The organism is Citrobacter sp. FDAARGOS_156 (genome assembly GCF_001559235.2).
GTDB classification, from domain to species: Bacteria; Pseudomonadota; Gammaproteobacteria; order Enterobacterales; family Enterobacteriaceae; genus Citrobacter; species Citrobacter youngae.
Genome location: NZ_CP014030.2, coordinates 1,209,965 through 1,325,307 on the forward strand (window position 1 = coordinate 1,209,965; position 115,343 = coordinate 1,325,307).

Genomic DNA, 115,343 nt, shown 5'->3' on the forward strand with positions numbered 1-115,343 from the left:
AGCGCCACGTCGCCGATAAGCAGGCGTGTTTCTATCAGGTTGGTGGCGACGGTTAAATCCGATAGCCCCTCCAGCAGACACTCTTCCAGCGTCCGCACGCTGTGCCCAACCTCTAGCCTCACGTCCCATAGCAGCGTTAACAGCTCGCCGACTTTTTCGGCCTGTGCGTCAGGGAGCTTTTTACGACTCAGGATCAGTAGGTCAATATCGGAAAGGGGATGCAGTTCGCCGCGTCCGTAACCGCCAACAGCAACCAGCGCCAGATCGGCAATCTGACCGAAACCGGCTTCAATCCACAGACGCTGAAGTAACTGGTCAATAAACTCGGTGCGGGCCTCAATGAGTTGCTCTGCGGAGATCCCGCTGTCAAACGCTTCGCCTAACCAGTGCTGGAAAGCGTCGATATGCGCTTTAATGCCGGGGCAGTTGAGGTCGTGCTGTGGCCATGTCCCTGGGTTTTGCGGTTGGCCAGGCAGGGTGGGGAGGGCAGTATTTGCGTGCTGTTCAGGAAGAGTATTCATTATGCGCCACCCATTAAAAAGCCGGATGGCGGCTAATGCGCCTTACCCGGCCTACGGATTTACTCTTCATCCTTCAAGCTGCTTCTGCGTTGGCTGCGCTCGTTCACTCCAGTCACGTACTTTTGTACGCTTCTGGAGATTCACTCTCTTGCCGTCTTGAAGCAACTCGAATGATTTTGAGTAAAGGTGCAATTTGTAGGCCTGATAAGATGCAGGGGCATCGCCATCAGGCAAAACATTATTCGCCGTGTGTGATGATCGCCGGGATGGTGTCATCCGTGCGTAACGTCAGAATTTCACAGCCGTTTTCCGTCACCACAATAGTATGCTCGTACTGAGCAGACAAGCTCCGGTCTTTGGTTTTCACCGTCCAGCCGTCTTTCATGGTGCGGATACGGTAATCACCGGCATTCAGCATCGGTTCTACGGTGAAGGTCATGCCCGGCTGCAGTACCACACCGCCGTCATCCGCATCGTAATGCAGAACCTGCGGTTCTTCATGGAAGCCGCGACCAATGCCGTGACCGCAGTATTCACGGACCACAGAGAAACCTTCGCCTTCCGCGTATTTCTGAATTGCAGCACCCAGGGTACGCAGGCGAATACCTGGTTTTACCATGCGCAGCGCCAGGTACAGGCTTTCCTGCGTGACGCGGCACAGACGCTCGCCAAGAATGGTCGGTTTCCCGACGATAAACATTTTGGACGTATCGCCGTGGTATTCGTCTTTAATCACTGTGACGTCAATGTTGACGATATCGCCGTCTTTCAGGAGCTTGGCATCGTCCGGGATCCCGTGGCACACGACTTCATTAATAGAGATGCACACGGATTTCGGATAACCGTGATAGCCCAGGCATGCGGAAATGGCCTGCTGTTCATTCACGATGTAGTCGTTACAGATGCGATCCAGCTCGCCGGTGCTGACGCCCGGTTTAACAAACGGTGCGATCATTTCCAGTACATCGGCGGCCAGACGGCCAGCGACGCGCATTTTTTCGATTTCTTCAGGAGTCTTAATTGAGATAGCCATGAATTCTGTCCATCAGTGCCGATGATATCGGCAATAATTGTTTAAGTGCTGCCAATGGTATCAGTCCCGCATACATGCTGCCAAATTGAGAATCATTCTAAACTTCGCCTTTCGTGCCACAGGTGCGTTGGCTGTATTTTTTCACTCCAGTCACTTACTACATGTAAGCTCCTGGAGATTCAAAAATTTGCCGCCTTCCTGTAACACGAAATTCATCGTTCATTCAGCACACAGTACCAACAATTATTGGTGTCGACGGCGTATTTGTGGTATAAAGCGCGCCGGACTTCCGTTCTATTCGCAGACTACACACGATGGACGGGAGCGACAAATCTCACTTTGTGTAACAACACACACGTATCGACACATATTCCGGGGTGCCCTTAAGGGTCGGTAATATGGGATGCGTGGAGGCTTAACCCCAACTTTTATATATAGAGGTTTTAATCATGGCAACTGTTTCCATGCGCGACATGCTCAAGGCTGGTGTTCACTTCGGTCACCAGACCCGTTACTGGAACCCGAAAATGAAGCCGTTCATCTTCGGTGCGCGTAACAAAGTTCACATCATCAACCTTGAGAAAACTGTACCGATGTTCAACGAAGCTCTGGCTGAACTGAACAAGATCTCTGCTCGTAAAGGTAAAATCCTTTTCGTTGGTACTAAACGCGCTGCAAGCGAAGCGGTGAAAGACGCTGCTAACAGCTGCGACCAGTTCTTCGTGAACCATCGCTGGCTGGGCGGTATGCTGACTAACTGGAAAACCGTTCGTCAGTCCATCAAACGTCTGAAAGATCTGGAAACTCAGTCTCAGGACGGTACTTTCGAAAAGCTGACCAAGAAAGAAGCGCTGATGCGCACCCGTGAGCTTGAGAAACTGGAAAACAGCCTGGGCGGTATCAAAGACATGGGCGGCCTGCCGGACGCTCTGTTCGTAATCGATGCTGACCACGAGCACATTGCTATCAAAGAAGCAAACAACCTGGGTATCCCGGTATTTGCTATCGTTGATACCAACTCTGATCCGGACGGTGTTGACTTCGTTATCCCGGGTAACGACGACGCAATCCGTGCTGTGACCCTGTACCTGGGCGCTGTAGCTACTACCGTTCGTGAAGGCCGTTCTCAGGATCTGGCTTCCCAGGCGGAAGAAAGCTTCGTAGAAGCTGAATAATAAGGCACGCTCGTTAGAGCGACCCCTTATATATCCTAGGTAATTCGAGTTGCTGGAAGGCGTTGACGCAACGAATCCCCCGGAGCTTACGTCAGTAAGTGACTGGGGTGAGTAAGGAAAACAACGCACCAGCAGCTTGAAGAATGACGGATATAGGCCAGGTAGTATCACGTTTGGTTAGGGGGCCTGTATATGGCCCCCTTTTTCACTTTTAAATCTGTGCGGTTTCATGCCGGGCAGATCAAATCTTCCGAGGATTTTAGAATGGCTGAAATTACCGCATCCCTGGTAAAAGAGCTGCGTGAGCGTACTGGCGCAGGCATGATGGATTGCAAAAAAGCACTGACTGAAGCTAATGGCGACATCGAGCTGGCAATCGAAAACATGCGTAAGTCCGGTGCTATTAAAGCAGCGAAAAAAGCAGGCAACGTTGCTGCTGACGGCGTAATCAAAACCAAAATCGACGGCAATATCGCTTTCATTCTGGAAGTTAACTGCCAGACTGACTTCGTTGCTAAAGATGCTGGTTTCCAGGCATTTGCTGACAAAGTACTGGACGCTGCCGTTGCTGGCAAAATCACTGACGTTGAAGTTCTGAAAGCACAGTTCGAAGAAGAACGTGTTGCTCTGGTTGCTAAAATCGGTGAGAACATCAACATCCGTCGCGTGGCTTCCCTGGAAGGCGAAGTACTGGGTAGCTACCAGCACGGTGCGCGTATCGGTGTTCTGGTTGCTGCAACTGGCGCTGATGAAGAACTGGTTAAACAGCTGGCAATGCACATTGCTGCAAGCAAACCAGAATTCGTTAAGCCGGAAGACGTTTCTGCTGAAGTAGTAGAAAAAGAATACCAGGTTCAGCTGGATATCGCGATGCAGTCTGGCAAGCCGAAAGAAATCGCAGAGAAAATGGTTGAAGGCCGCATGAAGAAATTCACCGGCGAAGTTTCTCTGACTGGTCAGCCTTTCGTTATGGAACCGAGCAAATCTGTTGCTCAGCTGCTGAAAGAGCACAACGCTGACGTAACTGGTTTCATCCGCTTCGAAGTGGGTGAAGGCATCGAGAAAGTTGAGACTGACTTTGCAGCAGAAGTTGCTGCGATGTCCAAGCAGTCTTAATTTTAAAAGGAGCCGCCTGAGGGCGGCTTCTTTTTGCGCCCGACTTGTAAATTCAGCTAAGCGCTATAGTGGCAGGGCTGAAAAGCGACATACAATGTCGCTGGAATTAACTCATCTCATTCGTTGACAGTCTCAGGAAAGAAACATGGCTACCAATGCAAAACCCGTCTACAAACGTATTCTGCTTAAGTTAAGTGGCGAAGCTCTGCAAGGTTCAGAGGGCTTCGGTATTGATGCAAGCATACTTGACCGTATGGCTCAGGAAATCAAAGAGCTGGTCGAGCTGGGAATCCAGGTTGGCGTAGTGATCGGTGGTGGTAACCTGTTCCGTGGTGCTGGTCTGGCGAAAGCAGGGATGAACCGCGTCGTGGGCGACCACATGGGCATGTTAGCCACCGTAATGAACGGTCTGGCGATGCGCGATGCGCTTCACCGCGCCTATGTGAACGCTCGCCTGATGTCCGCTATCCCTCTGAACGGCGTGTGTGATAACTACAGCTGGGCGGAAGCGATCAGCCTGTTGCGTAACAACCGCGTGGTTATTTTGTCCGCTGGTACAGGCAACCCGTTCTTCACCACTGACTCCGCAGCCTGCCTGCGTGGTATTGAAATTGAAGCGGATGTGGTTCTGAAAGCCACTAAAGTTGATGGTGTGTTTACCGCCGATCCAGCTAAAGATCCAACAGCAACCATGTACGAACAGTTGACCTATGCTGAAGTACTGGATAAAGAACTGAAAGTGATGGATCTGGCTGCGTTCACGCTGGCTCGTGACCACAAATTACCGATTCGTGTCTTCAACATGAACAAACCGGGTGCGTTGCGCCGCGTTGTGATGGGTGAAAAAGAAGGCACGTTAATCACGGAATAATTCCCGTTGCGGCTAAATGCAGGTAATATTCCGCTTTAATGTCGCGGGATACGTCCCTCAAAATTAATCAAGACTATACTTGTCACATCTTGCGTGGTGGGTATGGTCTGACTGAAACAAGCTTTCAAGGATTCGTAACGTGATCAACGATATCAGAAAAGATGCTGAAGTACGCATGGACAAATGCGTCGAAGCATTCAAAAATCAAATCAGCAAAATTCGCACGGGTCGTGCTTCTCCCAGCCTGCTGGATGGCATTATCGTAGAATATTACGGCACGCCGACTCCGCTGCGCCAGCTGGCAAGCGTAACGGTTGAAGATTCCCGTACCCTGAAAATCAACGTGTTTGACCGTTCTATGGGTCCGGCTGTTGAGAAAGCGATTATGGCTTCTGACCTCGGTCTGAACCCAAGCTCAGCGGGTTCTGACATCCGCGTTCCGCTGCCACCGCTGACCGAAGAACGTCGTAAAGATCTGACCAAGATCGTACGTGGTGAAGCTGAAGGCGCGCGTGTTGCTGTGCGTAACGTACGCCGTGACGCCAACGACAAAGTGAAAGCGCTGCTGAAAGATAAAGAGATCAGCGAAGATGACGATCGCCGTTCTCAGGACGACGTACAGAAACTGACCGATGCTGCAATCAAGAAAGTTGATGCGGCGCTGGCAGAGAAAGAAGCGGAACTGATGCAGTTCTGATTCGCCTGTACGCTAAAAACGCCGCTTAGAAGGCCTGAGAAGGCTGGATGGCGGCGTTTTGCTTTTTTATCCTGTCTCAATTCTTCTGGATGTCTCATGAAGCAATTAACCATCCTGGGCTCAACCGGCTCTATTGGTTGCAGTACGCTCGATGTAGTACGCCATAACCCGGATAAATTTCGTGTTGCTGCGTTGGTAGCGGGTAAAAATGTCGCCCGTATGGTGGAGCAATGCCTTGAGTTTTCCCCCCGCTACGCGGTGATGGATGACGAAAAAAGTGCAGCGCTGGTGAAATCCGCATTGCGGGATTATGGAAGTCGCACCGAGGTTATGTGCGGGCAGCAGGCGGCCTGTGATATGGCCGCGCTGGATGATGTCGATCAGGTCATGGCGGCGATAGTTGGCGCGGCAGGTTTGTTGCCAACGCTTGCGGCAATCCGCGCAGGCAAGAACATTTTGCTGGCGAATAAAGAGTCTCTGGTAACCTGCGGACGTCTGTTTATGGACGACGTGAAACGGCATAAAGCGCAGCTTTTGCCGGTAGATAGCGAACATAACGCGATTTTTCAGAGTTTACCGCAACCTATCCAACACAATCTGGGATACGCTGACCTTGAGCAAAACGGCGTTGTGTCCGTTTTGCTTACCGGGTCTGGTGGCCCTTTCCGTGAAACGCCATTGCCCGATCTGGCTCTAATGACTCCCGATCAGGCATGTCGTCATCCGAATTGGTCGATGGGACGAAAAATCTCCGTCGATTCCGCCACCATGATGAATAAAGGTCTGGAATACATTGAAGCGCGTTGGTTGTTTAATGCCAGTGCAAGCCAGATGGAAGTGCTGATCCATCCACAGTCGGTTATTCACTCGATGGTCCGTTATCAGGATGGTAGCGTCCTGGCCCAGTTGGGTGAGCCTGATATGCGCACGCCTATCGCCCATACGATGGCATGGCCGGAACGTGTGAGCTCTGGGGTTAAGCCTGTCGATTTTTGCAAACTCAGTGCGTTGACGTTTTCCGCACCTGATTATCAGCGTTATCCGTGCCTGAAACTGGCGATGGACGCGTTTGAGCAAGGACAGGCTGCGACAACTGCGCTGAACGCCGCAAATGAGATTACCGTTGCTGCATTTTTGGCGCAGCAGATTCGATTTACGGATATCGCCGATCTCAATTTGTCCGTACTGGATAGGATAGATTTGCAGGAACCGCAGAGCGTTGAAGATGTGCTGAGGGTCGATGCCATCGCCAGAGACGTCGCGACAAAACAAGTGACACGACTCTCAAGCTGATGATAATCACTCTGTGAGGGATCGTGCTATTTGTTAGCGTTGGGCTTCAGTGATATAGTCTGCGCCACCTGATCGCAGGTATTTGCTTTTTTTCGATCGGGTAAGCCGTGGTTTGACACGGCTTTTTTGTGGATAGGCTTCAGTATTCCTGAGTACCGTATAATCCTTTCAGGGACTAAAAACGCGTTATGTTGTCTGCAACTAAACCATTAAGCGAGAACTTGCCAGCACATGGTTGTCGCCATGTCGCAATTATCATGGATGGCAATGGCCGCTGGGCGAAAAAGCAAGGGAAGATCCGCGCCTTTGGGCATAAGGCCGGAGCAAAATCCGTCCGCCGGGCTGTCTCTTTTGCTGCCAATAACGGTATTGACGCGTTAACGCTGTATGCCTTTAGCAGTGAGAACTGGAACCGACCAGCGCAGGAAGTCAGTGCGTTAATGGAATTGTTTGTGTGGGCACTTGATAGCGAAGTGAAAAACCTGCACCGCCATAACGTGCGCCTGCGTATTATTGGGGATATCAGTCGATTTAACACACGTTTGCAAGAACGGATTCGCAAGTCGGAAGCGCTTACCGCCCAGAATACCGGGTTAACGCTGAATATTGCCGCGAATTACGGTGGACGGTGGGATATTGTCCAGGGCGTCAGGCAACTGGCACAACAGGTGCAGGAAGGTCTGTTGCGTCCAGAGCAAATTGATGAAGAGATGCTTGGTCAGCAAGTGTGTATGCATGAGCTGGCTCCTGTGGATTTAGTGATAAGGACTGGGGGAGAGCATCGAATTAGTAATTTTTTGTTGTGGCAAATTGCCTATGCCGAACTTTACTTTACGGATGTTCTCTGGCCCGATTTCGATGAACAAGACTTTGAAGGTGCGCTACATGCCTTTGCTAATCGTGAGCGTCGTTTCGGCGGCACCGAGCCCGGTGATGAAAAAGCCTGATGGGGGTCGCTTTTGCTGAAGTATCGCCTGATTTCTGCTTTTGTTTTAATACCCGTTGTCATCGCGGCGTTGTTTTTGTTGCCGCCGGTGGGGTTCGCCATTGTTACGCTGGTCGTCTGTATGCTGGCCGCCTGGGAATGGGGACAGTTAAGCGGTTTTGCCACGCGTACACAGCGAGTTTGGTTGGCGGTTTTGTGCGGGCTATTGCTGGCACTGATGCTGTTTTTGCTGCCTGAGTATCATCATAATATTCACCAACCGCTGGTTGAAGTGTCGCTTTGGGCGTCGCTGGGCTGGTGGGCCGTGGCGCTATTACTGGTGTTGTTTTACCCCGGTTCAGCCTCGGTCTGGCGTAATTCCAAAACATTACGCATAATTTTCGGCGTGTTAACCATTGTTCCTTTCTTTTGGGGAATGCTGGCGCTACGTGCCTGGCACTATGATGAGAATCATTATAGTGGCGCGCTATGGCTGCTCTATGTCATGATCCTCGTTTGGGGAGCGGACTCTGGTGCCTATATGTTTGGTAAGATGTTTGGCAAACATAAACTGGCGCCGAAGGTTTCTCCTGGTAAAACCTGGCAGGGTTTTATTGGCGGACTTGCCACTGCAGCTGTAATCTCGTGGGGTTATGGTATGTGGGCGAATCTTGAAGTTGCGCCTGTCACCTTGCTCATTTGCTCCATCGTTGCAGCCCTGGCCTCCGTGCTGGGTGACCTGACCGAGAGTATGTTTAAGCGTGAAGCAGGTATTAAGGACAGTGGTCACTTAATCCCAGGACACGGTGGTATTCTGGATCGTATTGACAGCCTGACGGCTGCGGTGCCGGTCTTTGCTTGCCTGTTGTTACTGGTATTCAGGACGCTCTAACGGATGGTCTTATGCTGAGTATTCTCTGGAATCTGGCTGCATTCATCGTTGCACTTGGTGTACTTATCACCGTGCATGAATTTGGTCATTTCTGGGTTGCACGGCGCTGCGGAGTCCGCGTCGAGCGCTTTTCCATTGGCTTTGGAAAAGCGCTTTGGCGCCGTACCGATAAACAGGGTACGGAATACGTGATCGCCTTAATTCCCCTCGGCGGTTACGTCAAAATGCTGGATGAGCGCGCTGAGCCCGTTGTACCGGAGCTGCGCCACTATGCTTTCAACAATAAAACAGTTGGGCAGCGCGCGGCCATTATCGCTGCAGGCCCGATTGCAAATTTCCTCTTCGCTATTTTTGCCTACTGGCTGGTGTTTATCATCGGTGTCCCTGGCGTTCGTCCGGTTGTTGGTGAAATAACACCCAACTCGATTGCTGCCCAGGCGCAAATTCAGCCAGGTACGGAACTAAAAGCGGTTGATGGTATCGAAACCCCTGATTGGGATACCGTCCGATTGCAGCTGGTAGCCAAAATTGGTGATGAGCAGACTATCCTCAGCGTGGCACCGTTTGGTAGTAACCAGCGACAGGATAAAACGCTGGATTTGCGCCAATGGGCATTTGAGCCAGACAAACAGGACCCCGTCACGAGTTTGGGCATTCGTCCTCGTGGTCCGCAGATTGAACCTGTGCTGTCAGAAGTGCAGGTAAACTCCGCGGCAAGTAAGGCGGGTTTGCAAGCTGGCGACAGGATCGTTAAAGTCAATGGTCAGCCGCTGACGCAATGGATGACGTTCGTGACGTTGGTGCGCGATAATCCGGATAAGCCGTTAGCGCTAGATATTGAAAGACAAGGAAGTTCCTTGTCTTTAACGTTAACCCCAGATTCAAAAGAGGTTAACGGGAAGGCAGAAGGTTTTGCGGGCGTGGTGCCTAAAGTTATTCCTCTGCCTGATGAGTATAAGACTGTACGCCAGTATGGGCCATTCAGCGCCATCCTCGAAGCCTCGGATAAAACGTGGCAGTTGATGAAGCTAACGGTCAGTATGCTGGGAAAATTGATTACCGGTGATGTAAAACTGAACAACCTCAGTGGGCCGATTTCTATCGCCCAGGGGGCTGGGATGTCAGCGGAGTTCGGGGTTATTTATTACCTGATGTTCCTTGCGCTTATCAGCGTGAACTTAGGGATAATCAACCTGTTTCCGTTGCCCGTTCTTGACGGGGGGCATCTGCTGTTCCTGGCGATTGAAAAGCTGAAGGGCGGTCCGGTATCCGAGCGGGTTCAAGACTTTAGTTATCGCATTGGCTCTATCTTGCTGGTGTTGTTAATGGGGCTTGCACTTTTCAATGATTTCTCTCGGTTGTAAGAGAGTGTTAGGAAGAACGCATAATAACGATGGCGATGAAAAAGTTGCTCATAGCGTCGCTGCTGTTTAGCAGCGCCACCGTATACGGTGCTGAAGGGTTCGTAGTGAAGGACATTCATTTCGAAGGCCTACAGCGAGTCGCCGTTGGTGCGGCTCTCCTCAGTATGCCGGTGCGCACAGGCGACACGGTTAATGATGAAGATATCAGTAATACCATTCGTGCTCTGTTCGCCACCGGTAACTTTGAGGATGTCCGCGTCCTGCGCGATGGTGATACCCTTCTGGTTCAGGTAAAAGAACGTCCGACGATTGCCAGCATCACTTTCTCCGGTAACAAATCGGTGAAAGATGACATGCTGAAACAAAACCTCGAGGCGTCTGGCGTACGTGTTGGCGAGTCTCTGGATCGCACAACGCTTGCCGATATCGAAAAAGGTCTGGAAGATTTCTACTATAGCGTCGGTAAATACAGCGCCAGTGTGAAAGCAGTGGTCACGCCGTTGCCGCGTAACCGCGTTGACCTCAAACTGGTCTTCCAGGAAGGCGTTTCGGCGAAGATCCAACAGATCAATATCGTCGGCAACCATGCCTTCACAACCGACGAGCTTATCTCTCACTTCCAACTGCGCGATGAAGTACCGTGGTGGAACGTGGTGGGCGATCGTAAATACCAGAAACAGAAACTGGCGGGCGACCTTGAAACCCTGCGCAGCTACTATCTGGATCGCGGCTATGCTCGCTTCAATATCGATTCCACGCAGGTTAGCCTGACGCCGGATAAAAAAGGTATCTACATCACCGTTAACATCACAGAAGGCGAGCAGTACAAGCTTTCTGGGGTCCAGGTGAGTGGTAATCTGGCCGGGCACTCTGCCGAAATTGAGACCCTGACGAAAATCGAACCGGGTGAACTCTATAACGGCACTAAAGTGACCAAAATGGAAGATGATATCAAGAAGCTACTGGGACGCTATGGTTATGCCTACCCGCGTGTACAGTCGCAGCCTGAAATCAACGATGCAGACAAAACCGTTAAATTGCGTGTAAACGTGGATGCGGGTAACCGTTTCTATGTGCGTAAGATCCGTTTTGAAGGTAACGACACCTCGAAAGATTCCGTGCTGCGTCGCGAAATGCGCCAGATGGAAGGTGCCTGGTTGGGCAGCGATCTGGTTGACCAGGGTAAAGAGCGTCTGAACCGTCTGGGTTACTTTGAAACTGTCGATACCGATACTCAACGTGTTCCGGGCAGTCCTGATCAGGTTGATGTGGTTTATAAGGTGAAAGAGCGCAACACCGGTAGCTTTAACTTCGGTGTGGGTTACGGCACTGAAAGTGGCGTGAGCTTCCAGGCGGGCGTTCAGCAGGATAACTGGTTAGGTACCGGTTATTCCGTCGGGATTAGCGGCACCAAAAACGACTATCAGACCTATACTGAGCTGTCTGTCACCAACCCGTACTTCACCGTCGATGGTGTGAGTCTCGGTGGCCGTGTCTTCTATAACGACTTCCAGGCGGATGATGCAGATCTGTCCGACTATACCAACAAAAGCTATGGTACGGACGTAACGCTGGGCTTCCCGGTCAACGAATACAATACGTTGCGTGCAGGCCTGGGTTATGTACATAACAAACTGTCCAACATGCAGCCGCAGATTGCGATGGATCGTTATCTTGAATCCATGGGTGAAGACAATACCAACAGCTTTGCCGCGGATGATTTCACCTTCAACTACGGTTGGACCTACAACAAGCTGGACCGTGGGTATTTCCCTACGGAAGGTACGCGTGTCAACCTGAACGGTAAAGTGACCATCCCGGGTTCTGACAACGAATACTATAAAGCGACGTTGGATACGGCGACCTATGTGCCGATCGATGACGACCACAAATGGGTGGTTTTGGGACGCACCAAGCTGGGTTATGGTGATGGCATTGGCGGCAAAGAGATGCCGTTCTATGAGAACTTCTACGCGGGTGGTTCCAGCACTGTACGTGGCTTCCAGTCAAACACCATTGGTCCAAAAGCAGTCTATTTGCCAGGTGCTAAATCGGATTCCAATTCGAGTAACTATGAAGAGTGCTCGAGAACTGACAATAAACCTTGTCAATCAGACGATGCAGTCGGCGGTAACGCCATGGCTGTAGCGAGCCTGGAATTTATCACACCTACGCCGTTTATCAGCGATAAATATGCTAACTCGGTCCGTACTTCCTTCTTCTGGGATATGGGTACCGTGTGGGATACGAACTGGCAGAATACCGCTGACACCCGTGCAGTTGGCGTGCCAGACTACAGCGATCCGAATAATATCCGTATGTCTGCGGGTATCGCGTTACAATGGATGTCCCCATTGGGGCCGTTGGTTTTCTCCTACGCCCAACCGTTCAAGAAGTACGATGGAGACAAAGCGGAACAGTTCCAGTTTAACATTGGTAAAACCTGGTAATTGTTCTTCGCAAAGGAATGTAGTGGTAGTGTAGCGCTGACTTTAGGCGATCTTGCATGGGATCGCCTGGCCACGCAAAGAACTGCACCTTCGGGTGCAAATGGGATGGTAAGGAGTTAATTGTGAAAAAGTGGTTATTAGCTGCAGGTCTCGGTTTAGCGATGGCAACGTCCGCACAGGCTGCTGACAAAATTGCAATCGTCAACATGGGTAGCCTGTTCCAACAGGTTGCACAGAAGACGGGTGTTTCTACTACGCTGGAAAATGAGTTCAAAGGCCGCGCCAGCGAACTGCAGCGTATGGAATCCGACCTGCAATCTAAAATGCAGCGTCTGCAATCAATGAAAGCAGGCAGCGACCGTACCAAGCTGGAAAAAGACGTAATGGCTCAGCGCCAGACTTTCTCTCAGAAAGCGCAGGCTTTCGAGCAGGATCGTCAACGTCGTTCTAACGAAGAACGCGGCAAGCTGGTTAATCGTATCCAGACAGCTGTGAAATCTGTTGCGAGCAGCCAGAGCATCGATCTGGTTGTTGACGCGAACACCGTTGCATACAACAGCAGCGATGTAAAAGACATCACCGCTGACGTACTGAAACAGGTTAAATAAGTAATGCCTTCAATTCGACTGGCTGATTTAGCAGAGCAGTTGGATGCAGAATTACACGGTGATGGCGATATCGTCATCACCGGCGTAGCGTCCATGCAATCTGCGCAAACTGGCAATATCACGTTCATGGTGAATCCAAAGTACCGTGAGCACCTGAGTGCATGCCAGGCTTCTGCCGTTGTGATGACGCAGGACTCCCTTCCATTTGCTAAGAGTGCTGTGCTGGTAGTGAAGAATCCCTACCTGACCTATGCACGAATGGCGCAAATTTTAGATACCACGCCTCAGCCTGCGCAAAATATTGCACCGAGTGCAGTAATCGATGCGACGGCGAAGTTGGGTAACAATGTTTCTGTGGGCGCGAATGCGGTCATTGAGTCTGGCGTAGAACTGGGCGATAACGTGGTTATCGGCGCAGGTTGCTTCGTTGGAAAAAACACAAAAATCGGCGCAGGTTCACGCTTGTGGGCGAATGTGACGATTTACCACGACATTCAGATCGGTGAAAATTGCCTGATCCAGTCCAGCACCGTTGTCGGATCCGACGGATTTGGTTACGCGAACGATCGCGGTAACTGGGTGAAGATCCCGCAGCTTGGTCGCGTGATTATTGGCGATCGTGTTGAGATTGGCGCATGTACCACCATTGACCGTGGTGCGCTGGACGATACCGTGATCGGTAATGGTGTTATCATTGATAACCAGTGCCAGATTGCGCATAACGTCGTGATTGGCGACAATACGGCTGTAGCCGGTGGCGTCATTATGGCGGGTAGCCTGAAGATTGGCCGTTACTGCATGATTGGCGGCGCCAGCGTGATTAATGGGCATATGGAAATATGCGACAAAGTCACGGTAACTGGCATGGGTATGGTGATGCGTCCTATCACTGAACCGGGCGTCTACTCCTCAGGCATTCCGCTACAACCCAACAAGGTATGGCGTAAAACAGCTGCACTGGTGATGAACATTGATGATATGAGCAAGCGCCTCAAAGCGATTGAGCGCAAGGTTAATCAACAAGACTAAAGCACCGTCTTTGCATGTCTGACTTTTCGGCCTGTCCCATTCATACGATTGCGACAGGCCGTGTTATTATTGCCTTTTAGTATATTTTGACAGGAAGAGTATTTTGACTACTAACACTCATACTCTGCATATTGAAGAGATTTTAGAACTTCTGCCGCACCGTTTTCCGTTTTTACTGGTAGACCGCGTGCTGGATTTTGAAGAAGGTCGTTTTCTGCGCGCAGTGAAAAATGTATCCGTTAACGAGCCTTTCTTTCAGGGCCACTTCCCGGGTAAACCGATTTTTCCTGGCGTGTTGATTCTGGAAGCGATGGCGCAGGCCACGGGTATTCTGGCGTTTAAAAGCGTAGGAAAACTGGAACCGGGCGAACTGTATTATTTCGCTGGTATTGATGAAGCACGCTTTAAGCGTCCCGTCGTGCCTGGCGATCAGATGATCATGGAAGTGACTTTCGAGAAAACGCGCCGCGGCCTGACCCGTTTCAAAGGGGTTGCACTGGTCGACGGTAAAGTTGTGTGCGAAGCAACGATGATGTGTGCCCGTAGCCGGGAGGCCTGATACGTGATTGATAAATCCGCCTTTATTCACCCAACAGCCATTGTCGAAGACGGCGCCAGCATTGGCGCTAATGCTCACATTGGCCCATTTTGTATTGTTGGACCCCATGTTGAAATTGGTGAGGGTACCGTACTGAAGTCTCACGTTGTCGTGAATGGCCATACAAAAATTGGTCGCGATAACGAGATTTATCAGTTTGCCTCCATCGGTGAAGTGAACCAGGACCTGAAATATGCTGGTGAACCGACCCGTGTGGAAATTGGCGATCGCAACCGCATTCGCGAAAGCGTCACCATTCATCGTGGCACAGTGCAAGGCGGTGGGTTGACGAAGGTGGGCAGCGATAACTTACTGATGATTAACGCACACGTTGCGCATGATTGTACGGTAGGTAACCGTTGCATTCTGGCGAATAACGCGACACTTGCCGGACATGTTTCGCTTGATGATTTTGTTATCATCGGCGGCATGACCGCGGTGCATCAGTTCTGCATTATTGGTGCACACGTGATGGTGGGTGGCTGCTCTGGCGTAGCCCAGGACGTCCCGCCATACGTTATCGCCCAGGGTAACCACGCGACGCCATTTGGCGTTAACATCGAAGGTCTGAAGCGTCGCGGATTCACCCGTGAAGCCATTACTGCGATCCGCAACGCCTATAAAGCGCTGTACCGCAGCGGTAAAACGCTTGAGGAAGTGAAACCGGAAATCGCCGAACTGGCGAAGCAGTACCCCGATGTTCAGGCTTTTAGTGACTTCTTTGAACGCTCAACGCGTGGTCTGATTCGTTAATGACTGAGCAGCGTCCTTTAACGATTGCCCTTGTCGCCGGAGAAACCTCCGGCGATATTCTTGGTGCCGGTTTAATTCGTGCACTCAAGGCCCGTGTTCCCAATGCGCGGTTTGTTGGCGTTGCGGGTCCATTGATGCAGGCGGAAGGTTGTGAAGCCTGGTACGAAATGGAAGAACTGGCAGTAATGGGCATTGTAGAAGTGCTCGGGCGCCTGCGCCGTTTACTGCATATTCGTGCCGATCTCACTCGCCGATTTACCGACTTAAAGCCGGATGTTTTCGTTGGCATTGATGCGCCTGATTTCAACATTACCCTCGAAGGCAACCTGAAATCGCAGGGCATAAAAACCATTCATTACGTCAGCCCCTCTGTATGGGCGTGGCGACAGAAACGCGTTTTCAAAATAGGCAGATCCACCAATATGGTGCTGGCCTTTCTGCCTTTCGAAAAAGCGTTTTATGACAAATTTAACGTCCCGTGCCGCTTCATCGGCCACACTATGGCGGATGCCATGCCGCTGGATCCGGATAAAAACGCAGCGCGTGATGTGTTAGGCATTCCTCATGATGCTCACTGCCTGGCGCTTTTGCCTGGGAGTCGCGGTGCAGAAGTGGAGATGCTCAGCGCCGATTTTCTGAAAACGGCGCAGCTATTACGTCAGCATTATCCGGATCTCGAAGTCGTCGTGCCGTTGGTCAATGCCAAACGGCGCGAGCAATTTGAACGTATCAAGGCTGAGGTTGCCCCGGAACTTTCCGTGCATATGCTCAATGGAATGGGACGCGAAGCAATGGTCGCCAGTGATGCTGCGCTGTTGGCCTCTGGCACGGCTGCACTGGAATGTATGCTGGCGAAATGCCCGATGGTGGTTGGCTACCGTATGAAACCTTTCACTTTCTGGTTGGCAAAACGTCTGGTGAAGACTGATTACGTTTCGCTACCTAACCTGCTAGCGGGAAGAGAACTGGTTAAAGAGCTGTTGCAGGATGAATGTGAGCCGCAGGCGCTGGCGCACGCGTTGCTGCCTCTGTTGGCGAACGGTAAAACCAGCCATGCGATGCACGACACGTTCCGCGAATTGCACCAGCAGATCCGTTGCAATGCGGATGAGCAGGCGGCGGATGCAGTCCTGGAGTTAGCACAATGATTGAATTTGTTTATCCACATACGCATTTGGTAGCGGGTGTGGATGAAGTTGGACGTGGTCCATTGGTTGGCGCGGTAGTGACTGCCGCGGTCATTCTGGATCCGGCTCGTCCTATTATTGGTCTGAACGACTCAAAAAAACTGTCGGAAAAGCGTCGTCTGTCACTTTACGATGAAATCAAAGAAAAAGCGTTAAGCTGGAGTTTGGGTCGTGCGGAACCGCATGAAATCGACGAGCTGAACATTTTGCATGCCACCATGCTGGCGATGCAGCGTGCGGTTGCGGGTTTGCATATTGCGCCGGAATACGTACTGATTGACGGCAATCGTTGCCCGGCATTACCGATGCCGTCAATGGCGGTGGTCAAAGGTGATAGCCGCGTGGCGGAGATTAGCGCTGCGTCGATACTGGCAAAAGTCACCCGTGACGCTGAAATGGCGGCGCTGGATACGGTTTTCCCGCAGTATGGCTTTGCACAGCACAAAGGTTATCCGACCGCTTTTCATCTGAAAAAGTTGGCACTGCATGGCGCAACAGAGCACCATCGCCGTAGTTTTGGCCCCGTCAAACGCGCACTGGGACTCACGTCCTGATTCTTGTGTCGAAGGAATCTGAAGATGTCTGAACCTCGTTTCGTCCACCTGCGGGTGCACAGCGACTACTCCATGATCGATGGGCTGGCGAAAACCGGGCCGCTGGTGAAAAAGGCGGCCGCGTTGGGCATGCCTGCGCTGGCGATCACCGATTTTACCAACCTGTGTGGTCTGGTGAAGTTTTACGGAGCGGGTCATGGCGCAGGTATTAAGCCGATTGTTGGCGCAGATTTTCATGTCCGTAGCGAACTATTGGGTGATGAACTCACGCAACTGACTGTACTGGCTGCTAATAATACGGGCTACCAGAACCTGACGTTGTTGATATCAAAAGCCTATCAGCGCGGCTATGGCGCAGAAGGGCCGGTGATCGACAGAGACTGGCTGGTTGAGCTAAAAGACGGGTTAATCTTGCTTTCCGGCGGCCGTATGGGCGACGTCGGACGCAGCCTGTTGCGTGGGAACAACGCACTGGTCGACGAGTGCGTGGCGTTTTATGAAGAGCATTTCCCTGATTGCTACTTCCTTGAGCTGATCCGTACCGGTCGACAGGATGAAGAAAATTACCTGCATGCTGCGGTAGCGCTGGCCGAAACACGCGGCCTGCCGGTGGTCGCGACCAACGATGTTCGCTTCCTTGAAACCGGTGACTTTGACGCGCATGAAATCCGCGTAGCAATCCACGACGGATTCACCCTTGATGATCCCAAACGCCCGCGTAACTATTCGCCGCAGCAGTACATGCGCAGCGAAGATGAGATGTGCGAGCTGTTCTCCGATATCCCGGAAGCGCTGGAAAACACCGTCGAGATTGCTAAACGTTGCAACGTGACGGTGCGCCTGGGTGAATACTTCCTGCCGCAGTTCCCGACTGGCGACATGACCACCGAGGATTTCCTCGTCGCGAAATCGCGTGAAGGCCTGGAAGAACGTCTGGAATTTTTGTTCCCCGATCCTGAAGTTCGCGCGCAGAAGCGCCCGCCTTATGATGAACGTCTGGAAGTTGAACTTAAAGTTATCAACCAGATGGGCTTCCCGGGTTACTTCCTGATCGTAATGGAATTTATCCAGTGGTCGAAAGATAACGGTGTACCGGTAGGCCCTGGACGTGGTTCCGGTGCAGGCTCGCTGGTGGCCTACGCGCTGAAAATTACCGACCTTGATCCGCTGGAATTCGACCTGCTGTTCGAACGTTTCCTGAACCCGGAACGTGTCTCAATGCCCGACTTCGACGTTGACTTCTGTATGGAGAAACGCGACCAGGTCATCGAACACGTGGCGGAAATGTACGGTCGTGATGCGGTTTCGCAGATTATTACCTTCGGTACGATGGCGGCAAAAGCGGTTATCCGCGACGTGGGCCGCGTACTGGGTCACCCGTATGGCTTTGTTGACCGTATTTCGAAACTGGTGCCGCCCGATCCGGGCATGACGCTGGCTAAAGCCTTTGAAGCCGAACCTCAACTGCCGGAAATCTATGAGGCAGATGAAGAGGTTAGAGCGCTTATTGATATGGCGCGCAAGCTGGAAGGTGTCACGCGTAACGCGGGTAAGCACGCCGGTGGCGTGGTTATCGCACCGACCAAAATTACCGATTTTGCGCCGCTGTACTGCGATGAGCAGGGGCTGCACCCGGTTACCCAGTTTGATAAGAACGACGTGGAATACGCCGGTCTGGTGAAATTCGACTTCCTCGGTCTGCGTACGCTCACCATCATTAACTGGGCGCTGGAGATGATCAACGCGCGCCGTGAGAAGAACGGCGAACCGCCGCTGGATATCGCCGCGATTCCGCTGGACGACAAGAAAAGCTTCGACATGCTGCAACGCTCGGAGACAACAGCCGTCTTCCAGCTTGAATCCCGCGGCATGAAAGATCTGATCAAACGTCTGCAGCCTGACTGCTTCGAAGATATGATAGCCCTGGTGGCCCTGTTCCGACCGGGTCCGCTACAGTCAGGGATGGTAGATAACTTTATCGACCGTAAGCATGGCCGTGAAGAGATTTCCTACCCGGACGTACAATGGCAGCATGAGTGTCTGAAACCGGTACTGGAGCCGACCTACGGCATTATCCTGTATCAGGAACAGGTTATGCAGATTGCCCAGGAGCTGTCCGGATACACCCTTGGCGGCGCGGATATGCTGCGTCGTGCGATGGGTAAGAAAAAGCCGGAAGAGATGGCCAAGCAGCGCGGCACCTTTGAAGAAGGGGCGAAAAAGCGCGGCGTAGACGGCGAACTGGCGATGAAAATCTTTGACCTGGTGGAGAAATTCGCCGGTTACGGATTTAACAAATCGCACTCCGCTGCCTATGCGCTGGTTTCTTACCAGACGCTGTGGCTGAAGGCGCATTATCCTGCCGAGTTTATGGCGGCGGTAATGACCGCCGATATGGATAACACAGAGAAAGTCGTCGGACTGGTGGATGAATGCTGGCGCATGGGGCTCAAAATCCTGCCGCCGGACATCAACTCCGGGCTTTATCATTTTCACGTGAATGATGATGGCGAGATTGTCTACGGCATCGGCGCGATAAAAGGCGTGGGTGAAGGGCCAATTGAAGCTATTATTGAGGCGCGAAATGAAGGTGGTTACTTCCGCGAGCTGTTTGATCTCTGTGCGCGTACGGATATCAAAAAACTCAACCGCCGGGTGCTGGAAAAGCTAATCATGTCCGGGGCGTTTGACCGCCTTGGCCCGCATCGCGCGGCGTTGATGAACTCGCTCAGCGATGCCCTAAAAGCCGCCGATCAGCATGCGAAAGCCGAGGCAATTGGTCAGGCTGATATGTTTGGCGTACTGGCGGAAGAGCCGGAACAAATTGAACAGTCTTATGCCAACTGTACGCCGTGGCCGGAGCAGGTGGTATTAGACGGTGAGCGTGAAACGTTAGGTCTTTACCTGACGGGACACCCTATCAATCAGTATTTAAAAGAAATTGAGCGCTATGTTGGAGGCCACAGGCTGAAAGACATGCATCCGACAGAACGTGGTAAAGTCACCACGGCTGCGGGGCTCGTCATTGCTGCGCGGGTAATGGTCACCAAGCGCGGCAATCGTATCGGCATCTGTACACTGGATGACCGTTCCGGGCGTCTGGAAGTGATGTTATTTACCGATGCTCTGGATAAATACCAGCAATTGCTGGAAAAAGACCGCATACTTATCGTCAGCGGACAGGTCAGCTTTGATGACTTCAGCGGCGGGCTTAAAATGATGGCCCGTGAAGTCATGGATATTGACGAAGCCCGGGAAAAATATGCTCGCGGGCTTGCTATCTCGCTGACGGACAGGCAAATTGATGACCAGCTTTTAAACCGACTCCGTCAGTCTCTGGAACCCCACCGCTCGGGGACAATTCCAGTACATCTCTACTATCAGAGGGCGGATGCGCGTGCGCGTTTGCGTTTTGGCGCAACGTGGCGTGTCTCTCCGAGCGATCGTTTGCTAAACGATCTCCGTGGCCTTATTGGTTCGGAGCAGGTGGAACTGGAGTTTGACTAATACAGGAATACTATGAGTCTGAATTTCCTTGATTTTGAACAGCCGATTGCAGAGCTGGAAGCAAAAATCGATTCTCTGACTGCGGTTAGCCGTCAGGATGAGAAACTGGATATTAACATCGATGAAGAAGTGCATCGTCTGCGTGAAAAAAGCGTAGAACTGACGCGTAAAATCTTCGCCGATCTTGGCGCATGGCAGGTAGCCCAATTGGCGCGCCATCCACAGCGTCCGTACACCCTGGATTATGTCCGCCTGGCATTTGATGAATTTGATGAGCTGGCGGGCGATCGTGCCTATGCGGATGATAAAGCTATCGTCGGCGGCATCGCGCGTCTGGATGGCCGTCCGGTGATGATCATTGGTCATCAGAAAGGCCGTGAGACCAAAGAAAAAATCCGTCGTAATTTCGGCATGCCAGCGCCGGAAGGTTATCGCAAAGCGCTGCGCCTGATGGAAATGGCCGAGCGCTTCAACATGCCGATCATTACCTTCATCGACACCCCAGGGGCATACCCGGGCGTGGGCGCGGAAGAGCGTGGCCAGTCTGAAGCGATTGCGCGCAACCTGCGTGAAATGTCGCGTCTGAGCGTGCCGGTTATCTGTACCGTTATCGGTGAAGGTGGCTCCGGCGGCGCGCTGGCGATCGGCGTAGGCGATAAAGTGAATATGCTGCAGTACAGCACCTATTCCGTTATCTCTCCGGAAGGCTGCGCCTCCATTTTGTGGAAAAGCGCCGACAAAGCGCCGCTGGCCGCAGAAGCGATGGGCATCATCGCCCCGCGTCTGAAAGAGCTGAAGCTGATTGACTCTATCATCCCGGAACCGTTGGGCGGCGCCCATCGTAACCCGGAAGTGATGGCTGCATCCCTGAAAGCACAGCTGCTGGCCGATCTCGCCGATCTCGACGTGTTAAGCAAAGAAGATTTGAAAAACCGTCGTTACCAGCGTCTGATGAGCTATGGTTACGCGTAAACTGCATTAATTCTGAAAAGGGCCACAACGCTGTGGCCCTTTTTTTTACCTGCAGTTTGACCAGGCTATGCTTAACTAAGGTTTTTCCAGGAGGAACGCATGAATATCATTGCCATCATGGGACCGCATGGCGTCTTTTATAAAGATGAGCCCATCAAGGAACTTGAACGTGCGCTGCAGCAGCAGGGATTTCAGATTATCTGGCCGCAGAATAGCGTCGACCTGCTGAAGTTTATCGAGCATAACCCGCGAATTTGCGGCGTCATTTTTGACTGGGATGAATACAGTCTGGATCTGTGCAGTGACATCAATCAGCTCAATGAGTATCTCCCGCTCTACGCTTTTATTAATACCCATTCGACGATGGATGTCAGCGCACACGACCTGCGCATGGCGCTGTGGTTCTTTGAGTACGCATTGGGCCAGTCTGACGATATTGCTACGCGTATTCGCCAGTACACCAATGAATATCTCGACAACATTACGCCACCTTTTACCAAAGCGCTGTTTACCTATGTGAAGGAAGGGAAGTATACCTTCTGCACGCCTGGGCACATGGCGGGAACGGCATACCAGAAAAGCCCGGTCGGTTGCCTGTTCTATGATTTCTTTGGCGGCAATACGCTGAAGGCCGACGTGTCCATTTCGGTGACCGAGCTGGGCTCGTTGCTGGATCATACCGGTCCGCATCTGGAAGCAGAGGAATACATCGCGCGTACTTTTGGTGCCGAGCAGAGCTATATGGTGACCAACGGCACCTCGACATCGAACAAGATTGTCGGCATGTATGCTGCACCTGCAGGCAGTACGCTCCTGATTGACCGCAACTGCCATAAGTCACTGGCGCATTTGCTGATGATGAGTGATGTGGTGCCAATCTGGCTGAAGCCGACGCGCAATGCGCTGGGGATCCTCGGCGGTATACCCCGTCGGGAATTTACCCACGCAAGCATTGAACGCAAAGTTGAGGAAACCAATCAGGCGCAATGGCCGGTCCACGCGGTGATCACCAACTCCACCTATGATGGCCTGTTATATAACACCAACTGGATCAAACAAACGCTGGATGTGCCCTCCATCCATTTTGATTCAGCCTGGGTGCCGTATACCCATTTTCATCCGATCTATCAGGGGAAAAGCGGGATGAGCGGCGAACGGGTACCGGGAAAGGTGATTTTTGAAACCCAGTCCACCCACAAGATGCTGGCGGCGTTGTCACAGGCTTCGCTGATCCACATTAAGGGCGACTATGATGAAGACACGTTCAACGAAGCCTTTATGATGCACACCTCCACGTCTCCGAGCTACCCGATTGTGGCATCGATAGAAACGGCGGCGGCAATGCTGCGTGGCAATTCAGGCAAGCGGTTAATCAATCGTTCGGTGGAACGGGCGCTGCATTTCCGTAAAGAAGTGCAGCGGCTACGCGAAGAGTCAGATGGCTGGTTCTTTGACATCTGGCAGCCGGAAAGGGTGGATGAAGCAGAGTGCTGGCCGGTAGCGCCAGGTGAAGACTGGCACGGATTTGTCGATGCTGACGCCGACCACATGTTCCTCGACCCGGTGAAAGTGACCATTCTGACGCCGGGAATGGATGAACAGGGAAATATGAGCGAAGAGGGGATCCCCGCAGCGCTGGTGGCTAAATTCCTCGATGAACGCGGCGTCGTCGTCGAGAAAACGGGACCGTATAACCTGTTGTTCCTGTTCAGCATTGGTATTGATAAAACCCGGGCGATGGGGCTGCTACGTGGCCTGACGGAATTTAAACGTTCATACGACCTGAATTTACGCGTGAAAAATATGCTGCCGGATCTGTATGCCGAAGATCCTGATTTCTATCGTAATATGCGTATTCAGGAGCTGGCGCAGGGGATCCACAATCTGATCCGTCAGCACGATCTCTCCGGGCTGATGCTGCGGGCATTTGATACCTTACCGGAAATGAAAATGACACCTCACCAGGCCTGGCAGCGGCAGATCAAAGGAGAGGTCGAAACGGTAACGCTTGATCAACTGGTGGGGCGCGTTTCCGCCAATATGATCCTGCCTTACCCTCCCGGTGTGCCGCTGCTGATGCCCGGAGAAATGATCACTGCCAAAAGCCGCGCTGTACTCGATTTCCTGCTGATGCTGTGCTCGGTGGGGCAGCGCTACCCTGGATTTGAAACCGATATCCATGGCGCTAAACTGGGTGAGGACGGCGTGTATCGTGTGAGAGTCCTGAAAATGGCATAACGACTTGCCTGAACCCGTTGCGCACGAGTAACGTGCTGAGAGTAAAATTAAAGAGGCGAAGAGCATGCTGGGGTTAAAACAGGTTCACCATATTGCCATTATTGCGACGGACTACAGGGCCAGTAAGGCATTTTACTGCGATGTATTAGGTTTCACGTTAATGAGCGAAGCCTACCGGGAAGAGCGTGACTCCTGGAAAGGCGATCTGGCGTTGAACGGCCAGTACGTGATTGAGCTGTTTTCTTTTCCGTTTCCGCCTTGCCGCCCGAGTCGACCGGAAGCCTGCGGTTTACGCCATCTGGCGTTCAGCGTCGAGGATGTGGAAAAGTCGATTGCTCATCTTGAAGCCCATCATGTGAAATGTGAGCCGGTGCGCATCGATCCGTTTACCGGCAAACGCTTTACGTTTTTTAACGATCCAGACGGATTACCGCTTGAATTGTACGAGCTGTAAGGCTTGTCATTGTGGCGTTAGCCCGGTAACGTGCCGGGCAATGCTATTGTAAGCAATCATTATGACGACACTTACACTGAACACTTCACTTCTGAACACTAACGCGATCCTCGTTGCCTTTAGCGGCGGCCTCGACTCTACCGTACTACTGCATCAGTTGGTGCTGTGGCGAGCGCAGCATCCTGATGTCGCCCTACGCGCAATCCATATTCATCACGGATTAAGCCCGCACGCAGACAGTTGGGTACAGCACTGTGAGTCGGTATGTGCGCAGTGGCAGGTGCCGCTGGTGGTTGAACGGGTCCATCTTGAGGATGATGGCCTGGGCATCGAAGCGCAGGCTCGACGCGCGCGCTATCAGGCCTTTGCGCAGACCTTACTACCGGGCGAGGTGCTGATGACCGCTCAGCATCTGGATGACCAGTGTGAAACATTCCTGCTGGCGCTTAAGCGCGGCAGCGGTCCTGCCGGACTTTCCGCCATGGGGGAAAGCTCACCGTTTGCCGGAACTCAACTGATTCGACCGTTGCTGGCGCAAACGCGAGAAGCGCTTGAAGCATGGGCGCGACAGCATAAATTATGCTGGATAGAAGATGAAAGTAATCAGGATGATACCTACGATCGCAATTTCCTCAGATTGCGCGTTACCCCATTGCTCCAACAGCGCTGGCCGCACTTCGCGCAAGCCGTTGCCCGCAGCGCTGCGCTGTGCGCTGAGCAGGAGAGTTTACTGGATGAACTGCTGGCCAGCGATTTAGCCGATTGCATCACATCCCGCGGAACACTGTTACTGACGCCATTAATGATGATGAGCGGCGTGCGGCGTGCCGCGCTGCTTCGTCGCTGGCTGGCGGGGTTAAATGCGCCGATGCCTTCCCGTGATGGGCTGGAACGTATCTGGCAGGAAGTGGCGCTGGCTCGGGAAGATGCGTCACCAAGTTTTCGCCTCGGGGAGTACGAGGTCCGTCGTTATCAGTCACAGCTGTGGTGGGTGAAGTCAGTCGATGGGCAAAGCGAAACTGTTATCCCGTGGTTAGAGTGGAAAACACCGTTGGCGCTGCCTGCCGGATTGGGTTCGGTTCAGTTAATCTCTGCGGGTGATTTGCGCTTGCCGCAAGCGGATGAAGTCGTCAGTATCCGTTTTAAAGCGCCAGGGGTATTGCATATTGTCGGGCGTAACGGCGGACGGAAATTAAAGAAAATCTGGCAGGAGCAGGGGATCCCGCCCTGGCGACGAGATATCACACCGCTGCTGTTTTACGGCGAAACGTTGATTGCGGCTGCGGGTGTTTTCGTGACGCGTGAGGGGGCGGCGGAAGGCGAAGAAGGCGTGAGTCTGGTATGGCATGCCTGATGGTGATGCGCTTAACAGGCCTACGTATCACATGGAAAGTAGGCCGGATAAGGCGAAAAAAAGTTAAGATTCGCTGACCACCACGGTACCAATTTGCGGGTGACTGAAACTGGCAATTTTGTCGAGACGAAGCTCCCGGGTTTCACCTGCGACATCTGCGACCAGATACTCCACGTTTTTGCGGGAAACCAGGTCATTTGCTTTTGCCTGTAGAACTTCGCCATCTTTGAGCGTCAGCGTCAGTAACAAATGGTGCTGGCAGGCGAGTTCAAGATTGTCGTAATCATCACAGTTGATGGGTTGATACGTTTCATTCATTGACATAATCGCTCACCAGTAAGTTCGCGGCAGCATACGCCGCTTTTTCCCTGACCGACTCTGGAAGGGCGCTGTCTGCCGCCACTTCATTAAGCACCTTCAATACGCAACCCAGCGCATCCGGGATATACCCTAAGTCTCCGCTGGCGATTTCCGCGTACCGCTTGCGTATTAACTCACAATATTTTTCCACATGCCCTCCTGTCAGCACTCTGACTTAACCGTGGATGCAAGTCTAAGCCTACGAAGATAAACTCTGTTTAGCAAGGTGACTATACCATACTCATTCAAGCAATATCAGCGCCTTGATAGAGGAGCAGTTAGCAGCCTTTTGCCGCAGTTTTCGCTACAATGTGCGCCTGATTCGAAAGGAGTTCTCTCATGGCGCTTAAAGCGACAATTTATAAAGCCGTCGTCAACGTAGCGGATCTTGACCGCAACCAGTTCCTTGACGCGACATTGACGCTGGCGCGTCACCCTTCAGAAACCCAGGAACGCATGATGTTGCGTCTGTTGGCATGGATTAAATATGCTGACGAGCGGCTGCAATTCACACGGGGTTTAAGCGCTGAAGACGAACCCGAAGCATGGTTGCGCAACGACCACCTGGGCATTGATCTCTGGATTGAACTCGGCTTGCCGGATGAGCGTCGCATTAAGAAGGCGTGTACCCAGTCTGCTGAAGTCGCTTTGTTTGCCTATAACAGCCGTGCAGCGCAAATCTGGTGGCAGCAGAACCAAAGCAAATGCGCGCAGTTTAAGAATCTTACCGTGTGGTATCTGGATGATGAACAACTGGCGCAACTGAGTGACTTTGCCGGTCGTACAATGGCGCTACAGGCGACTATTCAGGATGGCGCTATCTGGCTGTCTGATTCTCAGAATAATCTGGAAATTCACCTGACCACGTGGCAACCGCGTTCATGATTGTTATCTCCCGAAATGTCTCTATCCCAGATAACGAGCTGGAAATCACGGCGATTCGGGCACAGGGTGCAGGTGGACAGCACGTTAATAAGACTTCGACGGCTATCCATTTGCGCTTTGACATTCGGGCCTCTGGGCTGCCAGAGTATTACAAGGAACGCCTGTTGGCTGCCAGTCATCATCTGATTACAGGCGATGGCGTGATTATTATTAAGGCGCAGGAATACCGTAGCCAGGAATTGAACCGGGAAGCGGCAATCTCCCGACTGGTGGCGGTGATAAAAGAATTAACCGCAGTGCAGAAAAGTAGGCAGGCTACGCGCCCGACTCGCGCTTCAAAAGAACGCAGATTGTCATCGAAGGCGCAAAAGTCCACTGTGAAGGCACTGCGCGGGAAAGTTCGTCGCCCACAGGACTGACGAATGGGAATACAATATTGAGAAGGAATCTGTGGTGAAAACAGCAATACTGTCATTAGCAGCTGTATTTACACTCTTTGCCTTGATCGGCTGTAACAACCGCTCTGAAGTCGATGCTTTGCAACCGACGCAAGCGGCAGAATTAAAACCGATGCAGCAAAGCTGGCGTGGCATCTTGCCTTGCGCTGACTGCGAAGGGATTGAAACTTCTTTGTTCCTGGAAAAAGATGGAACATGGGTAATGAACGAACGCTATCAGGGCGTACGTGATGAACCGTCTTCGTTTGCTTCATATGGCTCGTGGGCGCGTACGGCTGATAAGCTGGTGCTGACCGACAGCAAAGGTGAAAAGTCGTACTACCGGGCAAAAGGCGAGGCGCTGGAAATGCTCGATCGTGAAGGTAATCCGATAGAGTCGCAGTTCAACTACACCCTCCAGCCAGTTTCCGCCAGTTTACCGGTGACGCCAATGCCGATGCGGGGAATGTACTTCTATATGGCTGATGCGGCAATCTTTACCGACTGCGCAACGGGTAAGCGGATGCCAGTGGCGAATAACGCCCAGCTTGAGCGGGACTATTTAGCCGCGCGCGCGGAAAACGGGCAATCTGTATTGCTGACGCTGGAAGCGCATTTCACAATGGAGGCGAACCCGGACACTGGCGAGAAAGTGAAAACGCTGATGGCGGATAAAGATGCGAAATTTATCCCCGGTAAAGGATGTAATTAATTGATGTAAAAAAGGCCCTGATCCTCAGGGCCTTTTGCCGGTATTAGCCTTTAATGGCTTTCACCAGGTAGTCAACGATGTCGCCGGTTTTAATCAGCTGTTTCTCGCCGTTACGACGATATTTGTATTCAATATCATCGTTATCGAGGTTACGGTCGCCGAGCACGATAGTGTGCGGAACACCGATCAGCTCCATATCGGCAAACATCACGCCCGGACGCTCTTTACGATCGTCCATCAGCACTTCGATGCCCTGTGCGCGCAGCTCAGCGTACAGCTTCTCAGCCAGTTCCTGCACGCGGTAGGACTTGTGCATGTTCATCGGCAAAATCGCGACCTGGAACGGGGCAATGGCGTCTGGCCATACGATGCCGCGATCGTCAAAATTCTGCTCAATAGCAGCAGCAACCACGCGAGTGACCCCGATACCGTAGCAACCCATGGTCAGGATCTGGTTACGACCATCTTCGCCCTGTACGGCGGCTTTCATCGCTTCAGAGTACTTGGTACCCAACTGGAAGATGTGGCCGACTTCGATACCGCGTTTGATCATCAGCGTACCTTTGCCGTCCGGGCTCGGGTCGCCGGCGACCACGTTACGGATATCTGCCACTTCCGGAGTTGCAACATCACGATCCCAGTTAATACCGAAATAGTGCTTACCGTCGATGTTGGCGCCGGCGGCAAAATCGCTCATTACCGCAACGGTACGGTCGATAACTACGGGAATCGGCATGTTCACCGGACCGAGCGAACCCGGACCTGCTTTCACGACGGCACGGATTTCTTCTTCAGTAGCAAAAGTCAGCGGGCTGGCAACCTGCGGCAGTTTTTCTGCTTTGACTTCGTTCAGCTCGTGATCGCCGCGAACCAGCAGAGCAACCAGCGGGTAGCTGCTACCTTCAACCGCTTTCACCAGCAGGGTTTTCACGGTTTTTTCGATAGGCAGGTTGAACTGCTCAACCAGTTCGGCGATGGTTTTGGCGTTCGGAGTATCAACCAGCGTCATTTCCTGAGTTGCTGCTGCGCGCGGCTCTTTCGGCGCAACGGCTTCAGCAAATTCGATGTTGGCAGCAAAATCGGAGCTGTCGGAGAATACAACGTCATCTTCGCCGCTCTGTGCCAGTACCTGGAATTCGTGAGAAGCGCTACCGCCGATAGATCCGGTATCAGCCTGTACTGCGCGGAAATCCAGGCCCATACGGCTAAAGATTTTGCTGTACGCGGCATACATCGCGTCGTAAGTTTCCTGCAGAGATTCCTGAGAAGTATGGAAAGAGTACGCATCTTTCATCAGGAATTCGCGGGAACGCATCACGCCGAATCGTGGGCGAACTTCGTCACGGAATTTCGTCTGGATCTGATAGAAGTTCAGCGGCAGCTGTTTGTAAGAGCTCAGCTCATTACGGATCAGGTCGGTGATGACTTCTTCATGCGTTGGGCCGAGTACGAATGAACGATCGCCACGGTCTGCGATACGCAGCAGTTCCGGGCCGTACTGTTCCCAACGACCGCTCTCTTCCCACAGTTCAGAAGGCTGAACGACCGGCATCAACACCTCGATCGCACCGGCGTTGTTCATTTCTTCACGCACGATGTTTTCGACTTTTTTCAGGACGCGCACGCCGGTCGGCAGCCAGGTGTATAACCCGGAGGCCAGCTTGCGGATCATCCCGGCGCGCAGCATCAGCTGGTGGCTGATGACTTCGGCGTCGGCAGGTGTCTCCTTCAGAGTGGAGAGCAGATATTGGCTAGTACGCATGTTGTTACGGTTCCAGTTGAACGATCGAACAGGCTCAAAACGAGCCTGGCACAAAACAAAAGTGGTTTAGTTTACCAGCGAGAAAGGGATGTCAAAAGAGTACGCGACGCAAATTAGCGGGCTTCCAGAGCAAAGACCTCAAATCCTGACGGTGTGACGCGCCAGCGGACGTTAAAGTCCAGCAACCAGACGGCGTAGGTTTTGCCTTCTTCCTCATTTTTACGGTAGGCAGGACGCGGATCCTGCGCCAGCACTTCGGCAATAAACTGACGAAGACGCGGGTAACGTTGTTCGAGCTTCGGTAGCTGCTCCGCGAGATCTTCACTGAACGTCACCTCGACGCTAGCCTGAGGTGCGTCCTGGGCATAGCTGGCGCGAGCATCAGGCAGCGATTCGGCAAACGGCAGATACGGCTTAATATCCACAACTGGCGTTCCGTCAACAAGGTCCAGTCCACCGAGTTCGAGGATTACGTGCTCTTTATGGCAGCGGATGCCCCGCAGCTCAACCAGCGACATACCGACAGGGTTAGGACGAAAGGTCGAACGCGTGGCAAAGACGCCCATTCTGGCGTTACCGCCCAGACGGGGTGGGCGCACGGTTGGACGCCATCCACCTTCCATTGTCTGATGAAAAACAAAAATCACCCACAAATGGCTGAATGCTTCCAGGCCGCGAACAGCATCGGCCTGGTTATAGGGCGCGAGCAAATGCAGTTCGCCGTTGGCGCTTTTCACCAGACCCGGCTGGCGCGGCACAGCGAACTTTTCTTTATAAGGAGAGCGGATAACGCCTATTTGCTCGAACTGAAAATGACTCATTTAGACGAAATGTTCAGAGCAGAACCGATGCAAACTGCCTGACGATAGCAGCCCGGCATCCCACTGGTTACTTCGCAGCTGTGCAGCAATACCGCATTTGCTTTCATTTTAGAGGCGTTAATCTGCATGCGTTTGCGTGCGGTTGGAATGCTCGGCGGGGAATCCTGGTTGGATGCCTGGCAGGATTCCCCGCTGACTTCGCCGAGATCGCGGAACGGTTTGCCCACTAAATCTTCAGCGTTAGTGATGATTCTTACCGGCGTCGCGCGCGGTGCTTTTGGTTTTTCCGGCTCCGCTTTTGGCGGGGTAGCGGTGCTTTGAACGGGTTCAACAGGGGATCTGCTTAACATAGAACAGCCGCTCAGCATGAGTGCTACTAAACAGATCGGTAAAGCACGCATAATATTTCCTCAATGAATGATCTAAACGTCAGATATTGAATCAGGTGCTTGCATAAATGACAAGACGGGCAAGCGCCCGTCCTGATGATATTACAGATTGTGAAAACAGCCTAAAATTACCAGCCTTTAACAGCACCGCCGTTGAAGACTTTGTTTGCCGCTTCGTAAACTTCGTCTGACTGGTATGCTTCAACGAATTTCTTCACGTTCTCAGCATCTTTATTGTCTTCACGCGTCACGATCAGGTTTACGTACGGAGAATCTTTATCTTCAACAAAGATACCGTCTTTTGCTGGCGTCAGGCCGATCTGGCTGGCATAGGTGGTGTTGATGACTGCCAGCGCGATTTGCGCGTCATCCAGTGAGCGTGGCAACTGCGGCGCTTCCAGTTCAACCAGCTTCAGGTTTTTCGGGTTTTCAATCACGTCCAGCGCGGTCGGCAGAAGGCCAACGCCATCTTTCAGTTTAATCAAACCGACTTTCTGCAGCAGTAGCAGGGAACGGCCGAGGTTAGTCGGGTCGTTTGGAATAGCGACCTGAGAGCCATCCTGCAGTTCATCCAGTGATTTGATTTTTTTGGAGTAGCCTGCAATCGGATAAACAAAGGTATTACCTACGGCAACCAGTTTGTAACCACGATCTTTGATCTGCTGATCCAGGTACGGTTTGTGCTGGAAGGCGTTAGCATCGATATCGCCTTTGCTCAGCGCTTCGTTAGGCAGAACGTAATCGTTAAACGTGACCAGCTCAACGTCCAGACCGTATTTTTCTTTAGCCACTTTCTGGGCGACTTCTGCAACCTGCTGCTCTGCGCCAACGATAACACCCACTTTGATGTGGTTAGGATCTTTTTCATCCTGGCCACAACCCACAAGTGCCAGAGAACCGATTAGGGCTCCAACTGCCGCAAAGGTTTTGAATTTGAACGCCATGCTTATTTCCTTTTCTTAATGAGTTTTTAGTGTTGTGTGTAACGTTATTTGTGCGTGACTACCCGGACGATGCGATCGCCAGATAACTGAATTAAATAAACCAGAACGACGAGCAATACCAGTACTGTATTCATTACGGTAGCGTTGTAACCAATATAGCCGTACTGATAACCAATCTGGCCAAGACCACCGGCACCGACAGCACCGCCCATCGCCGAGTAACCAACCAGCGTGATGAGGGTGATGGTGGCCGCATTGACCAGCCCTGGCAGCGCTTCTGGCAGTAATACCTTACGAACAATCTGCAGCGGTGTAGCGCCCATCGCACGTGAGGCTTCAATCAGCCCGGTCGGGATTTCCAGCAGGGCGTTTTCCACCATACGAGCAATAAATGGCGCGGCGCCGACGGTCAGCGGGACGATAGCGGCCTGCAGTCCGATAGAGGTGCCTACGATCATGCGGGTGAACGGAATCATCCACACCAATAAGATGATGAACGGGATGGAACGGAAAATGTTCACCAGTGCAGAGAGCGTACGGTAGAGCTTCGCATTCTCAATGATTTGCCCCGGGCGCGTGACGTACAACAGCACGCCAACCGGCAGACCAATCACAAAACCAAAAAAACCGGACACAAAGGTCATTGCCAGCGTTTCCCATACGCCGCGAACCAGCAGCCACATCATCGGCTCAGACATAACCCAGTACCTCTACTTTTACATGGTGTTCCTGCAACCAGTTAATGGCTGCTTGTGTATCTTCCTGTGTGCCGTGCATTTCAGTCAGCATGATGCCGAACTTCACGCCGCCGGCGTAATCCATCTGCGCGCTAATAATGTTGTTATTCACGTTAAAGCGACGGGCCGTCTCAGAGAGTAGCGGTGCATCGACCGAATGACCGGTGAATTCCATACGCAACATCGGCACGCTGTCGGCTTGCGGCTCTGCTTTTAACCGTTCCAGATAATCTTCCGGGATATCCAGGTGCAGCGTGGACTGAATAAATTTCTGTGCCAGTGGTGTTTTCGGGTGTGAGAACACTTCGCTGACGGTGTCCTGCTCAATCAGTTCGCCATTACTGATGACCGCGACGCAGTCACAGATACGTTTTACAACGTCCATCTCATGAGTAATCAGCAGAATGGTGAGACCCAGGCGACGGTTAATGTCTTTCAACAATTCCAGAATCGAGCGGGTTGTTGCTGGGTCAAGGGCGCTGGTGGCTTCATCGCACAGCAGTACTTTGGGATTGCTTGCCAGAGCACGGGCGATCGCCACACGCTGTTTTTGTCCACCGGAAAGGTTGGCCGGGTAGCTGTCGTGCTTGTCGCCAAGACCGACTAAATCCAGCAGCTCTGTTACACGGCGTTTAATCTCTTCTTTTGGTGTGTTATCCAGTTCCAGCGGCAGCGCAACGTTGCCAAACACGGTGCGGGAAGAGAGCAGGTTAAAGTGCTGGAAAATCATGCCAATTTGACGGCGCGCTTTAGTCAGCCCGGATTCAGATAGCGTCGTCAGCTCCTGGCCGCCGACCTGAACACTGCCTTCGGTGGGGCGCTCTAGCAGGTTTACGCAGCGGATGAGCGTACTTTTACCGGCACCGGAGGCGCCAATAACGCCATAAATCTGCCCGGCAGGAACATGCAGGCTGACATTGTTTAGCGCCTGAATGGTGCGAGTCCCCTGCTGGAACACTTTGGTGATATTCGAAAGTTTAATCATTGGTTATTTATTATCGTAATTAAGTTAGCCGTGGCATTTTCGTCTGTCTGGGACGGTCGACGCCGTCAACAAGATGGATGTTAAGGCATCCAGACGTCTAAATCAATCTAGCTTTGCACGATGAGCACTTTCTTGCCCGCCGAAACATGCGATACTAGAGCCACATGCCTTATTCAGGAGCTATAAAAGGTGGCAAAATCTGTACCCGCAATTTTTCTCGACCGTGACGGCACTATTAATGTGGACCACGGTTACGTCCATGAGATCGACGAGTTCGAATTTATCGACGGCGTTATTGATGCCATGCGTGAACTTAAAAAGATGGGTTATGCGCTGATTGTCGTGACGAACCAGTCTGGTATTGCCCGTGGCAAATTTACCGAGGCACAATTCGAAACGTTGACTGAATGGATGGATTGGTCATTGGCCGATCGTGATGTTGATCTGGATGGTATCTATTATTGTCCTCATCATCCGCAGGGCACAGTCGAAGAGTACCGCCAGGTCTGCGACTGCCGTAAACCGCATCCGGGTATGTTTATCTCTGCGCGAGACTTTCTGCACATCGATATGGCTGCTTCTTATATGGTGGGCGATAAAATAGAAGATATGCAGGCGGCGACAGCTGCAAATGTAGGAACGAAGGTATTAGTGCGCACTGGCAAGCCAGTCACTCCGGAAGCAGAAAATGCGGCAGATTTAGTGCTAAATAGTCTGGCGGACCTGCCAATGGCGATAAAAAAGCAGCAAAAGTAAACGTTATGGATAAAAGGTGAGCGGTTGAAACAAAAAAGCATTTTTCCGCTTGTCTTCCTGAGTCGACTCCCTATAATGCGCCTCCATCGACACGGCGGATGTGAATCACTTCACACTAACTAGCCGGGTTGATTGAAGGGGGAAACCTGAAAATGAGGGTTGACTCTGAAAGAGGAAAGCGTAATATACGCCACCTCGCGACAGAGCGCTAAAGCGCGTCGCAACTGCTCTTTAACAATTTATCAGACAATCTGTGTGGGCACTCGAAGATACGGATTCTTAACGTCGCAAGACGAAAAATGAATACCAAGTCTCTGAGTGAACACGTAATTCATTACGAAGTTTAATTCACGAGCATCAAACTTAAATTGAAGAGTTTGATCATGGCTCAGATTGAACGCTGGCGGCAGGCCTAACACATGCAAGTCGAACGGTAGCACAGAGGAGCTTGCTCCTTGGGTGACGAGTGGCGGACGGGTGAGTAATGTCTGGGAAACTGCCCGATGGAGGGGGATAACTACTGGAAACGGTAGCTAATACCGCATAATGTCGCAAGACCAAAGAGGGGGACCTTCGGGCCTCTTGCCATCGGATGTGCCCAGATGGGATTAGCTAGTAGGTGGGGTAACGGCTCACCTAGGCGACGATCCCTAGCTGGTCTGAGAGGATGACCAGCCACACTGGAACTGAGACACGGTCCAGACTCCTACGGGAGGCAGCAGTGGGGAATATTGCACAATGGGCGCAAGCCTGATGCAGCCATGCCGCGTGTATGAAGAAGGCCTTCGGGTTGTAAAGTACTTTCAGCGAGGAGGAAGGCGTTGTGGTTAATAACCGCAGCGATTGACGTTACTCGCAGAAGAAGCACCGGCTAACTCCGTGCCAGCAGCCGCGGTAATACGGAGGGTGCAAGCGTTAATCGGAATTACTGGGCGTAAAGCGCACGCAGGCGGTCTGTCAAGTCGGATGTGAAATCCCCGGGCTCAACCTGGGAACTGCATCCGAAACTGGCAGGCTAGAGTCTTGTAGAGGGGGTAGAATTCCAGGTGTAGCGGTGAAATGCGTAGAGATCTGGAGGAATACCGGTGGCGAAGGCGGCCCCCTGGACAAAGACTGACGCTCAGGTGCGAAAGCGTGGGGAGCAAACAGGATTAGATACCCTGGTAGTCCACGCCGTAAACGATGTCGACTTGGAGGTTGTGCCCTTGAGGCGTGGCTTCCGGAGCTAACGCGTTAAGTCGACCGCCTGGGGAGTACGGCCGCAAGGTTAAAACTCAAATGAATTGACGGGGCCCGCACAAGCGGTGGAGCATGTGGTTTAATTCGATGCAACGCGAAGAACCTTACCTACTCTTGACATCCAGAGAACTTTCCAGAGATGGATTGGTGCCTTCGGGAACTCTGAGACAGGTGCTGCATGGCTGTCGTCAGCTCGTGTTGTGAAATGTTGGGTTAAGTCCCGCAACGAGCGCAACCCTTATCCTTTGTTGCCAGCGATTCGGTCGGGAACTCAAAGGAGACTGCCAGTGATAAACTGGAGGAAGGTGGGGATGACGTCAAGTCATCATGGCCCTTACGAGTAGGGCTACACACGTGCTACAATGGCGCATACAAAGAGAAGCGACCTCGCGAGAGCAAGCGGACCTCATAAAGTGCGTCGTAGTCCGGATTGGAGTCTGCAACTCGACTCCATGAAGTCGGAATCGCTAGTAATCGTGGATCAGAATGCCACGGTGAATACGTTCCCGGGCCTTGTACACACCGCCCGTCACACCATGGGAGTGGGTTGCAAAAGAAGTAGGTAGCTTAACCTTCGGGAGGGCGCTTACCACTTTGTGATTCATGACTGGGGTGAAGTCGTAACAAGGTAACCGTAGGGGAACCTGCGGTTGGATCACCTCCTTACCTTAAAGAAACGTTCTTTGTAGTGCTCACACAGATTGTCTGATGAAAAGTAAATAGCAAGGCGTCTTGCGATTGAGACTGACACGTCCCCTTCGTCTAGAGGCCCAGGACACCGCCCTTTCACGGCGGTAACAGGGGTTCGAATCCCCTAGGGGACGCCACTTGCTGGTTTGTGTGAGTGAAAGTCGCCGGCCTTAATATCTCAAAACTTACCTTCGGGTGACGTTTGAGATATTTGCTCTTTAAAAATCTGGATCAAGCTGAAAATTGAAACGACACACTGTTTCATTTCTCCGTAATAAGAAATGAAAAGCGGTGTGTTCGAGTCTCTCAAATTTTCGCAACACGGTGATGTTTTACGAAACATCTTCGGGTTGTGAGGTTAAGCGACTAAGCGTACACGGTGGATGCCCTGGCAGTCAGAGGCGATGAAGGACGTGCTAATCTGCGATAAGCGTCGGTGAGGTGATATGAACCGTTATAACCGGCGATTTCCGAATGGGGAAACCCAGTGTGTTTCGACACACTATCATTACGTGAATCCATAGCGTAATGAAGCGAACCGGGGGAACTGAAACATCTAAGTACCCCGAGGAAAAGAAATCAACCGAGATTCCCCCAGTAGCGGCGAGCGAACGGGGAGCAGCCCAGAGTCTGAATCAGCTTGTGTGTTAGTGGAACGGTCTGGAAAGTCCGACGGTACAGGGTGATAGTCCCGTACACCAAAATGCACAGGTTGTGAACTCGAAGAGTAGGGCGGGACACGTGGTATCCTGTCTGAATATGGGGGGACCATCCTCCAAGGCTAAATACTCCTGACTGACCGATAGTGAACCAGTACCGTGAGGGAAAGGCGAAAAGAACCCCGGCGAGGGGAGTGAAAAAGAACCTGAAACCGTGTACGTACAAGCAGTGGGAGCCTCTTTATGGGGTGACTGCGTACCTTTTGTATAATGGGTCAGCGACTTATATTCTGTAGCAAGGTTAACCGAATAGGGGAGCCGAAGGGAAACCGAGTCTTAACTGGGCGTTAAGTTGCAGGGTATAGACCCGAAACCCGGTGATCTAGCCATGGGCAGGTTGAAGGTTGGGTAACACTAACTGGAGGACCGAACCGACTAATGTTGAAAAATTAGCGGATGACTTGTGGCTGGGGGTGAAAGGCCAATCAAACCGGGAGATAGCTGGTTCTCCCCGAAAGCTATTTAGGTAGCGCCTCGTGAATTCATCTTCGGGGGTAGAGCACTGTTTCGGCTAGGGGGTCATCCCGACTTACCAACCCGATGCAAACTGCGAATACCGAAGAATGTTATCACGGGAGACACACGGCGGGTGCTAACGTCCGTCGTGAAGAGGGAAACAACCCAGACCGCCAGCTAAGGTCCCAAAGTCACAGTTAAGTGGGAAACGATGTGGGAAGGCACAGACAGCCAGGATGTTGGCTTAGAAGCAGCCATCATTTAAAGAAAGCGTAATAGCTCACTGGTCGAGTCGGCCTGCGCGGAAGATGTAACGGGGCTAAACTGTGCACCGAAGCTGCGGCAGCGACACTATGTGTTGTTGGGTAGGGGAGCGTTCTGTAAGCCGTTGAAGGTGTGTCGTGAGGCATGCTGGAGGTATCAGAAGTGCGAATGCTGACATAAGTAACGATAATGCGGGTGAAAAACCCGCACGCCGGAAGACCAAGGGTTCCTGTCCAACGTTAATCGGGGCAGGGTGAGTCGACCCCTAAGGCGAGGCCGAAAGGCGTAGTCGATGGGAAACAGGTTAATATTCCTGTACTTGGTGTTACTGCGAAGGGGGGACGGAGAAGGCTATGTTAGCCGGGCGACGGTTGTCCCGGTTTAAGCATGTAGGCGGAGGTTCCAGGTAAATCCGGTACCTTTTTAACGCTGAGGTGTGATGACGAGGCACTACGGTGCTGAAGTAACAAATGCCCTGCTTCCAGGAAAAGCCTCTAAGCATCAGGTAACACGAAATCGTACCCCAAACCGACACAGGTGGTCAGGTAGAGAATACCAAGGCGCTTGAGAGAACTCGGGTGAAGGAACTAGGCAAAATGGTGCCGTAACTTCGGGAGAAGGCACGCTGATATGTAGGTGAAGTGATTTACTCATGGAGCTGAAATCAGTCGAAGATACCAGCTGGCTGCAACTGTTTATTAAAAACACAGCACTGTGCAAACACGAAAGTGGACGTATACGGTGTGACGCCTGCCCGGTGCCGGAAGGTTAATTGATGGGGTTATCCGTAAGGAGAAGCTCTTGATCGAAGCCCCGGTAAACGGCGGCCGTAACTATAACGGTCCTAAGGTAGCGAAATTCCTTGTCGGGTAAGTTCCGACCTGCACGAATGGCGTAATGATGGCCAGGCTGTCTCCACCCGAGACTCAGTGAAATTGAACTCGCTGTGAAGATGCAGTGTACCCGCGGCAAGACGGAAAGACCCCGTGAACCTTTACTATAGCTTGACACTGAACACTGGTCCTTGATGTGTAGGATAGGTGGGAGGCTTTGAAGTGTGGACGCCAGTCTGCATGGAGCCAACCTTGAAATACCACCCTTTAATGGCTGGTGTTCTAACGTGGACCCGTAATCCGGGTTGCGGACAGTGTCTGGTGGGTAGTTTGACTGGGGCGGTCTCCTCCTAAAGAGTAACGGAGGAGCACGAAGGTTAGCTAATCCTGGTCGGACATCAGGAGGTTAGTGCAAAGGCATAAGCTAGCTTGACTGCGAGAGTGACGGCTCGAGCAGGTGCGAAAGCAGGTCTTAGTGATCCGGTGGTTCTGAATGGAAGGGCCATCGCTCAACGGATAAAAGGTACTCCGGGGATAACAGGCTGATACCGCCCAAGAGTTCATATCGACGGCGGTGTTTGGCACCTCGATGTCGGCTCATCACATCCTGGGGCTGAAGTAGGTCCCAAGGGTATGGCTGTTCGCCATTTAAAGTGGTACGCGAGCTGGGTTTAGAACGTCGTGAGACAGTTCGGTCCCTATCTGCCGTGGGCGCTGGAGAATTGAGGGGGGCTGCTCCTAGTACGAGAGGACCGGAGTGGACGCATCACTGGTGTTCGGGTTGTCATGCCAATGGCATTGCCCGGTAGCTAAATGCGGAAGAGATAAGTGCTGAAAGCATCTAAGCACGAAACTTGCCCCGAGATGAGTTCTCCCTGAGACTATAAGTCTCCTGAAGGAACGTTGAAGACGACGACGTTGATAGGTCGGGTGTGTAAGTGTAGCGATACATTGAGCTAACCGATACTAATGAACCGTGAGGCTTAACCTTACAACGCCGAAGATGTTTTGGCGAAGAGACATCAGATTCAGCTTGATACAGATTACATCAGAACGCAGAAGCGGTCTGATAAACAGAATTTGCCTGGCGGCTGTAGCGCGGTGGTCCCACCTGACCCCATGCCGAACTCAGAAGTGAAACGCCGTAGCGCCGATGGTAGTGTGGGGTCTCCCCATGCGAGAGTAGGGAACTGCCAGGCATCAAATTGCAGTAAACCGGGATGAATAATCCGGGTAGTGACAAAGAAATTCGGTGGAGCGGTAGTTCAGTTGGTTAGAATACCTGCCTGTCACGCAGGGGGTCGCGGGTTCGAGTCCCGTCCGTTCCGCCACTTATTAAGAGCCCTGAGCATTTGCTCAGGGCTTTTTCTTTGCCTGTAACTTTATTATTGCTGAATTCGCAAAAATCCTCTGCATTGTTCGCTCTTTTTCTATAAAGAGCAGAAGGTCATAATCCCCTCAGTTAACGAACATTGTGATTAAAAAGAGGAATTCTATGACAATCCCTGCATTTGGTTTAGGTACTTTCCGCCTGAAAGACGACGTGGTTATCGCTTCTGTTAAAACGGCGCTTGATCTGGGCTACCGTGCTGTCGACACTGCACAAATCTATGATAATGAAGCGGCTGTTGGTCAGGCGATTGCCGAAAGCGGCGTACCGCGTAACGAACTGTACATCACCACCAAGATCTGGATTGAAAATCTCAGCAAAGAAAAACTGATCCCAAGTCTGAAAGAAAGCCTGAAGAAACTGCGTACAGATTATGTTGATCTGGCGCTGATCCACTGGCCATCTCCAGGAGATGCTGTATCTGTTGAGGAATTTATGCAAGCATTGCTCGAAGCTAAAGAGCAAGGGCTGACTCGTGAAATTGGTATCTCTAACTTCACTATCCCATTGATGGAAAAAGCTATTGCTGCTGTGGGTGCAGAGAATATTGCGACTAACCAGATTGAGTTATCTCCATATCTGCAAAGCCGTAAGGTTGTTGACTGGGCGAAAGAGCACGGTATCCACATCACCTCATACATGACGCTGGCTTACGGTAAGGCGCTGAAAGATGAAGTGATTGCTGGCATTGCGGCTAAACATAACGCGACGCCGGCCCAGGTGATTCTGGCATGGGCGATGGGGGAAGGTTACTCTGTGATCCCTTCTTCTACCAAGCGTGAAAACCTGGCAAGCAACCTGCTGGCGCTGGAACTGCACCTTGATGCGGAAGACAAAGCGGCAATCGCTGCTCTGGATTGCAACGACCGCCTGGTTAGCCCGGAAGGTCTGGCGCCTGAGTGGGATTAATTGCCTGACCCCTCTGTGCCTTTAACCCTCTTTTACAGCTCCTTCGGGAGCTGTTCTTATATATTCACTTAAAAAATCGATGAATGCCCGAATACGAGTACTGACGGCACGATCGCTGTAATACACCGCGCTGAAAGGCATCTCGACTGGCAGCCGTTTATCCGCCATCAATTCGACCAGCTTACCCTGAGCGATCTCCTTATCAATCATATAATCTGAAAGACAAGCAATACCGTTGCCGTTCAGGCAAAGCTGCTTCAGCGTTTCGCCACTGTTCGAAGACAGGCCGCACTCAACCTCATGTAATTGTCCGTCACTACAGGCAATGGGCCATGTATTGAGCGAAATGGGTTCAGAAAACCCCAGACACAGATGCTGCTTTAACTCTTCAACAGTCTCTGGCTTACCGAAGCGGGCAATATAGTCAGGTGAAGCAATAATCTTGCGGTAGCTGGTAAAGAGTGGACGTGCGCGCAGACTTGAGTCAGTCAAGGCACCGGCACGTATCGCAACATCCACTTTTCGTTCAATAAGATTGATAAATGTCTCTGAGGAAACCAGCGACAACGTCATCTCGGGATAGCGCTCACGGAAAGGTTTGATCAGGGGCATCAGGAAATGCAACATCACCGGTGTTGCCGCATCGATACGTAGCAGACCGCGCGGAGTATTACGCGACTCGATGATTTCCATTTCTGCAGCTGCCATTTCCTGCAGTACCTGCTGCACACGTCTGAAGTAACGCTCTCCTTCTTCAGTCAGGCTTAGCTGTCGGGTTGTGCGATTCAGCAAACTGACGCCCAGTTTCATCTCCAGCTTTTTTACTGCCCGACTGACCGCGGAATTGGCTTGTCCAAGCTGTTCTGCCGCCCGGCTAAAGCTACCGCTTTCAACTACGGCTACAAAAATCGCAAGTTCATCGGATGTCGCTTTCATTTTTGCACCTGAAGCAAAATTATATTGAGATTTTGAATATTTTTGTCATTAAAACATCCCGGCATACTACGTGTCATCTGATTATTGATGATATGGAGCTATTTATGCCTCTCGCTTTATTTGCACTCACAATAAGTGCCTTCGCTATTGGCACGACTGAATTTGTGATTGTCGGCCTGGTGCCGACCATTGCTGAACAACTGGCGATCTCTTTACCTTCTGCCGGGATGCTGGTTTCAATCTATGCGCTGGGTGTCGCGATCGGGGCGCCAGTATTGACTGCCCTGACCGGACGTCTGCCACGTAAGCAACTGTTGGTTGCGCTGATGGTTCTGTTTACGGCGGGGAATTTGCTGGCATGGCAGGCACCCGGGTATATGACACTCATTGTCGCCCGCCTGCTGACAGGCCTGGCACACGGCGTATTCTTCTCGATTGGTTCTACCATCGCGACAAGCCTGGTGCCAAAAGAGAAAGCCGCTTCCGCCATCGCCATTATGTTTGGCGGCTTAACGGTGGCGCTGGTGACGGGCGTGCCGTTGGGTACGTTTATCGGTCAGCACTTTGGCTGGCGCGAGACTTTCCTTGCTGTATCTCTGTTGGGTGTGATTGCACTGATTAGCAGCCAACTGCTGATCCCGGCCAACATTCCGGGTCGGGCGGCCGCCAGCATTCGTGATCAGGTAAAGGTGTTAACCCATCCGCGCCTGTTGCTTATCTACGCGGTTACGGCACTGGGTTACGGTGGTGTCTTCACTGCATTCACCTTCCTGGCTCCTATGATGCAGGACCTGGCTGGCTTTTCGCCGGCAGCGGTAAGCTGGATCTTACTGGGCTATGGCGTATCGGTCGCTATCGGTAATATCTGGGGAGGTAAGCTGGCGGATAAACATGGTGCTGTCCCGGCGCTGAAATTTATCTTCGCCGCGCTGTTTGTTCTGCTGATGGTTTTCCAACTGACGGCCTCCACGCAGTACGCCGCGCTGGCTACCATTTTGGTGATGGGGATCTTTGCCTTTGGTAACGTACCGGGGTTGCAGGTTTACGTGGTACAGAAAGCGGAACAATTTACCCCAAATGCGGTGGATGTGGCATCAGGTCTGAATATTGCTGCGTTTAATATTGGCATTGCGCTTGGCTCTGTAATTGGCGGACAAACGGTAGAGCATTATGGTTTAGCACAGACTCCGTGGATTGGCGCGCTGATTGTTCTGGTCGCTTTTTTACTGATGAGTATCAGCGGTCGCCTGGATAAACCGGCGCGGGTAGTATTGGGATAATTCATTGATGTAAGTACCCACTTACAAAACAAACTGTAATTGTTCGTTGAAAGTGAGTGCTAAAGTCCCTATAACAGAAGAACCAGTCCGGCTGCGGGCTGGTTGACGTTATAGAGGTTTGAAAGTCTAAAGTGCGAAAAAACACCTATGCCATGCGCTATGTTGCCGGACAGCCCGTTGAGCGGATTTTACCGCCTGGGTCATTTGCGCATATCGGCCAGGCATTACCTGCAGGCGTGCCGTTAAGCAGTGAAGATCGCATTCGCGTGCTGGTGTGGAATATTTTTAAGCAACAACGGGCAGAATGGCAGTCGGTGTTGAAGAATTTTGGCAAAGACGCGCATCTGGTGTTATTGCAGGAAGCGCAAACCACGCCAGAACTGGTGCAGTTTGCGACCGCTAACTATCTTGCTGCCGATCAGGTTCCGGCCTTTGTGCTGCCCCAGCATCCCTCTGGCGTCATGACGCTTTCCTCCGCCCACCCCGTTTACTGCTGCCCATTGCGCGAGCGTGAGCCGATTTTACGGCTGGCGAAATCGGCGCTGGTGACGGTGTACCCATTGCCTGACACTCGGCTATTAATGGTGGTGAATATCCACGCGGTTAACTTTAGCCTTGGCGTTGATGTCTATAGCAAGCAGTTACTTCCGATTGGCGATCAGATTGCTCATCACAGCGGTCCGGTGATCATGGCCGGCGATTTTAATGCCTGGAGCCGTCGACGGATGAATGCGCTGTACCGCTTTGCGCGTGAAATGTCACTGCGCCAGGTACGCTTTACTGACGATCAGCGCCGCCGCGCGTTTGGTCGTCCTCTCGATTTTGTGTTCTATCGCGGTCTGAACGTGAGTGAAGCCTCTGTGCTGGTCACCCGCGCATCTGACCACAACCCGCTACTCGTTGAATTCAGTCCCGGCAAACCTGAACAATAACGGTGTGTCAGGTCTGCCGTAGGGCAGGCCTGTGATGGTGCTGCTCTTCATATTTCACAACAACCGAAGGACAACACAATGACAACACGCTCCCACCATGACAACGTCGAAAAGCAGTTTGGCTCTCAGGCTAATGCCTATTTAACCAGCACCGTACATGCTACGGGTCGTGATTTACAACGACTGGCGGAAAGGCTGTCTGCTTTTCCACAGGCACGGGTACTGGATATGGGATGTGGAGCGGGGCACGCCAGCTTTGTGGCTGCGCAACACGTACAACAGGTCGTGGCTTATGATTTATCGTCGCAGATGCTTGAAGTGGTTGCTGAGGCGGCAAAAGACCGAGGTCTGGAAAATATCGCCACACGGCAGGGGTATGCTGAAAGCCTGCCATTTGAAGATAACGTATTTGATGTGGTGATTAGCCGCTATTCCGCGCATCACTGGCATGATGTCGGGCGCGCGCTGAGGGAAGTGAACCGCGTTCTGAAGCCCGGCGGTGTGCTGATTGTGATGGATGTGATGTCGCCAGGCCATCCGGTCCGTGATATCTGGTTGCAAACCGTGGAGGCGTTACGTGATACCTCACACGTACGCAACTATTCCAGCGGAGAGTGGTTGTCGTTAATCAATGATGCCAATCTGATTGCCGATACGTTGTTAACTGACCGTCTGCCGCTGGAGTTCAGTTCGTGGGTGGCGCGGATGCGCACGCCTGCAGCGTTGAGCGACGCGATTCGTGTTTACCAACAGAGTGCTTCTGTTGAAGTGAAAACCTACTTTGCGTTGCAGGAAGATGGCTCGTTTACCAGCGACACGATCATGGTTGAGGCGCATAAAGCGGGATAAATAAAAAAGGCACTGGGGGGAAGCCAGTGCCTTCATTTCTACAATGCTATCAGGAGTCCGGCATGCCGTTGTTTTTCACAAACAACGTGAGCTGATCGCCTGGCTGCAGATTGTCCGTATCGTTGTTCCAGCGCATCACATCCTTGATGTTAACCCCGTGGCGTTTGGCAATGCTCGACAGCGAGTCGCCTTTACGCACACGATAGGTGATGCTATCGCTGTTATTAGCCAACCGCTGCGCGCTGGTACCCGCACCTACGGTCAGGCTTTGGCCCACTTTCAGCGATGATCCACGCAGATTATTCCACTGCTGCAGATCCTTCGTGCTCACGCCAAGACGTGCAGCGACGCCGGAAAGCGTATCGCCAGAGCGAACTTTGTAGCTACGGCTGTTCAGCGGCGTGTTATCCGCAACCAGCGTTGACTGTACGGCTGCAATTTCGCCGGAAGCCAAAGACTCACGCAGCTTCTCTGCATGCTTCTTTGGTACCATCACGTATTGCGGACCGCTGGCACCCAACGTGGAGCCTTTCACACCTGCATTGAAGGTCTTCAGCTTGCTGACGGAAATACCCGCCATATCGGCAACCTGAGCCATCTCAACCGGGCTACTCAGGCGAACACGTGCCAACGCGCGGCTTTCGTCTGTAGTTGGCAGACGCACGCCATAGCGTTTGCTGTTTTTGAGTATATCGCTCAATGCCAGCATTTTGGGCACGTATAGCTTCGTTTCCTGAGGCAATGGCAACGACCAGAAGTCAGTGGGTTTACCACGAGCTTTGTTCGTTTTGATTGCCTTCATGACACGACCTTCACCGCTATTATACGCGGCAACAGTCAGCAGCCAGTCGCCATCAAACATCTTGTTCAGACGCTGCATCATGTCCAGCGCGGCAGTGGTGGAAGCCACAATGTCGCGACGTGCATCATAATTGCGGGTCTGTTTTAAACCATAATTGCGCCCCGTGCTCGGAATGATCTGCCAAATACCTGCGGCATTGGCGCCAGACGTTGCGTGAGGATCAAAAGCGCTCTCCACTATGGGTAGTAGTACCAGTTCCATAGGCATGTTACGTTTCTTAACTTGCCCGGCTATCCAGTACATATACGGCTCTGCCCGTAAAGTTACATCGTGGAGATAGCTCTTATTGCGTAAATACTTCTGTTTTTGTTCGCGAATCCGGTTGTTTTCCGGAATTCCCATCTTTAGCTCGTCACCAATGAAAGCCCACAAATCCTGATCAGCAGCGATAGATGTTCCATCGTCCATCCATCGCGCCTGACTTGTAAACTTTCCTGCTTCCCCTTGACCAGCTGCAGAAAGGCTCTGTGCGTGCTGTTGGACGTTACCAGTATTCTGGCACCCAACAAGCAGGACAGAGGCGAGTAATATCGCTTTTGCCTTCATGTGTGTGTCAATAGTTGCTTAAAAGACGACCGATCATAACGGCGAAGTTTTCAAAAGGCAACCCGGAATTGTCAGAACGTATCTTTCTTTGACCTTAACCAGGCAAAACGCTCTTCAGGTTGTTGCAATATTGTTTCTTTGTTTATTTCGTTAATTAAATCAATATCTTCTGTTCTTAAAAAAAGATTATTTCGTCGCTCATTTTTCAGAATTACGGGTAGCGTCATTTGTTTTTTTACCCGTAACTCATTAACTTTACGATAATAATCATTAATAAACGAATCGTGCGGCAGAATGCTTAAGGCAAACTTCATGTTTGCTAATGTGTACTCATGGGCGCAGCAGATCAATGTATCATCAGGAAGCGCACTTAATTTATTAAGTGATTGATACATCTGTGAAGCTGTACCTTCAAATAGTCTGCCACAGCCGCCTGAAAAGAGCGTATCGCCACAAAATAGGTAAGGTTGGCTAAAGTAACAGATATGTCCTAAAGTGTGACCCGGCGTGGCAATTACTTTAAATTCATGCCCTAAAACGAGTGCAATATCGCCATCTTTGACTATATGGGTCGTTCCCTTATCTTGCGTTTCAGCCGGTCCGTAAACCACTAATTGTGGGAAATGTTGCAAAAGTTCTTTCACACCGCCAACGTGATCCTGATGGTGATGGGTGAGGAGAATGGCCTCTGGCACCCAGTGATATTCTGCAATGGCTTTCAAAACGGGAACGGCTTCGCCCGGATCAACAATCAGGCAACGATTTTCATTATTTGTCAGGACCCAGATGTAATTGTCCTGAAATGCGGGAATACTGTTAAGATTCATAAATTACCTCTCAATGCGTAACGGAAGGTTGTGATGAAACCGGCAAGGATCCCTCAAACTGTCGTAGCGCCCGTTAGCTGGGATGATATGCCCTGGGGCGAACACTATCGTGAGGCGCTGGAGTATCAGCTTAACCCGTGGTTCGCAAAAATGTACGGTTTTCATCTGCTTAAGATTGGCAATTTAAGCGCAGAAATCGATTCTGAAGCGTGCGCGGTTTCTCATCAGGTAAATGTTTCTTTGCAAGGTTCGCCCATGCAGGTCACAGCCGATCCTTTACACCTTCCTTTTGCCGATAAATCCGTGGATGTTTGCCTGTTGGCGCATACACTACCGTGGTGCGCCGATCCGCATCGCTTATTGCGTGAAGCCGACCGGGTACTGATTGATGATGGCTGGTTAATACTGAGCGGGTTTAACCCGGTTAGCCTGATGGGGTTGCGTAAGCTGGTGCCAGTGCTACGTAAAACACCGCCTTACAACAGCCGGATGTTTACCCTGACGCGCCAGTTGGATTGGCTCTCTTTGCTGAATTTTGAGGTGCTGCACTATAGCCGGTTCCACGTGCTGCCCTGGGCGAAGCAGGGCGGTAAAATGTTAAGTGCGCATATTCCGGCACTAGGCTGTTTGCAGTTGGTTGTCGCGCGCAAGCGAACAATTCCGCTTACGCTCAATCCGATGAAACAAAGTAAAAGTAAGGCACGCATCCGCCAGGCCGTTGGGGCAACCCGACAATACCGCAAGCCAGATGCTTAAGACTCTGCCTGATACCCAACATCATCCTGGGTGGGACTCATTGCCGCAGCACGAGCAAGCTCATCGCAGCGTTCGTTTTCCGGATGACCCGCGTGCCCTTTAACCCATTCCCATTTGATTTGGTGCGGCCCCAGCGCGGCATCCAGACGTTTCCACAGATCGACGTTCTTCACCGGTTTTTTATCTGCGGTTTTCCAGCCGCGCTTTTTCCAGTTGTGGATCCACTGCGTAATGCCCTGACGCACATACTGGCTGTCCGTGCTGAGTATCACTTCACACTGTTCTTTCAGGGCTTCCAGCGCAACGATTGCCGCCATCAGCTCCATGCGATTATTGGTAGTGAGGTTGTAGCCTTCGCTAAAGGTTTTTTCGCGCCCGCGATAGCGTAAAATCGCCCCGTAACCACCTGGCCCTGGATTTCCCAGGCATGAACCGTCGGTGAAAATTTCTACCTGTTTAAGCATCTCTGGTAGACTTCCTGTTTTAGCAAATCGAAATCAAACGATAAGTCTGACATAAATGACCGTTATGAGCACTGGAATTACACGACAGGTAGTCCTCGATACCGAAACCACCGGTATGAACCAGATTGGCGCCCACTACGAAGGCCACAAGATCATTGAGATCGGTGCGGTTGAAGTGGTGAACCGCCGCCTGACCGGAAATAACTTCCACGTTTACCTGAAGCCGGATCGGCTGGTGGACCCGGAAGCGTTTGGCGTACACGGAATCGCCGATGAATTCCTGCTTGATAAACCCACGTTCGCCGATGTTGCCGATGAGTTTCTCGACTATATCCGTGGCGCGGAGCTGGTTATCCATAACGCATCGTTTGATATCGGCTTTATGGATTACGAATTCGCGAAACTCCATCGCGATATCCCGAAGACGAACACCTTCTGTAAAGTGACCGATAGCCTGGCGTTGGCGAGGAAAATGTTTCCTGGCAAGCGTAACAGCCTTGATGCGTTATGCTCGCGCTATGAGATAGACAACAGCAAGCGTACCCTGCACGGCGCATTGCTCGATGCCCAGATTCTGGCCGACGTTTATCTGATGATGACCGGTGGGCAGACCACCATGGCGTTCTCAATGGAAGGTGACAGCCAGCAGCAGAATGATACGGGGATCCAGCGCATTGTGCGTCAGTCCAGTAAATTACGCGTTGTTTTCGCCACTGATGAAGAGCTGGCAGCCCATGAGTCGCGCCTTGACCTGGTACAGAAGAAGGGCGGAAGTTGCCTCTGGCGGGCCTAGTTCTGGTATTTACAGTACAGAAATGGTCATTCGGGTGATTTTTGCAGCAAACGATTAAAAAACGTGAGAAAAAGCGTTGACGAGGCGCGAGGCAATCCGTAATATTCGCTTCGTTCCCAAGCGGAACACAACGCGGAGTGGTAGTTCAGTTGGTTAGAATACCTGCCTGTCACGCAGGGGGTCGCGGGTTCGAGTCCCGTCCATTCCGCCACTATTCAGAAAGCCTGAATCAGAAATGATTCAGGCTTTCGTCGTTTTTACTGCCCAAAAAAATAAAAGCCTGCAACCATATGTTATTGCAGGCCTTGCTGTTACTCGCTCAGCGTCTGTGCGTTATCTTTTTGCACCTGCTGGCGCTGTTCTGGGGTCAGCACTTTGTTCAGGTCAAAGTAGTATTTCACGCGGTAATAACGCGCCTGTTGTTCGATGTTGCTGAACGCCGAAAGCTGTTTTTTGACGGCTGCTTCATCCCATTTCCCGGACTTGATGACGTCAATTAGCGCGCCGTCTTTAACGTCTTTCACTGAAATCTGACTGACATTGGTTTCAAGCTGCTGGTGCAGTTTTTTAATCTGCGCCACCTGGTCGTTGGTCAACTTAAGGTGTTGAACGACCGGATCCTGGGCCGGAGCCGGAACATTAGATGTGGTTGCTGCAAGCGAGCTAAAAGAAGCGCCAGCCACGGTAACTGCCAGCAAAGTCATGCGTACGAAGTTTTTCATTATTGAAATCCTGATAAGGGAATTATCGACATTGTCTGCCACTCGCTGGTGACGAGTGATTATCCCTTGCAGAATACGTTGCCCGATGCATGTCGCCACGCGAATTTGTTTTGCGGTTGGTTACGGAGTGAAACAATCCCGCCGTGGATACATGGTCCGTGGCGGGAGGGAAGGCAAACTCTACAGGATGAAAGCGTCAGCATCCTGCCAGGCGGGAAACTTCTCGCGATACTCGCGTAGCGCCGAGAGTGACAACTCAGCGTCAATACGTGTGGCCTGATGCGGCTCGGCGGTGGCAATAATCTCACCCTGCGGATTAATCACCCGGCTGTCACCGCGATAATGATGGCCGTTACCGTCAGTGCCCACGCGGTTACATCCTGCTACATAAGCCTGGTTCTCAATCGCCCGTGCGGTGAGCAGAATCTGCCAGTGCAGCGAGCGCGGTGCGGGCCAGTTGGCAACGTACAAGGCGAGGTCGTAGTCGTTGCGGTTACGCGACCACACCGGAAAACGCAAGTCATAACAGACCAACGGCAGAATGCGCCAACCACGCCATTCAAAGATGATGCGCTCTTCACCTGCCTGATAATGCTGATGCTCATCCGCCATACGGAACAGATGGCGTTTGTCATAGAGATGCACGGTGCCTTCGGGTTCAACCAGCAAAAAACGATTCACCGGCCCCCGTTCAGACTGTATCGCCGCGCTACCTGCTATCAGGGCATTCGTCTGCTGCGCTTTGCTACGCATCCAGCTTACAACTTCCTCTTGCGGCAACGATTTGTTTGCCGCTTCCATCGCAAATCCGCTGGTAAACATCTCGGGCAACACAATAACGTCACGCCCGGTGACGGTTTCCAGTTGGCGGTCGAAATGGCGCAGGTTGGCCGGGCCATCCATCCAGATCAGCGGTTGTTGCAGCAGCGTAATTTTTAAACCTGGCACGATCGAGGCTCCTCGTTGAACAGCATTTTGACACTGTAGCATGAGCCTTAACGAAAATGTGGCAATAAAAAGCCCCGCATTGAGCGGGGCTGAACGTTGTGCGTTAGCGTTATGCTGCTTCGACCTTACGCACCTTCTCTGGCAACTTTACCGGCTGAGTCGCCAGCGCCTCGGGTTCAAAGTCATCCACGTTAATGCTGCGCAGACGACTCGCCTCGGCTTTCACCAGAATTGCGGCTTCGTCTTTATCAATCAGCCCTTTGGCCAGCGCATTGTGCGCCAGTTCATCCAGGCGGGTAAACGGCAGGTTTTTACCCAGCTCTTTGCAGATCCGCTGGTGGATAGGGTCGGCTGCAATCACATCCAGCAGCGCCTCTTCCAGTAAGCCAACCGGGTTGTGTTCGCTTGGCGTCAGGTACTGACCGCGACCAAGACGAGAACGGGTGGCGCTTGGAACCTGCAAAATCTTCGCGACTTTATGATCCAGCTTGTCAGACGGTGCATGGTAGTGGCGACCGGTAGGGAAGATAACCACATTAAGCAAGCCTGCGACCAGACGGTTCGGGAAGTTTTTCAGCAGGTCGTCCATCGCCTGTTCCGCTTTGTACAACGCATCCTGAACGCCCCAGTGGACCAGCGGCAGGTCTGCTTCATTACGGCCTTCATCGTCATAACGCTTCAGCACCGCGGAGGCCAGATACAGCTGACTTAACACATCGCCCAGACGCGCGGAGATACGTTCACGGCGCTTCAGGCTACCGCCCAGTACGGCCATGGACACATCCGAAAGCAGTGCCAGGTTGGCGCTCAGACGGTTCAGGTGCTGGTAGTAACGTTTGGTCGCATCGCCAGTTGGCGTGCTGCTGGTTAAACCACGCGTCAGGCCAAGCCAGAAGCTACGCACTTTGTTACTGCCGACGTGACCAATGTGTTTGAACAGCAGTTTGTCGAAGGCATTCACATCGTTACTCTGCGCCGCCGCCATCTCTTCCAGAACATATGGATGGCAGCGAATCGCACCCTGACCGAAGATCATCATGCTACGGGTCAGAATGTTGGCACCTTCAACGGTAATAGCGATTGGCGCACCTTGATAAGCACGGGCGAGGAAGTTGCTTTCCCCAAGCATAATGCCTTTACCGCCAGTGATATCCATTGCATCGATGATTGACTGCTGCCCGCGGTGGGTACAGTGATACTTCACGATGGCCGACAGCACCGCCGGTTTTTCACCCAGCATAATACCGTAGGTTATCAGCGACGCCGCAGCGTCCATCACGTAGGCGTTACCCGCAATACGTGCCAACGGCTCTTCAATACCTTCCATCTTACCAATAGAGATTTTGAACTGGCGACGAATGTGCGCATACGCACCGGTGGCCATTGCGACCGATTTCACACCGCCCGTCGAGTTAGACGGCAGGGTAATACCGCGTCCTACGGACAGGCATTCCACCAGCATGCGCCAGCCCTGACCGGCCATTTTTGGGCCGCCGATAATGTAATCAATTGGAACAAAGACATCTTTGCCCAGCGTCGGGCCGTTCTGGAACGGCACGTTCAGCGGGAAGTGACGACGTCCAATTTGTACGCCTGGCGTTGAGGTTGGGATCAGCGCACAGGTAATGCCAAGATCTTCTTCGCCACCCAGCAGTTTTTCCGGGTCGGAGAGTTTAAATGCCAGACCCAGCACGGTAGCGATAGGCGCCAGCGTGATATAGCGTTTGTTCCAGGTCAGGCGCATACCCAGCACCTGCTGGCCCTGCCAGTCGCCCATACAAACCACGCCGGTATCAGGGATCGCGCCTGCGTCGGAACCCGCTTCCGGACTGGTCAGGGCAAAGCATGGGATCTCCTGACCACGTGCCAGACGCGGCAGGTAATGGTTCTTCTGCTCTTCGGTGCCGTAATGCTGCAGCAGTTCGCCTGGGCCTAATGAGTTAGGTACGCCAACGGTGATCGCCAGGATACCGGAAACGCCGGAGAGTTTCTGCAGAACGCGAGCCTGAGCATAGGCGGAGAATTCCAGCCCGCCGTACTCTTTCTTAATGATCATCGCGAAGAAGCGGTGTTCTTTCAGATACGCCCACAGTTCCGGCGGCAGATCCGCGAGTTCGTGAGTGATCTGGAAGTCGTTCGCCATGCGGCACGCTTCTTCCACCGGGCCATCAATAAACGCTTGTTCTTCAGCAGTCAGATGCGGCTGAGGATAGTTATGCAGTTTTTTCCAGTCTGGCTTGCCCTGGAACAGGTCGCCTTCCCACCAGGTCGTACCGGCATCAATCGCTTCTTTCTCGGTGCGTGACATCGGCGGCATGACTTTACGGAAACCGCGGAACACCGGCGCAGAGATCATGGATTTGCGCATCGGCGTAAAGTTAAACGGTACGAGGATAATGGCCAGAGGAACCAGCAGCCAGACTGACCACAGGCCAGCCACGCCAAGCGCGGCCGTCCAGGCGAGCAAAATTAAGCTGCTGAGGAATAAGCTCACGCGGTGATAAAACAGAACGCTGAGCAGAACAACCGTAGCGATAATACTCAAAATCATCATAACGAAAAGCTCCCTTGCTTGTAGGAGGTCTGACCACTTGTGATGATATGGTTGTAGTGGATGTGAATTCTTTTAGCAATGTGTTTACAAAATAATTACAACAAAGCTCACATTGTTGTTGTTTTAACCGGCACAAAAAATCAAAAGCGACAGCCATTCCTGTGGCTTGTACTTCTCGCTGGTAGCGCTATCCGGTACACTGCATCTTGTCATTTACATTCATGCTGAAGGATATCCTCATGTACCAGGATCTTATTCGTAACGAACTGAGCGAAGCGGCGGAAACGCTGGCTAATTTTCTTAAAGATGACGCCAATATTCACGCCATTCAACGCGCGGCGGTCCTGTTGGCAGACAGCTTCAAAGCCGGCGGTAAGGTACTTTCTTGCGGTAACGGCGGCTCCCATTGCGACGCGATGCACTTCGCCGAAGAGCTGACCGGACGCTATCGCGAAAACCGTCCGGGCTACCCGGCGATCGCTATCTCTGACGTCAGCCATATCTCCTGCGTCAGCAACGATTTCGGTTACGATTATGTATTCTCCCGCTACGTGGAAGCCGTGGGCCGCGAGGGCGATGTCCTGTTAGGCATCTCCACTTCGGGTAACTCCGGTAACGTGATTAAAGCGATTGCTGCGGCGCGTGAGAAGGGAATGAAAGTCATCACCCTGACCGGCAAAGATGGCGGTAAAATGGCCGGCAGTGCAGATATTGAAATTCGCGTGCCGCACTTTGGCTACGCTGACCGTATTCAGGAAATTCATATCAAAGTGATCCATATCCTGATCCAGTTGATCGAAAAAGAGATGGTTAAACCATAAGAAGACGATTGCCGGATGGTGGCTGAAGCCGTATCCGGCCTACATGAGCGCCACGTAGGCCTGATAAGCGCAGCGCCATCAGGCAATTCACGGTTTTAAGGTAGGTGATGTATGTGCGAACTGCTCGGGATGAGCGCCAATGTGCCAACCGATATCTGCTTTAGCTTCACCGGGCTGGTTCAGCGCGGCGGAGGTACCGGTCCGCACAAAGACGGCTGGGGTATTACGTTTTATGAAGGTAAGGGCTGCCGTACGTTTAAAGATCCGCAACCCAGCTTTAATTCGCCTATCGCCAAACTGGTACAAGACTATCCCATCAAATCCTGTTCTGTGATTGCCCATATTCGTCAGGCGAACCGTGGCGAAGTGGCATTGGAAAATACCCACCCCTTTACGCGAGAGCTGTGGGGACGTAACTGGACATACGCCCATAACGGCCAGCTCAGCGGCTATAAATCGCTGGAAACTGGTAATTTCCGTCCGGTCGGCGAAACCGACAGCGAAAAAGCGTTTTGCTGGCTGCTGCATAAACTGACCGAGCGTTATCCACGCACGCCTGGCAATATGACGGCAGTATTTAAATATATCGCGATGCTGGCAGGTGAACTGCGGGAGAAGGGCGTCTTCAACATGCTGCTATCTGACGGGCGTTATGTGATGGCCTTCTGTTCGACCAACCTGTTTTGGATCACGCGGCGTGCGCCATTTGGCGTAGCGACGTTGCTGGATCAGGATGTGGAAATCGATTTTAGCTCAGAGACCACACCCAATGATGTGGTCACCGTGATTGCCACACAGCCGTTAACCGGCAATGAAACCTGGCAAAAGATTATGCCAGGCGAGTGGGCATTATTTTGTCTCGGGGAGCGCGTAGTTTGATGCCAGCTGCGGCTGAACGACTTCGTGACTCAACGGCTTGCTGATAACATAACGGCCATCGACGACGGAAACAGTTGGTGGCTTACGCGTTTGTTCGAAGTAATCGTATCCCGGTTTTAGTTGCGACCAGAACTCTTTGTAATACGAGAACTTATGACGCTGCATGTTGGCGTCGGTCATACGGAACGGATAAATGCTGACCTGCACACTGGACTGCCCAAACACCAGCGCGCCGGTGACAAACTGGAAAATCTCATCAATGCCGTTATCGGTCATCGCGTAGCAGCCGACGGAAACGCAGGCACCGTGGATCATCAGGTATTTACCTTCATAACCGTGTGCGCGGTCGTAGGCGTTAGGGAAACCAATGTTAATCGCTTTGTAGAAGCGGCTATCCGGTTTCAGCTGTCCGCGCTGTACGCTGTAAAATCCTTCCGGACTTTTGAAATCACCCTGACGCTGTTTCGGCCCTAAGCCGCCGGAATAATTGCAGATCTTATAGCTGTCGAGCAATTGATACTGTTCGCCCATCTTGACGTACAGATCCAACGTTCGCTCTTCTTTGAAGATCTGAATATAGACAGGGGAGCCCATTAATTGCTGCTTATATTCTTTGCTGACAGGCGTGGTCGGGCTGCTGCTGCTCAGCAAACCGGCAAACGAAACGCACGGCAATAAAAGCATCGCAAGAAAAAATGCGATTTTACGCATACTGCTTATTCCTTGATAAAACGATTACACACGCCAGGACGGCAAAAAGAGTCCCCAAATCGGATAAATCTGGATCTGGAGCGCTCACATTATCACCCAGAGAGTTTTTCGCAAGTCTCTCGTGCTGCGTTTACACTTTAGATTTTCTTTATACGGAAAATTGTGCTTAAAGTCTGTCAGACACCGGCGTATTTTGCAGGTTAGCGAACGTCATTGAGTCTTTTTAGTGCAGAATTTCTAATGTATTGAATTTAAAAAATTAATAATTTAATAATCGAATATTAAAATGGAATACCCGGCAATAGCGGTAGACTGCGCCGAACGTGTTTGATTAGGTATTTTTGTTTTCATGTCTTTTGTCTCTGCACCCCGACGCTTTTTGCCGGGTCTGCTGTCTTTGTGTGTTGTGTTGTCATCACCGTCTGTCGCCAAAGTTCAGCCCCTCTTATCTGACGCCCATCTAAGCTATGCGGCGCAAATGCGCATGCGTAATCGTGCCCGGTTGCTGAAGCAATACCACGCGCAGGTAAAAAAGCAGGCAAGTTATGTGGTGGTAGGTAATGCGCAAAGTAAAAGCGCGCTGCGCCAGCAGAACAGGACGCTGATTAAACAGCACCCGGAGTGGTTCCCTGGGCCGCTGAAAGCGAGCGATCATCGCTGGCAGGAGCTGGCGGAGAATGATCATTTTCTCAGCAGCGACCATCTGCACAACATGACCGAAGTGGCAATCCACCGTCTTGAGCAGCAGTTAGGTAAACCCTATTTGTGGGGAGGGACCAGCCCGGATCAAGGCTTTGACTGCAGTGGGCTGATTTTTTATGCCTACAACAAAATCCTGGCGGCAAAATTGCCGCGTACGGCGAATGAAATGTATCACTACCGGCGGGCGACCATCGTCGCCAATCGCGACCTTCGTCGTGGTGATTTATTGTTCTTTCATATTCACAGCCGGGATATTGCCGATCATATGGGGGTCTACCTGGGACAGGGGCAATTTATTGAATCGCCGCGTACGGGAGAAACTATTCGGGTGAGTCATTTATCCGATGACTTCTGGCAGGATCATTATCTCGGCGCCCGTCGTATTCTGACGGAAAATACCATTCTGTAATCAATAAGGCGGTGCGAATGGCACCGCCTTGCCACGGGTTAACTCAGCGCCCCCATGATTTTTAATTCCAGCTCATCCGGAACTTCGTTATAAGACAGTACCTGCAAACCCGGTGCAAACAGGCGGGCATAACGCGCGAGCAGAGGACGAAGCTGCGGTGCGACCAGCAGCACAGGTTCTTTTCCCGCCGCTTTCATCTGTTCTTTAATCTGCGGCATATTGGTCTGGAACTGATTGAGCATATTCGGATCGACCGGTACGCTATCGAGCACTACTTTGCCGCTTTGCTGCGCCTGATTCACCACATTCGCCAGCAGATTCTCCAGTTCACTGTTCAGCGTATATACGGCCAGCTCATCTTTGCGTACAAACGGGTGGGTAATACTGCGACGAAGCGCCAGACGCACATCGGCCGTTAACAGAATATGATCTTTGGTGACGGCGCTACTGGCGACCAGGACGGTGGCAATGGTGACGATATCGCGCAGCGGCACGCCTTCAACCAGCAGTGCCCGGTAAACCTTCAATAGCTGGCTGTAATTCAGCGCTGCGCTCAGATCTTCCGCCAGGCGAGGTGCCATTGAAGAGAGGCGGTTATGCAGTTGCGTAATATCATCGTAGTTAAACAGGTCGGGAATATAGCTGCGAATGACCTTATTCACATGCGTCGCAATAACGCTGGCGCTATCGATAACCTGGTACCCCATATTTAACGCTTTGGCTTTTTGCGCCGGGACAATCCACGTGACCGGCATACCGTAGGCCGGATCGTGGCCTAAAACACCATCGATCTCACCGTAGGTTTCACTGGAGGGCAGTGCCATCAGCTTATCTGAGGGAATATCGGCCTCATCAGCCTTGATCCCATTGATAAAAATGGCGTACTGGGTCGGTTTCAGACGGAAGTTTTCGCGGATGCGAATTTCCGGCAGCAGCACGCCGTTGGTGTCTGAGATAACCTGTCGCACGCCGCGAATACGTTGAGTGAGCGGATTCCCTTTGGACTTGTCCACCAACGCCACGAGTTTGTACCCCAGGCTCAGGCTGATTGGCTCAATTAAGGGGATGGTTTCCCAACTGACCTGTTGCTCGGTGGTTTCAACGATGGTTTTGGTCAGCGTCTCAAGATTTTTTTCTTCGGTCTCCGCCACCTTCGGGCGCTTGCTCATACGCCAGGCGGTAAACCCCAGCAGGGCGCTGAATACCAGGAACGGGAAATGCGGCATTCCCGGTACCACTGCCAGGACAAACATGATGCTGGTGGCGGTATAAAGTACGGAGGGGCTTGCCAGCAATTGGCTACGAACGTCGGTGGCGATATCGCCGCTGTCGCTCACGCGAGTAACGATAATTGCCGCCGCCGTCGACAGCAGCAGAGAGGGGATCTGGGCGACCAGGCCGTCACCGATGGTCATCAGGACATATTGCTGGAAGGCGGCTTCAGCGCTTAAATCGTATTTAAAAATACCGATACAGACCCCGCCGATCAGGTTGATGGCCAGAATCATCATCCCGGCGATGGCATCACCGCGCACGAACTTCGACGCGCCGTCCATTGCGCCATAGAAATCCGCTTCGCCCGCCACATCTTTACGTCGGGCCTGCGCCTGGGCCTGATTAATCAGCCCCGCGTTCAGATCGGCGTCGATCGCCATCTGCTTGCCGGGCATGGCGTCCAGCGTAAAGCGGGCCGAAACTTCGGAGATACGCTCGGCACCCTTGGTCACCACGATAAAGTTGATGATCATCAGGATGATGAACACCACAAAACCGACGACAAAGTTACCGCCGATCACCACCTGACCGAAGGACTCAATCACCTTACCGGCAGCGCCTGCGCCCATATGCCCATGCAGCAACACCACGCGCGTTGACGCCACGTTCAGCGTCAAGCGCATCAGGGTGGTTATCAGCAATATAGTCGGGAACAGACTGAATTCGAGCGGGCGTTTCGCGGAAACGGCCACCAGCAGCACCATCACCGCCAGCACGATGTTAAAGGTGAACAGAATATCCAGCAGGGCCGGTGGCAATGGCAGGATCACCATCGCCAGGATACACAGTATGACCAGCGGAATGCCGATGTTACCGTTACGCAGCAGCGCGAGGAATTGTTTAGTTGTTTTCGGCATCCAGTTTAAGAACCTCTTTTGGAATGGAAATATGTCTGTTCAGCGAAGGCCGTGCCTGGGAACCATCACGCCAGTGCTTCATTTGCAGTACATAGGTCAGGACGTGTGCTATCGCCCGATAAAGTTGAAATGGGATCTGTTGATTGACCTGGGTGGTGTAATAAACCGAGCGCGCCAGCTTAGGAAATTCAACAATTTCAATGTTGTTCTCCGTCGCCACCTGACGGATATACAGCGCGATTTCATCGGTGCCTTTGGCGACCACGAAAGGCGCGGCGGCACGCGACTGGTCGTACTGTAGCGCCACGGCATAGTGGGTCGGGTTGACGATCACCACATCGGCTTTTGGCACAACCTTGCGAATTTGCCCCATCGCCATTTGCCGTTGCAGGCGGCGGATCCTGGCCCGTACTTCCGGTTTACCTTCCTGATTTTTATACTCTTCCTTCACTTCCTGTTTGGTCATCTTCAACCCTTTGGTGAACATTTTCTTCGCCAGCGGCACATCAATCAGCGCGAAAAAAACAAACAGGATGACGAAGTTGCACATGATGCTGCTGTACAACGCCAGGCCATCGCTGATGGCCTGTTTGAAATGCAACTCTTGCAACCCCAGAAAGGCGGCAACGTTATTGCGTACGCTAATCCACAGCATCACCAGCAGAACAATCGCTTTGAGCGTCATCTTGCCGGTATCTACCAGATGGTCGCTTGAAAACAGGCGGCCAATCCCTTTGAGCGGGCTTAACTTGCTAAAGTCCGGCAAAATTTTCTTCGGCAGGAACAGCCACCCGCCGGGCACCAGCGAGGCAAACAGCGCGGCAACCGGCATGGGTAACAGCGTCAGAATGAACTTGCCTAAAATCAGCAGATGATGTTCGAGAAACTGGCCGATGATGTCCGGGTCATTAATGTTCTGCGCATACTGATGAACGCTGATAAAGCTTTCTCGGACAAAATCTTCATACCACGGGAAGCTGCTGGAAATCACCATAAACGCGGCAAACAGACTGGCGGCAAGCCCCATATCTTTGGAACGTGGAATCTGTCCCTCTTCTCTGGCTTTGCGAAGTTTTTGCGCCGAGGGTTTTTCTGTTTTTTCTTCGCTGCTGCTATCCGCCATAGTGTCCCTTTAGCGCGTCAAGCTGTTGTAAGACGAAGTTCGCCAGGTGCAAATAGTGATCGGGCAGATTGTAAAGCAGGGTCGCAAAGCAGATCAGGCCCGCCAGCATGTTGATGGGAAAGCCCAACGAGTACAGGTTGAGCGGCGGTGCAATGCGGTTTAGCAGGCCAAAGCAGCCCTGGACAATCAGCATAATAAAGGTCGTCGGCAGAGCCAGCAGGGTAGCTGCGGCAAACACCCAACCCAGCGCCAGGGAAATGGTGCGCAGAGATTGCGGATGCAGCGCATTGCCAATCGGCCAGTAGGTAAATCCTTTGAATAAAATGCTCACCAACAGCAAATGCCCGTCCATGGCAAAGAACAGGATCACCGCATAGATGTTGATGATTTCCGCCAGTACCGTTGTTGACGCGCCGCTGCTGGGGTCGTTCATCACCGCCATGCTCATCCCCATGTTGAAAGAGAGGATCTGGCCCGCCAGCTGCAGCGCTAAAAATAAAAACTGCAGCATCAGGCCGAAAAGCATGCCCCACAGAAACTGCTCTGCGGTCAAAATAACGCTGTTGATCGACAGCAGGCTGTCAGGGACCGGATGGGGGATAAGCGGCGTAATGATGAAGGCCAACGCCAGGGATAAAATAATGCGTATCCGCACCGTTAGCGCGGCGTTATCCAGTACCGGGGCGTAGTGAATAAACGCCATAATGCGCACGAACGGAAACCACATGCCCAGTATCAGGTTACTTAACTGTGTGACGTCTGTTTCGCGCATGTCAGTGCACCAGAATGGCGGCCTGAGTGAACAGATGCACGCAGAGATCGCTCAACTGGACGATCATCCATTTTCCACATATACCCAATACCGCGAGGGTGACGATAAGCCTGGGCAAAAAGCTCAGCGTTTGTTCGTTAATTTGCGTGACGGCCTGAAAAATGCTGACCAGCATCCCCACCAGCAGGCTGGGAACGACCAGCACGCAGACCAAAATGATCACGACTTTTATACCGCTGGCGACAATATCTGCGGCTACATCAATGGTTAACATGTCTTCTCCGTTAGCCCAGTCCGAGACCACGAATGCTGGAGGTTAGTGTGCCGACGGTCAGCGCCCAGCCATCAATTAGCACAAACAGCATCAGCTTAAAGGGCAGGGAAACGATCAGCGGCGACAGCATCATCATCCCCATCGCCATCAGCACGCTGGCGACGATCAGGTCGATCACCAGGAACGGAATGTAAATCATGAAGCCTATCTGGAAGGCGGTTTTGAGTTCGCTCAGTACATACGCCGGGACGACAATGGAGAGATCCTGATCGGCGGCATTACCTTTCGCGTTGGCGATCGTCATGATCTGCGCAATCGCTTTTTTGTTAGTCTGCGCCAGCATAAAGCGCTTCAATGGCGAGGCGGCGGTGCTTAGTGCGTCAGGGAGCGTAATTTGATCGTTTTCAAACGGCACAACCGCGTGGTCGTAAATGTTGATCCAGATTGGACGCATCACCAACATGGTTAACGACAGCGCAATGCCAATCAGTATGCGGTTCGGCGGCGTTTGCTGCAGGCCCAACGCCTGACGTAGCAGAGAAAGAACAATAATAAATCGCGTAAAGCAGGTCATCATCAGTACCAGAGTAGGCAGAATGCCCACCAGGGTCATCAGGATCAGGACCTGGATTTTTACGCTGTACTCCTGGCTATTTCCGTGTGAAATCACATTCAGCAACGGGATATCTCCCCCTTGCGCGCAGGCAAAGGGAGAAAGGATGAGTAACGAGAAACCCAGTATAAGCGTGAGTGTTGGTGCGCGTTTCATGGTGCCAGGTCGTTGATTTCATGCGTGTTGAATTCAAGGACGCGCAGGCCATATTTTTCATTGACCACCACCACTTCAGCTTTACCTAACAGGATATTGTTGACCTTAATATCCAGCGGTTCACCGGCGAGCTTGTCCATCTCAATGACGGTGTCGTCATCAATGTTCAGCAGATCGGACAGCATCACCTCCACGGAGGACACTTCCAGCGTGAGCGTGACCGGTATACGTTTCAGTAGTGACATCGACTCGGAAAAACGGTCTTCTAAACGTGACACCAGCGTCTCTGTCACAGATGGTGCGGGGGATGTGGTCGCTTCGGGGGCTAACTCGAAGCCTTGCTCTAAAATATCTTCTGGCTTACTCATAGGATTTCTCCGTCTTGCTCGTGAATTCGGACAAAAACAGTTTGTCTTTGTCCTCGACGATCAGGGCATTAAATAATTCGGATTTCCCGATATAAACAGGGAAAGTATCAGGCATCGCAATAGGTAAAATATCCCCGGGTTTAATTGTCGTCAGGTCGGCAACATTGAGGGGGATTTCTGCAATTTTCACGTTCATGGTCAGCGGCAGCGTATGGATAATTTCTTTGATCAGCGTTTTTTTACGCGTCTCAGCGCTGGCTTTATCAATCTGCTTTTTCTTTTCGCCGTGCTCGCTATGGCGGATTAAATTCAGAATGTAATCGGTATGGGAATCGTCCAGTAAGATGCGGAAACTGCAATTCTCCTCATCACCTAAAACGAATGTAAGCTGATATGCCCAATGTGTTTGTATGGTACTGCTGTCAGGTTTGAGCGTTAGCGGAATGCCAGATATATTTTTATTAAAAATAATATTGCTCACATCCAGCGCCAGCCGGCTTCTCAGCCGGGTTTCTGTTTTTGTTGGTAAATTATTTTCTGACTTTTCGTCGGCAAGTGATGAAGTCAGACCATAAAAGTTACCTAATAGCATTAACAATAGCGCGCGATCAATATCAAAGGCCAAATGCCCAACCTGCGAGACTAATAACTCAGCGCTTTTATTGATAACATCCATCTCACAGTGTATTTTTCTGAGTGTTATATTTGTGCGATGTTTTTTTAGGAAATAGTTTCCAAGATGTGATTCAATTGTATCAAAATTACCCGTAAACATAGTCGGCAGACGATGATATGGACGTCCAAGCCGGTTACCTTCAAGTTTAAAGATCCCGGGCGTTTGACTATATTTCAGCATGGTGCACTTTCTCAGCTGTAATTTCTGGGGCGGATGAGTTGATATCGAATTCCGCGGTTATCAAAGAAAATACAAATCCATTTAATTTATGGTTCATCCTTGACGCTATTCTCATATTGTTAAAGTCCATTAAGTATGAAATGCGGTACCTACTCACGTCTATGAAGTAGGGCTGGATATTAGATATTTTACCCCTGGGCTCTGCAAGTTATTAATGGTGTCAGGTTATAATTAAAAAATAATTAATTGCATACATGTGATGTATCCATCTAACAGTCTTGCCTTGCTAAGGCATGTTCAATACACCTTTTTTATGTCAAAAATCACATAAGCTGTTGTTTTATATGAAATAATATTTTTATTATCTTTTAATTTAAGATTGTTAATAGCGCCAGTGTTAGTATTTTTTTAGGAAAAACCCTATTTGAAAATAGTCTTCGATAGGGCTGCCCTTTGAAAGGGCGGTAAAACATGAGCAAGGATGGGATTAAGACATGGCACGGGCGATATCTATTATTCGATGATTGTGCTTTGGAATAATTTGTATATTTCTCGTAACGGATGTTAACTTTACTTCTAAGTGTAAAATAATCATGTTTGAACTTATTGCCGAAGCAGCCTCCAGTATCAATGTTTTTTCAATGGCAAAGCGTATTGCTGCGTTTAATGTTCCAGTGCTTATCCACGGTGAAACCGGTACTGGTAAAGAATGTATCGCTAAATTTATCCATTCAATTGCATTCGCGCAGGAGCCTCAGGCACCTTATATTGGGGTGAACTGTGCCGCCATTCCTGAGAATATGCTCGAAGCCACGTTGTTTGGTTATGATAAAGGTGCATTCACCGGAGCGGTGGCTACCGTGCCGGGAAAAATGGAATTAGCCAATAACGGCACTTTATTGCTGGATGAGATCGGCGATATGCCTTTAGCGCTTCAGGCTAAAATATTACGTGTATTGCAGGAGCAACAGGTTGAGCGCTTAGGCAGTAACCGTACAATCAAACTGAACTTCCGTTTAATTGCCTGTACCAATAAGAATCTTGAAGAAGAGGTGGCCGCAGGACGCTTCAGAGAAGATCTCTATTATCGCATGTCCGTTATTCCGCTGACGATGCCGCCGCTGCGCGAGCGCATGGAAGACATTATTCCGCTGGCGGAGTCTTTTATCAAAAAATACTCCACGGTGTTGGTTAAAAATATCAAGCTTTCTGAATCGTCACGCCGGGCATTACTCAGCTACGGATGGCCGGGTAACGTGCGTCAGCTCGAGAATGCTATACAACGGGGAATGATCCTGAATCGTGATGGCGTCATTTATCCCGATACTTTAGGTCTGCCATCCATTGAATATGATTCCTGGAGCGAGCCGCAATGGCAGCCAAAGCCCAGTATGCCAGTAACGACCAGCGATAATCTGGGTCAGCATGGCCGTAGCGCACAATATCAATATATCGCTGACCTGATGCGTAAATATCAGGGCAATAAAACCAAAATTGCTGATTTATTAGGCATTACCCCACGCGCGCTTCGTTATCGTCTGGCGTCAATGCGAAAGCAGGGAATCGAGATTTTTTCCTGAATCAGTCTGTGGTACCGAGAACGCTTTTTTAATTTTAAGAGTAGGTCATGAGCATAAATACGATAGCCCCAGCCAGTACGATGCAGACGCAGATGATGCAGGACATGCAGCAGATGAAAGCGGTCGCACAGGCGCCCGTCCTTTCACCGATGCAGATTAACGCAGTGGGTGCACAGTCTGCATCATCTCCGGTCTCATTCGATCGTGTGATGCAGGGCGCGCTCAACCATGTTGATCAATTTCAGCAGGTTGCAGAGCAAAAACAAACGGCCATTGAGATGGGGAAAAGCGATGACCTGGCGGGGGCCATGATTGCCAGTCAGCAGGCATCATTATCGTTTTCTGCGCTGGTACAGGTCAGAAATAAAGTTGCTTCCGGATTCAACGACCTGATGAGCATGTCAGTCTAACGCTATGAATGAATTAATAAAAAAACTCACTCAGTTTTTACCCTCGTTCTCTTTCAAACTCGATGGTAATAAACGCCTGGCGTTACTGGCGGCGGCAGCTCTTGCAGCGACCGCCATTATTGTTAGCGTGCTGTGGAATAGTAACCACGGCTATGTTTCGCTGTACGGTAGTCAGGAAAATCTCCCGGTTTCGCAAATCGTCACCGTACTGGATGGTGAAAAACTGGAATACCGTATTGACCCGCAAAGCGGGCAAATTCTGGTTCCGGAAGACGCGCTGTCGAAAACGCGGATGACGCTGGCGGCGAAAGGTGTGCAGGCCATGCTGCCCAGCGGCTACGAGCTGATGGATAAAGACGAAGTGCTGGGTGCCAGTCAGTTTGTGCAAAACGTCCGTTACAAGCGGAGTCTGGAAGGCGAACTGGCGCAGAGTATCATGACGCTGGATGCCGTTGAGAGCGCCCGCGTGCATCTGGCGCTGAATGAAGAGAGTTCATTTGTCGTCAGCGACGAGCCGCAAAACAGCGCCTCGGTGGTGGTGCGTCTGCATTACGGCAGCAAGCTGGATATGGACCAGGTGAATGCCATTGTGCATCTGGTGTCTGGCAGCGTGCCCAATCTGAATGCGTCGAAGGTCAGCGTTGTCGACCAGGCGGGGAATTTACTCTCTGAAGGTATTGGCGCGGGAGAAGCCGTCTCTGCAGCGACGCGTAAGCGCGACCAGATCCTCAAAGATATTCAGGATAAGACCCGCGCCAGCCTTGCCAATGTCCTCGACTCGCTGGTCGGAACCGGTAATTACCGGGTGAGCGTGATGCCGGATCTCGATCTGAGCAATATCGACGAAACCCAGGAGCATTACGGCGATACGCCGAAGGTGAATCGTGAAGAAACGGTACTCGATAGCGACACCAACCAGATCGCCATGGGGATCCCCGGCTCGCTGAGCAATCGTCCTCCGCTGGCACCAAACCAGGTGGGAAATGGCGCTACCGCGACGACGCCTGAGGAGTCTCGCCAGCCAGCCGCGCTGTCAAAGCATAGCGAGAACAAGCGCGACTACTCGTGGGATCGTAGCGTTGAGCATATCCAGCATCCTGGTTTTGACATTAAGCGTTTAAATGTGGCCGTGGTGCTTAATCAGAGCGCGCCTGCACTGAAGAGCTGGAAACCGGAACAAACTACGCAATTGACGGCGCTGTTGAATAACGCCGCCGGGATTGATGCAAAGCGTGGCGACAATCTGTCGTTATCGCTGCTCAATTTTGTCCCGCAGTCGATCCCTGTCGAGCCTCAGCTCCCGTTGTGGAAGGATGACAGCGTTCTGGCCTGGGTACGTTTAATTGGCTGCGGTCTGCTGGCGTTGCTGTTGCTGCTGTTTGTTGTACGCCCGGTTATGAAGCGTTTGACCGCCGAACGTCGCCGCACCACAGCACCCGAGCTGGCGCTGGACACCACACCGATGGCGATCCCTGCGGATACGCCCCATTTTGCGGCTGCTGAAGACGAACGCAAAAATATCGAACTGCCTTCTTTCCCTGGTGACGACAGCCTGCCTTCGCAGAGTTCTGGTCTGGAAGTGAAGCTGGAGTTCCTGCAAAAACTGGCGATGAGCGACACCGATCGCGTAGCTGAAGTTCTCAGACAATGGATTACCAGCAATGAGCGAATTGACAATAAATAACGGCAATAACAACAGCTACCTGGAACAGGCCGCAATTTTATTGCTGTGTCTGGGCGAGGAGGCGGCAGCCACGGTGATGCAAAAGCTCAGCCGCGAAGAGGTGGTTCGCCTGAGTGAAAACATGGCGCGTCTTTCTGGCGTGAAAACCAGTATGGCGAAAAAAGTGATTAATAACTTTTTTGATGAGTTCCGTGAGCAGAGTGGCATCAACGGCGCCTCGCGTTCTATGTTGCAAGGGATCCTCAATAAGGCGCTGGGAACAGAAATCGCCAGCAGCGTGATCAACGGCATTTACGGCGATGAGATCCGCTCGCGGATGGCGCGTTTGCAGTGGGTGGAACCGCGTCAGTTGGCGATTCTGATCTCAGAAGAGCATTTGCAATTGCAGGCTGTCTTCCTTGCCTTCCTGACGCCGGAGATCTCTGCCACGGTACTGTCTTACATGACTGAGTCAGTGCAAAACGAGATCCTCTATCGGGTTGCCAAGCTCAACGATGTGAACCGCGACGTTGTGGATGAGCTGGATCGTCTGATCGAACGTGGGTTGTCGGTGCTGTCTGAACATGGTTCAAAAGTGAAAGGCATCAAGCAGGCCGCAGATATCGTGAACCGTTTCCAGGGTAACCAACAGGTGATCCTCGATCAGCTACGTGAACGCGATGAAGACGTTCTGGAGCAACTGCAGGATGAAATGTATGACTTCTTTATTCTGAGCCGCCAAAGCGACGAAGTGCGCCGTCGTCTGCTCGACGAAGTGCCGATGGAAGACTGGGCGGTGGCGCTGAAAGGTACCGAAGCGCTGTTGCGTCGTTCGATTTATGCCGTGATGCCTAAGCGTCAGGTACAACAGCTGGAGGCGATAACGTCGCGCCTGGGGCCGGTTCCGGTGAGTCGTATTGAACAAATTCGCCGTGAAATCATGGGGATTGCTCGCGAGCTTGAGGAAGCGGGTGAAATTCAGCTACAGCTGTTTGCTGAACAGACGGCGGAGTAACACATGGCGATTGAAACCATTCGCGGTCGTTATCGATTACACCGCTTTCCCCCTCGCCAGCGCCATTTGCAGACTGAACAGCTTACGCCGGGGATCACACCGGCGGATTATCAGCGCCAGTTGATGGACGGCTTCCAGGAAGGTCTGCAAAAAGGCTTTGAACAGGGGATGACGGAAGGCCAGGAGCAGGGCTTTCAGGAAGGTCATCTGAAGGGGCACGATGAAGGCCGTCGTCAGGGATACACTGAAGGCAGCCTGGCCGGGCAGCAGGAAGGGCGCAAGCAATTCGAGCAGGCAGCCCAACCGCTGGAGGCCATCTCCGGCAAAGTGAATGACTACCTGGCGCACGTTCAACGTAAACAGCGGGAAGACCTGTTGCAGCTGGTGGAAAAGGTCACTCGTCAGGTGATTCGTTGCGAGCTGGCGCTGCAACCGACGCAGCTATTGTCGCTGGTTGAAGAGGCTATTTCGGCCTTTCCGGCGATGCCTGAGTCGCTACAGGTTCTGCTGAGCAACGAAGAGTTTAACCGCATTAAAGATGCCGCCCCTGACAAGGTCGTTGAATGGGGGCTGACCCCATCCGCCGACCTGCAGGCGGGCGAGTGTCGGGTGATCACCGATAAATCCGAACTGGATATTGGCTGCGAGCATCGGCTCGACCAATGCATGTCGGCGCTGAAAGAGTCACTTCTGCCGGAGCCAACGGGTGAGTGATCTTTCCAGATTTGACCACGCGCTGCGTTCCATTGAGTCGATCCCTTTAGCCCGGGTTGCCGGGCGACTGGTGCGCGTGAACGGCATTTTGCTGGAGAGCGTGGGCTGTCCGCTGGTGACCGGCCAACTGTGCCGTGTCGAAAGCGCCAACCATACGTTAATCGACGCGCAGGCGGTGGGGTTTAACCGAGATATCACCTACCTGATGCCCTTTAAGCACCCCGTGGGACTGATGGCCGGCGCGCGCGTTTTCCCCGAAGAAAAGGCCCAGGAGATCCTGATAGGCGAAAGCTGGCTGGGGAGGGTGGTCAATGGCCTTGGCGAGCCGCTGGATGCCAAAGGGCGTCTGACGGGCAATGATGTGCTGCCGCCGCAAGCACCTTCCATCAACCCCCTTACGCGTCGGTCGGTGAATCAACCGCTGGATGTCGGCGTTAAAGCCATCAACGGTCTGCTCACCATCGGTAAAGGCCAGCGTGTGGGCTTGATGGCTGGCAGCGGCGTGGGGAAAAGCGTGTTGTTGGGGATGATCACCCGCCAGACCAAGGCCGATATCGTGGTGGTGGGGTTAATTGGCGAGCGTGGTCGCGAGGTGAAGGAGTTTATTGACCACTCGCTGGGCGCGGAAGGCCTGGCAAAATCCATTATTGTGGCGGCCCCGGCGGATGAGTCGCCGTTGATGCGTTTGAAAGCCACCGAACTTTGCCACTCTATCGCCGCCTGGTTTCGCGATCGCGGGCATCACGTTTTACTGCTGGTGGATTCGTTAACCCGCTATGCCATGGCGCAGCGTGAGATTGCGCTATCGCTGGGTGAACCTCCGGCAACGAAAGGCTACCCGCCGTCGGCGTTTGGCATGATCCCCAAGCTAGTGGAAAGCGCGGGCAACAGCGAAAGCGAAGGGTCAATGACCGCCATTTACACGGTGCTGGCGGAAGGGGACGATCAGCAGGATCCGATCGTCGACTGCGCGCGCGCGGTGCTGGACGGGCACATCGTGTTGACCCGTAAGCTGGCGGAAGCCGGACATTATCCAGCCATTGATATTGGGCAGTCGATCAGTCGCTGCATGACCCAGGTTGCGCCCAATGAGCACCAGCAGTCCGCTCGGCTGCTGAAACAAAACTATGCCGCTTATATGGAAATTAAGCCGCTGATCCCGTTGGGGGGATATGTTGCAGGGGCCGATCCCAGCGTGGATAAGGCCGTCAAAGTGTTTCCCGCCATTGAGCGTTTTCTGCGCCAGGAAGTCAGTGAACCCGCCTCGCTGGAGCTGGTGCAAAGCCGCTTACAGGCCCTTTTCCCGGTGGCAAAGAAAGCGGAAGGTAAATAATCATGCGACAAATTATCGATACCCTGGCGCAGTTGCAGCGCCTGCGGGATAAAACAGTCAAAGACATGACGGTACAGCTGGCTAAACAGCAGCAGGTTTGCATCGGCTTTGACAATAACATCAAAGCGCTGGGCTACCTGATTCAAAAAACCGGCACCGGCGTTGAAACGCCTTCTGTTGAATCACTCAAAAATGTGACCGGCTATAAAGGCACGTTACGCACAGTTATTGCCTGGCAAGAGCAGGAGAAAACGCTGGCAAAAATTAAAGAGCAGCGTATTCAGAAAAACCTCGTCGCGGCGGCCTGTGAAGAAAAAATTGTTGCCATGACGCTTGATGATAAACGCGATGAACTGAGCAATGAGGCGCTGGTAAAAGAACAAAAAGCCGTCGATGAGATAGCCGCGCAGTGTTGGCTAAGACAAAAGACGCTGGGGCTGGTATGAAAACGATCATTACGTTCGGCACATTTGATGTTTTTCATATTGGGCATCTGCGTATTCTTGAACGTGCCGGGCAGTTGGGGGAGCGGCTGATCGTGGGCGTATCTTCAGATGCGCTAAATATGCAAAAAAAAGGCCGGATGCCGGTTTACAGCCAAAACGATCGTATGGGGATTGTTGCCGGGCTGAAATGCGTGGACGGCGTGTTTCTCGAAGAGTCGCTGGAGAAAAAAGCGGATTATATTCGCCAGTTCAGCGCCGATACGCTGGTGATGGGCGATGACTGGGCTGGGCGCTTTGATAGTTTGTCGTACCTGTGCGAGGTGGTCTATTTCCCCAGAACGCCATCGATATCCACCACCTCGATTATCGAGGTGGTTAAAAGTATTAATTTTTAGAGGACATAGATAATGGTACAGGATCGGGACCAAAATGGTAATGTCATATATTACCGTGGCGTGGTTAACCATCGTGTAAATGTACAGTTTGTAGGCAATAATAATACTCTGTTGATTCATAACGAGGCTAAAGAACTAAGCGGAAGTGTCAAGTTTTATGGTGACTTCGGATATTTCTCTCTTGGGGCAATGTCCTCTTTTCGTGGACAGGTAATTGTTGGTGATAAGTGTAGGGTCAATATTGGTAACAAGACTACAGTGACCAAAAACTGTTTCATTAATACAGCGGAAGAAACGGATGTCATCATTGGTGATGATTGTATGATTGCATCAGATACGATATTAAGAACCCATGACTCACATCCTATTTTTGATATTGTCACGCAAACCAGAATCAATATTGCGCAATCGATTATTATTGGTAATCACGTTTGGCTCGGCGATCAAGTTATTGTACTGGGTGGTGCCAGGGTTGAAGATGGCAGTATCATAGGCATTCGAGGATTAGTAACAGGAATAATTACTAATAACAGTATTGCTGCTGGTGTTCCCGCCAGGGTAATAAGAAAAGATATCGCCTGGGAGAGACCTAATCTTAATAGAACAAAGTTGAATGTTCTTCATGATGCCAGTGAAATTGAATGTAGTGATTATTGGAATAAAACTAAATAGTAATGCTGGTTGTTTAAAATTGTGGTCTGAGGATGGTTATGAGTCAGAACGTATTTTTATCAATGATACTGAAGATGTTTATCATTGGGGGGGTAATGGGACCTCGTTGCAAATAAAAGAACAATTAACTCGCATAGGGGTAAAGAATATTTTTTCTTTGCCCGTTTACACCATTCCATTGTTACCCCATATCCCAGCAAAAGTGAGTGATATTGGCACCCGAGAAGAATTCATTCAACATTTGGCACCTATCGCGAATGCTATGAATGCCAGTGATTTTATTGTAGTAAATGGTGAATGGACGATACATGACTTTAAGCCAGGGGTCAGGGCATTACTTTTTTTGATCATCGCAGCAAAAAAATTCTTCAATAAGAGAGTTTATCTTATTAACCACTCTTGTTATCCTAATTCTACAGATGAGAACATTCTCAACTATTATAAAGAAGCCTATCGGTCCTGCGAGTTTATTGCGGCCAGAGAAAGTCTGTCTTGTTTAATTATTCGAATGGTATTAGGTGTCTCTTGTGCCGAGTCTTTTGATAGTTTACCGCTGACAATCAAAAAAATTCAGCATGATATTCCAGAAAGATTAATTGCTGATGATTATGTTTGTATCTCTGGTGCGGTTAATTATAATTTATTAAAGACTGACTTTATTGTTGCTAAAATAAAGAAAAATTATCCAAATCATAAAATTATCTATTTAACAGGTTCGAAAAAAGAAGGCATTCATAAGAAAGAACAAGCGGTAATAAGTCACTATTTGGAAAAATTCCCGGAGATAGTCGACTTTGATGCTAAAGCGCTTGAAGATTGGCTGTCTATTATCAAACACAGCGCGGTGCTCATTTCTGGACGATATCACTACACGATTGCTGGCGCGTGCTTTGGGACACCAATGGTCTATTTTTCGTCAAACACACCTAAAATAGAAGCGATTGCCTATGATAATGGGCTGCCACCCGTTGTTGCCACTGAGGCAGAGTACAACGAGCGGCTGGATTCATTGCACAAGATACATTGGCACAGTAAATTAGATTTATTATGTAAAAAAGCAGAGGAAAACTATAACTGGCCAGATGTTAAACCCTGAAAGGCCCTCGATGGGTCTCTAATATATGCCCTGACATACTTTTAGGGACCCGTTTCGGTAGCAACAGTATTTGCTAGTCAAGCCACCCGCCAACGAGATTTCTGTTGATGACTTTCTCCTTTATAAGCCCATTAAGTACCGGGTTCTTTAATGATTCGGTGGTTGTGTCAGCATCTCCTATAATATGCCGGAATGTGTCTGGTGCCATCGTGAATAGCAGCGTGCTGAAAGTACAGATGATTGCCGATGGTGTTAAACCTATCACCGGTAAAATTTCAAACGGAATATGGTTAGGCAAAGTGTAGATATTATCGCTGGAAAATGCGGAAATTATCCTTGCTCTGTTCTCAGGAGAATTAATTGGGTGGGCTTTGAAAATAATCTTATCATCGGGCTTGATGATCCCTGCCGATCTCATCTTTTGAATCTTTGTTATTTGTTTCTCTGTAATAGCATCATCTTTCTGACGGTTAAAGTATCCGGCCCCCATGTACAATAAGCTATTTTTTTGCTTGATTTCTTTCTTTACTTCATTGATGGTAGTGTTTGTTAAGTTCAACAGTGAGAGGCAAAATGCTAGCTGTTTAGGTTTGAGCGTTTTGATATCTGCGGTCGCTAATACTGTCGTATTTTTTTGTATCGATCTCTGAAAAGGTGAAGATGAACTCCATTTTTGTTGGTACTGATCCATTAAATGATAGGTGACATCAAAAAAATTATGCCACAGGTAATTCATCAATAGTGGCCAGGATTCTCTTAGATAGCCAGAGAAAGGGTTTAACTCATTTTGCAGGATCATTTGTAAATATTTAGCATGAACTCTGCTGACTTCTGGGAATGCATTGCTATGTATTTCACTGAGTTGTAATCGCTCACCAATGCTGCGTATACCATCATCATATAAATGTATTTTTATCTGTTCTTTTTTTATTATCTTAGAGATGAATGCAATAACGGGATAAAGTTCGACGTTTGTATGTACAATGTTTGAGTGAACTTCAACCACTTTGGGCTGAACGCGTTGAATGACATTGACTATTTTTGCTGTAAAGTCGGGTGTGACAGCATACTCCTGCTTAATGTAGTAAGCATTAGTACCTTTTAGCTGGAATGGCGTCAATTCATTACGATACCAGCATATAATTTTGAGAATGTTGGGGTCGGATGCACATTCTGCAAAGTCCAGCATCTGAGGGATAACGGGTACAGAGGCGGATGAGAGATATATCTTTAAAGTATCCATGTGTTAGTACCTGATCGCAGTTATATCGTTGCTATATTCTTTACTTTGCATTTTTACTAAGCGATGTCTTTAAGTATATCTATAATTATGGATTCCAGTTTTTGGCAGGCATTAATATTATCAGACGGATATAAATTGGCTGCGGCCTGCTCTCTGTCTTTTACTTGCTCATCCTTGAATAGTGCTTGATGCAACATACTGATAATGTTATCCCGAGTAAATTTATAGCGAAAGTTACTTTCTATTGGCAACAGAGAATAATTAGGTTCGAAATTAGCGTGTTCACCCGGTGCGATATCCAGTGTTAACACTGGCTTTTTAGTTAACAGGAAATCAAACATGATAGATGAATAATCTGTTATCAACGCATCAAATTTATTGAGGAACGGATAGACGTCCGTATCGGCATCAATAAAATAGAAATTATTAATCTTTAGTGCGTTGCTGTCAAAGTTAACAGCCCGATATGGATGCGTCTTTATAAATACGTCTATGTTATTTTTACTGGTATATTGAAGGATTTGCGTAAGCATTTCTCGACTTAAGAGATCGGTGCTGTTGAATCGTTGCCAGGTTGGAGCAATAAAAATCCTCTTCCTTTTGCTGGCAAGACCTTTCATTGTTCTGGCGTCAAGTTTTGCGCCGAGTAACTCTAATGGCGTAATATTGCGTAGTAATACCTCATTCCGAGGATAGGATGCGTTGATAATATTATTGCAACCAAATACTTCTCGCCAGTAAGGATTTAACACCTCTGCAGTACTTAATACGTAATCCGCACGGGAGGCCCAGGCTAAAGATCTGCCAAAATCAGGAATGGTCATGCTAAAATAGGGTGTTAATTGTAATAATAAGTTTTTAACCGAAATGCCATGCCATAACTGAATATGTTTTGCCCCCTCCAGACATGCAAAGTATGACCAATTTTTATGTAGACTGTGATGCGGATTAACGCAGAAAATAGCTATCTGGGTTTCTAATAATAAATTTATGGTTTCATCATTGTTTTTACCTAACAGATGCACTGGTAAATGATGCTTTTGCAACATATCATAAACTACTTCATTCCATGTACACCATATGCATTCTAGCTGAGTATTTTTCACCATATGCAGATATAAGTATTTAGTATTATCAGCAAAGGCATCACGATCAAAAAACAGGATTCTTTTTTTATTTTTGATCTTTTTTCGTGAAGTCTGCGCCAATACCTGGTAGAGCTGATGATCTACAGCGGGAGAATTATTCATATACTCTTTGATACCTTTTAATTGATGATCAACTAAACAGTTTTTTCTGCAGACTGCGTAGCAACGTATTGGTTATTAGCGACTGTGGCGCTTTTACCAGGCTATCAATCTCCTGCGCCGCCCGTTTCCCCGCCTGACCATCCATAAACGCATCACAATAATGGTGACGAATTTCGGCTAACGGTGCTTCCAGTGCAGTCCAGTCAAATGCGTCAGACAGCGCGCTGCGCAACGCCTGTATATCCTGGGCTACCGGGAGAACGTCGCGGATACGTTGATCGGCGCTGTCTGGGGTCGAGAAACTTTGTTGGCCATCCAGCAGCGAGGTCATCTCTGGCCAGCTCAGTAAAATGACGCGTTTATTCATATGAATGGCATCAAAAATAAAGCCGCTGCTGTCCGTCAGGACGTAATCTGCCTGTGCCATAAGCGCCAGCAGGTGCTGCGGATCGTCAATTCTGTTTTTTAAATAGCGTTGCGCCAGCGCCAGCGAGGCGGCTTCTTCCGGCCTGTGCAGGGTGCCATGATGCAGTTTGGTGACGACATTGTATTCATGGCTTAATCGACTGAGCTGTTGTGCCCAATGGGGGAGCGAGCTTAGCGCGCCATAGGTTGGCGCGTACAGGATGGTCTGCTTTTTCGCATTCAGCTTCACGCTTTTTGGTAGTGCGGTATCGTAAGTATGGTTATGCCATTCATCGAAACGGGGATTGCCTACCACTTTGGCGCTGCCGCCAATATCAACCGCGTGCTGGCTATAGTGGCTGTAGCAGAGAATGCGATGATAAAAGGCATTCCACCAGGCATGATTCCACTCTTCTTTCGCCAGTCCATACATTGTCCGCACATGGGTATCCGCCAGCCCGTTCAGCAACGGCGTGTAATATGGGCTGACAAGGCATTTGAAACGCTGACGTTTCTCAATCACCACAGAAAGACGTGTTCCACCCAACAGGGGATCGTTAATGGTTTTAATTGTTGCGGTCATTTCATCCAGAAACGACGCGTGTATTTTGTCACTGACCAATAGCGAGCAGGAATGCCCCATCGCCTGTAGCGCGGTTATGATCGGGCGATAAACCGCGTAATGCAGCGACGTTTCCATATAGAAGCCAATGGCATCTGTCAGAGTGGAGGCCGAAGGAAACTGTGTTTCGGCCAGAGCGTTGACGGTATCTGGTTTCTTATTGATTTTATTGAAATAGTAGCCGATGTTATCGGTTTCTATTTTCTCGATATCGCTATAACCCGCGCGCTGATAGCAGATGCTCGGATAGCAGGAGAGCCATTTCCCGTCACGTAGCAGCGACTGCCATTGTCCTTCGAGAGTATCGGAGAGGTCATTCTCCATTTGCTGAGCGAGCGTCGGGTAATAACCGCAGTTGACCAGATAGGCGCAAACCTTATTGCAGTCGCGGGCGTGGATCATACCCTGGAGGCTTTTGAGTTCGCTGCCTTGTTGAATCTCCCCGCCAAGGATAACCACTTCCCACGGAAAATTAGGCAGTGCGCTCAGGAGCGAATTGAGTACCCGAATATGCTTTTCCTGCTTCAGGATCACGCTATCGTCTTCGAGTAACAGGTAATTTTTCCAGCCCTGAAGCTGCGCCAGGCGCAGCGCCTGCATATGGGACTGACGGCGCCCAATCTGGCCGTTAGTGGCTACTGATGCGGCAAGGCGGGTGACCTTTTCCGTCGGGAAATTGAGAAATGCCAGCTCTTGCTGGATATGCGCTAAACGATCCGGACGTGAGTCCAGATTCACGATCACCACCTGATCGATGTAATCCCACTGAATCGGCTGATGATGGGTGGCGTTATGCAGGCTCTGATACCAGTTTTTCAGCATCGGGTCGGTAATCGCCTGCGCCAGAGGGGTTTCCAGTGGCTCGCTGCTGCCCAACACAAAGTCTTTATCGAATGTATTTTGGCTGTGTGAGATACAAATAATGGTGCGCTCACCGGGTAATTGCAGCGGGTTCGCGGTGAATTTATTGGTGAACCCTTCTTCTTCTCCTAAATTGCATTCATCAACGTAGCGATGCTTTTTCAAATAATTACGATGGTAACAGAAAGTGCCGTTGAGAATGTTTTGCGGGCCAAAGCTGCGTGTTCTGAATATCCGGTTGATGTGGCTGTACCAGATAGGGATCTGATCGGAACCTGAAATCAGCGCCCGGTGGCGCTGCATCATGTCGATGGCGTAAGAGATTTTGTCAGCCGGATAATAGTCATCATCATCCATACAGAGAATATACTCACCTACCGCCAGCGCATTGAGCATATTGCGCTTTTTCCCCAGATCGAGTTTTTCCGGGTGGTAGATATAACGAATATTAAATTTCTCCGGGTGATTCTGCGTCAGCCGGTCAATGATCGACTGATTACTTTGCGGGGAATCATCGAGGATCACCAGCTCCCGCCGGTCGGCAGGGTAGTCCTGATAACGGAACATATACAGCAGATAAGGTAAAAATGTGGCACGGTTCCACGTTGGCGTGATAACGCTGACAAACGGTTTTTCGCGACCAGTGTCGAGCGTTTTAACAATGCCGGGCAAGGCGGGTCGTGCTTTAGAGGATTCAGACATGGTGATGTGTATTCGCGATTCGAAAAAGGGCCGGGCATTCACCCGGCCAACAGGCACTAACGTGTTATCAGGGAAAATGCTGAGAGCAGAGGGTCTCCCGGCAGCATGTCCAGAATATGCTGGCGCAACGAATGGGCATTCTCGCCGTTGCGCCACGTTTCAAACAGCGCGAAGAGGGCGTAAATATCGTCATGGCTCAGCGCAGAATCATCCATTGTCCACAGGCAAAACAGGGTGCGAAGAATAAAGACGTCAGCCACCAGCCCGAAGAAGCGCTGCAGCACGCTTTCGCTCTCGTGCTGCGGGAATGTATCGTGATACAGGCGATAAATCAGGTAGTTACTGAATATCCATGCCTCCTGAGCAAAGTAGCGCTCATACGTGTTTAGCCATTGAGTCTGCAACTGTTGCTGAAGCATGGCTTCACTGTTCGCATCTTGCAGCATCAACAGGCTGACCTGCAGGGGTAAGGTCAGCTTACGAGTGCTTTCTGGCAACAGATCCCAGTTGAACTCACAACTGCCCATTTGGGTGATCAGCTCGCGCTGCAACTGGGGCAGGCTGGGCAGTTGCGCGAACTGATCCTGCAGTTTTCCGCTTTGCGCATGGTCGGCCAGCACCTGCGGCAGCGAGGCCAGTTTCGCCAGCGTAGAGTCGCTACTGCCAGGGCATTTTTCGGAAAAAGAGAGCATGATGCCCAGCGCGTACAGGCGAAGCTCTGGCGATAACCCCGGCAGGGTGATGGTATGCAGAGCAGATTGATTCAATACCTGATCGCGTGGTGATAACGCCGGGCTGTCGACATCAGCCGCACATTGCGTGGTATGTAAGACAAAGGCATTGGGATCGCCTAAGGCTGCCTGACAGCTGGCCGGATCGGTTAAGGCCAGACTCTGACGCACTTCCGTTTTCCAGCGCATGTTAATCCGTAACGCGGAATCCGGATGGCGGGATAAAAACAACCGGACAAAGTCAGGTTCATAACAATCAATCATACTCATAATCTGTTCTCAGCAATCCCAATATTCAAAATCTGGCTATGTCATTGCAATATCCATGCCTGAATTGTAATTTCATTTATATCAATTGGTTAGACGAGGCGCGGAAAGCGGGTTTCCGCGTCAGGGAAGGACGTTTAGCGCTGGTAAATAAAATCGGGTTCAGTGCCTAAAAAAGCCTGGATAAACTCATACTGGCGGATCAGCAGATCGCCGTTTTTTTCGTTATACGCCTTGCAGCGTTTCGCTTTTTGCTCAAGGCTTTGCCACCAGCCCTCTGCGGCACTTTTCTGTACCCCAGGCAGCCAGCTAAAGACCTGTTCTATCCCTGCGCGATCGACGCTTACGCCCAGCAGTTGCAGAATAGAACGGCGCTGCTGGCTGCTGTTTTGCAACTGCTCATAATGCTGCTGAATAAGATCATTGACGGTCAGCAGCTCTTCACTGGCGCGACGGATCATACACAGACGTTGTTGTTCCAACTGGTGTCTGAGCGCGTCATACCGCGTCCCATCTTCACGGATGCCCTGAAGCAGCGTTTTCACCTGCTGTAGCCTGGTACTCACTGTTTTGGCCTCTTATTTCTGGAAAAAGCTGAGCATGTCGCCAGCCAGTTGCTGGGTATCAACCTGCATGTCGCCTGCGGCCAGCATGGCCTGCATTTGCGCCACTTTGTCGTAATTAACGTCACTTTGCGTATCGCTGTTCAGCGTTTGCTGCGCCGTTTGCAATCCCGCCTGCGTAATATCGTCGGCGGAAAGCGTCGTGGCGCTGGGCGCGCTGGTCTGTGTGTTGCTCTTATCTGAACGCGCCTGTTCGGTGGTTGATGCTGGGCGATTGCCAGGCAGAGTCGGGGTAATTTTCATAGCAACCTCGTACATATTTCGTTGGGTTGGTTATCTGTTATTGGCTAAAAGCGACGGCAATAGCGGAAAACTTTAATCCCACCACAAAAAATCCCTTCACTGCTCGGCCGTTAGCGTGGTGACCACGCCGGTATCGTCCACCACGCCGCTGATTATCCGCTGGCTGCTGCTGTTACGAATTTTTATCACATCCCCTTTACGGCCATTCTTCAACGCCACGCCAGGCATCGAGGCGGTAATGCCAGCCATATGCGAGACGATCATCACCGGCTGGTCGCGTTTAACCAGCAAAGGCTGGACCAGTTCGCTACGTGTAATTGGTTTTCCGGGTTGCAGGGCGCGCTTGCTGGTGAGGCCAATCGCCTCGTCCATATTGGTCATTAACCCTTCGCGCTGGTTGCTGATATTGAATTTTTTAAGCAGCAGGTCATCGGCGGTAATCACCGTATCGCGGGCAATCAGCGACTTTGGCATTACCACCGGGACTGACACATCGGGGCGCACCGCTACGTTGTACTGCCAGCCCGCGCTGCCGGGACAACTCACCACAAAGTTCATTCGCGTCAGAGCCATCTCCGTGGAAGAGTTAGCGGTGATTTGCGGGGCCGCCGCGCAGAGCGCGCTGGTGCTCACGGCAGAGGGAATATAGATATTGAACGTGTAGCGATAGTCCTGCCACTGCTGTTTGTTCGCCAGCGCGTCGATTTCATGACCGGCGGCAGTCAGGACCAGCGCGTTGATCTGTTCCCGGGCACTGTGCTGAATGGGGTGGAGGGCGGCATGCAGAGGTAAGGCACAGCATAAAGCCAGCATTATTTCCGCAGCAAGGAGGAAAGAAGACTTCCCTCTGTGAATGGGCAGTTTCATAAAATCATTTCTCATCAACCACTTAAAAGTTGGCATGGTTATTGCTAATAACAGCGATATCTACGCAGGAGTGATGCAAGAAATGGGAATCAGTTTTCAGCAGGCATTGGGTGTACATCCGCAGGCAGTGAAGTTACGTCTTGAGAGGACCGAGCTACTGACTGCGAATCTGGCAAACGTCGATACACCAAATTTCAAAGCTAAAGATATTGATTTTGCCGCTGAGATGCAACGGGCAAGTCGCACAAATGTTTTGCCTGAGGCTGACGTGAAATACCGGGTGCCGATGCAGCCCTCAGAGGATGGCAATACCGTAGAGCTGAATACCGAGCAGGCCCGGTTTTCGCAAAATAGTATGGATTATCAAAGCAGTCTGACTTTTTTGAATCTGCAACTTAGCGGCATCAAAGAAGCCATCGAAGGAAAATAACCATGTCGTTTACTGATATTTACCAGATCTCTGGCTCGGCGATGACGGCGCAAACCATCCGTCTGAATACCGTTGCCAGCAACATGGCGAATGCGGAATCTCCTGCCAGCAGCGAGGCACAGGCCTATAAGGCGCGCAGCCCGGTTTTTGCTGCGGTTTATAACAATAGCCTGATTGGTAGCAACAACCGTCACGGCATTGATGGCGCCAGCGTACAAGTGCAGGACGTGATGCAAAGCGGCGGGGCGGTGAAACGTTATGAGCCGCACCACCCAATGGCGGACCAGAACGGTTTCGTCTGGTATCCGGATGTCAACGTGGTCGAGCAAATGGCCGACATGATGTCTGCCTCTCGTGATTTCGAAACCGACGTTGATGTGCTGAATAACGTCAAAAGTATGCAGCAAAGCTTACTCAAACTGGGAGAAGTGTAATGAATACCCTGGCTCTGTATGCCCAATCTCAGGCGCTGGCTTCTTCTCAGGAGAAGACGGCGGTGGCTGAAAATACTGTGAGCGCCACGGCGCAAAGCAGTAACCTGGGGGACAGCAGTTCTTCCTCTACCTCGTCAACCACGGATACCAGTGGAACCAGCGATACACCGACGACAACAACGTCTACGGAAACGTCTGCAGTTGACACGTTTTTGACGCTGTTCGTGGCCGAAATTGAAAACCAGGACCCGACCGATCCGACCGATCCTACGGCCTATATCGATCAGCTCTCCTCAATGGCGCAGGTTGCCATGATGGAAGAGATGAGCGTGCAGGCGAACACCAATGCCGTGCTGATGAGCAACATTCAGGTGATGGCGCTGGGCAATATGGTCGGCGACGACATCATGGTGCAAACCACCTCGCTGGATATTGAAGACAACAGTCAGGCGATTCAGGGACGTGTCACGCTGGATGACAGCTGTACCGATGTGGATCTGCATTTCACCGATGAAGCCGGTGATGACTACACCGTGTCGCTGATCCCGGAAGGTCAAACCTCCGTCGGACCCGGCCAGGTGGATTTCGACATTAATCCTGCGGATTACGGCATCCCGCCGGGTGATTACAGCGTGTCTGTGGTGACCAATACCGGGGAAGAAGAAGTACCGATTGAGGTGACGGGCACGGTGGAAGATGTGCGTATTCCGCTCGATGGCAGCACGCCGGTGCTCAATGTTGACGGCGTTGGCGAAGTGCCTTTCACCATGATCACCCAGTTTGGCGTACCGGACAGCACCGATGACACCACGCCGCCTGATACTGACGGCGGCGATAACGCTGACAGCAATACCGTCATCTGATCTCGTTAATATTACAGGAACAAAAAAAATGAGTTATGAAATTGCAGCGACGGGCCTGAACGCCGTCAACGAACAACTGGATGGGATCAGTAACAACATCGCGAACTCCGGTACGGTCGGGTATAAATCAATGACCACTCAGTTTTCCGCGATGTACGCCGGGACGCAGGCGATGGGCGTGAGCGTGGCGGGTTCCGCGCAAAGCATTTCCACCGGCGGCTCGATGGTCTCTACCGGCAATGCGCTGGATTTGGCCATTAACGATGATGGTTTCTTTGTTATGTGCGATAGCGCGGGGAATATCTCCTACACCCGCGCCGGGTCCTTTGTGACGGACAAAAACGGCTATATCGTTAACGCATCGGGCGATTACCTGCAAGGCTATCCGGTTGATGACAGCGGCACACTGCAAACCGGTACCGTAACCGATATCCAGATTAAAACCGGCAACATTCCGGCGCAGGCTACCGACAGCATGACCTTCACGGCCAACTTTGATGCCAGTGATGAAGCGATCGATCGCACCAGCGTGCCGTTTGACCCGAATAACAGCGACACCTACACCGACAGCTACACCACCACCGTGTATGACTCGTTGGGTAACGAGCACTCGGTCAGCCAGTATTTTACCAAAACCGCGGATAACACCTGGGAAGTGCAGTACACCTTTGATGGCGAAGCGCAGACTGGCGTACCTGCAACTACGCTGACCTTCGATCCGAATACCGGCAAGCTGACCTCTCCGACCACGCCGCAAACCATCACCTTTACCACCGATGAAGCCGCGCCGATTTCGATGACCGTCGATTACTCCGACTGTACCCAGTATGGCTCAGATTTCTCTGTTACCACCAACTCCGCGACCGGCTATGCCTCCGCAACGCAAAACGGCGTGCAGGTGGATGACGACGGCAAAGTGTACGCCACCTACAGCAATGGTGAACGTATGCTGCAGGGCCAGGTTGTGCTGGCGACCTTCCCGGATGAGAGCGGACTGGAAGCGGTAAGCGGTACCGCGTGGGTGCAGACGGGTGAATCCGGTACACCGTTGATTGGCACGCCTGGTTCCGGCTCCTGCGGCACGCTCTCTTCCGGCATGCTCGAAAGCTCCAACGTCGATATCACCAACGAACTGGTCAACCTGATGACCGCCCAGCGTAACTATCAGGCGAACACGAAAGTGATTTCGACCAGTACGCAGTTGGATCAGGCTCTCTTCCAGGCGATGTAAGGCTAAGAAATGGATCGGTTGATTTATACCGCACTAAGCGGCGCCACCCAGACGCTGCTGGAGCAGCAAATTAGCGCCAACAACCTCGCCAACGTCAACACCAACGGTTTTCGTGCGGATATGGCGATGGCAAGTAATGACAAAGTCAAAGGCGGTGGCTTCGATACGCGTTTTATGGCGAAAGAGAGTCCCAGCGGCGTCAATGACAGCACCGGCGTGGCGGAAAAAACCGAGCGTCCGCTGGATGTCGCCATTCAGGGAACCGGCTATATCGCCGTGCAGGATAAAGCCGGAAACGAGGTCTATACCCGCAACGGTAATATTCAGCAGGACGATCAGGGACAACTGACCATCGACGGCAATATTGTGCTCGGGGATAACGGCCCGATCATTTTGCCACCGAATGCGATTGCCTCCTTCGGCAGCGACGGCACGCTCTCGGTGACCCCCGACGACGGTGATGTGACCGCCACGATGGATATCGATCGCCTGAAGCTGGTGGATATTCCGGTCGCCAATCTGGCGAAAAACAGCGAGGGGATGCTGGTAACGGCGGATGGCGTACCGGCCCAGCGCGATGAAAACATCAAAGTGAGCGGCGGCTTTCTGGAAGGCAGTAACGTGTCTGCGGTGAGCGAAATGATGTCGTCCATTGCGATGAACCGCCAGTTTGAAGCGCAAATCAAGATGATGAAAACCGCTGAAGATCTCAGCGACTCAGGCAACAGGCTGCTACGCGGCTCCTGAGTTGTCGCCTTTAATCAGGGATAAAGTGTTATGAACGCAGCGTTATGGATCAGTAAAACCGGCCTGTCGGCGCAGGATGCTGAGATGAGTGCGATTGCCAACAACATCGCCAACGTCAACACCACGGGCTTTAAGCGTGACCGCGTGATGTTCCAGGATCTGTTTTATCAGACTCAGGAAGCGCCGGGCGCCATGCTCGATCAAAACAACATCATGCCGACCGGAATGCAGTTTGGTAGCGGTGTGCGCATTGTCGGTACGCAGAAAACCTTCACCGAAGGGAATGTGGAAACCACCGACAATACGATGAACGTGGCCATCATGGGGCAAGGGTTCTGGCAGGTGCAAAAGGCCAACGGCGATATTGCTTATACCCGTGACGGCAATATGCAGGTTAACGCTGACGGCGTGTTAACTAACTCTGAAGGACTGCCTCTGCAACCGGAAATTGATGTTCCGGCAGGCGCCACCAACGTGGCGTTTGGCGAAGACGGCACCGTGACGGCGATCCTGCCCGGCGACAGCGATCCTACCGAATTGGGACAACTGACGCTGGTGAACTTTGCCAACCCGGCCGGACTTTCAGCCGAAGGCGACAACCTGTACCTGGAAACGGCAGCCAGCGGTCAACCGACGGAAGGTATTCCGGGGGAAGATGGTCTGGGAACGTTACAGGATAAAGCACTGGAAGGCTCGAACGTGGACATCGTCAACGAAATGGTGGCGATGATCACCGTACAGCGCGCCTATGAGATGAACGCCAAAATGGTCTCTGCGGCAGACGATATGCTGCAGTTTATTAGTCAGACACTGTAACTCAAGAATGTGAAATGCCGGAAGCATGCTTATCCGGCCTACGAGTTACACCCCTTTGTAGGCCGGATAAGCGTCGCGCCATCCGGCAGAAATAGGCAGAACGTGAAAAATTATCTCTGGCTGGTGGTACTGCTTCCCCTGTTAAGCGGGTGCGAATCGCAGGCTCTCCTGGTCAAAAAAAATGACGAATACTTTGCTCCACCTAAAACGGAAGCGCCGCCAACGGCGGATGGCCGCGCGGGAGGGGTGTTCGAAACGGGTTACAAGTGGTCGCTGACGGCGGACCGTCGCGCTTATCGGGTGGGCGATATCCTGACCGTGATGCTGGAAGAATCCACCCAGTCGAGCAAACAGGCGAAAACCAATTTCGGCAAGAACAATACCGTGGACATCGGCGCGCCGACTATCTTTGGCCATACCAAAGATAATCTGTCTGGCTCGGTTGACGCCAATCGTGATTTCAACGGGACGGCGACCTCGCAGCAGCAAAACAGTTTGCGCGGCGAAATTACGGTGTCGGTGCACTCGGTACAACCGAACGGCATTCTGGAAATTCGCGGTGAAAAATGGCTCACCCTCAACCAGGGGGATGAGTACATCCGCCTGAGCGGTCTGGTGCGTGCCGATGATATTCAAAACGACAACTCTGTCTCCTCGCAGCGTATCGCCGATGCGCGAATCTCGTATGCAGGGCGTGGAGCGCTGAGCGATGCCAATGCGGCAGGCTGGCTGACGCGTCTGTTTAACCATCCTCTCTTCCCGATCTAATGCAGGATTTTACTATGCAACACTTACGCGGGCGCTGGATGAAAGCGTTAAACGGCATCGTTATCGCGTTGAGCCTGGCGCTGCCCGGCACCACGCAGGCGCAGTCTCTGGAGTCGCTGGTCAACGTCCAGGGGATCAGGGAAAACCAGCTCGTCGGCTATAGCCTGGTGGTGGGGCTGGACGGAACCGGGGATAAAAACCAGGTTAAATTCACCAACCAAACTATTACCAACATGCTGCGCCAGTTCGGGGTACAGCTGCCGAGCAAAATCGATCCGAAGGTGAAAAACGTCGCGGCGGTGGCGGTCAGCGCGATGCTGCCGCCCATGTACTCGCGTGGGCAGACCATTGACGTTACGGTCTCGTCGATTGGTGATGCCAAAAGCCTGCGCGGCGGCACGTTATTGCTCACCCAGCTACATGGCGCGGATGGTGAGGTTTACGCCCTTGCACAAGGGAGCGTGGTGGTCGGCGGGATGAACGCCACCGGGGCCAGCGGCTCCAGCGTTACAGTCAATACGCCGACTGCCGGGCTTATTCCTAATGGTGCGTCGGTGGAACGTGAGATTCCCAGCGATTTCCAGATGGGCGACACCATCACGCTGAATCTGAAGCGTCCCTCTTTTAAAGACGCCAATAACATTGCGGCGGCGATCAACGCCTCGTTTGGCGGCATTGCCACCGCGCAAAGCTCGACTAACGTCAGCGTCCGCGCGCCAACCAGCCCCGGTGCGCGCGTCGCCTTTATGTCGCAGTTGGATGACGTGCAGGTGCAGGCGGAAAAAGTGCGCGCCCGCGTGGTGTTTAACTCACGAACTGGCACGGTGGTGATGGGCGATGGCATCGCCCTGCACGCGGCGGCGGTATCGCATGGCAGCCTGACGGTTTCCATCAACGAAAGCAGCAACGTCAGCCAGCCAAATGCCTTTGCCGGCGGTCGTACGGCGGTTACGCCGCAGAGCAACATTTCGGTGAATCATGCCCGTCCTGGCATGATCTCTTTGCCTGAATCCAGCAGCCTGAAAACGTTGGTTAACGCCCTTAACAGCCTGGGCGCCACGCCGGACGACATTATGTCTATTTTACAGGCGCTACATGAAGCCGGGGCGCTGGACGCCGATCTGGAGGTGATTTAATGGCCGACATCAAAGTGAATCATAGCGGCGGCATTGACGGCAGCGATGCATTAATGGGGCCGAAAATCAAAGCGAACGATTTGCAGAAAGCCGCTCAGCAGTTTGAAGCCATTTTCTTACGCAACATGCTGAAAGAAATGCGTAAAACCAATGAGATCTTCGACTCGAAAGACAACCCGTTTAACAGTGACTCGGTGCGCATGATGCAGGGATTTTACGACGATCAGCTTTGCAACAGCCTGGCCCAGCAGCACGGCATTGGGATTGCGGCGATGATCGTTAAACAACTTTCCCCGCACCACAAAGGATAAAGGTTGCGCGGCGGCTTAAGAACCGGGGTTTTTAAGTCGCTCTTAATCGGCAAGGTTGTTAACGACAGACCGGGTGACTGACCGGCAAGGACTCTTTGATGGACATGATTAACATTGGCTACAGCGGCGCATCAACGGCGCAGGTGGAGCTTAACGTAACCGCGCAAAATACGGCGAACGCCATGACCGACGGTTACACCCGACAGGTTGCCATCACCAGCACCATTGGCGCCAGCTCCGGTTCGGCGAACAGTGCGGGTAACGGCGTGCAGGTTGACAGTATTCGCCGCGTTTCAAACCAGTACCAGGTGAACCAGGTGTGGTATGCCGCCAGCGATTACGGCTACTACAACACCCAGCAGGAGTATTTAACGCAACTGGAAACGGTGCTCAGCGACGATAACAGCAGCCTGAGCGGCGGTTTTGACAACTTTTTTGCCGCGCTAAACGAAGCCACCACCAGCCCGGATGATTCCGCCCTGCGTGAGCAGGTGATCAGTGAGTCCGGCGCGCTGGCGCTGCGTGTGGATAACACGCTGGATTACATCGACTCGCAAAGCAGTGAGATCGTCAGCCAGGAACAGGCGATGGTGGCGCAGGTGAATACCCTGACCAGCGGCATTGCCAGCTATAACCAGCAGATCGCACAAGCTGAAGCCAACGGCGATAACGCCTCTGCCCTGTATGACGCTCGTGATCAAATGGTGGAGCAACTGAGCGGCATCATGGACGTGCAGGTCAATATTGATGATGAAGGTAACTACAACGTCACGCTGCAAAACGGTCAGCCGTTGGTCAGCGGGCAGGAGAGTTCCACCATCGAACTGGATACCAACGCCGACGGCACGCAGAGCATGTCGCTGACCTTTGCCGGAACGACGTCATCGATGAACACCGATACCGGCGGCTCGCTGGGGGCATTGTTTGATTATCAGAACCAGGTGCTGACGCCGCTGACGGGAACCATTAACAGCATGGCGTCGCAATTTGCCGATGCGGTCAACACCCAACTGGCGCAGGGCTACGACCTGAACGGGAATCCCGGTGAACCGCTGTTTATTTATGATGAAAACTCATCTGACGGCCCGCTGGAAGTGAACCCGGATATCACCGCCGATGAGCTGGCATTTTCCAGTTCGCCGGACGAAAGCGGCAACAGCGATAACCTGCAGGCATTGATCAACATCTCTACCGAACCGCTGGACATTGACGGCCTCGGCAGCGTAACCGTGGGCGAAGCCTGTTCATCGATCATCAGTAACATCGGTATTTACAGCCAGCAAAACCAGACGGAAGCGGAAGCGGCGGCCAACGTTTACTCCGAAGCGCAGAACCAGCAGAGCAGCGTCAGCGGCGTGAGCATGGATGAAGAAGCGGTGAACCTCATTACCTACCAGCAGATTTATGAGGCCAACCTCAAAGTTATCTCAACGGGCGCAGATATTTTCGATTCTGTGCTGGAAATGTGTAGCTAATCGGGAGAGGAATGAATATGCGTGTGTCTACTCAGCAATCTTATGTGTCCATGACGCAGAGTTTTAACGACCTTTCCAGCGATCTGTCTCATGTGGTTACGCAGATGGCGACCGGGAAAAGCATTCTGCTGCCATCTGACGATCCTATCGCGGCAACCCGTATTACCCAGCTTAACCGCCAGCAATCGGCCCTCGACCAGTATCAGAGCAATATTGACTCCGCCACAGCGGGTATGAGCCAGCAGGAGTCAATTCTGGATGGCGTTAATAACGATCTGTTGGCGATTCGCGACGATCTGCTGGAAGCCGCCAACGGCACTAACACCGCCGATTCGTTAGCCAGTCTGGGGCAGGATATCCAGTCGATGACTGAAGCGATGGTCTCGGCGCTGAATTACCAGGATGAAGACGGCCACTATGTGTTTGGTGGAACGGTCAACGATCGGCCGCCGATTGTCGCAGTGGATGAAGACGGTGACGGGGTGACCGACAGCTATACCTACCAGGGTAACGGCGATCATCGCCAGACCACGGTTTCCAATGGCGTGGAAGTGGATACCAACGTAGCGGTCAGCGATTTCTTCGGCGATAGCCTGGATGTGCTGAACACCCTGACGTCATTGTCGAAGGAGCTGCAGGATCCGTCGATTGACCCTGCCGATCCGCAGGTACAAAGCGATCTTGAAAGCGCTATCGATACGGTGGATAACGCCTCTGATGCACTCAATGCTTCTATTGCCACTATTGGTGAAACGCAGAATACGATGACCATGCTGAGCGGCGCGCAAACGGATATCACCACTTCTAACGATCAGCTGATTAGCCAGTTGAGCGATCTGGATTACGGCCCGGCCTCGATTACCTTTACCGGTCTGGAAATGGCGATGGAAGCCACCTTAAAAACCTACTCCAAAGTGAGTGAGTTGAACCTTTTCAGTGTGATTTAACAGTCAGCAGCAGCCCAGGAACAGTATGCAGGTCGGTTTAAATACAACATCACTCTCCGGTAGCGGAGCGCTCAATCCTTCAGTGCAACAACATAACGTTGCGCAGAATGCCCCTGTCCGTCAAAAGTTACCCGCAACGGCGAGTGATTACCCGGCCTCTCCACTCATTACCACCCGGCCTCAACGCTACAGCGTACAGCTCAACGATCAACTCACTACGTTGCAGCAGGCCGATCACTATCTGGGGCAACTGGAACAGCATTTGCTGGATTATCGTCACGCATCGCGCCGCGGCGGGCAGGCACAGCAGCAAAAGGGCGCTGAACTTTCCCAGTGGCTGGAAAAACGGCCGTCCTTATCCGGCGGCGCGGTTGACCGGCAGCTGCGTCCGGTTCTGCAGGGCGAAGCGCGAGTGACCTTTCACTCGCCTGACCTGGCGCAGATGCTGCAAAAAAACGCCATCAGTTCACGTATGTTTAGCGTTTCCGATGGGCGACAAATGCAGCACTCTGCGGTGGTGATCGGCGAGGAGCTGGATCCTGGGCAGTACAGAATGATGATGGGTAATGCGCTGCGTCGTGTCGGCGTACAGGTGCACGAGCAGCAGGGCGCGATGAGCTTTTCCACCGCGGAAAAGCAGTGGCCGCAGATCCAACAAACCCTGAGCGTACGCGATATTGATGCTAAGTCATCAACGTTTACTCCGCTCAAGACATTCGCCGATCCCTCTCGTTCAGAAGATCTGCTGCAACAGCTATCTCAGGGGAGTAAACGCCCACAGGATGGTTTACAGCAAGCGCTGGATGCGATTGGCGATCAGCGTGCGCAAATGGCCGCCCAACAGGAGAAGGCCCGGCAACTGATTGACGGAATGGCGCGTTTTCCGCAGGCTGAAAGTGCGATTAAAGCCTCTGAATCACTCGGTGGGGTACTGGATCATGCTAATCACAATTATCAGGTATTAGCCCAGGCGGTAAATGGACAAGCCCGGCTTTCCAGCCAGACAGTCCGGAGCTTATTAAGTTAATTTGTCTGACATGCTTTTGTTGAAAAAGTAAATTCAGAGGGGTCTGTAACTAACAGACCTCCAACATCCTGAGTAAAGAGTAAATTTTGCTGCGGGTTTAAATGAATCCACCATGTATGCAGGTTATGCTCAACAATAAAAGAACTAAAATTTGATAAGCGGAGATCGTTTTTATCTGCTTTCGCATCGCTAAAATGAAGCTCGCCTTGTTTAGATGGTCCTGCAGAACGATTAAGACAAGTAGAGATCTCGAATATCGAAGGCGCCTGATTATTTTGTTCCAAAGGGATGAGGGTGAGATCCGTATCCTGGTGCAGTGGACTCAGAATAAGTTGGTAATGTGCACTCTTTTCGGTGTTAAGATCGTAGTTGGCAATAACAGTCTTCTCAATGTTAGCATAGGCCATGATACTAAAAAATAAGGAAGAAATAGTCAGGGTATAGAAAAAGTAATTATTTGCATTTTGGCATTTCATTTAACATTTTCTCCACTTCTTTAATTAAAATACCATTCATTTCGTTATCTTTATTTAGCCAGTTATCAAAACTCAGTGCTAACTGCCAGCTATCATTGCATTGGTTGCTAATCACATTAGCTAATGCAAGCTTGTTCAGCGATACCCGATAATACAACGTCATCGAGGCATTATGGCTGGCCAACTGCTGATTGATCTGCTGTATGCCGGGGAGAATATGTTGTGAAACAAGCGATAACGATTTCTTATTCTCACCCGGATCGTAAAGTTGATATACCGTAACACGGTTGGCATTTTCTAGTGTCTCTTTAACCAGTTGTGGGCTTTCTTCCATTTTAGTGGCAGACGGCGCTTTAAAATAAGAGATTAGGGCGAACAGCGACAGTGCGATAACGATAACGGGTAAGGTAATCAGAACGGCTCGGTAAGAATGACGTTTAATTGCCGGTTTTTTCTTATTTTTTTCTGGTAAGATTCTGTTATATAAATTTATTTTTTCATGTTCTGTTGATGCGCATAGCGTATCAGACACGAGAGCTTCTATAACATCTCCGTGCGCTTCGACTTCATAACTGAGGCTGACATCAGCCTTATTTTCATTAGGATCAATGGTTTCAGTCAGGTAGCTTTTATTAAATAAATACCCTTTTTTGGGTATGGTTTTTATGATTTCCTGTTGTTTACCATCATCATCGATAGCCACGCGCAGGGCATGAATAGCTGTTGGTAGACTATTGCCACCGACGATACGATTCTTCCACACTGCAGTCATTAAAAATGAACGAGATAAAACGACATCGGCATTTTTAGCTAATGTCTCCAGCAGAATAAAATGGTATTCGCCCAGGCGACGGATCTCACCTGTTTCACAATGGATTAATGCATTAAGCGAGGAATCCATCCGCCAGTTGTTGACTACAATACTCATGGTTTTTTATACCCGTGCAAGATTTTTATATCCCTGGTGTCACACCGTTAAAAATCAGTGCATTAAATTTCTGGAGAAATTGAGATGTTTTTCTGGCTGAGAAAAAACAGCCTGATTGGTATTGAGCGTTTTTTGTTCTGTCCTCAAAGGGATTGGAAATGTAGCGAAAGTGTCTGAGACTCACAATATAAAAATACAGGGTATTTGCAACTAAATGTAAAATAAGGCTTAAACAGAAAATTTTAAAGTATTCTTGGTTGAGGATAATCTGATTGCTATCATGATGTTATCCCTGCAGATACGTAAGTAATCAACCCATTATTAGATATTTCTAATAATCTTTTAATTAAATCTTGATTGAGTTCTTCCTTGCATGGTGACTGTTTTGGTACTAAAGCACGGAAAGCTAAAATAGATGGACAGGATGTTTGTCTCATTAGCTAATGATGTTGTGAAACGCGTAAAAAAATTTTTTTCTGTGCTTTAAGTTTTTCGAACGGGTGGTCGTTTTTACAGGGTATCGAAACGAAAACGATTATTCCCAAGGAGCAGTACCATGTTATCGATCAATACTAATACCGCATCAATGGCAGCTGTTAACGCTATCAACAAAAGCAGCGCATCTCTGTCTACTTCTATGGAACGTCTGGCGACAGGTAACCGCATTAACTCTTCAGCTGATGATGCTGCGGGCAAACAGATTGCCAGCCGCCTGACTGCACAGTCCAGCGGCATGGGCGTTGCACTGAGCAACATTCAGGATGCAACCGCAATGCTGCAGACTGCAGATAGCATGTTTGACGAAATGACCGACGTGCTGGGCCGTATGAAAGATCTGTCCACCCAGGCAGCGAACGGAACCTACAACAGCGACGACCTGCAGGCGATGCAGGATGAATACGACGAGCTGGGTCAGCAGATGTCCGATATGCTGCAGAATACCACCTACGGTGGTACTAACCTGTTTGGTACGAAAGCTACCAGTAACACTGGTGTTTCAGGCCTGTTCCAGAGTTCAGTGACCTTCCAGGTAGGGGCTGAATCATCTGATACCATGACAGTAGATATCTCCAAGCAATTGGGTGATCTGGTTGGCGATCTGAATCAGGTCAGTAACTCTTTCCTTACTGACAACGCCACCAACGTGAGTTCATCTGGTACTGAGCTGACAGCTTCTGCAGGTGCAGCTAACAACATGATCAGCACCATCCAGACTGCAATGGACGACGTGTCCAAAATCCAGTCCAAACTGGGTGCGTCTATCAACCGTCTGAACGACACCGCGAACAACCTGACCAGCATGCAGGACAACACTGAAGTGGCGATCGGTAACATTATGGATACCGACTACGCGACGGAAGCGTCCAACATGACCCAACAGCAGGTACTGATGCAAACCGGTATCACCATGCTGAAGCAGTCCAACAGCATGTCCAGCATGGTTTCCAGCCTGCTGCAGTAATTCTGTTCAGTGGTGAAATTGTGCCATTAACAACACCGCCGACTGGCGGTGTTGTGCTTTCAGCGGCAGAAGGTTGGTCAGGAAGTTTCCTGTTCAACGGAAATTCGATTTCCGTATGCCTGGTAATTAATTGATTTTAAATGAAATTAAAAATGGCATACATTTTGCTTTAATACCGATAACGTCGCACGGAGTTATTCATGATCAACCCTAGAACCATGGCGAAAGCCGCAGCCTATGCTGATATCGCCACGCAGAGCGCCAACCTGCAACAGCAGCAGGCAGAGTTGGATGCTGAAAGCAGCGGGCTTGATTCGCTGAGCACGGCATTAACCGATTTCCAGTCGGCTATTGATGCCTTGAACAGTGATACTGCTGGTCCACTGACCTTTTCAGCGACATCGAATAACGACTCTACGACGGTTTCTGCCAACTCGGAAGCGCAGGCGGGAACGTACTCATTTTATGTTAGCAAGCTGGCACAGGGGCAGCAGTCTACCTTCCAGATGACAGACAATATTTATGAGGCGACCGGTACATTTGATCTGACCATGGAAGATGGCAGCAGCATGGAGATCGATCTTTCTACGGCCGATAGCGATGGTGATGGCTTTATCGATGCCACCGGGCTGGTAGATGCTATCAATAGTTGTGACGAAAACCCGGGTGTTTCGGCTGCGCTGGTGAAAACAGATGGCCAGACAACCATTATGCTGACATCTGACACTACCGGCGCACAAAGTGGTTTTACGGCGACCGTGAATGGCACTGTCATTGCCAGCCCGGAAACCGCGATGACAGCTCCACAAGATGCGGAAATTCATCTGGGGAGTAAGGATGGGCCGGTCATCACCAGCAGCAGCAATACCTTCGATGATGTGATTCCTGGTGTGACCATGACCTTTACGGAGGTCAGCGATCCAGACGATGCCAGTGATGTCACGACGATTACTGTGGCAGAAGACTCCAGTGCTTCACAAGCAAAAGTACAAACCTTTGTTGATGCCTATAACACTCTTGTCGACACAGTAGATTCATTAACCAGCAATGGCGGTGATGGTTCTAATCCTGGTGTTTTCGCCGGTGACGCCGGGCTCAGTTCATTAACCAACCAACTTGATGATATCGCCCACTCATACTACGACGGCGTATCGATTGTTGATTATGGCATCTCGCTTGATTCCGACGGTCATTTAGAAATTGACTCCGATAAGTTTAACGAAGCGATGGAAGCGAACCCGGATGGCCTGACGTCGATTTTTGTCGGTGATGACAGCATGGTTGCACAGATGGATGACCTGATGGACAGCTATCTGGACTCCAGTACCGGCATCATCACTATGCGTGAAGACAACATTGAGGATCAGCAGAGCAAAATCCAGGACGAAAGCGATCAGCTTACAGAAACCTATAACACCAACTACGAACGCTACCTGGAAGAGTACACCAATACGCTGATTGAAACGTACACCATGAAAGTGAGTATGGCCGCGTTTATGTAAGCGACCGGTTTAGTAAAAGAATAGAGAGTCAATATGTACGACACGCAGGATGGTTATTCGCAATACAAAGAGATGGATCTTGCTGCCCGTACGGCAGCAGCGTCACCTCTGGAACTAGTGCTGGTGCTGTTTTCCGGTTTGATGGACGAACTGGAACGCGCCAAAAGCCATATTGAAAACAAACGCTATGAGCGTAAAGCGCAGAGCATCAATAAGTGCATCGATATTCTCAACGCTCTAACCAGCTCGCTGGAGTTTGAAACGGGCGGCGAACTGGTGGTGAATCTGTCCCGACTTTATGACCACTGCGTCTATCGTCTGTATGAAGCCAGCGGCGAACTGTCGTTAGAAAAAATTGATGAAGTGATCCTGATCCTGACGAATCTGCGCACAGGTTGGGAAGGTTTGTCGGCAAAGCTGGGGTAAGACGATGGAAAGAGAACGCCAGCAACAACAGCTTTATGCCCTGGTAAAAGAGATGAACGACGCCCTCGATCAACAGCGTTGGCGGCGATTACCCGGCCTGCATCAGCAGGTAATGCGTGTTTTTCATGAATATGAAGCCTGGGAAACGGATGCCAGCGCGTTGCGCAAGGTCAAAGACAACATGCTTTCGGCATTTGAGGCGCTGATTGCGCGGCGAACTCAGCGTGCGGAAGAACTCAAAGCGCGAATGGATAAACATCAGCAAAACCAGGAAGGCATGTTGGCGTACTCAATGGTTAATTTAATGTCGGAGAAGGCATGAATCCTGTATTACTGGCCTCGGCCAGTGCGTTGGCAGAGGCCACGCCTGAAAAAATGGCTATTTCGGCTCCAACGACTCCTGCGGGCGGTAGCGCGTTTGCATTACCGCAGAGCGGGCTTAACGTGGTGGCTGAACGCCTGATCGGCGCAAAAGTCAGCCAACAGCAGGCATCGACGGCTGAGCACAACCACGATGACGCAGATCCTGCGGCCATGCAGGCATTGCTGGCGATGCTGTTGGCGCAACCGGCTCAGACGGCAACGCCCGCGGCGGCGCAGAAGCAGCCCGGCGGCGAAGTGCTGAAAATGCTGGCGCAGGCGCAAAACACGGGGGCCGGATCTTCGCTTCTGCGCCAACTGGCGAGCGCGATGGCCGGGCAAGGAAAAACGTCCACGCCGTCGGCTGAGCAGCACGCCACCGATTCATCGTCATTGCCGCCAAAGCTGCAAACGTTGCTGGCGTCAATGACCGAGGATTTGCCTCAGGCTACCCCGGATCAACAGGCCAAACTGGCGACGTTCTCTGCCCAGGATCTCCGCGCGATTGCGCCGGAATCCGCATCGCTCTCGCCCTCACAGCAAATTTCCGCTCGGATGAAATCAGCACAGAATGGCGTTCCTCGCCCAGTGATAGAGAGAAAAACGTCTGCTGTACCGGCGAATCCAACGCTCTCTACGCAATCCTTGCTGAATACGGCGGCGCAGGGCAATCAGCCGGTGAACGCCCTGAGCGACCACAACATCGCGTCGACGCAAGTTTTCGCACCCGTCACGGTATCAACGGAGGAACTCGGCGAGAAACTGACCGCATTGCTCAAAGACAGAATTCAATTCCAGTTGGGCCAGCAACAGCAGGTATCGACCATTCGTCTTGACCCGCCATCGCTTGGCAAACTGGAAATTGCCGTGCAACTGGATGCAGGCAAGCTGATGGTGCACATCGGCGCAAATCAGAGCGATGTCTGCCGTTCGCTGCAGCAATTTAGCGATAACTTACGTCAGCATCTGACAGCGCAGAACTTCATGGAAGTGAATGTTCAGGTCTCTTCTGAGGGGCAATCGCAACAACAGCAACAGCAGCAGTCTGGTCATCAACAGGACGAGGTGACATCAGCGTTAATGCTGAATGATGATCCTCAATTTCAACGGAATGAATCCGTTCTGATCAAAGTGTAAAAGCAAAATGAAGAAAATCGTTATCGCATGTGTGATTAGTTCCGTCGTTGCTCTCGGTATTGCAGGTGGAGCAGGGTGGGGTATTTATCATTTTATGAATAAAGGTGCGAAAGCTAAGGTAGCTACGACAGCAAACCTGGCTGAGATACCCGAAGAGAATCAGGATGAGAGCAGCAGCATTTTTGTCTCCCTGCCGGAAACGGTGGTGACGCTTCATGATAATGAAGGAGCGGACAGATATATGGTGGCAGAGCTGGTGATGGTTGTTGATTCAGATAAGGATGCTGAAAAAATTAAGAAAGATGAACCGCTCTATCAAAGTATTACGGTAGATGAACTCTCGAATATGAAATATGAAGAGATTCGCGCTTTAAAAATATCTGAAATCAGAACCATGGTTTCTAATACGCTGAAAAAAGAGTTAGCGCGACGCAAAATGGCGACACCGTATAAGGACATATTGGTGAAAAAAGTCGTGTTTCAATAAGCGGCGAGCCAGAGAATAACATGATACAGGATGCTTACGAGTCAGAAGACTTTAATGCGACGCCCGTGCTGACGCCAAAACAGGAGAGCCATTATTTACAGGCTTATCTGCCTTTGGTGCGCAAAGTGGTGCGTCAACTTGCGCCGCAATGTACCTGCGTTATGGACCGGCAGGATATGGAGCAAACGGCGCTGATGGGATTGCTGAATGCGATTCGCCGCTACGGCCAGCCGGATGAAGGGTTTGCCGGTTATGCCGTCCATCGTATACGCGGCGCCATACTGGATGAACTTCGCAGTCTCGACTGGCGACCTCGTCAGTTACGACAAAAATACCATCAGATTAAAGATCTGATTCGTGACGCGCGCACCCTACTTGGGCATGAACCCTCATGGGAAGATCTCTCTAAGCTCGGACTCTCGTCTGAGGATTACCAGGAATATCAACAACTGGAAGGCGCAGAAACGCTGGCCAGTCTGGATGAATTACTGAACGGCGATATACCCGTCGGGACGCTCGAAGGGCGAGGTCTTGAAGAGCAGATAGTGACGCAGGAAATGCTCGGCCACGCCCTGAGTCAGCTTAGTGAAAAAGAGAACCTCGTGCTCTCGATGTATTACCAGCATGACATGAATTTAAAAGAGATCGCGCTGGTACTTGGGCTAACAGAAGCCCGAATTTGTCAAATGAATAAAAAAATCACGCACAAGATTCGTGATTGTTTATATCCAGATTAACAATTTCGAATTGAAATGCGGAGGACGTAATGCAAAAGATTTTAGGTTTACTGGTGGTTATAGGTTGCGTATTTGGTGGTTATTTTGAGGCTGGTGGGCAGTTAATTGCCATCTGGCAGCCAGCGGAAATTATCATTATTATCGGGGCCGGTCTCGGCGCGATGATTATTGGTAACCCGATGCATGTGCTGAAAGAGATCGTTCATCAGATCAAAGGGGTGATCAGTAAAAAGAAAATGGGGCCGGAGTTTCAGCGTCAGCTACTGATGTGCCTGTATGAACTGCTGGAAATGGTGCAAAACGGCGGTCTGCGTATGCTGGATCAGCATATTGAACAGCCGGAAGAAAGTACCATCTTCCAGAAATATCCGCTGGTGCTGACCCAAAAACGCCTGGTGACCTTTATCGCCGATAACTTCCGCCTGATGGCGATGGGTAAAATCGATGCCCATGAACTGGAAGGGATCCTCGATCAGGAACTGGATACCGCGGAAGAATCTTTGTTAACCCCTTCGCGCTCCCTTCAGCGTACCGCAGAGGCGATGCCTGGATTCGGCATTTGTGCTGCGGTATTGGGCATTATCATCACCATGCAGTCCATCGATGGTTCCATTGCATTGATCGGTCTGAAAGTGGCGGCGGCGCTGGTGGGGACATTCTTAGGGGTATTCATCTGTTACTGCCTGATGGACCCGCTGGCTAACGCTATGGAACAGCAGGCGCGGGCGGAACACTCGCTACTGGAATGCGTGCGCACCGTACTGGTGGCGCAGGCGGGCGGTAAGCCGACGCTGCTGGCGGTCGATGCGGGCCGTAAACTTCTTCATCTGGCTTCTAAACCGACTTTCGCCAATCTGGATGCGTGGGTCAATGCGATGCTGGAGCAGGAATAAGCATGAGGAAGGGGCCAAATCGCCGCGATCGCGGCGCAAAGACCACCATTATCCGGCGGCAAATTAAAAAGAATCATGCGGGCCATCACGGTGGCGCGTGGAAGGTGGCATTTGCTGACTTCACGCTGGCAATGATGGCGTTGTTTATGACCCTATGGATTGTGAACAGCGTCAGTAAGGCCGATCGTGAAAACATCGTCGCGGCGCTGCATGGACAGTCTATTTTTAACGGTGGCGGCATGGCACCGTTAAACAAGCTCGGCAAACAGCCGATAGCGCCAGGCGCGCAGAAGAAAAACGTCACGCGCAACAAGCTGGATAAAACGGTTAACCCGCAAGAGACGGCGAAAATCACCGAAGATAACGCCAAAAAAGCGCTGGATGTGAATGAAAAAGCGGTGCTGCTGAAGCAAAAATCAGCCCGTGAATTGGGTGAGCTGGCGACCGACATTAACGTCATTGCCCGCAATGCGCATATGGAAACCAACCTTGAGATGGAAATTGTTCCTCAGGGGCTGCGCGTGCTGATTAAAGATGACCAGAACCGGAATATGTTTGAACGCGGTAGCGCCAAAATTATGCCGTTCTTTAAATCGCTGCTGGTTGCGCTGGCCCCCGTGTTTGACTCGCTGGACAACAAGATCATCATCACCGGCCATACGGATGCGATGAGCTATAAGAGCAACATTTACAACAACTGGAACCTCTCTGGCGACCGTGCTTTGTCAGCACGACGCGTGCTGGAAGACGCCGGCATGCCGCAGGATAAAGTCATGCAGGTTAGCGCCATGGCGGACCAAATGCTGCTGGATGCGAAAAACCCGGAAAGCGCAGGCAACCGTCGTATTGAGATCATGGTGTTAACGCAAAGTGCTTCCGATACGCTGTATCAATATTTTGGTCAGCACGGCGAGAAAGTGGTGCAGCCACTGGTTGATAAGCTGGACAAGCAAAAGCAGGTGACTTCTTTACGTCAACCCTCTGCTCCCGTCACGCATTAATTTTGTTCTCCGCCCCCACGCAATGTGGGGGCAAATTATCCCGCAGGAAGGCAATATGATAGATATAGCCCATATTATTCCATTGGATATTCATACTGATAACGTCACCGATGTGGCTTGCCAGGGGGCGCATTTCGACCCGGTTTCAGGTATCTGGTACACCGAACCTCATGAGTTAAATGAGACGCTGCGCGAGCATGTTTACGCGACGGACAATTTTAATATTGTGGCTCCTTATTACCTGGTTATTACGTCGAAAATGCAATGCTGGAATTGCCATCAGCCCACGCATATTCATGGTGTGATGCTTACCCGGTTTATCAAACAGAATCAGGATGATAAAAGATGGATGTCCGTGCGGCGCAATACATTTTTGTTCCATATCAACACGCTGCCGGAAGAGATAAAAAAGAACATCAAAGCCAGCAATTACTATCTGGATAAAAGTAAAACGACCGGGCTACGTTACTGGATGAACCATTGTGAAATCTGTGGAGAACGCCTGGGTGACTACGAGCTGTTCTGCGTCGAAGATGATGCATTTCGTCTGATGACGATTGAAAAACTTTTGCGGGCAAATGTGCGCAAAGTGAATAAGTTGTTTGTCAGTACGGCAGGAAATCCCGCCGACCATGCGCCAAAAGACATTGTGCGTTATCTGTGTGATGCGCGCTTTGTGATGAATGGACCCGCACTGACGTAGCAGAGGTACAGACTTCTCATATCGTAAAAATACTGTATACTTAAACAGTGTTGTGAGAGGTGAATCATGCGCAAAATCATACATGTCGATATGGACTGCTTTTTCGCGGCGGTGGAGATGCGTGATAATCCCGCCCTGCGTGACATTCCCATTGCCATTGGCGGTAGTCGTGAACGCCGGGGAGTTATCAGCACGGCCAATTATCCGGCGCGTAAATTTGGCGTGCGCAGCGCGATGCCAACCGGAATGGCGTTAAAGCTGTGCCCGCATCTTACCCTGTTACCCGGTCGTTACGAGGCTTACAAAGAGGCCTCTCGCCAGATTCAGGCGATCTTCTCCCGCTACACCTCACTCATCGAACCGCTTTCGCTGGATGAAGCCTACCTGGATGTCACCGACAGCATTCATTGCCACGGCTCCGCGACGCTGATCGCCCAGGAGATCCGCCAGACGATCTTCAACGAACTACAGCTCACCGCCTCTGCCGGGATTGCGCCGGTTAAATTCCTGGCAAAAATCGCCTCCGATCTCAATAAACCCAACGGGCAATATGTGATAACCCCTGCTGATGTCCCTGAATTTCTCAAAACGTTGCCGTTGGGGAAAATTCCCGGCGTCGGCAAAGTCTCCGCCGCTAAGCTGGAATCAATGGGATTGCGTACCTGCGAAGATGTTCAAAAATACGACCTGGCTACGCTGCTCAAACGTTTTGGTAAGTTTGGCCGCGTGTTGTGGGAGCGCAGCCAGGGGATTGACGAGCGGGACGTCAACAACGAGCGGCTGCGTAAATCCGTCGGCGTCGAGCGGACGCTGGCGGAAGATATTCATCAGTGGTCAGAGTGCGAAGCGATTATTGAGCGGCTCTATCCTGAACTGGAACGGCGCCTGGCAAAGGTCAAGCCGGATCTGCTGATCGCCCGCCAGGGGATAAAACTCAAGTTTAATGATTTTCAGCAGACCACGCAGGAGCACGTCTGGCCGCGCTTAAATAAAGACGACTTAATTGCGACGGCACACAAAACCTGGGAAGCGCGTCGGGGAGGGCGAGGCGTGAGGCTGGTGGGATTACATGTCACGCTGCTCGATCCACAAATAGAAAGGCAGTTATTGTTGGGGCTTTGACGTTGATGTATTGCCGGATGGTGGCGTTAAACGCTTTATCCGGCCTACAAATCTGCTTGTAGGCTGGATAAGCACAGCGCCATCCGGCATTTAGCGCAGACTTACTTCGCCGGAATAGACTTCAGCAGTTCAGTCAGAAGCCGCCAGTAGTGGCCGACGCTTTCGATATGAACCTGCTCATCCGGGGAGTGTGGACCGGTGATGGTTGGCCCGATGGAAACCATGTCCATTTCCGGATACGGTTTTTTGAACAGGCCACATTCCAGACCAGCGTGAATGATCTGAATGTTTGGCGTTTTATTGAACAGACGCTGATAGGTTTCACGAACCAGGTGCATAACCGGAGAGTTCGCATCCGGCTGCCAGCCTGGATACGCGCCTTTGGCTTCGGTTTTGGCGCCAGCCAGTTTACCCAGTGAATCCAGCATGCTCACCACGTAGTCTTTACCGCTGTCGATCAGCGAGCGAACCAGACAGTGGATCTGAACATTATCGTCAGTCATGGTTACCACACCGACGTTCAGCGAGGTTTCTACCACGCCTTTGGCGACGTCAGAATTGCGGATCACACCGTTCGGGGTGGCATTCAGCAGACGAATGAAGCTATCGCGAGACGAGGTAGTCAGCGCGGCTTTGTCGTTAGTCACGGCATCCAGCAGCAGCGCCAGGTTTTTCTCTTTGGCTTCCAGTTCGTTTTTCAGGATTTCCTGGTAGGTGCTGACCAGCGCTTTTAACGCATCAACTTTATCGGCAGCCACGGCGAGGGTGGCGAAGGCTTCACGCGGAATCGCATTGCGCAGCGTACCGCCGTTGAAATCAACCAGACGCAGATCTAACTCTTCAGCGTGGCCTGCCAGGAAACGTACCAGCAGCTTGTTCGCGTTACCGAGACCCACATGGATTTCGCCGCCGGAGTGGCCGCCTTTCAGGCCTTTTAACGTCAGCTTAAAGCTCTGGAAGCCAGCCGGGATTGCTTCACGGGACAGCGGCAGGTTAGAGGTAAAGTCGATCCCGCCCGCGCAACCCATATAGATCTCACCTTCTTCTTCTGAGTCGGTGTTGATCAGGATATCCGCTTGCAGCCAGTTCGCCTGCAGACCAAATGCGCCGTCCATGCCCGCTTCTTCGGTCATGGTCAGCAGCACTTCCAGCGGACCGTGTGCCACATTGTCATCAGCCAGTACCGCCAGTGCGGACGCCATACCGATACCGTTATCTGCACCCAGCGTGGTACCACGGGCTTTTACCCACTCGCCATCAATATAAGGCTGGATCGGATCTTTGGTGAAGTCGTGCACGGTGTCGTTATTTTTTTGCGGGACCATATCCAGGTGCGCCTGCAAAACGACCGGCTTGCGATTTTCCATGCCAGCGGTAGCGGGTTTACGAATCAGGATATTACCAACCTGATCGCGCTCGACGTGGAAACCTTTCTCCTGGGCCCAGCTCAGAATGTGTTCAGCGAGCTGCTCTTCATGGTAGGACGGATGAGGAATAGAACAGATTTTGGCAAAAATATCCCACAGCGGTTGCGGGGATAACTGAGACAGTTCAGACACGTTGAGTCTCCTTGGCGATGTCCTGCAAAATTGACTTGCAGGCCACGGGGTTAGCGGAATTAAAAACACCACAAGTCAGGCTTGCGCGATGCGATTGAGAATACCACTTTCTTCGCTGACGGCTAGTATAAAGCATGCAAAAAGAGGCGCGGATTCCGCGAAACACTGGTTTTTAGTGCGTCAGATCTCTATAATCTCGCGCAACCTGGTTCACCCTCAATTTATTAATTAGCCGTAGATAAACAGGCTGGGACACTTCACATGAGCGAAAAATACGTCGTCACCTGGGACATGTTGCAAGTCCATGCACGTAAACTGGCAAGCCGCCTGATGCCTTCTGAACAATGGAAAGGCATTATTGCCGTTAGCCGTGGTGGTCTGGTGCCGGGCGCATTGCTGGCGCGTGAATTGGGTATTCGCCATGTCGATACCGTATGCATCTCCAGCTACGATCACGACAACCAGCGCGAACTGAAAGTGCTGAAGCGTGCGGAAGGTGACGGTGAAGGTTTCATCGTGATCGATGACCTGGTAGACACCGGTGGTACCGCCGTTGCTATCCGCGAAATGTATCCTAAAGCGCATTTCGTCACGATCTTCGCTAAGCCGGCTGGTCGCCCGCTGGTGAATGACTATGTGGTTGATATTCCGCAGGATACCTGGATTGAGCAGCCGTGGGATATGGGCGTGGTATTTGTTCCGCCGATCTCTGGTCGCTAATCTAAAAAGTTTTCAACGCCCGCACTGTCGGGCGTTGTTCTTTTTGTGCGGTGTCAGGTTACACTATGCCTTAGTGAGTACTCATGGAGGCCGTAATCATGTCGCAGGCTAACCTCAGCGAAGTTCTGTTTAAACCCCGCTTCAAACATCCTGAAACGTCAACGTTAGTTCGTCGTTTTAACCACGGCGCGCAGCCATCTGTGCAGTCCGCTCTGGATGGTAAAACAATCCCGCACTGGTATCGCATGGTGAATCGCCTGATGTGGATCTGGCGTGGGGTCGATCCGCGTGAAATCCTTGAGGTGCAGGCGCGTATCGTCATGAGCGAAGCCGAACGCACGGATAAAGATCTCTACGATACGGTCATTGGCTATCGTGGTGGAAACTGGATCTACGAGTGGGCGAAGCAGGCGATGGACTGGCAACAGAAAGCGTCTATGGAAGAGGATCCGCAGGTGAGCGGACGCCACTGGCTGCATGCTTCCACGTTGTACAACATTGCAGCATACCCGCATTTAAAAGGTGATGAGCTGGCAGAGCAGGCGCAGGCCCTGGCCAACCGCGCTTACGAAGAGGCGGCCCAACGACTGCCAGGTACATTGCGCGAGATGGAATTTGCCGTTGCCGGCGGTGCGCCGATAACCGGCTTCCTGCACATGCCAAAAGGCGACGGCCCGTTCCCGACGGTGCTGATGTGCGGTGGTCTGGATTCTATGCAAACCGACTACTACACCCTGTATGAGCGCTATTTCGCTCCGCGTGGTATCGCCATGCTGACGCTGGATATGCCGTCGGTTGGGTTCTCGTCAAAATGGAAACTGACCCAGGATTCCAGCCTGCTGCACCAGCACGTATTAAAAGCGCTGCCGAATATTCCCTGGGTGGATCACACCCGTGTGGCGGCATTCGGTTTTCGCTTTGGCGCTAATGTCGCAGTACGCCTGGCCTATCTTGAATCATCGCGCCTGAAGGCTGTGGCCTGTCTGGGACCGGTGGTTCATGCGCTGCTTAGCGACCCACAGCGTCAGGCTTCAGTACCGGAAATGTATCTTGACGTTCTGGCCAGCCGTCTGGGGATGCACGATGCGTCCGATGAAGCGCTACGCGTCGAGCTAAACCGTTATTCATTAAAGGTACAAGGGCTGCTGGGGCGACGCTGCCCGACGCCAATGCTCTCGGGGTTCTGGAAGAACGATCCGTTTAGCCCGGAAGAGGAATCTCGCTTAATTACGTCGTCATCTTCTGACGGTAAGCTGCTGGAGGTTCCGTTCAACCCGGTGTATCGCAATTTTGACAAAGCGCTGCAAGAAATTACCGGGTGGATCAATCATAGATTGTGTTAATAGATTGCTAAATTTTATTGGTTTGGTAAAACAGTTGCTTCACCTAAGGAGATCGCAATGACGTTACCGAGTGGGCACCCGAAAAGTAGATTGATCAAAAAATTCACCGCGCTTGGCCCGTACATCCGCGAAGGGCAGTGCGAAGATAATCGATTCTTTTTCGATTGTCTGGCTGTTTGCGTCAACGTGAAACCGGCACCAGAGAAACGTGAATTTTGGGGCTGGTGGATGGAGCTGGAAGCGCAGGAGAAACGCTTTACGTACAGCTACCAGTTTGGTTTGTTCGATAAAGACGGCAACTGGACCGCCGTGCCGATTAAAGAGACTGAAGTGGTAGAGCGACTGGAATACACCTTACGCGAGTTTCATGAAAAGTTGCGTGGGTTGTTAACGACGCTGAATCTGGCGCTGGAGCCTGCTGACGACTTTAAGGATGAGCCGGTTAAATTAACGGCATAATGAACAGCAAAATGCCGGATGGCGGCGCAACCCCATCCGGCATTTTTTATGTTACATCAGAACTGATAAACCATACCGACGGCCACGATATCATCATCGTTGATGCCCAGTTTATTATCGCTATCGAGCTGGTTGATTTTATAATCAACAAACGCTGACATATTTTTGTTGAAGTAGTATGTTGCGCCCACGTCGATATAATTCACCAGATCCTCATTACCTACGCCTTCAATATCTTTACCTTTCGACAGCACATAACCCAGGGATGGACGCAGACCAAAGTCAAACTGGTACTGAGCAACCACTTCGAAGTTCTGAGTTTTGTTAGCAAAGCCACCGGAAATAGGTGTCATATTGCGCGTTTCAGAATAGAACGTTGCCAGATAAATGTCGTTGGCATCATATTTTAAACCTGTCGCCCAGGATTCTGCTTTATCGCCAGTACCCCGGTTTTGCAGGTTCTGCTGATTGGTACGGTCGGAGTTGGTATACGCACCACTGATGGCGAAATCGCTGCCGCCAAAGTCATACGTCACGGAGGTACCAAAGCCGTCGCCGTTCTGTTTCTTCACATCGCGGTCCTGGTTTTTGCCCTGATATTGCAGGGTAAGATCCAGACCATCGACGACGCCGAAGAAGTCGGTATTACGGTAGGTCGCCAGGCCGCTAGCACGTTTGGTCATAAAGTTATCGGTCTGCGCGGAAGAGTCGCCGCCGAATTCCGGGAACATATCCGTCCAGGCTTCCACGTCATACAGCGCACCCAGGTTACGACCATAATCAAACGAGCCAAAATCTTTTAATTTCACACCGGCGAAAGCCAGACGTGTTTTTTGCTGATTGGTTTCGTTTTCCGCTTTATTCCCTGCGAACTCAGCTTCCCAACGACCATAACCGGTCAGTTGATCGTTAATTTGTGTTTCGCCCTTAAAACCTAAGCGGATATAGCTCTGGTCGCCGTCTTTGCTGTCATAATCAGTCATGTAGTGCATCGCTTTGACTTTGCCATACAAGTCCAGTTTATTACTGTTCTTGTTATAGACTTCTGCCGCCTGTACGGACGCCGATGCAACAATTCCCATCACCACTAATGCCAGAGTGCTCTTTTTCATTTTCATTCCTGATTTAAAGTACGCGCTAATATTTACTGGGTGTGATCCCCGTTAAAAGACAGGAGGGTTTTTAACGTCTGGCAATGAACGTTTTATGACAAAGTAAGAATATTTTTAAAAAAGAATGTTTTTTTGTGTCTGTAATAAATGCGTCAAAGTCTGCCGCTACGCTTGCTGATCCTGCGCAATAAAATTTCATGCTTTGTGCGCTGGCTGTTGGCAACCGGGGCCAGTCCTGCTAAAACGTTCGTTTGATATCATTTTCCCCAATTTTGAATGGCAGAGAATCATGAGTGACAGCCAGACGCTGGTGGTAAAACTTGGCACCAGTGTGTTAACGGGCGGATCGCGCCGCCTGAACCGCGCCCATATCGTAGAACTGGTTCGCCAGTGCGCACAGCTCCACGCTGCAGGACATCGTATTGTTATCGTTACTTCGGGCGCGATTGCCGCCGGACGTGAGCATCTTGGTTACCCTGAGCTCCCGGCAACGATAGCTTCGAAACAGCTGTTGGCGGCGGTAGGGCAGAGCCGATTGATTCAACTGTGGGAACAGCTGTTCTCGATATACGGTATTCATATCGGGCAGATGCTGCTAACGCGTGCGGATATGGAAGACAGAGAGCGCTTCCTCAACGCCCGCGATACGCTGCGCGCGCTGCTGGATAACAACATTGTTCCGGTCATCAATGAGAACGATGCGGTGGCGACCGCTGAAATTAAAGTCGGTGACAACGACAATCTTTCGGCGCTGGCGGCGATCCTTGCCGGAGCCGATAAGCTGCTGCTGCTGACCGATCAGCAGGGGCTGTTTACCGCCGATCCGCGCACCAATCCGCAGGCGGAGCTTATCAAAGACGTGCACGGTATTGATGATGCGCTGCGCGCCATTGCCGGAGACAGCGTCTCTGGTCTGGGAACCGGCGGGATGGGAACAAAATTACAAGCCGCCGACGTGGCCTGCCGCGCCGGCATCGACACCATAATTGCCGCAGGCAGCAAACCGGGCGTGATTGGCGACGTGATGGAAGGCGTTTCCGTTGGGACGCGTTTTCATGCTCAGGCTTCTCCACTGGAGAACCGTAAACGCTGGATCTTCGGCGCGCCGCCTGCCGGGGAAATTACCGTTGATGAGGGTGCTACCGCAGCGATTCTGGAACGCGGCAGCTCATTACTGCCAAAAGGGATTAAAAGCGTGACAGGCAACTTCTCTCGTGGTGAAGTGATCCGCATCTGCAATCTGGAAGGGCGCGATATTGCCCACGGCGTCACCCGCTATAACAGCGATGCGCTGCGCCGTATTGCCGGACATCACTCACAACAGATCGACACCATCCTGGGCTACGAATACGGTCCGGTTGCTGTCCATCGTGACGATATGATTACCCGTTAAGGAACAGGCATATGCTGGAACAAATGGGCATTGCTGCCAAAGCTGCGTCATATAAGCTGGCGCTACTCTCCAGTCGCGAAAAAAACCGCGTGCTGGAAACCATTGCTGATGAACTGGAAGCGCAAACGGAAAGCATCCTCAGCGCGAACGCACAGGATGTTGAACAGGCGCGTGAAAATGGCCTGAGCGAAGCGATGCTTGATCGCCTCGCACTGACGCCAGCGCGTCTGAAAGCGATTGCTGACGATGTACGCCAGGTGTGTAATCTCGCTGACCCGGTCGGGCAGGTGATTGACGGTGGTCTGCTGGATAGCGGTCTGCGTCTGGAGCGTCGTCGCGTGCCGCTGGGCGTGATTGGCGTGATTTATGAAGCGCGTCCAAACGTCACCGTTGATGTGGCTACCTTGTGCCTGAAAACCGGCAATGCGGCGATCCTGCGCGGAGGAAAAGAGACGTACCGGACGAATGCCGCCACTGTTGCGGTGATCCAGCATGCGCTGCAAGCCTGCGGTTTACCGGCTGCCGCGGTGCAGTCGATTGATAACCCGGATCGTGCGCTGGTCACTGAAATGCTGCGGATGGATAAGTACATCGATATGCTGATCCCTCGCGGTGGCGCAGGGCTGCACAAGCTGTGTCGTGAACAGTCGACTATCCCGGTTATCACCGGTGGTATTGGTGTATGTCATATCTATGTAGATGACACGGCGGAGATCGCCCCGGCACTGAAGATTATCGTTAACGCCAAAACCCAGCGTCCGAGCACGTGTAATACTGTCGAAACACTGTTGGTGAATCAGAGTATCGCTGAGCGCTTCCTGCCTGCTCTAAGCCAGCAAATGGCAGAAAGCGGCGTGACGCTTCATGCAGATGATGCTGCGCTTGCCGCGTTGCAGGCCGGACCGGCAAACGTCGTAGCGGTAAAAGAGGAACAGTATGACGATGAGTTTTTATCGCTGGATCTGAACGTGAAAATCGTCACCAGTCTGGATGATGCCATTGCCCATATTCGTGAGCATGGTACTCAGCATTCCGATGCGATTCTGACGCGTACGCTGCGCAACGCCGATCGTTTTGTGAATGAAGTCGATTCTTCCGCTGTGTATGTGAACGCCTCCACCCGTTTTACCGATGGCGGTCAGTTTGGGCTCGGGGCGGAAGTGGCAGTTAGCACGCAAAAATTACACGCGCGTGGCCCAATGGGGCTGGAAGCACTGACTACATACAAATGGGTTGGCTTCGGCGACGACACGATCCGTGCGTAATTGAAAACGGGCGATGCCATAATAGCACTCTGATTTTCAAGGCTATTAAGGCATCGCCCAGTTAATTCTAACCTTCACTCCACTGCCACATTTTTTCTATCCTGCGTTTTAACATCATCAGTCTGGTTTTGACCCATGCGTCCCTGCGCCATAAAGGCGATGTATCACAGAATTTTCCCCGCCAGCATGAATTTTCCTGGTCTTCAGTTCACGTATTGTTCCCATGGCCCGATCTATTAGAATCAGTCTCATTTTTATGAGGAGTTGTTGCGTGAAATCGGATATTCACAAACATCGCATTCCTGTTGTGCCGCTCGGCAACCCGTTTCCCCCCCGCCATTGTTCGCTGTGTCCAAAGGGAGCGGCAATTGATCGTGATAATCAACACCGATTAATAGACAAAAGAAGAAGGTTTAAAGCAGGGGAGATACTCGCCAGGCAGGATGAAGCCGCAAACATGCTTTTTGTTATTCACGAGGGATACTGCAAGTCCAGCGTGGAATGCGGTGATAACGATTTTATCAGTCGCTTTTATGTTCCGGGAGATATCATGGCGCTGGATGCTGTCGAAGGGGGGAAGTACCTGACAACGATTAAGGCGGCAACGGCTGCGGAGGTATGTCATATCGATATTGCGCGGTTGTTCAAAGTAGCAGAAAAGGATCCGTCGGTTGCTGCCGCAGTCATCAAGTTTCTCTGCAGGGACAATGGATTCATTGTTGAAAAACTGCGGCGCTATGCGAATAAACATGCTGAGGCCAGGATCGCTGCTTTTCTGGTGGAATTTTACGAGATGCATTTACGTATTGGCAGGCCAGAAACGACGCTACACTTGCCATTCTCCCGGGAGGAAATTGCCAGTTATCTTGACCTTAAAATTGAAACCGTTAGCCGCTCATTAAAATCCCTCGAACAACAAAATTTGATTACCCTACATCGAGTGCGTACGGTAACACTTAATAGTTATTTGGGATTAAAAGGTTTCAGCTAAATCTCTCATGGTTGAACGTTATATAAATCTTGATATTCCAGGAATATTCTTTTTATATGGAAAATTCCTGGTTTTATTTTTGTGAAATAATTATCAATTCGAATACTAATCCTCCATCTTAGTGCTTATTTTATAAGAATATTCCCTCATATATGAATATTTTATGAGAATTTTCTTGTGAAGTTAAAAATTTAGCATAATTGCAACAAATAATAAGCATTATAGAGAAAATATGGAGGTGTTAATTATCTTTATGTTTTGTAAGGGTTTTGCTTAGGTGCTATTTGTATGATCTTTTTGATATTTATCAAAAACATAAAAAAGATGAATTGTTTGGTATTACTTATTTGTGTGGGTGATAATTCTGAAACATGGCATATTTTAAGTAATTGCGTCTTAGGAAACTTCTTAGATAGATTTTTTGGTGGGAAAATTCTTAGTTTTTTGTAATTTTTGCGTTTCAGGGTTTGTTGAGATGTTACTTAATTCAAATGATAATTTTTGGGCGCGGCAATTCTGGCTCGCAATTAATGGAACCGCTGGAGTGATTTAAAAATAAGACTCGGTGGTGAGTTTGTTCTTAGGAGAAGATAAAAATGAAAAAATTATTATTAGTAACCTCTCTGGCTTCTGTATTTGTTGCAGCAAATGCAATGGCAGACGTTACTGCTTCTGCAACTGCCTCGTGGGACGCGACGGCAACAAAAGATACCACCAGCATGTTGGTTGTCACTCCGCTGAACTCTTTGACTTTCCAGTATGCTGAAGGACTGAACGCCTTCAACTCTCAGGACGGTGCTTTTGATGTGACTATTCAGGGTCAGGAAACGGCAACTGATTTTGAGCTGACTGCTCAGATCATTAGTAACACGCTGACCAACGCCAGTGGCGATGCGTCTACCCTGAACGTAGGGGTGGCATGGAATGGCACCGCGCTGACTAATTCATCAGATACTGTCCTGGTTAACTCCAGTTCGACTTCTGGTCTTGAAAGCCTGATGGCTGATGGCGCTTATAACGGTGCTGCTCGTGTCAGCGATCAATCCAACTTCAAATTCACCATCGCGTCAGCGACTTCTGATGGTAGCCAGGCAGTAACGGATTACTCTGCTCTGCCAGACGGCTATTGGACCGGCGATGTAAAAGTACAGTTTAATGCAACCTGGACGACTCCGTCTGCCTAAGTAATAAAAATTCGGGAGAATTTTTTCTCCCGAATTTATCAGGAATGGCGTCATGAAAAAATATTTACCGACAGCGATGTTGGTAGGGTTAGTAGCATCTTTTCCCGGATGGGCAATTAATGTGGGTGAAATCACATCGATAATGACTTCTGCTGAGAGTTCATTATCGAAAGAAATTACTAATACAACTGATGCGGCGCGTTATGTCAGTGTTTCGGTAAAACAATTGTCATCACCTTTGGCGGGGGGAGTCGAAATAAAGCCTGTCAATTCCGGAGAGTTACTTTCTACACCTGCCAATCTTATTCTTCCTGGTCAGGCAAAGGATGTTTTTCGCTTCTTTTATAAAGGACCTGCAGATGATCTCGAACGTTATTATCGTCTGCAATGGATAGATGAGCCGGTCACCGAGAGCGCGGAAACCCGGGCGAATAAAATGGCGGTTGCAACAGCGTCGGCAGAAATTGGCACTATTCTGGTGGTCGCACCGCGTAAAGAGCGTTTTGAATACAGCCGTAATGGCGATGTTATTACCAATACCGGCAATGTTTCATTTCGTGTGATCGCCTATGGCGCTTGCAAAGACAAGGCTCGCGATCAGGGACGAGGTTGTCGCGAACGTTATTACATTATGCCGGGTACGAAAATAAAATTACAGTTTACCGATATCAGCAATAGCCGTTCACGCATCGGTATCTGGCACGGTAAGCAGTTTATTACAGTGAAGTGATGGTCGATTGCAGCCATCTGTACGGGATAAATAAAAATACCGGAATGTAAGGATGCATATGACAACAATAAATATTGTCGGCGGTAGCATTTGTCTTTTTCTTGCGCTGACACCAGGAACTTCACATGCAGCCCCAGTAAAAGTGGGTAATTACGTTATTCCCAGTGCTTTCGCCCGTTCACTGGAGCAGGGAATGACGGTGCCGGTATATATTCGTTACAACGAGACTGACGAGAAAAGTCAGCAAAAAATTGCCGATGCGGTGATTTCGCTTGTTGATGGCAATATTACAGTTAAAGCCCTGACTCTTGCTGAATTGCCTAATAATGCCGTGTTATCTGGAAAAACTCGTGCGTTGGTAGAAAAAATTCGTGATGTGAAATTTCACGATAACACCAATATCGAGCTATCGGACAATGCACGCCTGCAGCTCAACGTCTCTTCATTTCACCTGGAGATGATTGTCAGCAAAGATGCGTTAACTGAAGCGATTGTCGCACGCAGTAGCCTGCTTGGACCTTCCAGCGTGGAGTCTCTCTCTAACGTCCTGAACTATAACTTTGGTACCTACTACAACGATTATCATAATGGCAGCAGTACCCGCAGCTATCTGACGGTGGACAACACAACATCGCTGCGTGAGCACCATATCAACATTAACGGTTCGTTTTACGGCATCGGCGACAGCAACGGCACCAGCAAACTTTATCGTGCGATGTATGAGCGTGATTATGACGGTTATCGACTGGCGCTCGGGATGCTCGACACCTGGAATGTCCAGTCTATTGCCAGCCTGAATGCACTGAATGGCGGGAAAATTTACGGTGTGAGCTACGGAAACAAAGGAAGTACGGTTGTTGAGAATACCGCGCTTTCACTTACGCCGATTACCGTATTTTTGCCAGCCGCTGGAGAGGTTCATGTCTTCCGTGATGGGCGTTTGCTCAGCGTGCAGAACTTTAATATGGGCAGTTATGAAATTGATACCAGTCGTTTTCCGTATGGTGTTTATGACGTCACGGTAGATATCGTGGTCAATGGCCGGACAATTAATAGTCGTATCAGCAGGGTTAATAAAATCTTTGCCCGCCAGCAAGCTGCCGGGATTGATCAGCTCTCGTGGCAGCTGTTTGGTGGTTCACTGGATTATGACCGTGTGAGTTATAAGCGAAATCATTATCAGGATTTGGGCAGCGAGCAGACCTGGATTGCCGGGGGGGCCGCATCGGTGACGCTGGCGATATTGTCGGGGCTGGGCCTGAAGTCCACGCTCTACGGTTTTGACAACAATGCGGTTAATGAAACGGATGTCACGCTCAATGTGAATGAATACGTAAGCATTGGCAATCAGACGCTGGTGGCGAACGATTCGTCATGGCGAAATATCAGTAACATCAACCTTAATGTACCTGAGGGATACGGTTCCCTTTGGGCATCTCGTGAAGACAGTAAAATTGGCGATCGTCTGCCCATGCAGGAGCGTGATAATTATTCCATTGGCGGGACTCTTAACCTCGGAAAGTTTATTCCTCATGGCGGCTCGCTCACCGTGAGTCAGACGGAGAATCGCTACTCGGGAAATAAATATCGTAATCTGGACTACAGCACGACCCTTTATTCAGGCAGGTATGCCACGGTTGGGTTGCGTGCAGGTATTCAGCGTTATTACTACAACAACCAGAATGACGATGGGCGACAGGAACGTTATGTCAGTCTGGATTTATCGTTGCCGTTGGCATCCTGGTTGAGCATGGGCGTCTCCCGGGATCGCTATGGCAGTACTCAGGGTAATCTCAGCGCGCGCAAGCAGTATGCTGAGGGCCCGATTAAATCGGTCGGATTGTCGGCATCAACGCGTCTGAGTGGCGAACAGTATTACGACAATAATTATTCGGTAAACGGCAATTTGAGTTATGACACGAAATATAACGCCGGCACCGTATCGGTAACGCGTTCTGCTGACAACTCCACCAATATGAACTTCTCTTCCCAGGGGGCTCTGGCGTGGGCAGGTAAAGATTTCGGCCTGAGTAAAGAGCGGCAGCGGTCTGGCATCATTGTGAAAACAGATTTGACCGGCGAAGGGAAACTGGCTGCGAAGATTAATAACCGCAACTATCTTCTCAGCGGTAAATCAAATTTCATTGCACTGCCGCCCTATGCTCAGTACAAGCTGGAAATCCTCAATGATAAAAACTCTGAGGACAGCTTCGATATTGTTTCAGGACGCAAACAGGAGCTGACGCTATATCCGGGTAATGTGGGTGTTATCAACCCTGAAGTGAAAAGCATGGTCACCGTATTCGGGCGCATTCGTTATCCCGATGGGCAGTTGGCTGCAAATACCGATATCCATAACCACATCGGTAAAACGCGTACGGATGAGAAGGGTGAGTTTGCTATTGATATCGATAAAAAGTATCCGGTCATCACGTTAATTTCAGCCAATGGCAGCATATGCGAAGCCGATCTTGATTTGGAAAAAGCACGGGGCGCAGCGTGGATTGGTGATGTGAAATGTGCAACGCAAACCACGATGGCTCAGAGGTAATAAAATGAAAGTATTGATTAAATTAGCTACTGTAATCTGTACCGTAGGGAGTTTTTCACCTGTGCCTGCTTTGGCGTTGAATGCAATCTCTTCCGGCTCAGTCAGTAATAACTATTTGTTTATCGAAAATGCCATTGATAGTGAATACTTTATTACCCCATCGGCACTTGATCCGCGTTTCAGCGGGTCAAACACGTGGATAAAATACGGTACCTCTCAGGTCAGTCTCGGGTATTTAGGTTTTGTCGGCTGGACTGCGCCTGGAAATTATTATCAGGACATGTGGATTGATAACTCCCCGATTAACGGGCCTTT

General features: G+C 51.1%; 111 protein-coding genes, 3 tRNA genes, 3 rRNA genes and 1 pseudogene (2 of these 118 running past the window's edge). 82 read left to right on the top strand and 36 right to left on the bottom strand.

Features of this window, described 5'->3' with window-relative positions; all coding sequences use genetic code 11:
* Positions 1-521, bottom strand: partial view of a bifunctional uridylyltransferase/uridylyl-removing protein GlnD gene (glnD, locus tag AL515_RS05865; RefSeq protein WP_048212649.1) — the start only. 2,152 nt of this gene lie to the left of the window's left edge; 521 of the gene's 2,673 nt are visible here — the first part of the coding sequence; it begins with the start codon at positions 519-521; its stop codon lies beyond the left edge, outside the window.
* A 238-nt stretch (positions 522-759) separates the two neighbouring features.
* A complete protein-coding gene (gene map / locus AL515_RS05875; protein WP_048212648.1) occupies positions 760-1,554 on the bottom strand; it encodes a type I methionyl aminopeptidase in 795 nt (264 codons plus the stop codon).
* Between the two features lie 449 nt (positions 1,555-2,003).
* Between map and rpsB the strand changes: the two genes are divergently transcribed.
* The 20 genes from rpsB to tilS all read left to right on the top strand — a co-directional run bounded on the left by rpsB (position 2,004) and on the right by tilS (position 25,591).
* The gene (gene rpsB / locus AL515_RS05880; RefSeq protein WP_005132117.1) at positions 2,004-2,729 is read left to right on the top strand and encodes a 30S ribosomal protein S2; all 726 of its coding nucleotides are present in this window, start codon (positions 2,004-2,006) and stop codon (positions 2,727-2,729) included.
* Positions 2,730-2,993: 264 nt separating this feature from the next.
* The gene (gene tsf, locus AL515_RS05890; RefSeq protein ID WP_005132116.1) at positions 2,994-3,845 is read left to right on the top strand and encodes a translation elongation factor Ts; all 852 of its coding nucleotides are present in this window, start codon (positions 2,994-2,996) and stop codon (positions 3,843-3,845) included.
* A 145-nt stretch (positions 3,846-3,990) separates the two neighbouring features.
* Positions 3,991-4,716 (top strand): UMP kinase, encoded by a 726-nt coding sequence (gene pyrH / locus AL515_RS05895; RefSeq protein ID WP_005132114.1) that lies wholly within the window; start codon positions 3,991-3,993, stop codon positions 4,714-4,716.
* Positions 4,717-4,855: 139 nt separating this feature from the next.
* Positions 4,856-5,413 (top strand): ribosome recycling factor, encoded by a 558-nt coding sequence (gene frr / locus AL515_RS05900; RefSeq protein WP_005132113.1) that lies wholly within the window; start codon positions 4,856-4,858, stop codon positions 5,411-5,413.
* Between the two features lie 96 nt (positions 5,414-5,509).
* Positions 5,510-6,706 carry a 1-deoxy-D-xylulose-5-phosphate reductoisomerase gene (ispC, locus tag AL515_RS05905; protein ID WP_061067277.1) on the top strand — a complete coding sequence of 399 codons (1,197 nt, stop codon included), beginning with the start codon at positions 5,510-5,512 and terminating at the stop codon, positions 6,704-6,706.
* Between the two features lie 188 nt (positions 6,707-6,894).
* The gene (gene ispU, locus AL515_RS05910) at positions 6,895-7,653 is read left to right on the top strand and encodes a (2E,6E)-farnesyl-diphosphate-specific ditrans,polycis-undecaprenyl-diphosphate synthase (RefSeq protein WP_040230029.1); all 759 of its coding nucleotides are present in this window, start codon (positions 6,895-6,897) and stop codon (positions 7,651-7,653) included.
* 12 nt (positions 7,654-7,665) lie between these two features.
* Positions 7,666-8,523 (top strand): phosphatidate cytidylyltransferase, encoded by an 858-nt coding sequence (gene cdsA / locus AL515_RS05915; protein ID WP_048212646.1) that lies wholly within the window; start codon positions 7,666-7,668, stop codon positions 8,521-8,523.
* A gap of 11 nt (positions 8,524-8,534) precedes the next feature.
* Positions 8,535-9,887 carry a sigma E protease regulator RseP gene (gene rseP, locus AL515_RS05920; RefSeq protein WP_061067278.1) on the top strand — a complete coding sequence of 451 codons (1,353 nt, stop codon included), beginning with the start codon at positions 8,535-8,537 and terminating at the stop codon, positions 9,885-9,887.
* A gap of 29 nt (positions 9,888-9,916) precedes the next feature.
* Positions 9,917-12,337 carry an outer membrane protein assembly factor BamA gene (gene bamA, locus AL515_RS05925; protein ID WP_061067279.1) on the top strand — a complete coding sequence of 807 codons (2,421 nt, stop codon included), beginning with the start codon at positions 9,917-9,919 and terminating at the stop codon, positions 12,335-12,337.
* A 122-nt stretch (positions 12,338-12,459) separates the two neighbouring features.
* Complete coding sequence (gene skp, locus AL515_RS05930) at positions 12,460-12,945, top strand: molecular chaperone Skp (RefSeq protein ID WP_005132103.1); 486 nt, start codon at positions 12,460-12,462, stop codon at positions 12,943-12,945.
* A gap of 3 nt (positions 12,946-12,948) precedes the next feature.
* Positions 12,949-13,974: a UDP-3-O-(3-hydroxymyristoyl)glucosamine N-acyltransferase gene (gene lpxD / locus AL515_RS05935; RefSeq protein ID WP_040230032.1), complete on the top strand. Its 1,026-nt coding sequence runs from the start codon at positions 12,949-12,951 to the stop codon at positions 13,972-13,974.
* A 103-nt stretch (positions 13,975-14,077) separates the two neighbouring features.
* On the top strand, positions 14,078-14,533 hold the full coding sequence (gene fabZ, locus AL515_RS05940; RefSeq protein WP_003018528.1) for a 3-hydroxyacyl-ACP dehydratase FabZ: 456 nt from the start codon (positions 14,078-14,080) through the stop codon (positions 14,531-14,533).
* Positions 14,534-14,536: 3 nt separating this feature from the next.
* Positions 14,537-15,325: an acyl-ACP--UDP-N-acetylglucosamine O-acyltransferase gene (gene lpxA / locus AL515_RS05945; protein WP_005132096.1), complete on the top strand. Its 789-nt coding sequence runs from the start codon at positions 14,537-14,539 to the stop codon at positions 15,323-15,325.
* Positions 15,325-16,473 carry a lipid-A-disaccharide synthase gene (lpxB, locus tag AL515_RS05950; RefSeq protein WP_061067280.1) on the top strand — a complete coding sequence of 383 codons (1,149 nt, stop codon included), beginning with the start codon at positions 15,325-15,327 and terminating at the stop codon, positions 16,471-16,473. The genes lpxA and lpxB overlap by 1 nt, the downstream gene beginning before the upstream one ends.
* Positions 16,470-17,066 (top strand): ribonuclease HII, encoded by a 597-nt coding sequence (gene rnhB / locus AL515_RS05955; protein ID WP_061067281.1) that lies wholly within the window; start codon positions 16,470-16,472, stop codon positions 17,064-17,066. Before lpxB ends, rnhB begins: the two co-directional genes overlap by 4 nt.
* A 24-nt stretch (positions 17,067-17,090) precedes the next feature.
* A complete protein-coding gene (gene dnaE / locus AL515_RS05960; RefSeq protein ID WP_105242148.1) occupies positions 17,091-20,573 on the top strand; it encodes a DNA polymerase III subunit alpha in 3,483 nt (1,160 codons plus the stop codon).
* A 12-nt stretch (positions 20,574-20,585) separates the two neighbouring features.
* A complete protein-coding gene (gene accA, locus AL515_RS05965) occupies positions 20,586-21,545 on the top strand; it encodes an acetyl-CoA carboxylase carboxyl transferase subunit alpha (protein ID WP_061067282.1) in 960 nt (319 codons plus the stop codon).
* 99 nt (positions 21,546-21,644) lie between these two features.
* Positions 21,645-23,783, top strand: a complete 2,139-nt coding sequence (ldcC, locus tag AL515_RS05970) for a lysine decarboxylase LdcC (protein WP_061067283.1) — start codon at positions 21,645-21,647, stop codon at positions 23,781-23,783.
* A gap of 64 nt (positions 23,784-23,847) precedes the next feature.
* On the top strand, positions 23,848-24,237 hold the full coding sequence (locus tag AL515_RS05975; RefSeq protein WP_048212638.1) for a VOC family protein: 390 nt from the start codon (positions 23,848-23,850) through the stop codon (positions 24,235-24,237).
* A 61-nt stretch (positions 24,238-24,298) separates the two neighbouring features.
* Entirely contained in the window at positions 24,299-25,591 is a 1,293-nt protein-coding gene (gene tilS, locus AL515_RS05980; protein WP_061067284.1) for a tRNA lysidine(34) synthetase TilS, read from the top strand.
* A 63-nt stretch (positions 25,592-25,654) separates the two neighbouring features.
* Here tilS and rof read toward each other — a convergent pair whose 3' ends face one another.
* Positions 25,655-25,915: a Rho-binding antiterminator gene (gene rof, locus AL515_RS05985; RefSeq protein ID WP_061067285.1), complete on the bottom strand. Its 261-nt coding sequence runs from the start codon at positions 25,913-25,915 to the stop codon at positions 25,655-25,657.
* The gene (locus AL515_RS05990; protein WP_003018499.1) at positions 25,902-26,102 is read right to left on the bottom strand and encodes a YaeP family protein; all 201 of its coding nucleotides are present in this window, start codon (positions 26,100-26,102) and stop codon (positions 25,902-25,904) included. The genes rof and AL515_RS05990 overlap by 14 nt, the downstream gene beginning before the upstream one ends.
* Before the next feature lie 188 nt (positions 26,103-26,290).
* Here AL515_RS05990 and AL515_RS05995 point away from each other — a divergent pair, with 188 nt between their 5' ends.
* Genes AL515_RS05995 through nlpE form a run of 3 tightly spaced genes read left to right on the top strand, consistent with a single transcriptional unit; the run spans position 26,291 to position 27,985 of the window.
* Positions 26,291-26,836, top strand: coding sequence for a YaeQ family protein (locus AL515_RS05995; RefSeq protein ID WP_061067286.1), 546 nt, complete (start codon positions 26,291-26,293; stop codon positions 26,834-26,836).
* On the top strand, positions 26,833-27,255 hold the full coding sequence (gene arfB / locus AL515_RS06000) for an alternative ribosome rescue aminoacyl-tRNA hydrolase ArfB (protein WP_061067287.1): 423 nt from the start codon (positions 26,833-26,835) through the stop codon (positions 27,253-27,255). Before AL515_RS05995 ends, arfB begins: the two co-directional genes overlap by 4 nt.
* Before the next feature lie 31 nt (positions 27,256-27,286).
* Entirely contained in the window at positions 27,287-27,985 is a 699-nt protein-coding gene (gene nlpE, locus AL515_RS06005; protein ID WP_105242149.1) for an envelope stress response activation lipoprotein NlpE, read from the top strand.
* A 43-nt stretch (positions 27,986-28,028) separates the two neighbouring features.
* Here the strand turns inward: nlpE and proS are convergent, their stop codons facing one another.
* From proS to metN, 6 genes are all read right to left on the bottom strand, one after another.
* Positions 28,029-29,747, bottom strand: coding sequence for a proline--tRNA ligase (gene proS / locus AL515_RS06010; RefSeq protein WP_061067289.1), 1,719 nt, complete (start codon positions 29,745-29,747; stop codon positions 28,029-28,031).
* A gap of 113 nt (positions 29,748-29,860) precedes the next feature.
* Positions 29,861-30,568 (bottom strand): tRNA (N6-threonylcarbamoyladenosine(37)-N6)-methyltransferase TrmO, encoded by a 708-nt coding sequence (gene tsaA, locus AL515_RS06015; RefSeq protein ID WP_048212632.1) that lies wholly within the window; start codon positions 30,566-30,568, stop codon positions 29,861-29,863.
* The gene (rcsF, locus tag AL515_RS06020) at positions 30,565-30,969 is read right to left on the bottom strand and encodes an Rcs stress response system protein RcsF (RefSeq protein WP_061067290.1); all 405 of its coding nucleotides are present in this window, start codon (positions 30,967-30,969) and stop codon (positions 30,565-30,567) included. Before rcsF ends, tsaA begins: the two co-directional genes overlap by 4 nt.
* A gap of 116 nt (positions 30,970-31,085) precedes the next feature.
* A complete protein-coding gene (gene metQ / locus AL515_RS06025) occupies positions 31,086-31,901 on the bottom strand; it encodes a methionine ABC transporter substrate-binding lipoprotein MetQ (protein WP_003829145.1) in 816 nt (271 codons plus the stop codon).
* A gap of 44 nt (positions 31,902-31,945) precedes the next feature.
* Positions 31,946-32,599, bottom strand: coding sequence for a methionine ABC transporter permease MetI (locus tag AL515_RS06030; protein ID WP_006686810.1), 654 nt, complete (start codon positions 32,597-32,599; stop codon positions 31,946-31,948).
* Positions 32,592-33,623 (bottom strand): methionine ABC transporter ATP-binding protein MetN, encoded by a 1,032-nt coding sequence (gene metN, locus AL515_RS06035; protein ID WP_061067291.1) that lies wholly within the window; start codon positions 33,621-33,623, stop codon positions 32,592-32,594. The genes AL515_RS06030 and metN overlap by 8 nt, the downstream gene beginning before the upstream one ends.
* Before the next feature lie 189 nt (positions 33,624-33,812).
* On the opposite strand from metN, the gene gmhB reads away from it, so the two are divergent.
* From gmhB to dkgB, 7 genes are all read left to right on the top strand, one after another.
* Complete coding sequence (gene gmhB, locus AL515_RS06040; protein WP_048212629.1) at positions 33,813-34,379, top strand: D-glycero-beta-D-manno-heptose 1,7-bisphosphate 7-phosphatase; 567 nt, start codon at positions 33,813-33,815, stop codon at positions 34,377-34,379.
* 365 nt (positions 34,380-34,744) lie between these two features.
* Positions 34,745-36,284, top strand: a 16S ribosomal RNA gene (locus tag AL515_RS06050).
* Between the two features lie 85 nt (positions 36,285-36,369).
* A tRNA-Glu gene (locus AL515_RS06055) sits at positions 36,370-36,445 on the top strand.
* 219 nt (positions 36,446-36,664) lie between these two features.
* Positions 36,665-39,571: ribosomal RNA gene (locus AL515_RS06060) — 23S ribosomal RNA — on the top strand.
* Between the two features lie 92 nt (positions 39,572-39,663).
* A 5S ribosomal RNA gene (gene rrf, locus AL515_RS06065) occupies positions 39,664-39,779 on the top strand.
* The 16S, 23S and 5S rRNA genes sit together here with 2 tRNA genes alongside, the layout of an rRNA operon.
* Before the next feature lie 55 nt (positions 39,780-39,834).
* Positions 39,835-39,911: transfer RNA gene (locus tag AL515_RS06070), tRNA-Asp, on the top strand.
* Between the two features lie 164 nt (positions 39,912-40,075).
* On the top strand, positions 40,076-40,879 hold the full coding sequence (dkgB, locus tag AL515_RS06075; RefSeq protein ID WP_061067292.1) for a 2,5-didehydrogluconate reductase DkgB: 804 nt from the start codon (positions 40,076-40,078) through the stop codon (positions 40,877-40,879).
* A gap of 21 nt (positions 40,880-40,900) precedes the next feature.
* Here the strand turns inward: dkgB and yafC are convergent, their stop codons facing one another.
* Positions 40,901-41,815, bottom strand: a complete 915-nt coding sequence (gene yafC / locus AL515_RS06080) for a DNA-binding transcriptional regulator YafC (RefSeq protein WP_061067293.1) — start codon at positions 41,813-41,815, stop codon at positions 40,901-40,903.
* A 104-nt stretch (positions 41,816-41,919) separates the two neighbouring features.
* Here yafC and AL515_RS06085 point away from each other — a divergent pair, with 104 nt between their 5' ends.
* From AL515_RS06085 to AL515_RS06095, 3 genes are all read left to right on the top strand, one after another.
* On the top strand, positions 41,920-43,095 hold the full coding sequence (locus AL515_RS06085; RefSeq protein WP_061067294.1) for an MFS transporter: 1,176 nt from the start codon (positions 41,920-41,922) through the stop codon (positions 43,093-43,095).
* 131 nt (positions 43,096-43,226) lie between these two features.
* The gene (locus AL515_RS06090) at positions 43,227-44,027 is read left to right on the top strand and encodes an endonuclease/exonuclease/phosphatase family protein (protein ID WP_048212545.1); all 801 of its coding nucleotides are present in this window, start codon (positions 43,227-43,229) and stop codon (positions 44,025-44,027) included.
* 78 nt (positions 44,028-44,105) lie between these two features.
* Positions 44,106-44,876 carry a class I SAM-dependent methyltransferase gene (locus AL515_RS06095; RefSeq protein ID WP_061067295.1) on the top strand — a complete coding sequence of 257 codons (771 nt, stop codon included), beginning with the start codon at positions 44,106-44,108 and terminating at the stop codon, positions 44,874-44,876.
* Between the two features lie 49 nt (positions 44,877-44,925).
* Here AL515_RS06095 and mltD read toward each other — a convergent pair whose 3' ends face one another.
* Together mltD and gloB are read right to left on the bottom strand one after the other, a co-directional pair.
* The gene (gene mltD / locus AL515_RS06100; protein WP_048212543.1) at positions 44,926-46,284 is read right to left on the bottom strand and encodes a murein transglycosylase D; all 1,359 of its coding nucleotides are present in this window, start codon (positions 46,282-46,284) and stop codon (positions 44,926-44,928) included.
* Positions 46,285-46,355: 71 nt separating this feature from the next.
* On the bottom strand, positions 46,356-47,111 hold the full coding sequence (gene gloB / locus AL515_RS06105) for a hydroxyacylglutathione hydrolase (protein WP_061067296.1): 756 nt from the start codon (positions 47,109-47,111) through the stop codon (positions 46,356-46,358).
* A 33-nt stretch (positions 47,112-47,144) separates the two neighbouring features.
* On the opposite strand from gloB, the gene AL515_RS06110 reads away from it, so the two are divergent.
* Positions 47,145-47,867 carry a class I SAM-dependent methyltransferase gene (locus AL515_RS06110; RefSeq protein ID WP_061067297.1) on the top strand — a complete coding sequence of 241 codons (723 nt, stop codon included), beginning with the start codon at positions 47,145-47,147 and terminating at the stop codon, positions 47,865-47,867.
* Here the strand turns inward: AL515_RS06110 and rnhA are convergent.
* Positions 47,864-48,442: pseudogene (gene rnhA / locus AL515_RS06115) on the bottom strand (ribonuclease HI). The gene AL515_RS06110 and the pseudogene rnhA sit on opposite strands and share 4 nt — an antisense overlap.
* Here rnhA and dnaQ point away from each other — a divergent pair.
* Together dnaQ and AL515_RS06125 are read left to right on the top strand one after the other, a co-directional pair.
* Positions 48,396-49,124, top strand: coding sequence for a DNA polymerase III subunit epsilon (dnaQ, locus tag AL515_RS06120; protein ID WP_075551413.1), 729 nt, complete (start codon positions 48,396-48,398; stop codon positions 49,122-49,124). The pseudogene rnhA and the gene dnaQ sit on opposite strands and share 47 nt — an antisense overlap.
* 134 nt (positions 49,125-49,258) lie before the next feature.
* Positions 49,259-49,335, top strand: a tRNA-Asp gene (locus AL515_RS06125).
* 100 nt (positions 49,336-49,435) lie between these two features.
* Here the strand turns inward: AL515_RS06125 and AL515_RS06130 are convergent.
* The 3 genes from AL515_RS06130 to fadE form a co-directional block, all read right to left on the bottom strand.
* Positions 49,436-49,846 (bottom strand): Spy/CpxP family protein refolding chaperone, encoded by a 411-nt coding sequence (locus tag AL515_RS06130; RefSeq protein ID WP_061067298.1) that lies wholly within the window; start codon positions 49,844-49,846, stop codon positions 49,436-49,438.
* A gap of 180 nt (positions 49,847-50,026) precedes the next feature.
* On the bottom strand, positions 50,027-50,794 hold the full coding sequence (locus AL515_RS06135; RefSeq protein ID WP_048212537.1) for an amidohydrolase: 768 nt from the start codon (positions 50,792-50,794) through the stop codon (positions 50,027-50,029).
* 109 nt (positions 50,795-50,903) lie between these two features.
* The gene (gene fadE, locus AL515_RS06140) at positions 50,904-53,348 is read right to left on the bottom strand and encodes an acyl-CoA dehydrogenase FadE (RefSeq protein ID WP_048212536.1); all 2,445 of its coding nucleotides are present in this window, start codon (positions 53,346-53,348) and stop codon (positions 50,904-50,906) included.
* A 239-nt stretch (positions 53,349-53,587) separates the two neighbouring features.
* On the opposite strand from fadE, the gene lpcA reads away from it, so the two are divergent.
* Both lpcA and AL515_RS06150 read left to right on the top strand, forming a co-directional pair.
* Entirely contained in the window at positions 53,588-54,169 is a 582-nt protein-coding gene (gene lpcA, locus AL515_RS06145) for a D-sedoheptulose 7-phosphate isomerase (protein WP_003031390.1), read from the top strand.
* A 111-nt stretch (positions 54,170-54,280) separates the two neighbouring features.
* Positions 54,281-55,048, top strand: coding sequence for a class II glutamine amidotransferase (locus tag AL515_RS06150; RefSeq protein ID WP_003031388.1), 768 nt, complete (start codon positions 54,281-54,283; stop codon positions 55,046-55,048).
* Here the strand turns inward: AL515_RS06150 and dpaA are convergent.
* Complete coding sequence (gene dpaA / locus AL515_RS06155) at positions 55,019-55,759, bottom strand: peptidoglycan meso-diaminopimelic acid protein amidase (RefSeq protein ID WP_003843847.1); 741 nt, start codon at positions 55,757-55,759, stop codon at positions 55,019-55,021. The genes AL515_RS06150 and dpaA overlap by 30 nt on opposite strands.
* 349 nt (positions 55,760-56,108) lie before the next feature.
* Between dpaA and AL515_RS06160 the strand changes: the two genes are divergently transcribed.
* Complete coding sequence (locus AL515_RS06160) at positions 56,109-56,870, top strand: C40 family peptidase (protein ID WP_048212535.1); 762 nt, start codon at positions 56,109-56,111, stop codon at positions 56,868-56,870.
* Between the two features lie 38 nt (positions 56,871-56,908).
* On the opposite strand, the gene AL515_RS06165 is transcribed toward AL515_RS06160, so the two are convergent.
* The 7 genes from AL515_RS06165 to AL515_RS06195 are packed head-to-tail and all read right to left on the bottom strand — an operon-like array spanning position 56,909 to position 63,164.
* Positions 56,909-59,002: a flagellar biosynthesis protein FlhA gene (locus tag AL515_RS06165; RefSeq protein WP_061067299.1), complete on the bottom strand. Its 2,094-nt coding sequence runs from the start codon at positions 59,000-59,002 to the stop codon at positions 56,909-56,911.
* Entirely contained in the window at positions 58,986-60,125 is a 1,140-nt protein-coding gene (flhB, locus tag AL515_RS06170) for a flagellar biosynthesis protein FlhB (RefSeq protein ID WP_061067300.1), read from the bottom strand. The genes AL515_RS06165 and flhB overlap by 17 nt, the downstream gene beginning before the upstream one ends.
* A complete protein-coding gene (fliR, locus tag AL515_RS06175) occupies positions 60,115-60,897 on the bottom strand; it encodes a flagellar biosynthetic protein FliR (protein ID WP_061067301.1) in 783 nt (260 codons plus the stop codon). Before fliR ends, flhB begins: the two co-directional genes overlap by 11 nt.
* A 1-nt stretch (position 60,898) precedes the next feature.
* Positions 60,899-61,171, bottom strand: a complete 273-nt coding sequence (locus tag AL515_RS06180) for a flagellar biosynthetic protein FliQ (RefSeq protein ID WP_003838859.1) — start codon at positions 61,169-61,171, stop codon at positions 60,899-60,901.
* A 10-nt stretch (positions 61,172-61,181) separates the two neighbouring features.
* Positions 61,182-61,940: a flagellar type III secretion system pore protein FliP gene (gene fliP, locus AL515_RS06185; RefSeq protein ID WP_061067302.1), complete on the bottom strand. Its 759-nt coding sequence runs from the start codon at positions 61,938-61,940 to the stop codon at positions 61,182-61,184.
* On the bottom strand, positions 61,937-62,308 hold the full coding sequence (locus tag AL515_RS06190; protein ID WP_061067303.1) for a FliM/FliN family flagellar motor switch protein: 372 nt from the start codon (positions 62,306-62,308) through the stop codon (positions 61,937-61,939). Before AL515_RS06190 ends, fliP begins: the two co-directional genes overlap by 4 nt.
* Entirely contained in the window at positions 62,301-63,164 is an 864-nt protein-coding gene (locus AL515_RS06195) for a FliM/FliN family flagellar motor switch protein (protein ID WP_061067304.1), read from the bottom strand. Before AL515_RS06195 ends, AL515_RS06190 begins: the two co-directional genes overlap by 8 nt.
* Positions 63,165-63,757: 593 nt before the next feature.
* Between AL515_RS06195 and AL515_RS06200 the strand changes: the two genes are divergently transcribed.
* From AL515_RS06200 to AL515_RS06245, 10 genes are read left to right on the top strand one after another with little or no spacing between them, the layout of a single operon-like run.
* Entirely contained in the window at positions 63,758-64,744 is a 987-nt protein-coding gene (locus tag AL515_RS06200) for a sigma-54 interaction domain-containing protein (RefSeq protein WP_061067305.1), read from the top strand.
* A 47-nt stretch (positions 64,745-64,791) separates the two neighbouring features.
* The gene (locus AL515_RS06205) at positions 64,792-65,154 is read left to right on the top strand and encodes a flagellar hook-basal body complex protein FliE (protein WP_016149599.1); all 363 of its coding nucleotides are present in this window, start codon (positions 64,792-64,794) and stop codon (positions 65,152-65,154) included.
* A gap of 4 nt (positions 65,155-65,158) precedes the next feature.
* Complete coding sequence (fliF, locus tag AL515_RS06210) at positions 65,159-66,838, top strand: flagellar basal-body MS-ring/collar protein FliF (protein WP_061067306.1); 1,680 nt, start codon at positions 65,159-65,161, stop codon at positions 66,836-66,838.
* Positions 66,816-67,832, top strand: coding sequence for a flagellar motor switch protein FliG (locus AL515_RS06215; protein WP_061067307.1), 1,017 nt, complete (start codon positions 66,816-66,818; stop codon positions 67,830-67,832). Before fliF ends, AL515_RS06215 begins: the two co-directional genes overlap by 23 nt.
* A 3-nt stretch (positions 67,833-67,835) precedes the next feature.
* On the top strand, positions 67,836-68,546 hold the full coding sequence (fliH, locus tag AL515_RS06220) for a flagellar assembly protein FliH (RefSeq protein WP_061067308.1): 711 nt from the start codon (positions 67,836-67,838) through the stop codon (positions 68,544-68,546).
* A complete protein-coding gene (gene fliI, locus AL515_RS06225) occupies positions 68,539-69,879 on the top strand; it encodes a flagellar protein export ATPase FliI (protein ID WP_061067309.1) in 1,341 nt (446 codons plus the stop codon). Before fliH ends, fliI begins: the two co-directional genes overlap by 8 nt.
* Before the next feature lie 2 nt (positions 69,880-69,881).
* Positions 69,882-70,325 carry a flagellar export protein FliJ gene (gene fliJ / locus AL515_RS06230; RefSeq protein WP_061067310.1) on the top strand — a complete coding sequence of 148 codons (444 nt, stop codon included), beginning with the start codon at positions 69,882-69,884 and terminating at the stop codon, positions 70,323-70,325.
* Positions 70,322-70,720, top strand: coding sequence for an adenylyltransferase/cytidyltransferase family protein (locus AL515_RS06235; protein WP_061067311.1), 399 nt, complete (start codon positions 70,322-70,324; stop codon positions 70,718-70,720). Before fliJ ends, AL515_RS06235 begins: the two co-directional genes overlap by 4 nt.
* Before the next feature lie 12 nt (positions 70,721-70,732).
* Positions 70,733-71,392: an acyltransferase gene (locus tag AL515_RS06240; protein ID WP_061067312.1), complete on the top strand. Its 660-nt coding sequence runs from the start codon at positions 70,733-70,735 to the stop codon at positions 71,390-71,392.
* Positions 71,343-72,488 (top strand): polysaccharide pyruvyl transferase family protein, encoded by a 1,146-nt coding sequence (locus tag AL515_RS06245; RefSeq protein ID WP_192575274.1) that lies wholly within the window; start codon positions 71,343-71,345, stop codon positions 72,486-72,488. Before AL515_RS06240 ends, AL515_RS06245 begins: the two co-directional genes overlap by 50 nt.
* A 73-nt stretch (positions 72,489-72,561) precedes the next feature.
* On the opposite strand, the gene AL515_RS06250 is transcribed toward AL515_RS06245, so the two are convergent.
* From AL515_RS06250 to flgA, 7 genes are all read right to left on the bottom strand, one after another.
* Entirely contained in the window at positions 72,562-73,731 is a 1,170-nt protein-coding gene (locus AL515_RS06250; protein ID WP_061067314.1) for a hypothetical protein, read from the bottom strand.
* 56 nt (positions 73,732-73,787) lie between these two features.
* The gene (locus AL515_RS06255) at positions 73,788-74,981 is read right to left on the bottom strand and encodes a CDP-glycerol glycerophosphotransferase family protein (protein ID WP_061067315.1); all 1,194 of its coding nucleotides are present in this window, start codon (positions 74,979-74,981) and stop codon (positions 73,788-73,790) included.
* Positions 74,982-75,009: 28 nt separating this feature from the next.
* The gene (locus AL515_RS06260; protein ID WP_061067316.1) at positions 75,010-77,571 is read right to left on the bottom strand and encodes a glycosyltransferase; all 2,562 of its coding nucleotides are present in this window, start codon (positions 77,569-77,571) and stop codon (positions 75,010-75,012) included.
* Between the two features lie 56 nt (positions 77,572-77,627).
* Complete coding sequence (locus AL515_RS06265; protein ID WP_061067317.1) at positions 77,628-78,572, bottom strand: hypothetical protein; 945 nt, start codon at positions 78,570-78,572, stop codon at positions 77,628-77,630.
* 134 nt (positions 78,573-78,706) lie between these two features.
* Positions 78,707-79,135 (bottom strand): flagellar protein FlgN, encoded by a 429-nt coding sequence (gene flgN, locus AL515_RS06270; protein ID WP_061067318.1) that lies wholly within the window; start codon positions 79,133-79,135, stop codon positions 78,707-78,709.
* Positions 79,136-79,147: 12 nt separating this feature from the next.
* Positions 79,148-79,435 (bottom strand): flagellar biosynthesis anti-sigma factor FlgM, encoded by a 288-nt coding sequence (gene flgM / locus AL515_RS06275; protein ID WP_061067319.1) that lies wholly within the window; start codon positions 79,433-79,435, stop codon positions 79,148-79,150.
* Between the two features lie 96 nt (positions 79,436-79,531).
* Complete coding sequence (gene flgA, locus AL515_RS06280) at positions 79,532-80,248, bottom strand: flagellar basal body P-ring formation chaperone FlgA (protein WP_061067320.1); 717 nt, start codon at positions 80,246-80,248, stop codon at positions 79,532-79,534.
* A 136-nt stretch (positions 80,249-80,384) separates the two neighbouring features.
* On the opposite strand from flgA, the gene flgB reads away from it, so the two are divergent.
* From flgB to AL515_RS06340, 12 genes are all read left to right on the top strand, one after another.
* Entirely contained in the window at positions 80,385-80,732 is a 348-nt protein-coding gene (flgB, locus tag AL515_RS06285; RefSeq protein WP_016151840.1) for a flagellar basal body rod protein FlgB, read from the top strand.
* A gap of 2 nt (positions 80,733-80,734) precedes the next feature.
* Entirely contained in the window at positions 80,735-81,166 is a 432-nt protein-coding gene (gene flgC, locus AL515_RS06290) for a flagellar basal body rod protein FlgC (protein WP_061067321.1), read from the top strand.
* Entirely contained in the window at positions 81,166-82,029 is an 864-nt protein-coding gene (locus AL515_RS06295; RefSeq protein WP_061067322.1) for a flagellar hook capping FlgD N-terminal domain-containing protein, read from the top strand. Before flgC ends, AL515_RS06295 begins: the two co-directional genes overlap by 1 nt.
* 28 nt (positions 82,030-82,057) lie before the next feature.
* Entirely contained in the window at positions 82,058-83,260 is a 1,203-nt protein-coding gene (gene flgE, locus AL515_RS06300; RefSeq protein WP_061067323.1) for a flagellar hook protein FlgE, read from the top strand.
* Positions 83,261-83,269: 9 nt separating this feature from the next.
* Complete coding sequence (locus tag AL515_RS06305) at positions 83,270-84,007, top strand: flagellar basal body rod protein FlgF (RefSeq protein ID WP_003838815.1); 738 nt, start codon at positions 83,270-83,272, stop codon at positions 84,005-84,007.
* Between the two features lie 30 nt (positions 84,008-84,037).
* Positions 84,038-84,823 carry a flagellar basal-body rod protein FlgG gene (flgG, locus tag AL515_RS06310; protein WP_061067324.1) on the top strand — a complete coding sequence of 262 codons (786 nt, stop codon included), beginning with the start codon at positions 84,038-84,040 and terminating at the stop codon, positions 84,821-84,823.
* 102 nt (positions 84,824-84,925) lie between these two features.
* The gene (flgH, locus tag AL515_RS06315) at positions 84,926-85,591 is read left to right on the top strand and encodes a flagellar basal body L-ring protein FlgH (RefSeq protein WP_061067325.1); all 666 of its coding nucleotides are present in this window, start codon (positions 84,926-84,928) and stop codon (positions 85,589-85,591) included.
* Positions 85,592-85,605: 14 nt separating this feature from the next.
* Complete coding sequence (locus AL515_RS06320; RefSeq protein ID WP_061067326.1) at positions 85,606-86,727, top strand: flagellar basal body P-ring protein FlgI; 1,122 nt, start codon at positions 85,606-85,608, stop codon at positions 86,725-86,727.
* A gap of 8 nt (positions 86,728-86,735) precedes the next feature.
* Positions 86,736-87,038: a rod-binding protein gene (locus AL515_RS06325; RefSeq protein ID WP_105242209.1), complete on the top strand. Its 303-nt coding sequence runs from the start codon at positions 86,736-86,738 to the stop codon at positions 87,036-87,038.
* A 98-nt stretch (positions 87,039-87,136) separates the two neighbouring features.
* Positions 87,137-88,513 (top strand): flagellar hook-associated protein FlgK, encoded by a 1,377-nt coding sequence (flgK, locus tag AL515_RS06330; RefSeq protein WP_061067328.1) that lies wholly within the window; start codon positions 87,137-87,139, stop codon positions 88,511-88,513.
* Between the two features lie 17 nt (positions 88,514-88,530).
* The gene (flgL, locus tag AL515_RS06335) at positions 88,531-89,460 is read left to right on the top strand and encodes a flagellar hook-associated protein FlgL (protein WP_061067329.1); all 930 of its coding nucleotides are present in this window, start codon (positions 88,531-88,533) and stop codon (positions 89,458-89,460) included.
* Between the two features lie 25 nt (positions 89,461-89,485).
* Positions 89,486-90,487, top strand: coding sequence for a hypothetical protein (locus AL515_RS06340; RefSeq protein WP_061067330.1), 1,002 nt, complete (start codon positions 89,486-89,488; stop codon positions 90,485-90,487).
* Here AL515_RS06340 and AL515_RS06345 read toward each other — a convergent pair.
* Both AL515_RS06345 and AL515_RS06350 read right to left on the bottom strand, forming a co-directional pair.
* Complete coding sequence (locus tag AL515_RS06345) at positions 90,484-90,963, bottom strand: hypothetical protein (RefSeq protein WP_061067331.1); 480 nt, start codon at positions 90,961-90,963, stop codon at positions 90,484-90,486. The two genes, AL515_RS06340 and AL515_RS06345, sit on opposite strands and share 4 nt — an antisense overlap.
* A complete protein-coding gene (locus AL515_RS06350; RefSeq protein WP_061067332.1) occupies positions 90,941-91,891 on the bottom strand; it encodes a transcriptional regulator in 951 nt (316 codons plus the stop codon). The genes AL515_RS06345 and AL515_RS06350 overlap by 23 nt, the downstream gene beginning before the upstream one ends.
* 556 nt (positions 91,892-92,447) lie before the next feature.
* Between AL515_RS06350 and lafA the strand changes: the two genes are divergently transcribed.
* The 11 genes from lafA to dinB all read left to right on the top strand — a co-directional run bounded on the left by lafA (position 92,448) and on the right by dinB (position 101,721).
* Entirely contained in the window at positions 92,448-93,353 is a 906-nt protein-coding gene (lafA, locus tag AL515_RS06355) for a lateral flagellin LafA (protein WP_061067333.1), read from the top strand.
* A gap of 200 nt (positions 93,354-93,553) precedes the next feature.
* A complete protein-coding gene (gene fliD / locus AL515_RS06360) occupies positions 93,554-94,855 on the top strand; it encodes a flagellar filament capping protein FliD (RefSeq protein ID WP_061067334.1) in 1,302 nt (433 codons plus the stop codon).
* A 33-nt stretch (positions 94,856-94,888) separates the two neighbouring features.
* Positions 94,889-95,281 carry a flagellar export chaperone FliS gene (fliS, locus tag AL515_RS06365; RefSeq protein WP_003843794.1) on the top strand — a complete coding sequence of 131 codons (393 nt, stop codon included), beginning with the start codon at positions 94,889-94,891 and terminating at the stop codon, positions 95,279-95,281.
* Positions 95,282-95,285: 4 nt separating this feature from the next.
* Positions 95,286-95,603, top strand: coding sequence for a hypothetical protein (locus tag AL515_RS06370; RefSeq protein ID WP_061067335.1), 318 nt, complete (start codon positions 95,286-95,288; stop codon positions 95,601-95,603).
* Positions 95,600-96,778 carry a flagellar hook-length control protein FliK gene (locus AL515_RS06375; protein ID WP_061067336.1) on the top strand — a complete coding sequence of 393 codons (1,179 nt, stop codon included), beginning with the start codon at positions 95,600-95,602 and terminating at the stop codon, positions 96,776-96,778. The genes AL515_RS06370 and AL515_RS06375 overlap by 4 nt, the downstream gene beginning before the upstream one ends.
* A gap of 7 nt (positions 96,779-96,785) precedes the next feature.
* Positions 96,786-97,265, top strand: coding sequence for a flagellar basal body-associated FliL family protein (locus AL515_RS06380; RefSeq protein ID WP_061067337.1), 480 nt, complete (start codon positions 96,786-96,788; stop codon positions 97,263-97,265).
* A 20-nt stretch (positions 97,266-97,285) separates the two neighbouring features.
* Positions 97,286-98,002, top strand: coding sequence for a FliA/WhiG family RNA polymerase sigma factor (locus tag AL515_RS06385; protein WP_061067338.1), 717 nt, complete (start codon positions 97,286-97,288; stop codon positions 98,000-98,002).
* A 29-nt stretch (positions 98,003-98,031) separates the two neighbouring features.
* The gene (gene motA, locus AL515_RS06390) at positions 98,032-98,895 is read left to right on the top strand and encodes a flagellar motor stator protein MotA (protein WP_061067339.1); all 864 of its coding nucleotides are present in this window, start codon (positions 98,032-98,034) and stop codon (positions 98,893-98,895) included.
* A gap of 2 nt (positions 98,896-98,897) precedes the next feature.
* A complete protein-coding gene (lafU, locus tag AL515_RS06395; RefSeq protein WP_061067340.1) occupies positions 98,898-99,896 on the top strand; it encodes a putative lateral flagellar export/assembly protein LafU in 999 nt (332 codons plus the stop codon).
* Positions 99,897-99,951: 55 nt separating this feature from the next.
* Positions 99,952-100,599: a hypothetical protein gene (locus AL515_RS06400; protein WP_061067341.1), complete on the top strand. Its 648-nt coding sequence runs from the start codon at positions 99,952-99,954 to the stop codon at positions 100,597-100,599.
* A 66-nt stretch (positions 100,600-100,665) separates the two neighbouring features.
* The gene (gene dinB / locus AL515_RS06405; protein ID WP_048212532.1) at positions 100,666-101,721 is read left to right on the top strand and encodes a DNA polymerase IV; all 1,056 of its coding nucleotides are present in this window, start codon (positions 100,666-100,668) and stop codon (positions 101,719-101,721) included.
* Between the two features lie 101 nt (positions 101,722-101,822).
* Here dinB and pepD read toward each other — a convergent pair whose 3' ends face one another.
* On the bottom strand, positions 101,823-103,280 hold the full coding sequence (gene pepD, locus AL515_RS06410; protein ID WP_048212531.1) for a cytosol nonspecific dipeptidase: 1,458 nt from the start codon (positions 103,278-103,280) through the stop codon (positions 101,823-101,825).
* A 261-nt stretch (positions 103,281-103,541) separates the two neighbouring features.
* Here pepD and gpt point away from each other — a divergent pair, with 261 nt between their 5' ends.
* The 3 genes from gpt (at position 103,542) to crl (ending at position 105,802) form a co-directional block, all read left to right on the top strand.
* Positions 103,542-104,000: a xanthine phosphoribosyltransferase gene (gene gpt, locus AL515_RS06415; protein ID WP_048212530.1), complete on the top strand. Its 459-nt coding sequence runs from the start codon at positions 103,542-103,544 to the stop codon at positions 103,998-104,000.
* Positions 104,001-104,098: 98 nt separating this feature from the next.
* Positions 104,099-105,343, top strand: coding sequence for an esterase FrsA (frsA, locus tag AL515_RS06420; protein WP_061067342.1), 1,245 nt, complete (start codon positions 104,099-104,101; stop codon positions 105,341-105,343).
* A gap of 57 nt (positions 105,344-105,400) precedes the next feature.
* Positions 105,401-105,802, top strand: a complete 402-nt coding sequence (gene crl / locus AL515_RS06425; protein WP_005133595.1) for a sigma factor-binding protein Crl — start codon at positions 105,401-105,403, stop codon at positions 105,800-105,802.
* Between the two features lie 56 nt (positions 105,803-105,858).
* On the opposite strand, the gene phoE is transcribed toward crl, so the two are convergent.
* Complete coding sequence (phoE, locus tag AL515_RS06430; RefSeq protein WP_048212528.1) at positions 105,859-106,914, bottom strand: phosphoporin PhoE; 1,056 nt, start codon at positions 106,912-106,914, stop codon at positions 105,859-105,861.
* Between the two features lie 289 nt (positions 106,915-107,203).
* On the opposite strand from phoE, the gene proB reads away from it, so the two are divergent.
* The 7 genes from proB to AL515_RS06465 form a co-directional block, all read left to right on the top strand.
* Positions 107,204-108,307 (top strand): glutamate 5-kinase, encoded by a 1,104-nt coding sequence (gene proB, locus AL515_RS06435; protein WP_003031373.1) that lies wholly within the window; start codon positions 107,204-107,206, stop codon positions 108,305-108,307.
* A gap of 11 nt (positions 108,308-108,318) precedes the next feature.
* The gene (gene proA / locus AL515_RS06440) at positions 108,319-109,572 is read left to right on the top strand and encodes a glutamate-5-semialdehyde dehydrogenase (RefSeq protein WP_061067343.1); all 1,254 of its coding nucleotides are present in this window, start codon (positions 108,319-108,321) and stop codon (positions 109,570-109,572) included.
* A gap of 271 nt (positions 109,573-109,843) precedes the next feature.
* On the top strand, positions 109,844-110,563 hold the full coding sequence (locus tag AL515_RS06445) for a Crp/Fnr family transcriptional regulator (RefSeq protein ID WP_061067344.1): 720 nt from the start codon (positions 109,844-109,846) through the stop codon (positions 110,561-110,563).
* A gap of 596 nt (positions 110,564-111,159) precedes the next feature.
* Positions 111,160-111,747: a common pilus major fimbrillin subunit EcpA gene (gene ecpA, locus AL515_RS06450; protein WP_061067345.1), complete on the top strand. Its 588-nt coding sequence runs from the start codon at positions 111,160-111,162 to the stop codon at positions 111,745-111,747.
* Between the two features lie 52 nt (positions 111,748-111,799).
* The gene (locus tag AL515_RS06455) at positions 111,800-112,477 is read left to right on the top strand and encodes a hypothetical protein (protein ID WP_061067346.1); all 678 of its coding nucleotides are present in this window, start codon (positions 111,800-111,802) and stop codon (positions 112,475-112,477) included.
* Positions 112,478-112,535: 58 nt separating this feature from the next.
* Positions 112,536-115,028 carry a CS1-pili formation C-terminal domain-containing protein gene (locus AL515_RS06460; RefSeq protein ID WP_061068795.1) on the top strand — a complete coding sequence of 831 codons (2,493 nt, stop codon included), beginning with the start codon at positions 112,536-112,538 and terminating at the stop codon, positions 115,026-115,028.
* A gap of 4 nt (positions 115,029-115,032) precedes the next feature.
* Positions 115,033-115,343: the 5' portion of a hypothetical protein gene (locus tag AL515_RS06465; protein ID WP_061067347.1), read on the top strand. 1,306 nt of this gene lie beyond the right edge of the window; only the first 311 of its 1,617 coding nucleotides appear in the window; it begins with the start codon at positions 115,033-115,035; its stop codon lies beyond the right edge, outside the window.

Excerpts from the sequence above, each read along its gene's own strand:
- map (WP_048212648.1), bottom strand. The coding sequence starts at position 1,554 with ATGGCTATCTCAATTAAGACTCCTGAAGAAATCGAAAAAATGCGCGTC.
- rpsB (WP_005132117.1), top strand. The coding sequence starts at position 2,004 with ATGGCAACTGTTTCCATGCGCGACATGCTCAAGGCTGGTGTTCACTTC.
- tsf (WP_005132116.1), top strand. The coding sequence starts at position 2,994 with ATGGCTGAAATTACCGCATCCCTGGTAAAAGAGCTGCGTGAGCGTACT.
- pyrH (WP_005132114.1), top strand. The coding sequence starts at position 3,991 with ATGGCTACCAATGCAAAACCCGTCTACAAACGTATTCTGCTTAAGTTA.
- ispC (WP_061067277.1), top strand. The coding sequence starts at position 5,510 with ATGAAGCAATTAACCATCCTGGGCTCAACCGGCTCTATTGGTTGCAGT.
- ispU (WP_040230029.1), top strand. The coding sequence starts at position 6,895 with ATGTTGTCTGCAACTAAACCATTAAGCGAGAACTTGCCAGCACATGGT.
- rseP (WP_061067278.1), top strand. The coding sequence starts at position 8,535 with ATGCTGAGTATTCTCTGGAATCTGGCTGCATTCATCGTTGCACTTGGT.
- bamA (WP_061067279.1), top strand. The coding sequence starts at position 9,917 with ATGGCGATGAAAAAGTTGCTCATAGCGTCGCTGCTGTTTAGCAGCGCC.
- lpxD (WP_040230032.1), top strand. The coding sequence starts at position 12,949 with ATGCCTTCAATTCGACTGGCTGATTTAGCAGAGCAGTTGGATGCAGAA.
- lpxB (WP_061067280.1), top strand. The coding sequence starts at position 15,325 with ATGACTGAGCAGCGTCCTTTAACGATTGCCCTTGTCGCCGGAGAAACC.
- rnhB (WP_061067281.1), top strand. The coding sequence starts at position 16,470 with ATGATTGAATTTGTTTATCCACATACGCATTTGGTAGCGGGTGTGGAT.
- dnaE (WP_105242148.1), top strand. The coding sequence starts at position 17,091 with ATGTCTGAACCTCGTTTCGTCCACCTGCGGGTGCACAGCGACTACTCC.
- accA (WP_061067282.1), top strand. The coding sequence starts at position 20,586 with ATGAGTCTGAATTTCCTTGATTTTGAACAGCCGATTGCAGAGCTGGAA.
- ldcC (WP_061067283.1), top strand. The coding sequence starts at position 21,645 with ATGAATATCATTGCCATCATGGGACCGCATGGCGTCTTTTATAAAGAT.
- AL515_RS05975 (WP_048212638.1), top strand. The coding sequence starts at position 23,848 with ATGCTGGGGTTAAAACAGGTTCACCATATTGCCATTATTGCGACGGAC.
- tilS (WP_061067284.1), top strand. The coding sequence starts at position 24,299 with ATGACGACACTTACACTGAACACTTCACTTCTGAACACTAACGCGATC.
- rof (WP_061067285.1), bottom strand. The coding sequence starts at position 25,915 with ATGTCAATGAATGAAACGTATCAACCCATCAACTGTGATGATTACGAC.
- AL515_RS05995 (WP_061067286.1), top strand. The coding sequence starts at position 26,291 with ATGGCGCTTAAAGCGACAATTTATAAAGCCGTCGTCAACGTAGCGGAT.
- arfB (WP_061067287.1), top strand. The coding sequence starts at position 26,833 with ATGATTGTTATCTCCCGAAATGTCTCTATCCCAGATAACGAGCTGGAA.
- proS (WP_061067289.1), bottom strand. The coding sequence starts at position 29,747 with ATGCGTACTAGCCAATATCTGCTCTCCACTCTGAAGGAGACACCTGCC.
- tsaA (WP_048212632.1), bottom strand. The coding sequence starts at position 30,568 with ATGAGTCATTTTCAGTTCGAGCAAATAGGCGTTATCCGCTCTCCTTAT.
- rcsF (WP_061067290.1), bottom strand. The coding sequence starts at position 30,969 with ATGCGTGCTTTACCGATCTGTTTAGTAGCACTCATGCTGAGCGGCTGT.
- metQ (WP_003829145.1), bottom strand. The coding sequence starts at position 31,901 with ATGGCGTTCAAATTCAAAACCTTTGCGGCAGTTGGAGCCCTAATCGGT.
- AL515_RS06030 (WP_006686810.1), bottom strand. The coding sequence starts at position 32,599 with ATGTCTGAGCCGATGATGTGGCTGCTGGTTCGCGGCGTATGGGAAACG.
- metN (WP_061067291.1), bottom strand. The coding sequence starts at position 33,623 with ATGATTAAACTTTCGAATATCACCAAAGTGTTCCAGCAGGGGACTCGC.
- dkgB (WP_061067292.1), top strand. The coding sequence starts at position 40,076 with ATGACAATCCCTGCATTTGGTTTAGGTACTTTCCGCCTGAAAGACGAC.
- yafC (WP_061067293.1), bottom strand. The coding sequence starts at position 41,815 with ATGAAAGCGACATCCGATGAACTTGCGATTTTTGTAGCCGTAGTTGAA.
- AL515_RS06085 (WP_061067294.1), top strand. The coding sequence starts at position 41,920 with ATGCCTCTCGCTTTATTTGCACTCACAATAAGTGCCTTCGCTATTGGC.
- AL515_RS06095 (WP_061067295.1), top strand. The coding sequence starts at position 44,106 with ATGACAACACGCTCCCACCATGACAACGTCGAAAAGCAGTTTGGCTCT.
- mltD (WP_048212543.1), bottom strand. The coding sequence starts at position 46,284 with ATGAAGGCAAAAGCGATATTACTCGCCTCTGTCCTGCTTGTTGGGTGC.
- gloB (WP_061067296.1), bottom strand. The coding sequence starts at position 47,111 with ATGAATCTTAACAGTATTCCCGCATTTCAGGACAATTACATCTGGGTC.
- AL515_RS06110 (WP_061067297.1), top strand. The coding sequence starts at position 47,145 with ATGAAACCGGCAAGGATCCCTCAAACTGTCGTAGCGCCCGTTAGCTGG.
- dnaQ (WP_075551413.1), top strand. The coding sequence starts at position 48,396 with ATGAGCACTGGAATTACACGACAGGTAGTCCTCGATACCGAAACCACC.
- AL515_RS06130 (WP_061067298.1), bottom strand. The coding sequence starts at position 49,846 with ATGAAAAACTTCGTACGCATGACTTTGCTGGCAGTTACCGTGGCTGGC.
- fadE (WP_048212536.1), bottom strand. The coding sequence starts at position 53,348 with ATGATGATTTTGAGTATTATCGCTACGGTTGTTCTGCTCAGCGTTCTG.
- lpcA (WP_003031390.1), top strand. The coding sequence starts at position 53,588 with ATGTACCAGGATCTTATTCGTAACGAACTGAGCGAAGCGGCGGAAACG.
- AL515_RS06150 (WP_003031388.1), top strand. The coding sequence starts at position 54,281 with ATGTGCGAACTGCTCGGGATGAGCGCCAATGTGCCAACCGATATCTGC.
- dpaA (WP_003843847.1), bottom strand. The coding sequence starts at position 55,759 with ATGCGTAAAATCGCATTTTTTCTTGCGATGCTTTTATTGCCGTGCGTT.
- AL515_RS06160 (WP_048212535.1), top strand. The coding sequence starts at position 56,109 with ATGTCTTTTGTCTCTGCACCCCGACGCTTTTTGCCGGGTCTGCTGTCT.
- AL515_RS06165 (WP_061067299.1), bottom strand. The coding sequence starts at position 59,002 with ATGCCGAAAACAACTAAACAATTCCTCGCGCTGCTGCGTAACGGTAAC.
- flhB (WP_061067300.1), bottom strand. The coding sequence starts at position 60,125 with ATGGCGGATAGCAGCAGCGAAGAAAAAACAGAAAAACCCTCGGCGCAA.
- fliR (WP_061067301.1), bottom strand. The coding sequence starts at position 60,897 with ATGCGCGAAACAGACGTCACACAGTTAAGTAACCTGATACTGGGCATG.
- AL515_RS06180 (WP_003838859.1), bottom strand. The coding sequence starts at position 61,171 with ATGTTAACCATTGATGTAGCCGCAGATATTGTCGCCAGCGGTATAAAA.
- fliP (WP_061067302.1), bottom strand. The coding sequence starts at position 61,940 with ATGAAACGCGCACCAACACTCACGCTTATACTGGGTTTCTCGTTACTC.
- AL515_RS06190 (WP_061067303.1), bottom strand. The coding sequence starts at position 62,308 with ATGAGTAAGCCAGAAGATATTTTAGAGCAAGGCTTCGAGTTAGCCCCC.
- AL515_RS06195 (WP_061067304.1), bottom strand. The coding sequence starts at position 63,164 with ATGCTGAAATATAGTCAAACGCCCGGGATCTTTAAACTTGAAGGTAAC.
- AL515_RS06200 (WP_061067305.1), top strand. The coding sequence starts at position 63,758 with ATGTTTGAACTTATTGCCGAAGCAGCCTCCAGTATCAATGTTTTTTCA.
- AL515_RS06205 (WP_016149599.1), top strand. The coding sequence starts at position 64,792 with ATGAGCATAAATACGATAGCCCCAGCCAGTACGATGCAGACGCAGATG.
- fliF (WP_061067306.1), top strand. The coding sequence starts at position 65,159 with ATGAATGAATTAATAAAAAAACTCACTCAGTTTTTACCCTCGTTCTCT.
- AL515_RS06215 (WP_061067307.1), top strand. The coding sequence starts at position 66,816 with ATGAGCGAATTGACAATAAATAACGGCAATAACAACAGCTACCTGGAA.
- fliH (WP_061067308.1), top strand. The coding sequence starts at position 67,836 with ATGGCGATTGAAACCATTCGCGGTCGTTATCGATTACACCGCTTTCCC.
- fliJ (WP_061067310.1), top strand. The coding sequence starts at position 69,882 with ATGCGACAAATTATCGATACCCTGGCGCAGTTGCAGCGCCTGCGGGAT.
- AL515_RS06235 (WP_061067311.1), top strand. The coding sequence starts at position 70,322 with ATGAAAACGATCATTACGTTCGGCACATTTGATGTTTTTCATATTGGG.
- AL515_RS06240 (WP_061067312.1), top strand. The coding sequence starts at position 70,733 with ATGGTACAGGATCGGGACCAAAATGGTAATGTCATATATTACCGTGGC.
- AL515_RS06245 (WP_192575274.1), top strand. The coding sequence starts at position 71,343 with ATGATGCCAGTGAAATTGAATGTAGTGATTATTGGAATAAAACTAAAT.
- AL515_RS06250 (WP_061067314.1), bottom strand. The coding sequence starts at position 73,731 with ATGGATACTTTAAAGATATATCTCTCATCCGCCTCTGTACCCGTTATC.
- AL515_RS06255 (WP_061067315.1), bottom strand. The coding sequence starts at position 74,981 with ATGAATAATTCTCCCGCTGTAGATCATCAGCTCTACCAGGTATTGGCG.
- AL515_RS06260 (WP_061067316.1), bottom strand. The coding sequence starts at position 77,571 with ATGTCTGAATCCTCTAAAGCACGACCCGCCTTGCCCGGCATTGTTAAA.
- AL515_RS06265 (WP_061067317.1), bottom strand. The coding sequence starts at position 78,572 with ATGAGTATGATTGATTGTTATGAACCTGACTTTGTCCGGTTGTTTTTA.
- flgM (WP_061067319.1), bottom strand. The coding sequence starts at position 79,435 with ATGAAAATTACCCCGACTCTGCCTGGCAATCGCCCAGCATCAACCACC.
- flgA (WP_061067320.1), bottom strand. The coding sequence starts at position 80,248 with ATGCTGGCTTTATGCTGTGCCTTACCTCTGCATGCCGCCCTCCACCCC.
- flgB (WP_016151840.1), top strand. The coding sequence starts at position 80,385 with ATGGGAATCAGTTTTCAGCAGGCATTGGGTGTACATCCGCAGGCAGTG.
- flgC (WP_061067321.1), top strand. The coding sequence starts at position 80,735 with ATGTCGTTTACTGATATTTACCAGATCTCTGGCTCGGCGATGACGGCG.
- AL515_RS06295 (WP_061067322.1), top strand. The coding sequence starts at position 81,166 with ATGAATACCCTGGCTCTGTATGCCCAATCTCAGGCGCTGGCTTCTTCT.
- flgE (WP_061067323.1), top strand. The coding sequence starts at position 82,058 with ATGAGTTATGAAATTGCAGCGACGGGCCTGAACGCCGTCAACGAACAA.
- AL515_RS06305 (WP_003838815.1), top strand. The coding sequence starts at position 83,270 with ATGGATCGGTTGATTTATACCGCACTAAGCGGCGCCACCCAGACGCTG.
- flgG (WP_061067324.1), top strand. The coding sequence starts at position 84,038 with ATGAACGCAGCGTTATGGATCAGTAAAACCGGCCTGTCGGCGCAGGAT.
- AL515_RS06320 (WP_061067326.1), top strand. The coding sequence starts at position 85,606 with ATGCAACACTTACGCGGGCGCTGGATGAAAGCGTTAAACGGCATCGTT.
- flgK (WP_061067328.1), top strand. The coding sequence starts at position 87,137 with ATGGACATGATTAACATTGGCTACAGCGGCGCATCAACGGCGCAGGTG.
- flgL (WP_061067329.1), top strand. The coding sequence starts at position 88,531 with ATGCGTGTGTCTACTCAGCAATCTTATGTGTCCATGACGCAGAGTTTT.
- AL515_RS06340 (WP_061067330.1), top strand. The coding sequence starts at position 89,486 with ATGCAGGTCGGTTTAAATACAACATCACTCTCCGGTAGCGGAGCGCTC.
- AL515_RS06345 (WP_061067331.1), bottom strand. The coding sequence starts at position 90,963 with ATGAAATGCCAAAATGCAAATAATTACTTTTTCTATACCCTGACTATT.
- AL515_RS06350 (WP_061067332.1), bottom strand. The coding sequence starts at position 91,891 with ATGAGTATTGTAGTCAACAACTGGCGGATGGATTCCTCGCTTAATGCA.
- lafA (WP_061067333.1), top strand. The coding sequence starts at position 92,448 with ATGTTATCGATCAATACTAATACCGCATCAATGGCAGCTGTTAACGCT.
- fliD (WP_061067334.1), top strand. The coding sequence starts at position 93,554 with ATGATCAACCCTAGAACCATGGCGAAAGCCGCAGCCTATGCTGATATC.
- fliS (WP_003843794.1), top strand. The coding sequence starts at position 94,889 with ATGTACGACACGCAGGATGGTTATTCGCAATACAAAGAGATGGATCTT.
- AL515_RS06370 (WP_061067335.1), top strand. The coding sequence starts at position 95,286 with ATGGAAAGAGAACGCCAGCAACAACAGCTTTATGCCCTGGTAAAAGAG.
- AL515_RS06375 (WP_061067336.1), top strand. The coding sequence starts at position 95,600 with ATGAATCCTGTATTACTGGCCTCGGCCAGTGCGTTGGCAGAGGCCACG.
- AL515_RS06380 (WP_061067337.1), top strand. The coding sequence starts at position 96,786 with ATGAAGAAAATCGTTATCGCATGTGTGATTAGTTCCGTCGTTGCTCTC.
- AL515_RS06385 (WP_061067338.1), top strand. The coding sequence starts at position 97,286 with ATGATACAGGATGCTTACGAGTCAGAAGACTTTAATGCGACGCCCGTG.
- motA (WP_061067339.1), top strand. The coding sequence starts at position 98,032 with ATGCAAAAGATTTTAGGTTTACTGGTGGTTATAGGTTGCGTATTTGGT.
- lafU (WP_061067340.1), top strand. The coding sequence starts at position 98,898 with ATGAGGAAGGGGCCAAATCGCCGCGATCGCGGCGCAAAGACCACCATT.
- AL515_RS06400 (WP_061067341.1), top strand. The coding sequence starts at position 99,952 with ATGATAGATATAGCCCATATTATTCCATTGGATATTCATACTGATAAC.
- dinB (WP_048212532.1), top strand. The coding sequence starts at position 100,666 with ATGCGCAAAATCATACATGTCGATATGGACTGCTTTTTCGCGGCGGTG.
- gpt (WP_048212530.1), top strand. The coding sequence starts at position 103,542 with ATGAGCGAAAAATACGTCGTCACCTGGGACATGTTGCAAGTCCATGCA.
- frsA (WP_061067342.1), top strand. The coding sequence starts at position 104,099 with ATGTCGCAGGCTAACCTCAGCGAAGTTCTGTTTAAACCCCGCTTCAAA.
- crl (WP_005133595.1), top strand. The coding sequence starts at position 105,401 with ATGACGTTACCGAGTGGGCACCCGAAAAGTAGATTGATCAAAAAATTC.
- phoE (WP_048212528.1), bottom strand. The coding sequence starts at position 106,914 with ATGAAAAAGAGCACTCTGGCATTAGTGGTGATGGGAATTGTTGCATCG.
- proB (WP_003031373.1), top strand. The coding sequence starts at position 107,204 with ATGAGTGACAGCCAGACGCTGGTGGTAAAACTTGGCACCAGTGTGTTA.
- proA (WP_061067343.1), top strand. The coding sequence starts at position 108,319 with ATGCTGGAACAAATGGGCATTGCTGCCAAAGCTGCGTCATATAAGCTG.
- ecpA (WP_061067345.1), top strand. The coding sequence starts at position 111,160 with ATGAAAAAATTATTATTAGTAACCTCTCTGGCTTCTGTATTTGTTGCA.
- AL515_RS06455 (WP_061067346.1), top strand. The coding sequence starts at position 111,800 with ATGAAAAAATATTTACCGACAGCGATGTTGGTAGGGTTAGTAGCATCT.
- AL515_RS06460 (WP_061068795.1), top strand. The coding sequence starts at position 112,536 with ATGACAACAATAAATATTGTCGGCGGTAGCATTTGTCTTTTTCTTGCG.